General features: G+C 67.1%; 110 protein-coding genes and 3 pseudogenes (2 of these 113 cut by a window edge). 74 read left to right on the forward strand and 39 right to left on the reverse strand.

What is annotated here, in order from left to right; genetic code table 11:
• The 4 genes in view from ABQE44_RS06615 to ABQE44_RS06630 are tightly spaced (each overlapping or abutting the next) and all read left to right on the forward strand, a layout consistent with a single transcriptional unit that may run on beyond the window.
• Positions 1 to 404: the 3' end of an alpha/beta hydrolase gene (locus ABQE44_RS06615; RefSeq protein WP_448428835.1), read on the forward strand. The gene continues 706 nt to the left of window position 1, outside the view; 404 of the gene's 1,110 nt are visible here — the last part of the coding sequence; its start codon lies beyond the left edge, outside the window; its stop codon occupies positions 402 to 404.
• The gene (locus ABQE44_RS06620) at positions 404 to 988 is read left to right on the forward strand and encodes a hypothetical protein (protein WP_448428837.1); all 585 of its coding nucleotides are present in this window, start codon (positions 404 to 406) and stop codon (positions 986 to 988) included. The genes ABQE44_RS06615 and ABQE44_RS06620 overlap by 1 nt, the downstream gene beginning before the upstream one ends.
• Positions 985 to 1,362, forward strand: a complete 378-nt coding sequence (locus ABQE44_RS06625) for a nuclear transport factor 2 family protein (RefSeq protein ID WP_448395303.1) — start codon at positions 985 to 987, stop codon at positions 1,360 to 1,362. Before ABQE44_RS06620 ends, ABQE44_RS06625 begins: the two co-directional genes overlap by 4 nt.
• Positions 1,326 to 2,402: a TIGR03857 family LLM class F420-dependent oxidoreductase gene (locus ABQE44_RS06630; protein ID WP_448395304.1), complete on the forward strand. Its 1,077-nt coding sequence runs from the start codon at positions 1,326 to 1,328 to the stop codon at positions 2,400 to 2,402. Before ABQE44_RS06625 ends, ABQE44_RS06630 begins: the two co-directional genes overlap by 37 nt.
• A 57-nt stretch (positions 2,403 to 2,459) precedes the next feature.
• On the opposite strand, the gene ABQE44_RS06635 is transcribed toward ABQE44_RS06630, so the two are convergent.
• Positions 2,460 to 3,956, reverse strand: a complete 1,497-nt coding sequence (locus tag ABQE44_RS06635; RefSeq protein ID WP_448395305.1) for an acyl-CoA carboxylase subunit beta — start codon at positions 3,954 to 3,956, stop codon at positions 2,460 to 2,462.
• 86 nt (positions 3,957 to 4,042) lie between these two features.
• Here ABQE44_RS06635 and ABQE44_RS06640 point away from each other — a divergent pair, with 86 nt between their 5' ends.
• Together ABQE44_RS06640 and ABQE44_RS06645 are read left to right on the forward strand one after the other, a co-directional pair.
• The gene (locus tag ABQE44_RS06640; protein WP_448395306.1) at positions 4,043 to 5,080 is read left to right on the forward strand and encodes an LLM class F420-dependent oxidoreductase; all 1,038 of its coding nucleotides are present in this window, start codon (positions 4,043 to 4,045) and stop codon (positions 5,078 to 5,080) included.
• 14 nt (positions 5,081 to 5,094) lie between these two features.
• Positions 5,095 to 6,330: a cytochrome P450 gene (locus tag ABQE44_RS06645; protein WP_448395307.1), complete on the forward strand. Its 1,236-nt coding sequence runs from the start codon at positions 5,095 to 5,097 to the stop codon at positions 6,328 to 6,330.
• Here the strand turns inward: ABQE44_RS06645 and ABQE44_RS06650 are convergent.
• A complete protein-coding gene (locus tag ABQE44_RS06650; protein WP_448428839.1) occupies positions 6,327 to 7,616 on the reverse strand; it encodes an amidohydrolase family protein in 1,290 nt (429 codons plus the stop codon). The genes ABQE44_RS06645 and ABQE44_RS06650 overlap by 4 nt on opposite strands.
• 194 nt (positions 7,617 to 7,810) lie before the next feature.
• On the opposite strand from ABQE44_RS06650, the gene ABQE44_RS06655 reads away from it, so the two are divergent.
• Complete coding sequence (locus ABQE44_RS06655; protein ID WP_448390612.1) at positions 7,811 to 9,196, forward strand: MFS transporter; 1,386 nt, start codon at positions 7,811 to 7,813, stop codon at positions 9,194 to 9,196.
• Between the two features lie 14 nt (positions 9,197 to 9,210).
• Here ABQE44_RS06655 and ABQE44_RS06660 read toward each other — a convergent pair whose 3' ends face one another.
• Positions 9,211 to 10,761: an ATP-dependent DNA ligase gene (locus tag ABQE44_RS06660; RefSeq protein WP_448390613.1), complete on the reverse strand. Its 1,551-nt coding sequence runs from the start codon at positions 10,759 to 10,761 to the stop codon at positions 9,211 to 9,213.
• Positions 10,762 to 10,855: 94 nt separating this feature from the next.
• Entirely contained in the window at positions 10,856 to 12,391 is a 1,536-nt protein-coding gene (locus tag ABQE44_RS06665) for a molybdopterin-dependent oxidoreductase (RefSeq protein WP_448390614.1), read from the reverse strand.
• A gap of 100 nt (positions 12,392 to 12,491) precedes the next feature.
• Between ABQE44_RS06665 and ABQE44_RS06670 the strand changes: the two genes are divergently transcribed.
• On the forward strand, positions 12,492 to 13,259 hold the full coding sequence (locus tag ABQE44_RS06670) for an SDR family NAD(P)-dependent oxidoreductase (RefSeq protein WP_448408677.1): 768 nt from the start codon (positions 12,492 to 12,494) through the stop codon (positions 13,257 to 13,259).
• 71 nt (positions 13,260 to 13,330) lie between these two features.
• Positions 13,331 to 15,067 (forward strand): ubiquinone-dependent pyruvate dehydrogenase, encoded by a 1,737-nt coding sequence (poxB, locus tag ABQE44_RS06675; protein ID WP_448428841.1) that lies wholly within the window; start codon positions 13,331 to 13,333, stop codon positions 15,065 to 15,067.
• Between the two features lie 4 nt (positions 15,068 to 15,071).
• Here poxB and ABQE44_RS06680 read toward each other — a convergent pair whose 3' ends face one another.
• Positions 15,072 to 15,746 (reverse strand): winged helix-turn-helix transcriptional regulator, encoded by a 675-nt coding sequence (locus ABQE44_RS06680; RefSeq protein ID WP_448390617.1) that lies wholly within the window; start codon positions 15,744 to 15,746, stop codon positions 15,072 to 15,074.
• Positions 15,747 to 15,868: 122 nt separating this feature from the next.
• Between ABQE44_RS06680 and ABQE44_RS06685 the strand changes: the two genes are divergently transcribed.
• Together ABQE44_RS06685 and ABQE44_RS06690 are read left to right on the forward strand one after the other, a co-directional pair.
• The gene (locus ABQE44_RS06685; protein WP_448391345.1) at positions 15,869 to 16,696 is read left to right on the forward strand and encodes a class I SAM-dependent methyltransferase; all 828 of its coding nucleotides are present in this window, start codon (positions 15,869 to 15,871) and stop codon (positions 16,694 to 16,696) included.
• A gap of 12 nt (positions 16,697 to 16,708) precedes the next feature.
• Positions 16,709 to 17,773 (forward strand): phosphotransferase family protein, encoded by a 1,065-nt coding sequence (locus tag ABQE44_RS06690; protein ID WP_448390618.1) that lies wholly within the window; start codon positions 16,709 to 16,711, stop codon positions 17,771 to 17,773.
• 7 nt (positions 17,774 to 17,780) lie between these two features.
• Here the strand turns inward: ABQE44_RS06690 and ABQE44_RS06695 are convergent, their stop codons facing one another.
• Positions 17,781 to 18,536 carry a sulfite exporter TauE/SafE family protein gene (locus ABQE44_RS06695; protein WP_448428843.1) on the reverse strand — a complete coding sequence of 252 codons (756 nt, stop codon included), beginning with the start codon at positions 18,534 to 18,536 and terminating at the stop codon, positions 17,781 to 17,783.
• 224 nt (positions 18,537 to 18,760) lie between these two features.
• On the opposite strand from ABQE44_RS06695, the gene ABQE44_RS06700 reads away from it, so the two are divergent.
• Positions 18,761 to 19,249, forward strand: a complete 489-nt coding sequence (locus ABQE44_RS06700; RefSeq protein WP_448390620.1) for a 2-isopropylmalate synthase — start codon at positions 18,761 to 18,763, stop codon at positions 19,247 to 19,249.
• A gap of 74 nt (positions 19,250 to 19,323) precedes the next feature.
• Here the strand turns inward: ABQE44_RS06700 and ABQE44_RS06705 are convergent, their stop codons facing one another.
• Positions 19,324 to 20,802, reverse strand: coding sequence for a cytochrome P450 (locus ABQE44_RS06705; RefSeq protein WP_448428845.1), 1,479 nt, complete (start codon positions 20,800 to 20,802; stop codon positions 19,324 to 19,326).
• A 118-nt stretch (positions 20,803 to 20,920) separates the two neighbouring features.
• On the opposite strand from ABQE44_RS06705, the gene ABQE44_RS06710 reads away from it, so the two are divergent.
• On the forward strand, positions 20,921 to 21,562 hold the full coding sequence (locus ABQE44_RS06710; protein WP_448390622.1) for a TetR/AcrR family transcriptional regulator: 642 nt from the start codon (positions 20,921 to 20,923) through the stop codon (positions 21,560 to 21,562).
• 14 nt (positions 21,563 to 21,576) lie between these two features.
• A complete protein-coding gene (locus ABQE44_RS06715) occupies positions 21,577 to 22,440 on the forward strand; it encodes an SDR family oxidoreductase (RefSeq protein ID WP_448428847.1) in 864 nt (287 codons plus the stop codon).
• Here the strand turns inward: ABQE44_RS06715 and ABQE44_RS06720 are convergent.
• Both ABQE44_RS06720 and ABQE44_RS06725 read right to left on the reverse strand, forming a co-directional pair.
• Positions 22,437 to 23,627, reverse strand: coding sequence for an AAA family ATPase (locus ABQE44_RS06720; protein WP_448428849.1), 1,191 nt, complete (start codon positions 23,625 to 23,627; stop codon positions 22,437 to 22,439). The genes ABQE44_RS06715 and ABQE44_RS06720 overlap by 4 nt on opposite strands.
• Before the next feature lie 3 nt (positions 23,628 to 23,630).
• Positions 23,631 to 24,185: a TetR/AcrR family transcriptional regulator gene (locus ABQE44_RS06725; protein ID WP_448428851.1), complete on the reverse strand. Its 555-nt coding sequence runs from the start codon at positions 24,183 to 24,185 to the stop codon at positions 23,631 to 23,633.
• Between the two features lie 273 nt (positions 24,186 to 24,458).
• Here ABQE44_RS06725 and ABQE44_RS06730 point away from each other — a divergent pair, with 273 nt between their 5' ends.
• Positions 24,459 to 25,967, forward strand: coding sequence for an MFS transporter (locus tag ABQE44_RS06730; RefSeq protein ID WP_448428853.1), 1,509 nt, complete (start codon positions 24,459 to 24,461; stop codon positions 25,965 to 25,967).
• A gap of 29 nt (positions 25,968 to 25,996) precedes the next feature.
• Here ABQE44_RS06730 and ABQE44_RS06735 read toward each other — a convergent pair whose 3' ends face one another.
• On the reverse strand, positions 25,997 to 27,046 hold the full coding sequence (locus ABQE44_RS06735) for a DNA polymerase IV (RefSeq protein WP_448428855.1): 1,050 nt from the start codon (positions 27,044 to 27,046) through the stop codon (positions 25,997 to 25,999).
• Positions 27,043 to 27,651, reverse strand: a complete 609-nt coding sequence (locus tag ABQE44_RS06740) for a TetR/AcrR family transcriptional regulator (protein WP_448428857.1) — start codon at positions 27,649 to 27,651, stop codon at positions 27,043 to 27,045. Before ABQE44_RS06740 ends, ABQE44_RS06735 begins: the two co-directional genes overlap by 4 nt.
• An 88-nt stretch (positions 27,652 to 27,739) precedes the next feature.
• Between ABQE44_RS06740 and ABQE44_RS06745 the strand changes: the two genes are divergently transcribed.
• The 7 genes and pseudogenes from ABQE44_RS06745 (at position 27,740) to ABQE44_RS06775 (ending at position 35,840) form a co-directional block, all read left to right on the forward strand.
• The gene (locus ABQE44_RS06745; RefSeq protein WP_448428859.1) at positions 27,740 to 28,294 is read left to right on the forward strand and encodes an NAD(P)H-dependent oxidoreductase; all 555 of its coding nucleotides are present in this window, start codon (positions 27,740 to 27,742) and stop codon (positions 28,292 to 28,294) included.
• 460 nt (positions 28,295 to 28,754) lie between these two features.
• Positions 28,755 to 29,006, forward strand: coding sequence for a redoxin NrdH (locus ABQE44_RS06750; protein ID WP_448390678.1), 252 nt, complete (start codon positions 28,755 to 28,757; stop codon positions 29,004 to 29,006).
• 65 nt (positions 29,007 to 29,071) lie between these two features.
• Positions 29,072 to 29,542 (forward strand): class Ib ribonucleoside-diphosphate reductase assembly flavoprotein NrdI, encoded by a 471-nt coding sequence (gene nrdI / locus ABQE44_RS06755; protein WP_448428861.1) that lies wholly within the window; start codon positions 29,072 to 29,074, stop codon positions 29,540 to 29,542.
• A gap of 35 nt (positions 29,543 to 29,577) precedes the next feature.
• A pseudogene (locus ABQE44_RS06760) lies at positions 29,578 to 30,087 on the forward strand (ribonucleotide reductase N-terminal alpha domain-containing protein); the annotation flags it as partial.
• A 6-nt stretch (positions 30,088 to 30,093) separates the two neighbouring features.
• Positions 30,094 to 31,050 (forward strand): annotated as a pseudogene (locus tag ABQE44_RS06765) (LAGLIDADG family homing endonuclease); the annotation flags it as partial.
• A 258-nt stretch (positions 31,051 to 31,308) separates the two neighbouring features.
• Positions 31,309 to 32,925, forward strand: a pseudogene (gene nrdE, locus ABQE44_RS06770) (class 1b ribonucleoside-diphosphate reductase subunit alpha); the annotation flags it as partial.
• A gap of 74 nt (positions 32,926 to 32,999) precedes the next feature.
• Positions 33,000 to 35,840, forward strand: a complete 2,841-nt coding sequence (locus tag ABQE44_RS06775) for a toll/interleukin-1 receptor and WD40 repeat domain-containing protein (protein WP_448428863.1) — start codon at positions 33,000 to 33,002, stop codon at positions 35,838 to 35,840.
• On the opposite strand, the gene ABQE44_RS06780 is transcribed toward ABQE44_RS06775, so the two are convergent.
• Entirely contained in the window at positions 35,825 to 36,277 is a 453-nt protein-coding gene (locus tag ABQE44_RS06780; RefSeq protein WP_448428865.1) for a DUF6636 domain-containing protein, read from the reverse strand. The genes ABQE44_RS06775 and ABQE44_RS06780 overlap by 16 nt on opposite strands.
• Positions 36,278 to 36,296: 19 nt before the next feature.
• Complete coding sequence (locus ABQE44_RS06785) at positions 36,297 to 38,690, reverse strand: hypothetical protein (RefSeq protein WP_448428867.1); 2,394 nt, start codon at positions 38,688 to 38,690, stop codon at positions 36,297 to 36,299.
• A gap of 166 nt (positions 38,691 to 38,856) precedes the next feature.
• Between ABQE44_RS06785 and ABQE44_RS06790 the strand changes: the two genes are divergently transcribed.
• The 5 genes from ABQE44_RS06790 to ABQE44_RS06810 are packed head-to-tail and all read left to right on the forward strand — an operon-like array spanning position 38,857 to position 42,295.
• Positions 38,857 to 39,333, forward strand: coding sequence for an MTB12 C-terminal domain-containing protein (locus tag ABQE44_RS06790; protein WP_448428869.1), 477 nt, complete (start codon positions 38,857 to 38,859; stop codon positions 39,331 to 39,333).
• A 7-nt stretch (positions 39,334 to 39,340) separates the two neighbouring features.
• Positions 39,341 to 40,033 carry an ABC transporter ATP-binding protein gene (locus tag ABQE44_RS06795; protein ID WP_448390684.1) on the forward strand — a complete coding sequence of 231 codons (693 nt, stop codon included), beginning with the start codon at positions 39,341 to 39,343 and terminating at the stop codon, positions 40,031 to 40,033.
• A gap of 29 nt (positions 40,034 to 40,062) precedes the next feature.
• Positions 40,063 to 40,818: an ABC transporter permease gene (locus tag ABQE44_RS06800; protein WP_448391354.1), complete on the forward strand. Its 756-nt coding sequence runs from the start codon at positions 40,063 to 40,065 to the stop codon at positions 40,816 to 40,818.
• A complete protein-coding gene (locus ABQE44_RS06805; protein WP_448390685.1) occupies positions 40,811 to 41,614 on the forward strand; it encodes a class I SAM-dependent methyltransferase in 804 nt (267 codons plus the stop codon). The genes ABQE44_RS06800 and ABQE44_RS06805 overlap by 8 nt, the downstream gene beginning before the upstream one ends.
• Before the next feature lie 12 nt (positions 41,615 to 41,626).
• Positions 41,627 to 42,295, forward strand: a complete 669-nt coding sequence (locus ABQE44_RS06810; protein ID WP_448428871.1) for a helix-turn-helix transcriptional regulator — start codon at positions 41,627 to 41,629, stop codon at positions 42,293 to 42,295.
• Here the strand turns inward: ABQE44_RS06810 and ABQE44_RS06815 are convergent.
• The gene (locus ABQE44_RS06815; protein ID WP_448390687.1) at positions 42,270 to 42,707 is read right to left on the reverse strand and encodes a VOC family protein; all 438 of its coding nucleotides are present in this window, start codon (positions 42,705 to 42,707) and stop codon (positions 42,270 to 42,272) included. The genes ABQE44_RS06810 and ABQE44_RS06815 overlap by 26 nt on opposite strands.
• A 39-nt stretch (positions 42,708 to 42,746) precedes the next feature.
• On the reverse strand, positions 42,747 to 43,928 hold the full coding sequence (locus ABQE44_RS06820; protein WP_448390688.1) for a geranylgeranyl reductase family protein: 1,182 nt from the start codon (positions 43,926 to 43,928) through the stop codon (positions 42,747 to 42,749).
• Positions 43,929 to 44,090: 162 nt separating this feature from the next.
• On the opposite strand from ABQE44_RS06820, the gene ABQE44_RS06825 reads away from it, so the two are divergent.
• The 3 genes from ABQE44_RS06825 (at position 44,091) to nrdF (ending at position 47,575) form a co-directional block, all read left to right on the forward strand.
• Complete coding sequence (locus tag ABQE44_RS06825; RefSeq protein ID WP_448390689.1) at positions 44,091 to 44,828, forward strand: TetR/AcrR family transcriptional regulator; 738 nt, start codon at positions 44,091 to 44,093, stop codon at positions 44,826 to 44,828.
• A 161-nt stretch (positions 44,829 to 44,989) separates the two neighbouring features.
• Positions 44,990 to 46,549 carry a flavin-containing monooxygenase gene (locus tag ABQE44_RS06830; RefSeq protein ID WP_448428873.1) on the forward strand — a complete coding sequence of 520 codons (1,560 nt, stop codon included), beginning with the start codon at positions 44,990 to 44,992 and terminating at the stop codon, positions 46,547 to 46,549.
• Positions 46,550 to 46,600: 51 nt separating this feature from the next.
• A complete protein-coding gene (gene nrdF / locus ABQE44_RS06835; RefSeq protein ID WP_448390691.1) occupies positions 46,601 to 47,575 on the forward strand; it encodes a class 1b ribonucleoside-diphosphate reductase subunit beta in 975 nt (324 codons plus the stop codon).
• Positions 47,576 to 47,578: 3 nt separating this feature from the next.
• Here nrdF and ABQE44_RS06840 read toward each other — a convergent pair whose 3' ends face one another.
• Entirely contained in the window at positions 47,579 to 49,372 is a 1,794-nt protein-coding gene (locus ABQE44_RS06840) for a thiamine pyrophosphate-requiring protein (RefSeq protein WP_448428875.1), read from the reverse strand.
• A 321-nt stretch (positions 49,373 to 49,693) separates the two neighbouring features.
• On the opposite strand from ABQE44_RS06840, the gene ABQE44_RS06845 reads away from it, so the two are divergent.
• From ABQE44_RS06845 to ABQE44_RS06860, 4 genes are all read left to right on the forward strand, one after another.
• Positions 49,694 to 50,623, forward strand: a complete 930-nt coding sequence (locus ABQE44_RS06845) for a metal-dependent hydrolase (protein ID WP_448390693.1) — start codon at positions 49,694 to 49,696, stop codon at positions 50,621 to 50,623.
• Positions 50,624 to 50,636: 13 nt separating this feature from the next.
• Positions 50,637 to 50,825 carry a ferredoxin gene (locus ABQE44_RS06850; protein WP_448390694.1) on the forward strand — a complete coding sequence of 63 codons (189 nt, stop codon included), beginning with the start codon at positions 50,637 to 50,639 and terminating at the stop codon, positions 50,823 to 50,825.
• Between the two features lie 3 nt (positions 50,826 to 50,828).
• A complete protein-coding gene (locus ABQE44_RS06855) occupies positions 50,829 to 52,046 on the forward strand; it encodes an NAD(P)/FAD-dependent oxidoreductase (protein ID WP_448428877.1) in 1,218 nt (405 codons plus the stop codon).
• Positions 52,047 to 52,149: 103 nt separating this feature from the next.
• Entirely contained in the window at positions 52,150 to 52,593 is a 444-nt protein-coding gene (locus tag ABQE44_RS06860; RefSeq protein WP_448428879.1) for a hypothetical protein, read from the forward strand.
• Here the strand turns inward: ABQE44_RS06860 and ABQE44_RS06865 are convergent, their stop codons facing one another.
• Positions 52,594 to 53,703 (reverse strand): iron-siderophore ABC transporter substrate-binding protein, encoded by a 1,110-nt coding sequence (locus tag ABQE44_RS06865; RefSeq protein ID WP_448390697.1) that lies wholly within the window; start codon positions 53,701 to 53,703, stop codon positions 52,594 to 52,596.
• 161 nt (positions 53,704 to 53,864) lie between these two features.
• Here ABQE44_RS06865 and ctaD (ABQE44_RS06870) point away from each other — a divergent pair, with 161 nt between their 5' ends.
• A complete protein-coding gene (ctaD, locus tag ABQE44_RS06870; RefSeq protein WP_448391355.1) occupies positions 53,865 to 55,595 on the forward strand; it encodes an aa3-type cytochrome oxidase subunit I in 1,731 nt (576 codons plus the stop codon).
• Positions 55,596 to 55,662: 67 nt separating this feature from the next.
• Positions 55,663 to 56,910 carry a phosphoserine phosphatase SerB gene (serB, locus tag ABQE44_RS06875; RefSeq protein WP_448390698.1) on the forward strand — a complete coding sequence of 416 codons (1,248 nt, stop codon included), beginning with the start codon at positions 55,663 to 55,665 and terminating at the stop codon, positions 56,908 to 56,910.
• A gap of 81 nt (positions 56,911 to 56,991) precedes the next feature.
• Here serB and yczR read toward each other — a convergent pair whose 3' ends face one another.
• Positions 56,992 to 58,434, reverse strand: coding sequence for a MocR-like transcription factor YczR (gene yczR / locus ABQE44_RS06880; protein ID WP_448428881.1), 1,443 nt, complete (start codon positions 58,432 to 58,434; stop codon positions 56,992 to 56,994).
• A gap of 64 nt (positions 58,435 to 58,498) precedes the next feature.
• Between yczR and ABQE44_RS06885 the strand changes: the two genes are divergently transcribed.
• The 7 genes from ABQE44_RS06885 to ABQE44_RS06915 all read left to right on the forward strand — a co-directional run bounded on the left by ABQE44_RS06885 (position 58,499) and on the right by ABQE44_RS06915 (position 63,961).
• Positions 58,499 to 58,654 carry a hypothetical protein gene (locus tag ABQE44_RS06885; protein ID WP_448390699.1) on the forward strand — a complete coding sequence of 52 codons (156 nt, stop codon included), beginning with the start codon at positions 58,499 to 58,501 and terminating at the stop codon, positions 58,652 to 58,654.
• Between the two features lie 70 nt (positions 58,655 to 58,724).
• The gene (locus ABQE44_RS06890; RefSeq protein WP_448390700.1) at positions 58,725 to 59,564 is read left to right on the forward strand and encodes an ABC transporter ATP-binding protein; all 840 of its coding nucleotides are present in this window, start codon (positions 58,725 to 58,727) and stop codon (positions 59,562 to 59,564) included.
• The gene (locus tag ABQE44_RS06895; RefSeq protein ID WP_448428883.1) at positions 59,561 to 60,400 is read left to right on the forward strand and encodes an NUDIX hydrolase; all 840 of its coding nucleotides are present in this window, start codon (positions 59,561 to 59,563) and stop codon (positions 60,398 to 60,400) included. Before ABQE44_RS06890 ends, ABQE44_RS06895 begins: the two co-directional genes overlap by 4 nt.
• Positions 60,397 to 61,044 carry an enoyl-CoA hydratase gene (locus ABQE44_RS06900; protein ID WP_448428885.1) on the forward strand — a complete coding sequence of 216 codons (648 nt, stop codon included), beginning with the start codon at positions 60,397 to 60,399 and terminating at the stop codon, positions 61,042 to 61,044. Before ABQE44_RS06895 ends, ABQE44_RS06900 begins: the two co-directional genes overlap by 4 nt.
• A gap of 10 nt (positions 61,045 to 61,054) precedes the next feature.
• Positions 61,055 to 62,038, forward strand: coding sequence for a class I SAM-dependent methyltransferase (locus tag ABQE44_RS06905; protein ID WP_448428886.1), 984 nt, complete (start codon positions 61,055 to 61,057; stop codon positions 62,036 to 62,038).
• Complete coding sequence (locus tag ABQE44_RS06910) at positions 61,996 to 63,198, forward strand: THUMP-like domain-containing protein (RefSeq protein ID WP_448429225.1); 1,203 nt, start codon at positions 61,996 to 61,998, stop codon at positions 63,196 to 63,198. Before ABQE44_RS06905 ends, ABQE44_RS06910 begins: the two co-directional genes overlap by 43 nt.
• Before the next feature lie 67 nt (positions 63,199 to 63,265).
• Positions 63,266 to 63,961: an esterase gene (locus ABQE44_RS06915; RefSeq protein ID WP_448428889.1), complete on the forward strand. Its 696-nt coding sequence runs from the start codon at positions 63,266 to 63,268 to the stop codon at positions 63,959 to 63,961.
• Here the strand turns inward: ABQE44_RS06915 and ABQE44_RS06920 are convergent.
• Positions 63,958 to 65,244 carry a BamB-related PQQ repeat family beta-propellar protein gene (locus ABQE44_RS06920; protein WP_448428891.1) on the reverse strand — a complete coding sequence of 429 codons (1,287 nt, stop codon included), beginning with the start codon at positions 65,242 to 65,244 and terminating at the stop codon, positions 63,958 to 63,960. The two genes, ABQE44_RS06915 and ABQE44_RS06920, sit on opposite strands and share 4 nt — an antisense overlap.
• An 82-nt stretch (positions 65,245 to 65,326) precedes the next feature.
• On the opposite strand from ABQE44_RS06920, the gene ABQE44_RS06925 reads away from it, so the two are divergent.
• Positions 65,327 to 66,064 (forward strand): acyltransferase, encoded by a 738-nt coding sequence (locus ABQE44_RS06925; RefSeq protein ID WP_448390706.1) that lies wholly within the window; start codon positions 65,327 to 65,329, stop codon positions 66,062 to 66,064.
• A 104-nt stretch (positions 66,065 to 66,168) separates the two neighbouring features.
• Here the strand turns inward: ABQE44_RS06925 and ABQE44_RS06930 are convergent, their stop codons facing one another.
• The 3 genes from ABQE44_RS06930 to ABQE44_RS06940 are packed head-to-tail and all read right to left on the reverse strand — an operon-like array spanning position 66,169 to position 69,735.
• Positions 66,169 to 67,410, reverse strand: coding sequence for a glycosyltransferase family 4 protein (locus ABQE44_RS06930; protein ID WP_448390707.1), 1,242 nt, complete (start codon positions 67,408 to 67,410; stop codon positions 66,169 to 66,171).
• Positions 67,411 to 67,444: 34 nt separating this feature from the next.
• Positions 67,445 to 68,968, reverse strand: a complete 1,524-nt coding sequence (locus ABQE44_RS06935) for a 1,4-alpha-glucan branching protein domain-containing protein (protein WP_448428893.1) — start codon at positions 68,966 to 68,968, stop codon at positions 67,445 to 67,447.
• On the reverse strand, positions 68,965 to 69,735 hold the full coding sequence (locus ABQE44_RS06940; protein WP_448428895.1) for a class I SAM-dependent methyltransferase: 771 nt from the start codon (positions 69,733 to 69,735) through the stop codon (positions 68,965 to 68,967). Before ABQE44_RS06940 ends, ABQE44_RS06935 begins: the two co-directional genes overlap by 4 nt.
• Positions 69,736 to 69,932: 197 nt before the next feature.
• Here ABQE44_RS06940 and ABQE44_RS06945 point away from each other — a divergent pair, with 197 nt between their 5' ends.
• From ABQE44_RS06945 to ABQE44_RS06985, 9 genes are all read left to right on the forward strand, one after another.
• The gene (locus tag ABQE44_RS06945) at positions 69,933 to 70,724 is read left to right on the forward strand and encodes an electron transfer flavoprotein subunit beta/FixA family protein (RefSeq protein WP_448390710.1); all 792 of its coding nucleotides are present in this window, start codon (positions 69,933 to 69,935) and stop codon (positions 70,722 to 70,724) included.
• 30 nt (positions 70,725 to 70,754) lie between these two features.
• The gene (locus tag ABQE44_RS06950) at positions 70,755 to 71,711 is read left to right on the forward strand and encodes an electron transfer flavoprotein subunit alpha/FixB family protein (RefSeq protein ID WP_448390711.1); all 957 of its coding nucleotides are present in this window, start codon (positions 70,755 to 70,757) and stop codon (positions 71,709 to 71,711) included.
• A 145-nt stretch (positions 71,712 to 71,856) separates the two neighbouring features.
• Positions 71,857 to 72,600, forward strand: coding sequence for an SDR family oxidoreductase (locus ABQE44_RS06955; protein WP_448390712.1), 744 nt, complete (start codon positions 71,857 to 71,859; stop codon positions 72,598 to 72,600).
• 82 nt (positions 72,601 to 72,682) lie between these two features.
• Positions 72,683 to 73,495: a GNAT family N-acetyltransferase gene (locus ABQE44_RS06960; protein WP_448390713.1), complete on the forward strand. Its 813-nt coding sequence runs from the start codon at positions 72,683 to 72,685 to the stop codon at positions 73,493 to 73,495.
• On the forward strand, positions 73,492 to 74,316 hold the full coding sequence (locus ABQE44_RS06965) for a lysophospholipid acyltransferase family protein (protein WP_448390714.1): 825 nt from the start codon (positions 73,492 to 73,494) through the stop codon (positions 74,314 to 74,316). Before ABQE44_RS06960 ends, ABQE44_RS06965 begins: the two co-directional genes overlap by 4 nt.
• A gap of 47 nt (positions 74,317 to 74,363) precedes the next feature.
• Positions 74,364 to 75,590, forward strand: coding sequence for a cysteine desulfurase family protein (locus ABQE44_RS06970; RefSeq protein ID WP_448390716.1), 1,227 nt, complete (start codon positions 74,364 to 74,366; stop codon positions 75,588 to 75,590).
• 25 nt (positions 75,591 to 75,615) lie between these two features.
• Positions 75,616 to 76,683 carry a tRNA 2-thiouridine(34) synthase MnmA gene (mnmA, locus tag ABQE44_RS06975; RefSeq protein ID WP_448391358.1) on the forward strand — a complete coding sequence of 356 codons (1,068 nt, stop codon included), beginning with the start codon at positions 75,616 to 75,618 and terminating at the stop codon, positions 76,681 to 76,683.
• Between the two features lie 82 nt (positions 76,684 to 76,765).
• Complete coding sequence (locus ABQE44_RS06980; RefSeq protein ID WP_448428897.1) at positions 76,766 to 77,467, forward strand: helix-turn-helix transcriptional regulator; 702 nt, start codon at positions 76,766 to 76,768, stop codon at positions 77,465 to 77,467.
• Entirely contained in the window at positions 77,460 to 77,906 is a 447-nt protein-coding gene (locus ABQE44_RS06985; protein WP_448428899.1) for a hypothetical protein, read from the forward strand. The genes ABQE44_RS06980 and ABQE44_RS06985 overlap by 8 nt, the downstream gene beginning before the upstream one ends.
• 9 nt (positions 77,907 to 77,915) lie before the next feature.
• Here the strand turns inward: ABQE44_RS06985 and ctaD (ABQE44_RS06990) are convergent, their stop codons facing one another.
• Positions 77,916 to 79,610, reverse strand: coding sequence for an aa3-type cytochrome oxidase subunit I (ctaD, locus tag ABQE44_RS06990; RefSeq protein WP_448390719.1), 1,695 nt, complete (start codon positions 79,608 to 79,610; stop codon positions 77,916 to 77,918).
• 155 nt (positions 79,611 to 79,765) lie between these two features.
• Here ctaD (ABQE44_RS06990) and fdxA point away from each other — a divergent pair, with 155 nt between their 5' ends.
• Together fdxA and ABQE44_RS07000 are read left to right on the forward strand one after the other, a co-directional pair.
• A complete protein-coding gene (gene fdxA / locus ABQE44_RS06995; protein WP_448390720.1) occupies positions 79,766 to 80,110 on the forward strand; it encodes a ferredoxin in 345 nt (114 codons plus the stop codon).
• The gene (locus ABQE44_RS07000; RefSeq protein WP_448390721.1) at positions 80,110 to 80,742 is read left to right on the forward strand and encodes a helix-turn-helix transcriptional regulator; all 633 of its coding nucleotides are present in this window, start codon (positions 80,110 to 80,112) and stop codon (positions 80,740 to 80,742) included. Before fdxA ends, ABQE44_RS07000 begins: the two co-directional genes overlap by 1 nt.
• Here the strand turns inward: ABQE44_RS07000 and ABQE44_RS07005 are convergent.
• A complete protein-coding gene (locus ABQE44_RS07005; protein ID WP_448390722.1) occupies positions 80,739 to 81,383 on the reverse strand; it encodes a sensor domain-containing protein in 645 nt (214 codons plus the stop codon). The two genes, ABQE44_RS07000 and ABQE44_RS07005, sit on opposite strands and share 4 nt — an antisense overlap.
• Before the next feature lie 57 nt (positions 81,384 to 81,440).
• Here ABQE44_RS07005 and ABQE44_RS07010 point away from each other — a divergent pair, with 57 nt between their 5' ends.
• From ABQE44_RS07010 to ABQE44_RS07025, 4 genes are all read left to right on the forward strand, one after another.
• Positions 81,441 to 82,451, forward strand: coding sequence for a uroporphyrinogen decarboxylase/cobalamine-independent methonine synthase family protein (locus ABQE44_RS07010; protein WP_448390723.1), 1,011 nt, complete (start codon positions 81,441 to 81,443; stop codon positions 82,449 to 82,451).
• Between the two features lie 71 nt (positions 82,452 to 82,522).
• The gene (locus ABQE44_RS07015) at positions 82,523 to 83,008 is read left to right on the forward strand and encodes an SRPBCC family protein (protein ID WP_448390724.1); all 486 of its coding nucleotides are present in this window, start codon (positions 82,523 to 82,525) and stop codon (positions 83,006 to 83,008) included.
• A complete protein-coding gene (locus ABQE44_RS07020; RefSeq protein ID WP_448390725.1) occupies positions 83,005 to 83,334 on the forward strand; it encodes an ArsR/SmtB family transcription factor in 330 nt (109 codons plus the stop codon). Before ABQE44_RS07015 ends, ABQE44_RS07020 begins: the two co-directional genes overlap by 4 nt.
• A gap of 118 nt (positions 83,335 to 83,452) precedes the next feature.
• Positions 83,453 to 84,298 (forward strand): hypothetical protein, encoded by an 846-nt coding sequence (locus ABQE44_RS07025; protein ID WP_448428901.1) that lies wholly within the window; start codon positions 83,453 to 83,455, stop codon positions 84,296 to 84,298.
• Positions 84,299 to 84,300: 2 nt separating this feature from the next.
• Here ABQE44_RS07025 and ABQE44_RS07030 read toward each other — a convergent pair whose 3' ends face one another.
• Both ABQE44_RS07030 and ABQE44_RS07035 read right to left on the reverse strand, forming a co-directional pair.
• Complete coding sequence (locus tag ABQE44_RS07030; protein WP_448428903.1) at positions 84,301 to 85,905, reverse strand: 4-coumarate--CoA ligase family protein; 1,605 nt, start codon at positions 85,903 to 85,905, stop codon at positions 84,301 to 84,303.
• A gap of 38 nt (positions 85,906 to 85,943) precedes the next feature.
• Positions 85,944 to 86,348, reverse strand: coding sequence for an MmcQ/YjbR family DNA-binding protein (locus tag ABQE44_RS07035; protein ID WP_448390729.1), 405 nt, complete (start codon positions 86,346 to 86,348; stop codon positions 85,944 to 85,946).
• Between the two features lie 178 nt (positions 86,349 to 86,526).
• Between ABQE44_RS07035 and ligA the strand changes: the two genes are divergently transcribed.
• Positions 86,527 to 88,647 (forward strand): NAD-dependent DNA ligase LigA, encoded by a 2,121-nt coding sequence (ligA, locus tag ABQE44_RS07040; protein WP_448390730.1) that lies wholly within the window; start codon positions 86,527 to 86,529, stop codon positions 88,645 to 88,647.
• Positions 88,648 to 88,786: 139 nt separating this feature from the next.
• A complete protein-coding gene (locus tag ABQE44_RS07045) occupies positions 88,787 to 89,041 on the forward strand; it encodes a metallothionein (RefSeq protein ID WP_448390731.1) in 255 nt (84 codons plus the stop codon).
• A 1-nt stretch (position 89,042) separates the two neighbouring features.
• Here ABQE44_RS07045 and ABQE44_RS07050 read toward each other — a convergent pair whose 3' ends face one another.
• The 6 genes from ABQE44_RS07050 to ABQE44_RS07075 all read right to left on the reverse strand — a co-directional run bounded on the left by ABQE44_RS07050 (position 89,043) and on the right by ABQE44_RS07075 (position 93,409).
• The gene (locus ABQE44_RS07050) at positions 89,043 to 90,623 is read right to left on the reverse strand and encodes a polyamine aminopropyltransferase (RefSeq protein WP_448390732.1); all 1,581 of its coding nucleotides are present in this window, start codon (positions 90,621 to 90,623) and stop codon (positions 89,043 to 89,045) included.
• The gene (locus tag ABQE44_RS07055; RefSeq protein ID WP_448429227.1) at positions 90,620 to 91,078 is read right to left on the reverse strand and encodes a DUF350 domain-containing protein; all 459 of its coding nucleotides are present in this window, start codon (positions 91,076 to 91,078) and stop codon (positions 90,620 to 90,622) included. The genes ABQE44_RS07050 and ABQE44_RS07055 overlap by 4 nt, the downstream gene beginning before the upstream one ends.
• 47 nt (positions 91,079 to 91,125) lie before the next feature.
• Positions 91,126 to 91,554: a DUF4247 domain-containing protein gene (locus tag ABQE44_RS07060; RefSeq protein WP_448390733.1), complete on the reverse strand. Its 429-nt coding sequence runs from the start codon at positions 91,552 to 91,554 to the stop codon at positions 91,126 to 91,128.
• Entirely contained in the window at positions 91,551 to 92,054 is a 504-nt protein-coding gene (locus ABQE44_RS07065; protein WP_448390734.1) for a DUF2617 family protein, read from the reverse strand. The genes ABQE44_RS07060 and ABQE44_RS07065 overlap by 4 nt, the downstream gene beginning before the upstream one ends.
• Before the next feature lie 8 nt (positions 92,055 to 92,062).
• Complete coding sequence (locus ABQE44_RS07070) at positions 92,063 to 92,674, reverse strand: DUF4178 domain-containing protein (protein ID WP_448390735.1); 612 nt, start codon at positions 92,672 to 92,674, stop codon at positions 92,063 to 92,065.
• A 78-nt stretch (positions 92,675 to 92,752) separates the two neighbouring features.
• Positions 92,753 to 93,409, reverse strand: a complete 657-nt coding sequence (locus ABQE44_RS07075) for an ACT domain-containing protein (protein ID WP_448428905.1) — start codon at positions 93,407 to 93,409, stop codon at positions 92,753 to 92,755.
• 71 nt (positions 93,410 to 93,480) lie between these two features.
• On the opposite strand from ABQE44_RS07075, the gene gatC reads away from it, so the two are divergent.
• The 3 genes from gatC to ABQE44_RS07090 all read left to right on the forward strand — a co-directional run bounded on the left by gatC (position 93,481) and on the right by ABQE44_RS07090 (position 96,366).
• A complete protein-coding gene (gene gatC, locus ABQE44_RS07080; protein ID WP_448428907.1) occupies positions 93,481 to 93,780 on the forward strand; it encodes an Asp-tRNA(Asn)/Glu-tRNA(Gln) amidotransferase subunit GatC in 300 nt (99 codons plus the stop codon).
• On the forward strand, positions 93,777 to 95,258 hold the full coding sequence (gatA, locus tag ABQE44_RS07085; RefSeq protein ID WP_448428909.1) for an Asp-tRNA(Asn)/Glu-tRNA(Gln) amidotransferase subunit GatA: 1,482 nt from the start codon (positions 93,777 to 93,779) through the stop codon (positions 95,256 to 95,258). The genes gatC and gatA overlap by 4 nt, the downstream gene beginning before the upstream one ends.
• 76 nt (positions 95,259 to 95,334) lie before the next feature.
• The gene (locus ABQE44_RS07090; RefSeq protein ID WP_448428911.1) at positions 95,335 to 96,366 is read left to right on the forward strand and encodes an ATP-dependent 6-phosphofructokinase; all 1,032 of its coding nucleotides are present in this window, start codon (positions 95,335 to 95,337) and stop codon (positions 96,364 to 96,366) included.
• A gap of 15 nt (positions 96,367 to 96,381) precedes the next feature.
• Here ABQE44_RS07090 and ABQE44_RS07095 read toward each other — a convergent pair whose 3' ends face one another.
• Complete coding sequence (locus tag ABQE44_RS07095; protein ID WP_448428913.1) at positions 96,382 to 96,732, reverse strand: DoxX family protein; 351 nt, start codon at positions 96,730 to 96,732, stop codon at positions 96,382 to 96,384.
• Complete coding sequence (locus tag ABQE44_RS07100; RefSeq protein ID WP_448428915.1) at positions 96,732 to 97,424, reverse strand: NAD(P)-dependent oxidoreductase; 693 nt, start codon at positions 97,422 to 97,424, stop codon at positions 96,732 to 96,734. The genes ABQE44_RS07095 and ABQE44_RS07100 overlap by 1 nt, the downstream gene beginning before the upstream one ends.
• 72 nt (positions 97,425 to 97,496) lie before the next feature.
• Between ABQE44_RS07100 and ABQE44_RS07105 the strand changes: the two genes are divergently transcribed.
• Together ABQE44_RS07105 and gatB are read left to right on the forward strand one after the other, a co-directional pair.
• A complete protein-coding gene (locus ABQE44_RS07105) occupies positions 97,497 to 97,970 on the forward strand; it encodes a MarR family winged helix-turn-helix transcriptional regulator (protein ID WP_448428917.1) in 474 nt (157 codons plus the stop codon).
• A gap of 24 nt (positions 97,971 to 97,994) precedes the next feature.
• On the forward strand, positions 97,995 to 99,497 hold the full coding sequence (gene gatB, locus ABQE44_RS07110) for an Asp-tRNA(Asn)/Glu-tRNA(Gln) amidotransferase subunit GatB (protein WP_448428919.1): 1,503 nt from the start codon (positions 97,995 to 97,997) through the stop codon (positions 99,495 to 99,497).
• On the opposite strand, the gene ABQE44_RS07115 is transcribed toward gatB, so the two are convergent.
• On the reverse strand, positions 99,494 to 100,099 hold the full coding sequence (locus ABQE44_RS07115) for a TetR/AcrR family transcriptional regulator (RefSeq protein ID WP_448428921.1): 606 nt from the start codon (positions 100,097 to 100,099) through the stop codon (positions 99,494 to 99,496). The two genes, gatB and ABQE44_RS07115, sit on opposite strands and share 4 nt — an antisense overlap.
• Before the next feature lie 100 nt (positions 100,100 to 100,199).
• On the opposite strand from ABQE44_RS07115, the gene ABQE44_RS07120 reads away from it, so the two are divergent.
• Positions 100,200 to 100,940: a 3-oxoacyl-ACP reductase family protein gene (locus ABQE44_RS07120; RefSeq protein WP_448428923.1), complete on the forward strand. Its 741-nt coding sequence runs from the start codon at positions 100,200 to 100,202 to the stop codon at positions 100,938 to 100,940.
• A 4-nt stretch (positions 100,941 to 100,944) separates the two neighbouring features.
• Complete coding sequence (locus ABQE44_RS07125) at positions 100,945 to 101,265, forward strand: DMT family transporter (protein ID WP_448429229.1); 321 nt, start codon at positions 100,945 to 100,947, stop codon at positions 101,263 to 101,265.
• On the opposite strand, the gene ABQE44_RS07130 is transcribed toward ABQE44_RS07125, so the two are convergent.
• On the reverse strand, positions 101,262 to 102,383 hold the full coding sequence (locus tag ABQE44_RS07130) for a PQQ-dependent sugar dehydrogenase (RefSeq protein WP_448428925.1): 1,122 nt from the start codon (positions 102,381 to 102,383) through the stop codon (positions 101,262 to 101,264). The genes ABQE44_RS07125 and ABQE44_RS07130 overlap by 4 nt on opposite strands.
• Positions 102,384 to 102,518: 135 nt before the next feature.
• On the opposite strand from ABQE44_RS07130, the gene ABQE44_RS07135 reads away from it, so the two are divergent.
• Positions 102,519 to 103,343 (forward strand): DoxX family protein, encoded by an 825-nt coding sequence (locus tag ABQE44_RS07135; RefSeq protein ID WP_448428927.1) that lies wholly within the window; start codon positions 102,519 to 102,521, stop codon positions 103,341 to 103,343.
• 3 nt (positions 103,344 to 103,346) lie between these two features.
• Here ABQE44_RS07135 and ABQE44_RS07140 read toward each other — a convergent pair whose 3' ends face one another.
• Positions 103,347 to 103,736, reverse strand: coding sequence for a PH domain-containing protein (locus ABQE44_RS07140; RefSeq protein ID WP_448428929.1), 390 nt, complete (start codon positions 103,734 to 103,736; stop codon positions 103,347 to 103,349).
• Positions 103,737 to 104,023: 287 nt separating this feature from the next.
• Here ABQE44_RS07140 and ABQE44_RS07145 point away from each other — a divergent pair, with 287 nt between their 5' ends.
• The 3 genes from ABQE44_RS07145 to ilvC are packed head-to-tail and all read left to right on the forward strand — an operon-like array spanning position 104,024 to position 107,440.
• Positions 104,024 to 105,889 (forward strand): acetolactate synthase large subunit, encoded by a 1,866-nt coding sequence (locus ABQE44_RS07145; protein WP_448428931.1) that lies wholly within the window; start codon positions 104,024 to 104,026, stop codon positions 105,887 to 105,889.
• Positions 105,889 to 106,395, forward strand: coding sequence for an acetolactate synthase small subunit (gene ilvN, locus ABQE44_RS07150; RefSeq protein ID WP_448428933.1), 507 nt, complete (start codon positions 105,889 to 105,891; stop codon positions 106,393 to 106,395). Before ABQE44_RS07145 ends, ilvN begins: the two co-directional genes overlap by 1 nt.
• 43 nt (positions 106,396 to 106,438) lie before the next feature.
• On the forward strand, positions 106,439 to 107,440 hold the full coding sequence (ilvC, locus tag ABQE44_RS07155; protein ID WP_448429231.1) for a ketol-acid reductoisomerase: 1,002 nt from the start codon (positions 106,439 to 106,441) through the stop codon (positions 107,438 to 107,440).
• 63 nt (positions 107,441 to 107,503) lie between these two features.
• Here the strand turns inward: ilvC and ABQE44_RS07160 are convergent, their stop codons facing one another.
• Positions 107,504 to 108,934, reverse strand: coding sequence for a phytoene desaturase family protein (locus tag ABQE44_RS07160; protein ID WP_448428935.1), 1,431 nt, complete (start codon positions 108,932 to 108,934; stop codon positions 107,504 to 107,506).
• Between the two features lie 64 nt (positions 108,935 to 108,998).
• Between ABQE44_RS07160 and serA the strand changes: the two genes are divergently transcribed.
• Positions 108,999 to 110,585, forward strand: a complete 1,587-nt coding sequence (gene serA / locus ABQE44_RS07165) for a phosphoglycerate dehydrogenase (RefSeq protein ID WP_448390751.1) — start codon at positions 108,999 to 109,001, stop codon at positions 110,583 to 110,585.
• Positions 110,582 to 111,592 (forward strand): 3-isopropylmalate dehydrogenase, encoded by a 1,011-nt coding sequence (locus ABQE44_RS07170; RefSeq protein WP_448390752.1) that lies wholly within the window; start codon positions 110,582 to 110,584, stop codon positions 111,590 to 111,592. The genes serA and ABQE44_RS07170 overlap by 4 nt, the downstream gene beginning before the upstream one ends.
• Before the next feature lie 43 nt (positions 111,593 to 111,635).
• Here the strand turns inward: ABQE44_RS07170 and ABQE44_RS07175 are convergent, their stop codons facing one another.
• On the reverse strand, positions 111,636 to 112,443 hold the 3' portion of the coding sequence (locus ABQE44_RS07175; RefSeq protein WP_448429233.1) for an MFS transporter. It continues 359 nt past the right edge of the window; only the last 808 of its 1,167 coding nucleotides appear in the window; the start codon falls outside the window, past its right edge; its stop codon occupies positions 111,636 to 111,638.

Genomic DNA, 112,443 nt, shown 5'->3' on the forward strand with positions numbered 1-112,443 from the left:
TGGGCACCCCGGTGGCGGGTCTGGTAGCCCACCTCGAGCAGGTCGACGCCGTCGCGGTGTACACCCCGATCTTCGGCCTCAACGCGATGATCGCCGCGCACCTGGGGCGATGGGGTCCGTCGGTGCACGAGACCATCGAGTTGCTGCGCTCTGAGCCCGTCGATCGGATGATGTCGGTGGTCGACTATCAGGCTGTCGAACCGTCGGCGCCGCCCGAGCGTCGGTTGATCGTCGGCGCCCGGCACGACCAGATGGCCCGCCCCGAACCTGCGGAACAGTTGCACCAGCGCTGGGGTGGCGAGTTGTACTGGCACCCAGGCAGTCACGTCGGGCACTTGTTCGCGCGCGGCGTGCAGGACGTGTCGGAACGATTCCTCACCTCGGTGCCCGAAGGAGTCCGGTGATGACGGTGAGGACGGCCGCGGTGCCCGGCGGCATCGACGAGATCGATGCGGACTGGCTCACCGAGGCGCTGCGCGTCGACGCGGGCATCAGCGACGCCACGGTAGCGGCCGTCCGTGCCGAGCAGATCGCATTGGACACCGGCTTTTCGTCGCTGGTGTACCGACTGCACCTGATCGGCGCCGCTGTGCCGGCCACGCTGATCGGGTTGCACGCCGACAACCTGTTCTTCGCCGGCGATGAGACGAGAGCGCTGGACTTCCAGTTCGCGACGCGCGGGGCGGGCGCTGCCGACGTGGCGTACCTGGTCACCCAGCGCTTGCCTGCGCAGGCACGGGACGGACACGATGCGGCGCTCCTGCGCGAGTACCTCGACCAGGTGGCAGCCCTCGGCGTCACGGATTACACGTTCGACGAGGCGTGGCGGCAGTACCGCTTCGCGGCCGGCTACCCGATGGTGTTGCCGGTCATCACCCTCAACGGATGGGATGCGCTTCCCGACCGGTCCCGTCGGCTGTGCCTGACGCTCACCGACCGGGCGGTGGCCGCGATCGAGGAGATCGGCGCCCTGGAGGTGTTCGCATGACGCGGTCGGCCCGCGAAGTGGTGGAGTTGTACAACCTGGTGGTCTGGAATCAGCGTGACTTCGCGCTGGCCGAAGAGCTGCTTGGCGAAACCGTGATCCGCCATGAGGTCGGCGCGGAGGCGCATGTGTTGACCCATGAGCAGGCGGTCGGCCGGATCGTGCACATGTGGGAGGTCACCGAGAACATCCGCTTCGACCTGAACCTGGTGGTGGCCGGCGACGACGGCGAGCACGTCGCGATCGTCTACGAGTCTCCGATCAAGATGAAGGACGGGACGCAGACCACGATCGGCAGTATGGAAGTGTTCCGGGTGGTCGACGGCAGGATCGTCGAAGTGTGGAACTGCGGCTACAAACAAGGGATCTGGGCGTGAACGACGAAGTGCTGGACGAACTGGGCTATTACCTGCTGGCCGGCGCCGGTGGTGAAGGGCCCGCCACGCTGATGGACGAAGCCCGCCGCGGTGAGGAACTCGGGTTCGGCACGGCGTTCATCTCCGAACGGTGGAACGTCAAGGAGGCGTCGTCGCTCGTCGGCGCGGCCTGCGCGGTCACCACCCGGATGCAGATCGCGACGGCGGCAACCAATCACAACACCCGCCATCCGCTGATCACCGGATCGTGGGCCACCACGATGCACCGGTTGTCCGGGGGGCGGTTCACGTTGGGCATTGGGCGCGGGGTGGCGGCGATGTACGCCGCGTTCGGCATCCCCTCGGTGACGACGGCGCAGATGGAGGACTTCGCGCAGGTCATGCGTCGGTTGTGGAAGGGCGAGGTGATCTTCAACCACGACGGGCCGATCGGCAAGTACCAGGTGCTGTTTTTGGATCCTGACTTCCGCGAGGACATCCGGTTGGCGATCGTGGCGTTCGGGCCGCAGACGCTGGCGCTGGGAGGTCGGGCGTTCGACGACGTCGTCCTGCACACCTACTTCACCCCGGAGACGCTGAAGCGGGCGGTCAAGACCGTCAAGGACGCCGCCGAGCAGGCCGGCCGCGACCCGGACAGCGTGCGGGTCTGGTCGTGCTTCGCGACGGTCGGCGACCACCTGCCCGAGGAACTGCGGCTCAAGAAGACGGTGGCCCGGCTGGCGACCTATCTGCAGGGATACGGCGACCTGCTGGTCAAGACCAACGGCTGGGATCCCGCTGTGCTGCAGCGTTTCCGCGACGATTCGGTGGTGCAGTCCATCCCCGGCGGCATCGACCACAAAGCCTCAACCGAGCAGATCGAGCACATCGCGACACTGATTCCCGACGAGTGGCTGGAGCCGTCCGCCACGGGGTCGGCGCAGCAGTGTGTCGAGCGCATCCGCAAGGAGTTCACCTACGGTGCGGACGCGCTCATCATGCACGGCGCGACTCCCGACGAACTCGAGCCGATCGTGACGGAGTACCGGGCGTCCGAGTGAAGTGATTTCGGTGCGCAAACTATCGCTGGGCGATGGTTAGCGCACCGAAATCGCCAATTAGGGCGTGATGGTCGTGCGTGCCACCGGTTCCGCCGTGGCTTGGCGACTGGAGAGGCCCCGCTGCAGCCCGGTCAGCAATGCGTTGCGGGTCTCCTCGGGGTGGATGAGCTCATCGAAACCGAGGTGACTGGCCGAGCGGAACGACGCCTCCACCTCCATCTGGCGCAGCCGCGCCTCGACATCCTCGGCGGCGTGGGAGGCCTTGCTCAACGCGGCGGCACTCATCGCGCCCATTGTCGCACCGGGGTAGGCGAATGTCGCACTCTGGTTGTCAAACCCCAACAGCGACATGACCATCGAGCCGAAGCCGTACGCCTTGCGCAGCGTGACATGCAGTTTGACGGTCGTCGCCGTGGTCTGCGCGGCGAACATCCGCGCGCCGCTGCGCAGCACGCCCGCCTTCTCCGACCGGCTGCCGGGCAACATGCCGGGGTTGTCGGCGAGAAACACGATCGGCAGGTGAAACGCGTCGGCGACGGTGATGAAGTGCGCGGCCTTGTCGGCGGCGTCGGCGTCGATCGAGCCGGCGATCACCTGCGGTTGGTTGGCCACCACCGCGACGGGGTGGCCGCCGAGATGTGCCAGCGCGCAGATGATCGCGGGCCCGAACTTCGGCTGGACCTCGAACCAGTCCGGGCGGTCGAAGACGACGTCGAGCACACGCCGCATGTCGTAGACGCGCCGGTTACCCCTGGGCACGATGTCGAGCAGTTCGGCGGTGGCACGCGGCGCGGCCGCCTTATCGGCGGGCAGCGACTCGGGATAGGACCAAGCGCTGGAAGGGAAGTAGGACAGATAACGGCGGATGTCGTCAAGCGCGGCTTCGTCGTCCTCGGCGAGGTTGTGGATCACGCCGCTGGTCAGCGCGACCGTTGGACCGCCGAGCTCTTCCTTCGTAATCTCCTCGCCCGTTGACTCTTTCACCACGGGCGGTCCTGCGGTGAAGATGGCGCCCTGCTGGCTCATCACCGTCCAGTCGCAGACCGGGGCGACCAGTGCGCCGTGGCCGGCCGACGGCCCGAGCAGGCCGGCGACCATCGGCACCTTGCCGGAGCACTGGGCTTGGGCGAGCAGGTCCGTCGGGGTGCGACCGTAGTGTTCGCCGCTGGGCCGAAAGCCTGCGCCCTCGAGCAACATCACCAGCGGCACCCTGTCACGTAACGCCAACTCGGCCAACCGATACCGTTTGGCATTGCCACCGGGGCCGATGCTGCCGGCCAGCGTCGTGAAGTCCTCGGCGCCGATCAACACCGGCCTGCCGTCGAGATGTCCCGAACCGGCCACGATGCCGTCGGCAGCGATGTCACCGCCGACGAGCGTGCCGAACTCGCGGAAGGTGCCCTCGTCGAGCAGATGGGCGATGCGGGCGCGAGCGTCGAGCTTGCCCTTGCCGCGGTGCTGGGCGAGTCGTTCGGCACCGCCCATTTCGAGGGCGTGCTCGCGTCGGCGCGACAACTCGTCGAGAGTGTGTTCCCACCCTTCGGCCTCGGCCATACCCAACTCCTGTCCCGGATAGGCGATCGTCGCACCGGCGTATCCGCGTTGACCCTACTGAATTGCTTACTGTAGCGTCTACGACCATGCTTAGCGGCGCCGACCTGAAGGTCGACGGGGCGGTTTCGAGTCAGCTGGCCAACGTGGTGGACGCGGCGAGCACACTGCAACGACGGGGCTACGACGGGTGCTGGACGGCCGAGGTGGCCCACGACCCGTTCCTGCCGCTGACCCTGGCCGCCGAACACACCGAGACCCTCGATCTGGGCACCAGTATCGCAGTCGCGTTCGCACGTAATCCCATGACAGTTGCCAACATCGGGTGGGATCTGCAGGAGTACTCGCGCGGACGCCTCATCGTGGGCCTCGGTTCGCAGATCAAGCCGCACATCGAGAAGCGGTTCAGCATGCCGTGGAATCAGCCGGTGCGTCGCATGGGCGAGTTCGTGCACGCAATGCGTGAAATCTGGTCCTGCTGGCGCGACGGAACCAGGCTGCAGTTCGAAGGCGACTTCTACACGCACAAGCTGATGACGCCGATGTTCACCCCCGAACCGCACGACTACGGATTCCCCCGGATCTTCCTGGCTGCGGTGGGTGAGGCGATGACCGAGTTGTCCGGTGAGGTCGCCGACGGGGTGCTCGCGCACGCGTTCACGACGAAACGGTACTTCGCCGAAGTGACGACGCCGGCGCTGCAGCGGGGGATGTCACGGTCGGCTCGGCGCCGCAGCGACTTTCAGGTGTCATGTCCGATCTTCGTCGTCACCGGCGCCGACGAAGCGGAGTTGGCGGCGGCCGCCGTGGCCACCCGCAAACAGATCGCGTTCTACGGGTCGACACCGGCCTACCGCAAGGTGCTCGAATTGCACGGGTGGGGTGACCTACACACCGAACTTCACCGATTGAGCCTGGCGGGGCAGTGGGACGACATGGGCACGCTGATCGACGACGAGGTCCTCGAGGCGTTTGCGGTCGTCGCGCCGATCGACCGCCTGGCGGCCAAGGTCCGCGACCGCTGCGACGGGTTGATCGACCGTGTGCTGGTCGGTTTTCCGGCGGCTGTGCCCGAAGAGGCTGTCCGCCAAGTCGTTCGAGAGCTGCGCGGCCAGTCTGCCGCATGAGTGAAAGGTCACCCATGAGTACTCGCGTGATCGACGAAGCGGCCAGGGTGTTCGCCGACCCCCGCGCCTACGCCGATGAGCCCGGTCTGCACGCCGCCCTGACGCACCTGCGCGCCAACGCTCCCGTCTCGTGGGTGGACGTTCCCGGCTACCGGCCGTTCTGGGCAATCACCAAGCATGCTGACATCATGGAGATCGAACGCGACAACACGCTGTTCACCAACGCGCCACGGCCAGTGCTGATGACCGAAGAGGCCGACGAACAACAAGCGGCGGTGGGCATCAGCACGCTGATCCACCTGGATGATCCGCAGCACCGTGATTTGCGTGCGATCGGTGCGAACTGGTTTCGACCGAAAGCCATGCGCGCGATGAAGGTTCGGATCGACGAACTGGCAAAGCGATTCGTCGACGGCATGCTCGAGCGAGGACACCAGTGTGACTTCGTTCAGGAAGTCGCGGTGAACTATCCGCTCTACGTGATCATGTCGATGCTCGGCCTGCCCGAATCCGACTTCCCGAAGATGCTCACCTACACCCAGGAACTGTTCGGCAACGACGACGAAGAACTGCAGCGCGGGACGTCGAAGGAAGAACAGGTGGGCGCGCTGCTCGAGATGTTCGGCTACTTCACCGAGGTGACCGCCGCACGTCGGAAGAATCCGACCGAAGACCTGGCGTCGGCGATCGCCAACGCCACGATCAACGGGGAACCGCTTTCCGACATCGAAACGGTCTCCTACTACGCGATCGTCGCCGCCGCCGGTCACGACACCACCAGCGCCGTCATTTCCGGTGGTCTGCACGCGCTGATCGAGCATCCCGATCAACTGGCACGGTTGCGTGCCGACATGGCCTTGATGCCGTTGGCCACCGAGGAGATGATCCGCTGGGTCACCCCCGTCAAGGAGTTCATGCGAACTGCCCGCGCGGACACCACCGTTCGCGGTGTTCGCATCGCGGAGGGGGAGTCGGTGCTGCTGTCGTACACATCGTCCAACCGCGACGAGGACGTTTTCGACGATCCGTTCCGCTTCGACGTCGGCCGTGATCCGAACCGCCACAACGCGTTCGGCTACGGCGTGCATTTTTGCCTGGGGGCCGCCCTGGCCCGGATGGAGATCAACAGCTTCTTCAGCGAGTTGATCCCGCGGCTAAAGTCGGTCGAGTTGACCGGGCCGGCAGAGCACATCGCCACGATCTTCGTCGGCGGCCTCAAGCACCTGCCGATCCGATACTCACTGGTTTAGTCACCGCCGGAGTTGCCGCGCGCGGCAGCGTGCAAAGCGTCGCCACGCGAACCCTTTTCGGTCTTGGAGAGGGCTTGGATGCTGACGTCGTGGCCTTCGGCGGCCTTCCTCAAAGCGCCGACGGTGGCTTGGTCTTTGGGGATGTGGGTGAAGGGGTCCCAGTTGTACCAGCGCAGGGCGTTTTCGTAGGTCATCTTGTTGATTTCGTCGTCGGGGACGTTGTTGGCGGTGAGGACCTCGTCGAGCTGTTCGGGTGCGCCGGGCCACATCGAATCCGAGTGCGGGTAGTCGGCTTCCCAGCAGATGTTGTCCACCCCGATCTGATGGCGGGTCGCCACCCCGACCGGGTCGGCGATGAAACAGGTCAAGAAGTGCTCGCGGAACACCTCCGAGGGGAGTTTGCCCTTGAAATCCTGGCCCGTCCAGGTCGAGTGCATCTCATAGGTGCGATCCACCCGCTCCAAGAAATACGGAATCCAGCCCGTCCCACCCTCAGACAGCGCGATCTTCAGGCTCGGGTATTCCTTGATCGGACGCGACCACAACAGATCCGCGGCGGCCTGCACGATGTTCATCGGCTGCAACGTGATCATCACATCCATCGGCGCATCCGGCGCGGTGATGGCCAACCGCCCCGAGGAGCCGATATGCACATTGAGCACGGTGTCGGTATCGACCAACGCATCCCACATCGGCTTCCAATGCTCGAAATCATGAAAGCTCGGATACCCCATCGCCGCCGGGTTCTCGGTGAAGGTCAACGAATGCACCCCACGCTCAGCGTTGCGCCGAATCTCGGCGGCACACGCCTGGGGATCCCAGATCACCGGCAACGTCATCGGAATAAACCGCGCCGGATAGGCCCCGCACCACTCCTCGACATGCCAATCGTTGTAGGCCTGCACCAAAGCCAGCGAGAACTCGGCATCCTCGGTGGCAAACAACCGACCGGCAAACCCAGGAAACGACGGAAAACACATCGACCCCAAAATCCCGCCGGCATTCATATCCTTGACCCGCTCATCGACCTGCCAACACCCCGGCCGAATCTCATCGAGGCCCTGCGGTTCCAGCCCGTACTCCTCCTTGGGCCGACCCGCCACCGCATTGAGCGCCACATTCGGAATCACCACATCACGAAACTGCCAAGTATCCGAACCATCGGCGTTATGCACCAACCGCGGCGCCTCATCCAAATACTTCTTCGGCAAATGATTCTTGAACATATCCGGCGGCTCGACGATGTGATCATCCACGCTCACCAGAATCATGTCGTCCTTGTTCATCGTGCCGACCTTTCTGAGTTCCTTACCGTATGGGCAACAGTTTAGCCGCGACTACGTTGCCGCGACGGACAACGCCGTTGACCGGCGCCATGGTCGGCTCGTCGAGTACGACCGCAAGACACGACGGCGGATCGCCGTCGTCGCTGGCATGATGTCCTTTGCCAGATCTCGGTTAGCCGTGCAGGGGGACGAAGATGAGCGCCGACACCGCCAACTCCGATCTGGTCGGCGGCATCCCGCGTCGACGCATCGTCGTCGCCTCGATGGTGGGCACCACCATCGAGTTCTACGACTTCTATATCTATGCCACCGCAGCCGTCTCGGTCTTTCCGCACCTGTTCTTCCCGAAGGGGGATCCGACGACGGCGCTCTTGGCATCGCTGGCCACCTTTGGGCTCGCCTTTGTCGCCCGGCCGGTGGGTTCGGTCCTGTTCGGCCACTTCGGTGATCGCGTGGGACGCAAGGTGACGTTGGTGGCCTCCCTGCTGGTGATGGGAATTGCGACGTTTGTCATCGGGCTCTTACCGACCTACCACCAGGCGGGCATCTTCGCCCCCGCGTTGTTGGCGATCATGCGCTTCGCGCAGGGTCTGGCGCTGGGCGGCGAATGGAGCGGAGCGGCGCTGCTGGCCACCGAGACTGCCAAACCGGGTAAACGCGCTTGGGCCGCGATGTGGCCACAACTCGGAGCGCCCATCGGGTTTCTGTTGGCCAACGGCGCCTTCGTGTTGCTGCTGCTGTGGATTGGACACAGCAATGTCACGCCGGACCTTGACGGGCCGTTCTTGACGTGGGGCTGGCGAATTCCGTTCCTGCTGAGCGCGGTGATGGTGGCGATCGGACTCTATGTGCGGTTGCGCCTTATCGAGACGCCGGTCTTCACCCGCGCCATGGCCCGCGGTGAGAAGGTGAAAGTGCCTCTGGCCGAGCTGTTTAGAACCAGCTGGCGCCCGTTGATCATCGGCACTTTCGTGATGTTGGCGACCTACACGATGTTCTACCTGATGACGACGTGGGCGTTGAGCTATGGGACGGCGAAGCGACCACCGGACGGCAGCGGACTCGGGTTCGCTTACGTCGACTTTCTGCAACTACAGCTGATCGCCGTGTTGTTCTTCGCCGCGACGCTGCCGCTGTCGGGTGTGCTGTCCGATCGCTTCGGCCGCCGCCTACCCCTGCTGTGCGTCACCGCGGCGATCATGGTCTTCAGCGTGGTTTTCATTCCGGCGCTCGGCGCTAGTGACGCCTCACATGGCACCATGCTGCTGTTCTTAATAGTCGGAATGACGTTGATGGGTTTGACCTTTGGGCCGATGAGCGCGGTCCTGCCCGAACTGTTTCCGACGAATGTGCGCTACACCGGGTCAGGAGTTTCCTACAACGTCGCGAGCATTCTGGGTGCTGCGGTAGCGCCGTTCATCGCCACGTGGCTGGCGACGCAATACGGTGTTGCGTGGGTAGGGCTGTATCTGTTCATCGCGGCGTCGCTGAGCTTCATCGCGATACTGATCATGTCGGAGACCAAGGACACCTCGTTGGACAGTATCGAGGGGCCGACTCCGGACCGTTTGATCGGCTGACGTTTGCTCCCAAGTCATTCGGTGCGTTGATAGATGGCGCGCACGGTGTCCACGGTGTCGGCCTCGGCCGGGCCCTTGTCGTCGCGGTAGCGCAACACCCGGGCGAACCGCAGCGCCATCCCGGCTGGATACCGCGATGACGTCTGTACTCCGTCGAGCGCGATCTCGACGACCTGCTCGGGACGCACCTTGACGACGTAATCGTCGGTCGGGCCGTCGGCCAGTTCGAGAAACCGGTTGGTCTGCCACTGCAGCATTGCGTCAGTCATGCCCTTGAACGTCTTTCCGAGCATGACGAATCCGCCGGTCGCGGGATCTCTGGCGCCGAGATGGATGTTCGAGAGCTTGCCGGTGCGCCGGCCCGAGCCCCATTCCACAGCCAGCACCACCAGGTCGAGGGTGTGCACCGGTTTGACCTTCAGCCAGCCGGCGCCGCGGCGGCCGGCCTCATACGATGCCGTCGGCGACTTAGCCATGACGCCTTCGTGACCGGCGGCCAACGTCGCGTCGAGGAACTCCTGGGCGGTGTCGACGTCGTCGGTGACCAGACGATCGACCCGCTGGTCCTCGGGAACGATGGCGTCCAGCGCCGCGACGCGCTCGCTGGTCGGTCGGTCCAGCAGGTCGACGCCGTCGAGGTGCAGCACGTCGAACACGAAGACCGACAAGGGCTGTGCCGCGCGGGCGGCCTCGATGTCGACCGACTTCCCGAACCGCGACGCGGTGACCTGAAACCGGTGCGGGCGGTTGTTGTCCGGTCGCAGCGCGATCGCCTCGGCGTCGGCGATAAGGTCGGTCACCGGCCAGGCCAGTGCGGCGTCGACGACCTCGGGTAGGCGGGCGGTGACGTCGTCGAGGCTGCGGGTGTAGATCGACACCGTGTTGCCGGCACGGTGGATCTGCACCCGGGCGCCGTCGAGCTTGGCTTCGAAAACCGCTGCGCCGCTGAGGCGTTCGAGCGCCTCGGCGACACCGCTAGCGGTCTGTGCCAGCATCGGCCCGACCGGCCTGCCGACCTTGAGGGTGAACTGCGCCAACCCCGCCTCGCCGTCGGTCAGCGCGGCGGCCGCGACGGCGGGTAGTGCGCCGCCGAGCATGGCGGCGCGTCGCACCGCGGCCGCGGGTACGCCCGCGGCCTTGGCCACGGCGTCGGCCATCACCCCGATCAGGGCGCCCTGACGTAGCTCACCGCTGAGCAGCCGACGCAGGAAAGTCTGCTCGGCGTCGGTGGCGCGGCCGAACAGGTCGGCGAGCAGCCCGGCCCGTCGCGCTTGGGAACCCTTGCCGGCCACCTGCCCGATCTCGGTGAACCGCGCGTCGACCTCCAGCACCGTCAGCGACGGTTCTGCTGCCGGGGCCGGCACTGAACGCAGCGCCGCCCACCCCACGCCGATCTGGCGTTGCGGCAACACACCCGACAACCACGACACCGTCACCGCGACCAGTCGCGCGTCGCCGCCGTCGCTGGCGCGTCGTAGCAGCTCGGCGATCCGGGCGATCTTGGCCAGCCGCGACGACGAGGCGCCCACCTCGGCCGACGCGGCGGCGACGTCAGACAGCAGCACCAGACCAGCCTGTCACGGCCCTCACCACCGCGCGAGCGTGCGTGAACTCGGGTCAGTTCTCGGCGTGCCGCCCTCGCCGGAACTGCGGGGTGGTCTAGGTGACGGTGAACGACACCGCATGCCAGCCGGACGCGCCGTCGGGCACCGGAGGGGCCACGTCCGCGGTCTGCACCGCGCCGGTGTTGTCGATGGCCCGCACGGTGATCGTGTGCGGACCGGGTTCGCCTTGCCACGCAAAGCTCCAGAGCCGCCAGGTGTCGGCGGAGTAGCTCGCGCCGAGGTCGGCCGGTCGCCAGTCGCCGGTGCCGTCGGGGCCGTCGATGCGGACCTCGACGCCGCGCACGCCACGGGGTTGCGCCCACGCGACGCCGCCGAACGTCACCGGGCCTGCCGCGACGGCCGCTCCGCTGCGGGGCACGTCGATGCGCGACTGGGTCTTGATGGGTCCGCGCGCCGACCAACCCAGCTTGGTCCAGTACGCCTCGGCGCGGTCGAACCGGGTGACCTCGAGGTCGACGACCCATTTGGTGGCCGACACGTAGCCGTAGAGGCCGGGCACGACGAGGCGGGCGGGATATCCGTGTTCGGTGGGTAGCGGCTCGCCGTTCATCCCGACCGCCAACAACGCCTCGGCGTCCCCGGTGAGCGCCTCGACGGGCGTGCCCGCGGTGAACCCGTCGACCGACATTGACAGCACCATGTCGGCGTCCGCGTGAATCCCCGCCCCGGCCAACAGATCCCGCACCCGGTAGCCGATCCACGCGGCGTTGCCGATGAGGTCGCCGCCGACCGGGTTGGACACACACGTCAACGTCACGAGCTTCTCGACGGTCTCGAAACGTTCGAGATCCTCGAAACGGTAGGTGATTTCGCGGTCGACCATGCCGTGAATCCGAAGCTGCCAGTCCCCGCGGCTGAGCTGCGGCACCGTCAAGGCGGTGTCGATCCGGTAGAACTCGTCGTTGCCGGTGATAAACGACGTCAGGCCAACGTCTTTAGGCTGCACAGCGGGGTCGGCCGGTGGCGCGGCGACGTCAGGACGCGGCAGCGCGAACGCGTCGCGGTCCGACGCCACCGACGACGTCAGCCGCGACAGCACCACACCAACCACCCCGGTGGCCGCGCCCGCCGTCATCAACCCGAGCGCCAGCAGCGACAATCGCCTGCCGGGCTCGGCCCGGTCCTCGGGCGGCGGGTCCGTGACGCGCCCGGAGACGAGCAGGCGCAGCACGGCCACGCCACACGCGGTCCCGACCAGCGTGGGCACGACGTCGGCGAGCGTCGCACCCGCGCGCGACAACACTGCCGCGCACCCCGCGGTGCCGCCCAGCACGATCGCGATGCTTCCCACCGGGACCCGGCGCGTCTCCAGCGCCGCCGTCAACGCGGCGATGAGCGCGATCGCCCCCAACACCGCCACGGTGAGGAAGAGCTTGTCGGCCATGCCGAACGTCGCGATCGCCCATTCTTTGACCGGGCCCGGTGTCAGGTCGATGACCACCGAGCCGACGGCGGTGCGCGCGTCGGCCTGCGGGCCGAACGCGACGGCCAGCAGTTGCGTCACGCCCAGCGCTACCGCCGCGGCGGCAAGACCCGCCAGCATCCGCGTTTCCCGGGCGGGTACGGCCATGGTGCCAAGGTACTGCCCCGAACGGACCCGAACCGCCGACCGGACGAGGCCGTCGGCTAAGTTGCTTTACGATTCGACGAAATTTTGGAAAGGCGGCTAGATGGAGATCGAGGGCAAGAAGGCCATCATCGTCGGGGGGGCGTCCGGTTTCGGCAAGGCGACCGCCGAATTGCTGGCCAAGCGCGGCGCGAGCGTGGCAGTGCTGGACCGCCCGCAGTCCAAAGGCAAGGAAGTTGCCGACGCGATCGGCGGCTCCTTCTTCGAGGTCGACGTCACCGACTTCGAGGGCACCGAGAAGGTGCTGCAGCAGGCGATCGACGAGCTCGGCGGGCTGCACATCATCGTGACCACCGCCGGTGGCGGCGCGGCCGAGCGCACCGTCAAGAAGGACGGCCCGCACAGCCTGGAGACCTTCCGCAAGAGCGTGGACCTCAACCTCATCGGCACCTTCAACATCAGCAGGTTGGCGGGCTGGCAGATGAGCAAGCAGGAGCCGGTCGACGACGAGAAAGAAGAGCGCGGCGTCATCATCAACACCGCCTCGATCGCCGCGTTCGAGGGCCAGATCGGGCAGGTGGCCTACACGGCGTCCAAGGCCGCTATCGCCGGCATGTGCCTGACGATGGCGCGTGACATGGGCAGCCTGGGCATCCGCGCGCTCGCGATCGCCCCGAGCCTGTTCGCGACCGGCCTGACCGAGGGCATACCCGACGAGTTCGCCAAGGCGCTGACCAAGGATGCGGCGTTTCCCAAGCGGCTCGGCAAGCCCGAGGAATACGCGAAGCTGGTGGCCGCGATCGTCGAGAACCCGATGCTCAACGGCCAGTGCCTGCGCCTGGACGCCGGCCAGCGCTTCGCCCCCAAGTAAGTCCGTGATTTCGGCGCGCTTATGCCCCGTGAGGGTGCGTAAGCGCGCCGAAATCGCACTAGGGTGAGCGGGTGGCGACCGTCGCCGAACACCTCATCGACGCTCTGCGGGTCAGCGGCGTGCGCCGCGTGTACGGGCTGCCCGGCGACAGCCTCAACGGGTTCACCGACGCGATCCGCCGATCGGGCGAGATCAGCTGGGAACATGTCCGCCACGAAGAGACCGCGGCTTTCGCGGCGGCCGCCGACGCGGCACTCACCGGCGGGCTGGCGGTCTGCGCCGGCAGTTGCGGCCCCGGCAACCTGCATCTGATCAACGGCCTGTTCGACGCGCAACGCAGCCGGGTGCCCGTGCTCGCGATCGCCGCGCACATACCGCGCACCGAAATCGGTTCGGACTACTTCCAGGAGACCCATCCGCAGGAACTGTTCCGCGAGTGCAGCGTCTACTGCGAACTCATCAGCACCCCGGAGATGGCGCCGCGAATCCTCGAGATGGCGATGCGGGCCGCCGTCGAGGACAGCGGGGTAGCGGTGGTGGTCATCCCAGGGGAGATCTTCCTGCAACGCGCCGACGCGTCGGCCTGGAACGCGCGGCCGATCACCGCGACGCGCTCGGTCGTGCGCCCCGACGACGAGTCGCTGCGGCGCGCCGCCGCCATCCTCAACGACGCGCGCGCCGTAACGATCCTGGGCGGCGCCGGGGTGGCCGGCGCGCATGACGCGCTGATCGAGCTGGCCGGCACCCTCAACGCGCCGGTTGTACATGCGTTGCGCGGCAAGGAGTTCATCGAGTACGACAACCCGTTCGACGTCGGCATGACGGGCCTGCTCGGGTTCGCTTCCGGCTACAAAGCCATCAAAGAGGCCGACGCGTTGCTGATGCTGGGCACCGACTTCCCTTATCCGCAGTTCTATCCCGACGACGCGAAGGTCATCCAAGTCGACATCCGCGGCCGCCACCTCGGCCGGCGCACGCCGATCGATCTCGGGTTGGTGGGTACCGTCGCCGACACGGTCGCCGCGCTGCTTCCGCTGCTGCGGCCCAAGACCGACCGTGACCACCTCGACCGTTCGCTGCGTCACTACCGCAAGACCCGCAAGTCGATGGACGAGCTGGCCGTCAACGACCGCGACCGCACCCCCATCCGACCGGAATACGTTGCGGGCCTCACTGATCAGCTTGCCGCCGACGACGCGGTGTTCACCGTCGACGTCGGCTCACCGGTGGTGTGGGCGTCGCGCTACCTCACGATGAACGGCCGGCGCCGGCTGATCGGCTCGTTCAACCACGGCACGATGGCCTGCGCGCTACCGCACGCGATCGGTGCGCAGACCGCACAGCCCGACCGGCAGGTCGTCGCGCTGGCCGGTGACGGCGGGCTGACGATGCTGTTCGGTGAGCTGGTCACCCTGATCCAGAACCAGCTGCCGGTCAAGGTGATCGTCTTCAACAACTCGTCGCTGAATTTCGTTGAGCTCGAAATGAAAGCCGCCGGAATCGTCAACTTCGGCACCGACCTCGTCAACCCAGACTTCGCCGCCGTCGCGCAGGCGATGGGCATCTTCGGCATGCGCGTCGAGCAACCGGGCGATCTGCATCAGGCCCTCGTCGACGCGTTCGCCGTCGACGGGCCCGCCGTGATCGATGTGGTGACCGCCCGCCAGGTGCTGTCGATCCCGCCGGCCATCACCGTCGAACAAGCCAAAGGCTTCTCGCTGTACGCGATTCGAACGATCATGGCCGGGCGGGCCGACGAACTTCTCGATCTGGTCACCACCAACGTGGCGCGCCGCATCCTGGACTGAACGCTCACGCCGGCCGGGGTACCGCCGACAGCAGCGACTGGCCGATCCACGTCGGAACCGAGCGGCGCACCTCGGCCGGCCCGGACACCGCGACGCTGCCGTCGAGCAGCGCGTGTTGCCACGTCACGTCGCCGCGCCAGATCCGGGTGAGCGTTCGCAGGCTCGTTTCGACGGTGCCGGCCACCTCGTAGCCGGGATCGAAATCGCACACATCGGCCTGCCCGTCGGCGACCACCAGCCACCACCGCGCGGCTTTCGGCGCCACCTCGGTCAGCCGAAACGCCAACGTCGTCCGTTTGCGAGGCCATTCGGCGATCGGGATGGTGCGCCGGATATCCCACATCAGCAGGTGCGGGTCGAGGTCCTCCTCGCCGAGTTCGCCGATCCACCGCACGCCCCACGCGCCGAGCGCGTCGACCACCTCGGCGAGTTCCTTACCGCATGCGGTGAGCGTGTAGGTGGTGCGGCCGTCGACGTCGGCGCGTTCCACCACGCCGGCCCGTGCCAGCGACTTCAGCCGCTTGGACAACAGTGCCGGTGACATCTTCGGCACTCCGCGACGCAGATCGTTGAAGTGGCGGCTGCCGAGCAGCAGCTCACGCACGACGAGCATGGTCCATCGTTCGTCGAGCAGCTCCATCGCCTTGGCGACGGGACAGAACTGGCCGTATCCGGGCATGTGCGTACCTCCGGGCCGCAACGCGCAGTACAGATATCGAACCAGGGCGGGTACAGATTTGGAACTGGAATGCGGTGATTGGCGTGCGCGACGATATCCGCACCGAGCAGGAAGGAACTGCGATGAAGGACTCCGCCACCGCCGTCGACGACGGCCAGATCGCCGCCAAACACCGGGTCATGTGGGCCTCCGGCGACTATCCGAAGCTCGCGGCCGAGATCGTCTCACCGCTGGGTCCCATCCTGGTGCAGGCTGCCGGGATCGGCCCCGGCGACCGTGTGCTCGACATCGCTGCGGGCACCGGCAACGCGGCCATCCCGGCTGCGCTCGCGGGCGCCAGCGTCGTCGCCAGCGACCTGTGTCCGGAACTGCTCGAGCACGGCAGTCAGCGGGCTGTCGAGCGCGGTGTCACGCTTGAATGGCGCGAGGCCGACGCACACGAATTACCTTTCGGTGACGCCGAATTCGATGTAGTGATGTCTTGTATCGGGGTGATGTTCGCGCCGTTTCACCAACGTGCGGCCGACGAACTGGTGCGGGTGTGCAGACCGGGCGGCCGGGTCGCGCTGCTGAGCTGGACTCCGGAAGGCCAGATCGGTGAGCTGTTCGCCACCATGAAGCCCTACGTCGCGGCGCCGCCGCCCGGCGCTCAACCGCCGCCGCTGTGGGGCAGTGCGGACCATGTCCGCACCTTGCTCGGCGACCGCGTCACCGACGTCGTTACCGAACGACGCACGCTGAGCGTCGGGCACTTCGGGAACGGCGCCGCATTCCGCGACTACTTCAGGTCGATGTACGGGCCGACGATCGCGGCGTACCGCAACATCGAGGCCGATCCGGACCGGGTCGCCGAACTCGACGCCGACCTGGCCCGCCTCGGCGACGGCTTCTTGCGGGGCGGTTCCACGATGGATTGGGAGTACCTGCTGCTGACCGCGCGCAGAGCCTGACACCATGGCGGTATGTCCGATGCCGCACCGCAGCTACCCACCCTGTCCGCAGACGACCAGAAGGCGCTGCAGCGCTGGGTGCGAGAACAACGCCTGGGCTCGACCGTCACCGACGTCGAACCGCTGACCGGCGGCACCCAGAACATCGTCGTACGGATCCGGGTGGACGGGCGGCCGATGGTGTTGCGGCGGCCGCCTCTTCACCCGCGGCCGACAAGCGACAAGACGATGCTGCGCGAGATCGCGGCGCTGCGCACCCTGGCCGGAACCGACGTCCCGCACCCGGGGTTCATCGCCGGATGCGACGACCTCGAGGTGCTCGGGGTGGTCTTCTACTTGATGGAAGAGGTCGACGGGTTTAACCCCGGCAGCGAGGTCGATGAGGCCTACGTGCGCGATCCGGGCATGCGCCACCAGGTCGGCCTGTCCTACGCGGCCAGCCTGGCCCAACTCGGCAACGTGTCATGGGAAGGCAGTCCGCTCGCCGAACTCAAACGGCCGGGTTCCTTTCTGGAGCGCCAGGTTCCGCAGTTCTTGCGGCTGCTGGAAAGCTACCGTCACGACCGGTACGACCCCGCCTCGCTGGCCGTCACCGAGCTGGCCGAATGGCTGGAGACCAACCGCCCACCCGACGGGCAACCCGGAATCCTGCACGGCGACCCGCATTTGAGCAATGTGATGCTGCGCCGGGAGAAGCCGGAACTGGCGGCGTTCGTCGACTGGGAGATGTGCACGATCGGCGACCCGCTGCTCGACCTCGGTTGGATGCTGATCTGTTGGCCGCTGGAGACCAACACGATCACCGCGGGCGCAGCACTGGCCGACCTCGGCGGGCTCGCAAGCCGGCGTGAACTGCTGGATGCCTATCTCGGTGCCGGAGGCCGCGAAACCTCAAGGCTGGACTGGTATGTCGCGATGGCGTGCTTCAAGCTCGGGATCGTGATCGAAGGTACGTGGTCGCGATTCCTGGTCGGCCAGGCCAGCAGGGACGCGGGGGAGCGCTTGCACGCCAACGCGCAGAACCTGATCGACATCGGCACTCGAGTCGCCAAGGGCGACAGCCCGTTCGGGATCTGACACGTTCTCAGCCGTAGGTGTCGAGGGCGAGCTGGACCGTCACCGCCAGACCGGCCACGCCGATCAACACCCGCATCGGACCGGCGGGGGTGTGGCGGACCACGATGGGTCCCAGACGTGAGCCGATGAGGCAGCCGAGTCCGAGTGGCACCACGGCCCACCACTGCACCGGTGCGATAAGCGCGAACACCGCCGCGGCGACGACGTTGGCAATGCCGAGCAGGAAGTTTTTGCTCGCGTTGGCGCGCGCGAGCGTCGTGTGGCCGATACGCAACAGCAGCGCCAGCAGTAGCACGCCGGCGGCCGCGCCGAAGTAGCCGCCGTAGATAGCGATCAGGAAAATCGCCCCGGCTTCGAAAGCCGTCCTCGCGGTACGACGGCGCCCCTTCGCGGTCGCCACGTCTGCGTTGCTGCTCCGCGGAAGCAAGATCGCCAGCGACGCCACCCCCAACAGCACCGGCACCAACTGCTCGAAGCTCCCTGGCGGCGTCGACAGCAGTAGCAGCGCGCCCATCGCGCCGGCGAGCGCGGCCAGCGGCATCATCCGCAACAACCACCGGCCCTGGCCGCGAAGCTCGGGTCGGGAGCCGAGCACCGAGCCGACGCCGTTGAACACCAACGCCACCGTGTTGGTGACGTTGGCGGTGACGGGCGGTAACCCCGCGACGAGTAACGCCGGGTACGTGGCTACCGACGCGAGTCCCGCGATGCTGCCGGTGAGCCCGCCGATCACACCCGCCGCGAATAGCAACGCCCAGTTCATCGGCGGCTCACGTTACGTCCTGCGCGCGCTGCGGGCACATTGCAAGCCCCGACGCGCCCGCAGGAAAAAGCAATTGCACACCCGCTCGCCGAGCGGCTAGCATCGGCACCGTGCCAAGGCGACTCGTAGTAGTAACCCGCAGCGGGGTCTGATCGCGACCGACCCCTCGCTGTGGGTCGAAGCTGCTACTACGTCGGTCACTCCTTTAAGCAGAAGACCGGCACATGTCCCTTGCAGTCACCACACGACCCACCTTCACCGGGGCGGCGCCCTTCCATATCCCGTTGCCTCGCGGCCTACGTGAGGAGGCCGATGCAATGTCGTATGAATCATTTGTCAGCGAGTACGCGCCCAACTCCGGCCCGCTGCAGTTGCGCACCTGGTCCTGCGCCGACGGCCACCGTCGCGCGACGCGGCTGGGCCCGCAGGCCCGGTCCTACCAGGCGACCCTGGCCATCGGTGAGCGGATCAGCACGTCGTCGGCGGCGGCGTCAGGTCCGGTGGCCGCCTTGACGGCGATGCTGTACGACGACCTTGGCATCGCGGTCGAGACCACCGCGTTTCACCAGGTGCCTGCCGGTGAGCGCACGGCGACGTTCATCCGGGGTTCCGACGGCGCGCGCTCCGAGTGGGCGATGGGCCTGTCGGACGACCCGACCCGGTCGGCGCTCGACGCGGTGATCGCCTGCGCCAACCGGCTGATCACGGCCTGATTCGCGCGAGCTGCTTTCTTGCACGGCGTTACTCGTACTTTCGCCGCTGAAATGCAGTTTCTCGGCAGTAGTGCCTAGCTCAGCGGGCGCAACACGATCGGCATACCGTCCATCGGCATGGGCATACCGGCGTAGTCGTAGCGCGGCTTGTAGCCCGGCCGCGGCAGCTCGAGGCGGTACTTGCGCAGCAGCCGGTGCATCACGGTCTTGATCTCGAGCTGACCGAACACCATGCCGATGCACTTGTGCGCACCGCCGCCGAACGGGGCGAACGCATAACGGTGCTTCTTGTGCTCCGCGCGAGGTTCGGCGAACCGGTCGGGATCGAACTTCTCGGGGTTCGTCCACAGCTCCGGCAGCCGGTGGTTCATTCCCGGCCACGTCACGACGTTGGTGCCGGCCGGAATGTAGTGACCCAGCAGATCGGTGTCGCGCACGGTCTGGCGCACGTTGAACGGCAGCGGGGTAACCAGCCGCAGCGATTCGTTGATTACCAGGTCGAGGGTTTCCAGCTTCTCCAGCGCCTCGATGTCCAGCGGCCCGTCACCCAGCCGAGCCGACTCGTCGCGGCAGCGCTCCTGCCAGTCGGGGTTGGCGGCGAGGTGGTAGCCCATCGTGGTCAACGTCGATGTCGATGTGTCGTGGGCGGCCATCATCAAGAAGATCATGTGGTTGACGATGTCTTCGTCGGTGAAGCTGTTGCCGTCCTCATCCTCGGCATGGCACAGCACGGAGAGCATGTCGGTGCCCCCGGCGTGGCGGCGCTCCTTGACTCGCTCCTCGAAGTAGTCCTCGAGCACCTTGCGGGCGCGCAGCCCGCGCCACCACTTGAATGGCGGAACACTGGTGCGGATGATCGCGCCGCCGGCGCGGGTGGTGATGGTGAACGCCTCGTTGACCTTGGTGACCAGTTCCTGGTCGGTGCCGGGCTCATGGCCCATGAACACCACCGAGGCAATGTCGAGGGTGAGTTCCTTCAGCGCCGGATGCAGCAGGAACCGCGCGTCGTTGGCCACCCAGTCCTCGGCGACCACCTTTGACGCCACCTTGTCGATGTGTTCGACGTAGCCGGTCAACCGGGTGCGAGTGAACGCCTCCTGCATGATCCGGCGGTGGAACATGTGCTCTTCGAAGTCGAGCATCATCAGGCCGCGGTTGAAGAACGGGCCGATGACCGGATGCCAGCCCTTCTGCGAGTAGTCCTTGTTCTTGTTGGAGAACACGGCCTGGGTGGCGTCGGGCCCCAACGCCGACACCGATGCGAGGGCCGGGGAGTGGGCGTAGTGCACCGGGCCGTATTTGCGGTAAACCTGCAGCACGTAGTCCGGTCCGCCGCGGAATGCCTCGATCATGTGCCCCAAGATCGGCAGGCCTGAATCACCCATGACCGGTTTGAGCCCGCTGCCCGCCGGCGGCTCCGCCAACACGAACTGCGGCCACTCCCGGTTGTTCAGCCGCCGCTCGAGAGGACCGAGCGGCAGGTTGTTCAACGTCGGGGTAAACCGGCGTTTCGCCTGGTCGATAAGGTAATCCTTGGTGCTGATGGTCGGCATCGGACACTCCTGAAAACGGCAAGCTGTGGTGGATGTCACCTGACTCCCATCCTGGTATTCTCTCTTGACGCCTGTCAAGTTTGGGCATAGGTGCGTCGCGATGAAAAGGTCTTAAGCCATGACGGCTGAAGTGAAGGAGACACGTCGGAGCCGCGGTGATCGTCAGCGCGATGCGATCGTGCGCGCGGTGCGCGAACTGCTTCAGGAGCGGTCGTTCGCCGACCTGTCGGTGAGCACCATCAGCGAACGCGCCGGAGTGGCCAGATCCGGCTTCTACTTCTACTTCGACTCCAAGTACGCGGTGCTGGCGGTGATTCTGGCCGACGCCGGCGAAGAACTCGACAAGCTCACGCACAACTTCGCGCCCCGCGAGCCGGGCGAGACCCTGTCGGATTACGCCAAGCGGATGGTCGGCAGCGCGGCGGCGGTCTATGCGACCAATGACCCGATCATGCACGCCTGCGCGGTGGCCAGAAACACCGACGCGCAGATCCGGGAAATGATGGACGATTTCGCCGACGGCATCATCGACAAGATCGTCAGCCTGGTCGAGCAGGACGCCGACGCGCGCCCCATTTCCGACGATCTGCCCGCCCTGGTGCGCACGCTGGCGGCGACGACGACGATGACGCTCACCCACGACAGCGCGTTCATCGGCCGCGGGCGCGATCCCGCGCGGGCCATCGAGATCGTCGAGCGGTTGTGGCTGTACGGGCTGTGGGGCGGGTCGGACCTGCGCGAGAACCAGCGCGACGGGTAGGTATTCTCACCGCCATGGCGCAGCGAGGCGGTTTCACCGGTAAGCGTTGTTTTCTGACCGGGGCCGCCAGCGGCATCGGCCGTGCGACGGCGTTGAAACTGGCCGCCGAGGGCGCCGAGCTTTTCCTCACCGACCGTGACGCCGAGGGCCTGGAGACCACTGTCGTCGACGCGAAGGCGCTGGGCGGCCACGTGGCCCAGTACCGGGCCTTGGATATCTCCGACTACGACGCGGTGGCAGCCTTCGCCGCCGATATCCACGCCGAGCATCCCGCGATGGACGTCGTGATGAACATCGCCGGGGTGTCGGCGTGGGGGACCGTGTCGACCCTGACGCATCAGCACTGGAAGTCGATGGTCGACATCAACCTGATGGGCCCGATTCACGTCATCGAGGAGTTCGTTCCGCCGATGGTCGCGGCGGGCCAGGGCGGGCATCTGGTCAACGTGTCGTCGGCGGCCGGGCTGGTGGCGTTGCCGTGGCACGCGGCCTACAGCGCAAGCAAATACGGGCTGCGCGGCATGTCCGAGGTGTTGCGGTTCGACCTCGCCCGCCACCGCATCGGGGTGTCGGTGGTAGTGCCGGGAGCGGTGAAAACGCCTCTGGTGCAGACGGTTCAGATTGCCGGCGTGGACCGCGAAGATCCACGCGTCAAGAAGTGGACAGATAGGTTCAGCGGGCACGCGGTGTCACCGGAACACGCTGCCGACAAGATCGTCAAGGGCGTGCGCCGCAACCGCTTTCTGATCTACACCTCAGCCGACATCCGGGCGCTCTATCTGTTCAAGCGGGTCGCGTGGTGGCCCTACAGCGTCGCGATGCGTCAGGCCAATGTCCTGTTCACCCGGGCGTTGCGCCCTGACGCGCGGCGCCGCTAGCGGTTGCCCCAGTCCCACGGCGGTGCGGTCAGCAGTCCCAGACCGTCGACACGGGTTTCGCCGAGATCCTTGTACAGCCCGATCTCCACTGCGGCGCCGGTGTTCTCGTCCGCCTCGCCGACGGGCACAGTGTCCAGGAACTCCAGCAGCGCCTTCGAGTGGGTGACGACGACGACCTGGGTGGTGGTTGCCGCCGCGCGGATCAACGTCGCCAGCGGGCGCACCAACTCGGGGTGCAGCGAGGTCTCCGGTTCGTTGAGCACCATCAACGAGGGCGGTCGTGGGCTCGACAGGGCGGCGGCCCACAGCAGGAACCGCAGTGTGCCGTCGGATAATTCGGCGGCGCGCAGCGGTCGCAGCATACCCTGTTGGTGTAGCTGAAGGTCGAACAGGCCGTCGTGCACTGCCACCGACACGGTGGCTCCTTCGAACGCCTCCGCGACGGCACGCTGCAGATCGTCGAAACCGGCCTCGATGGCGGTCTGGATGGCCGCGGCCAGATCGGCACCGTCGTCGGACAGCACGGGCGTGCGGGTGCCGACCTGGCGCCGGCGCGACGGTGCGGCCGAGTCCACCCGGAAACCGTCGTAGAACCGCCAGTCCCGCAGGCGGTCTCGTACCGCGGCGAGTTCGGGATGCGCGCCGGGATGGGCGTACTCGGCGAGCACACTGCGGTACGGCGGCAGCGCCTGCGACAGCTTGTCGAAACCCCGACCCGATTCCGCGCGCGCCTCGGCGTAGTCACGGGTGCGACGCACCAGAGTCGAGGCGGTACGCATCACCGGGCCGACGAACACCGCCTCGCGTTTGATCTCCGGGTCCCGCGCGAACAGTGAGTTGTTCCCGGCCATCTGGGGCAACCCGAGGTCGACCAGGTAACCGAAATCGTCTGAGGCGAATCCGAGTTCAAGCGAGACGGGACCGGTTCGGGTGGTGCCCTCGACGCGGCCGGTTCGCCGTGCGGCGCCCAGTTGCTCGGGACCGGCCCACAGCACCGACTCCAGCCCACCCTCACGGGCCAGCGAGCCGATCACCTCGCCGCGCCCGCAGTCGGCCAGCAGCCGAAGCGCACGGTACAGCGACGACTTGCCGGTGCCGTTGGCGCCGGTGACCACGGTGAGCGGGGCAAGCGGCAACACGATGTCGCGCAGGGACCGGTAGCCGCGAATCGCAACGGTCTGCAACATGGGTCAGTACCCGCCCGGCGGTGCGGTGGCACGGATCCCGGCAAGCACCACGTCGACGATGCGCTCCGCGTCCTTGCGAGTAAACGTGCGGGTGCCGCGGTTGATGATGAGGCGTACTGGACCGGCCATCATCTCGCCGAGGAAAACGCTGTCAACTGCTGGCAGCTCACCACGGTCCTCGGCGAGGTCTACCCGATGTTGTAAGGCAGCTCCCCGCTCCTTCAGGATCATGGTCACAGTCTGTCGGACGGCAGGGTTGTCCTCGGTGAGCTTCATTGCTTGTTCGAGTGCTCGGCCGAACGGGGTCTGCAGGCCAGATGCGATTCCCATCAGGTAGCCCACCAGATCATTGCGGAGGTCACCGCTGTCGGTGATGGATGCGAGTTGCTCGGCGTATTGCAGCAGTGCGGCCGCGACCAGCTTCTCGCGGTCGGGCCAGTTGCGGTACACGCTGGTCCTGTGTACGCCGGCGAGCTCGGCGACTTCCTCGTAGCGAAAACCGGCAATTCCGTGGCGCGCGACGAGTTCGGCTGTCGCGCTGAGAATCTGATCGCGCACGCGGGCGTTACGACCGCCAGGGCGTCGGCCCGACGACCCGGCCGCGGTGCCGTGGACCATTCTTCTGCCCCTGTCTTTGTGCGCGTCGGGTGTCGATTCTCGTCAAGTTCGATGTTGCGGTGCAAGCGTGGTTACGTCTAGTGTGCAACTAAAGCGACGATTTGTCGATTTAGAGTTCCTTAGATCGGCGGTTCGCCGCGACGAAAGACCGTCACCTTCAGGGGCCGTAGCCGGTTCTTGCACCGCACAAGCCATTTGGGAGCTGCCGTTCGGTTGCCGGAGCGCGATGTCGATGGAGTCCTGCGCGACCGACCATTGGAAGGACCGCTCTTGAACGACAGCGCAGATGCGCCAGCCTCGGTGTCGCGGGAACACAAGTGGAGTGGGCGGCTATTGCTGTGGACGATAGTCCTGGTCGGCGCCAACGTTCTTGCCGATGTCGTGGTCGGTTCGCCCATGATGGTGCTGCCGCAACTGCTCGATCATTTCGACACCGACCAGGCCGCTTGGTTGAACGCCAGCGCCATGCTGGCCGGAGCCATCTGGTCGCCACTGCTCGCCAAAAGTTCCGACGTCTTCGGCAAACGCCGAATCTTGATCGCCACCCTGCTATTGGCGTGCGCCGGGGCGCTGATCTGCCTTGCTGCCCCCACCGTCTGGATCTTCCTCGTGGGACGTTTTCTCCAAGGTGCCGCCTTCGGCGCGGTTTTCCTCACAGTGACCCTCGTTCGCCAGATCTGCTCTCCCCGCACGGCGATGACTCTGGTCGGGCTCTTAACCTCAGGCTCGGCGATCGTCGGAGTCGTCGAGCCCTTCCTGATGGAGCCGGTGATCCACGCGTTCGGTTTTCGAGGAGTGTTCCTCGTGGCGGCGCTGCTCGCCGCGACGGCCGCGCTGTGTGTCCGCACCTTCATTCCGGAGTCCCCGATCTGCGGCGCCGGACGCGTCGACGTCGCCGGCGCGCTTCTGCTCGGCGGCGGACTCGGCGCGGTCTTGGCGTACGCCAGTCTCGGACGAGACGTCGGGTGGTTGTCCGGGGGCACGCCCGCGCTGCTGGTCGTCGGTTGCGGTGCGTTGAGCTGCTGGGCGTTCAGGACGCTTCGCGTCGATGAACCGATCATCGACATCCGTGGCCTGACCCGGCCAATCCTGTTGACGCTGCTGGCTTTGGGATTGGCCGCGGGCGCCTTCAGGAGCATGCTGCAACTGACCAGTCTCGTCGCGCAGGTGCCACCCAACCTCGGGCTCGGCTACGGGCTCGGCAGCGGAGAGGCGGTCGCCATGCTGCTCGCCGCTCCCAACTTCGGCATCGTGATCGGTGGTGTCGGCGCCGGCTGGATCGCCGGGCGTTTTGGCCCTGAACTGACGCTGCTCGGCGGCGTGGCACTCGGGATAGGGGGGACGTTCGCCATGTTGGCGGGCGTGTCAGTTGTCCCGCTCGCCGTCGTCTGCGGAGGTGTGCTCGGTATGGCCGCCGGGGCGATCGGTGCCTCCGGCTACAACCTGGCGACGAGCCTCGAAGCGCCGGAGAGGCAGGGTACGACCGCCGGTCTGGTCTCGGTCGTGCTCGCTCTGGGCTCGGTGATCTTCAATGTCGCCGGCGGCGAGATCCTCAGGGCCACTCGAGCGGGCGGGCACTCTGGCGGAGACGCCGCAGTGAGCACCGCGGCCGGCGTCTACCTCTACATCTTCATGGCGGGCACCGTGATGGCGCTGGCGGCGGTGCCCGCGACCGCACTGATCCGAAACCGATGGGTGTTACGTAGGGAGCCCGCGCTGTAGCCGCGGATGATGGTGCGCAACATGTTCGATCAGTACCCGCCTTCGGGCGGCGCCAGTTCCAGTCGCACACCCAACAGCCGCACCGGCCGGTCCAACTCGAACTGGCCGAGCAGCTCAAGTGCCGTCGCCGTGACGATGTGCGCATCGATGGTCGGCGCGGGCAGCTTGCGGATCTTGGTCCTGGTGTAGAAGGTCTTGGTGCGCACCGTCACCGCCACCCGGGTCACGACGCGGTTCTGCTCGACGACCTCGGTCAGCGTCTGCCGCGCCAGGTCGACGACGGCGGCGTCCATCTCACCGCGGTCGGTGAGATCGGTGGGGAAGGTGACGACGTGGCTGCGTGATCGGGGTACCCACGGCGTTGCGCTGACGTCGGTGTCGCCACCGCCCTTGGCCAACAACAGGATCCACAGGCCGGTCGTGGGGCCGAACGTCGATGTCAGCGTGGTGGCGTCGGTGGCGGCCAGATCGGCGACGGTGGTGATGCCCATCGTGGCAAGCCTTTTGGCGGTCTTGGGCCCGACGCCCCACAACGCGTCGACCTCGCGGTCACCCATCACCGCCATCCAGTTCGCGTCGGTCAGCACGAAAACACCCGCCGGCTTGCCGAACCCCGTGGCGACCTTGGCCCGCTGCTTGTTGTCGCTGAGGCCGACCGAACACGACAGGCCCGTCTCGGAGGCGATGACCTCGCGGATCCGTTCGGCCAGCTCGACGGCGTCGGCCACGGCGGTGAGTTCGGCCCCGACATACGCCTCATCCCAACCCCACACCTCCACCGGATGTCCGAAGTCGCGCAGCAGCCCCATCACTTCCTCGGAGGCTGTGTCGTAGGCGTCGGTGTCCAACGGCAAGAACGTCGCATCCGGGCACTTTCGGGCCGCGGTGCGCAGCGGCATGCCCGCGTGCACCCCGAACTCGCGCGCCGGATACGACGCGCACGTGACAACCTTGCGGGGCTCGTCGGGAATACCGTTGCCGCCGATGATGATCGGCAGGCCGTCGAGTTCGGGGCGTCGCCGTACTTCGACGGCGGCCTGGAACTGGTCGAGATCGACGTGCAGGACCCAGCGCGTCATTGCCCGCACAGTTTGCGCGCCACCGTCTCCCACGCATCGCCGAGGCTCTGCAACGTCGCGCCGCGCTCGGTGAGGTGGTGGTGCACATAGTCGGCGTCGTGCAGCGCGAGCAGCGCGGCAGCCTGCGCGTCGAGGTCTCCAGAAGTGCCCGCGTCTTCGAGCAGCACGCGGATGTGGCGGTGATGCAGCGTGGCCGGCGGGCTGAACCGCGTCCGCGGATCGCGATTGGCGTCGGCCATCAGGGCGTGGTGGGTGTGGACGAACTCGAGTCGGCTACGCCCGTAGGCCAGCAGCCGGTCCAGCGGCGGCGCGCCGGGTCCTAGCGGGGGAGGGCCGAACAGGAATGCCTCCTGTGCGACCTTCTCGTCCTCGTCGAGCAGCACGATCATCAGGCCCGCCCGGCTGCCGAACCGGCGAAACAGCGTGCCTTTGCCGACGCCGGCGGCCGCGGCGATGTCATCGGTGCTGACCGCGTCGGCGCCGCGTTCGGCGATCAGGCGACGTGCGGCGTCGAGAAGCAGCATGCGGTTGCGCGCGGCGTCGCCTCGCTCTTGAGGCTCTTGGTCGGTGACCGGCAGCTCGGTGAGGGGGCGAGGCGCGGTCATCACACGAGTCTAGGGCAGCCGGAATTAATCGGACTACAGTCCGGTTCTTCGGTGAGAGAGTGTCAAACAGACCGAAAAGGAACGCGAAATGGTGGACATCAACGTACTGGTGCTGGTGGGCAGCTTGCGGGCGGGCTCCATCAACCGCCAGCTGGCCGAGTTGGCGGCCGAAACCGCTCCCGCCGGGGTGACGCTGCGGCTCTTCGACCGACTTGGGGAGTTGCCCTTCTACAACGAGGACATCGACAACGACGCCGAGCACGGAGGCGTTGCCGAACCGGTTGCGGCGCTGCGTCAGGCGGCCGCCGAAGCCGACGCGGCCCTGGTCGTCACGCCCGAGTACAACGGCTCCATCCCGGGCGTGCTCAAGAACGCGATCGACTGGCTCTCCCGGCCGTTCGGCGCCGGTGGGCTCCAGGCCAAGCCGTTAGCCGTGATCGGCGCCGCGCTGGGTCGCTACGGCGGCGTGTGGGCGCACGACGAGACACGCAAATCCTTCGGGGTCGCTGGCCCGCGGGTGGTCGAGGATCTGCAGCTGTCGGTGCAGAGCACCGTTTTCGACGGTAAGCATCCCCGCGAGAACGCCGAAATGGCCGCCAACCTGCGCGACGTCGTCGGCAAGTTGGTCGCCGAGGTCGGTTAACCGGCGTCGGCCGGTGGCCTACAACGAGGTCGCGGATTAGTTTGCTGGCACGGGTATGCGCCCGGTCGGGCAGCCAGGTTTTGTCGGCGCGGGATGGTAAGCCGAGCGGTGTCGGGCGCGACACCCGACGGTGTGATGTGCGACACGCCGGGAGTGTCGGACCGGAAGGCTTACGACCTGCGAATTTCAGGAATGTTATTCAGAACATCTGGTATCCCTTCGCAATGTCGGACACTAGGTGTAGTGTTTCGAGGACCGACAGGCCACCGCGGTACGTGTACCGCTTCAGGGTCAGCCGGAGCCCCCGAATCCGGCGCGGTCGGTTTCCGACCCTCCGAAGAGGGAGTACCGGCAGCCAGGAATTTCGGAGGTCTTCGGGCCGCTGAAGTAGAGCGGGATGTAGTAACCGACGAGTTGCCAGTCTCAGTGCAGTGACAGTTGTAGAGGAGCCGTACCGAAGATGAGCCAGCCATCGATCACCGTGTACACCAAACCCGCCTGCGTGCAGTGCAACGCCACGTACAAGGCGCTCGACAAGCAGGGTATCGCCTACGAGACGGTCGACATCAGCCTCGACACCGAGGCCCGTGACTACGTGATGGCGCTGGGCTACCTGCAGGCGCCGGTCGTGGTGGCCGGTAACGAGCACTGGTCGGGCTTTCGGCCCGATCGCATCAAGGCGCTGGCAGGCGCGGTCGCGGTAACGGCATAGCGGCCGCATCCGCGGCGCAACACTTAGCGGAATCGGATAGCCGAAGACATCAGGAAGGAGTCGACATGGCTGGATTGCCGGTTCAACCGGCGGCGAGCAACCTCGTCTACTTCTCCAGCGTGTCGGAAAACACCCACCGCTTCGTCGCGAAGCTGGGGCTGCCGGCCATCCGGATCCCGCTGCACGGACGCATCGAGGTCGACGAACCTTATGTGCTGGTGCTGCCCACCTACGGCGGTGGGCGCGCCACACCGGACATCAACGACGGTGGCTATGTCCCCAAACAGGTCATCGCGTTCTTGAACAACGAACACAACCGGTCGTTGCTCCGCGGCGTCATCGCCGCGGGTAACAACAACTTCGGCGCGGAATTTGCTTACGCGGGCAACGTGGTGTCCCGCAAGTGCGGCGTGCCGTACCTCTACCGCTTTGAACTCATGGGAACTCCCGACGACGTGCAAGCCGTTCGTGCGGGCTTGGAAGACTTTTGGAAGGACCAGACGTGCCACCAACCGTCACAGATGCAGAGCCTGTAACCGCCGCGACCACCACCACCGGCGGTGGCCATACGCTGCCCGGCGAAACGGATTACCACGCGCTCAACGCGATGCTGAATCTGTACGACGCCGACGGAAAGATCCAGTTCGACAAGGATCGGGAAGCCGCGCATCAGTTCTTCCGCGAGCACGTCAACCAGAACACGGTGTTCTTCCACGACATCGACGAGAAGCTCGACTATCTGATCCAGCAGAACTACTACGAGCGTGAGGTGCTCGACCAGTACTCGCGCAACTTCGTCAAGACGCTGCTCGACCGTGCGTATGCGAAGAAATTCCGGTTCCCGACGTTCGTCGGCGCGTTCAAGTACTACACCAGCTACACGCTGAAAACGTTCGACGGCAAGCGCTACCTGGAGCGCTTCGAGGACCGCGTGGTGATGGTGTCGCTCACGCTGGCGGCCGGCGACACCAAGCTGGCCGAGCAACTGGTCGACGAGATCATGGACGGCCGATTCCAGCCGGCCACCCCGACGTTTCTCAACTCGGGCAAAAAGCAACGGGGAGAGCCAGTTTCGTGCTTCCCGGCAGGGACCCCGGTGGATACTCCCGACGGACCCAAAGCGATCGAGACGCTGCAGGCCGGCGACCGGGTGCTCTCCCACGACGGATCCTTTTCCGTGGTCGAGTCGGTTGTCGAAAATCCCAACGATCAAGCGCTGGTGTCGATATCGCACTTCGGACACAAAGAGCCCATCCACTGCACGCCCGAGCATCCGATCCTGGTTTGGACCACGCGGGACGTGCAGACACTCATCGACGGTGATGGCGCCGATCCGTTCAACGGATTCGTGTGGCTGGCCGCCAAAGACGTTCATCCCAGCGACTTCATCGTCACGGCGGCGCCGCTGGAGCGACGCAAGCCGCGGGTCTATGACCTGATGGAACACGTCGGCTCAGGTGAGTACGAAGAGGTCGACGGGCTGATCCGCAAGGTGAACTGCGATAAGAAGCACCGCAACAAGCAGCGTCACCGGATCGGATTCGTATCGGTGAACCGATATGTCGAGGAGTCCTACGACTTAGGCTTGATCTTGGGCTGGTACGTCGCTGAAGGACATGTCTCCAAGCGGTCGGGTCCAGATGGCGTTAAGTCGCCCAACGGCATTCATTTCACGATAGGTACTCACGAACTCGAATACCAGCAGGAGTTGGCGGCCGCTTTCAAGCGGGTGTTCGCAGCGGAGCTCGCCGTTCACCAAAGTGTCTCGGACCAGTCGGTGCGCATGATCTGTAACAGCAAAGTCGTTGCATCGCTGTTCCTTTCCATGGTCGGTACGGGATACCACTGCAAGCGGTTGTCCCACGACGTATTGACAGCCGACGAGGAGTTCCAGCGTGGACTTCTGGCGGGCTTGTTCCGCGGGGATGGGTGCAGCACCAACGGTGGTGTGGTGCTCGACCTCGTGAATCCGGAACTGATTGACCAGGTGCAGCTTCTTCTGCGCCGCCTGGGAATCGTGTCCAGGGTTCGCCAGTACGTCAATCGGTCAGGCAATGTGACAGGACAGGTATTCGTTCCCGGTTTGCCCGGCGCCAACGAAGAGTTCATTTTCGATGTCGGGAAGAACCTGCACAACTACGTCGGCGCGAAGGGTACGTCGCGCACCACGTACCAGGTCGTGCACGGGCGGCATGTGTACGGCGTTCGGGAACTAAAGCATACGCAGGATGTCCCAGAGAAGGTCTACAACCTTCACGTCGAGGGCACGCATACCTACACGATTCATGGCACGGTCGTACACAATTGCTTTTTGCTTCGCATCGAGGACAACATGGAGTCCATCGGTCGCTCGATCAACTCGGCACTGCAGCTGTCCAAGCGCGGCGGCGGGGTCGCGTTGCTGCTGAGCAACATTCGTGAGCACGGCGCGCCGATCAAGAACATCGAGAACCAGTCCTCGGGCGTCATCCCCATCATGAAGCTGCTGGAGGACTCGTTCTCCTACGCCAACCAGCTGGGTGCGCGTCAGGGTGCGGGTGCGGTGTATCTGCACGCCCACCATCCCGACATCTACCGGTTCCTGGACACCAAGCGCGAGAACGCCGACGAGAAGATCCGCATCAAGACGCTGTCGCTGGGTGTGGTGATTCCCGACATCACGTTCGAGTTGGCCAAGAAGAACGAGGACATGTACCTGTTCTCGCCGTACGACGTCGAGCGCGTCTACGGCCTGCCGTTCGCCGACATCAACGTCACCGAGAAGTACTACGAGATGCTCGACGACGCGCGGATCCGCAAGACCAAGATCAAGGCGCGCGAGTTCTTCCAGACGCTGGCCGAGTTGCAGTTCGAGTCGGGCTATCCGTACGTCATGTTCGAGGACACCGTGAACCGGTCGAACCCGATCGACGGCAAGATCACCCACTCGAACCTGTGCTCGGAGATCCTGCAGGTCTCCACACCGTCGCTGTTCAACGACGACCTGAGCTACGCCCATGTGGGCAAGGACATTTCGTGCAACCTGGGGTCGCTGAACATCGCCAAGGCGATGGACTCGCCGGACTTCGCGCAGAGCGTCGAGGTGGCGATCCGGGCGTTGACCGCGGTGTCTGATCAGACCCACATCTACTCGGTGCCGTCGATCGAGCAGGGCAACAACGACTCGCACGCGATCGGGCTGGGGCAGATGAACCTGCACGGGTACCTGGCGCGCGAGCGGATCTTCTACGGCTCCGAAGAGGGCATCGATTTCACCAACATCTACTTCTACTGCGTGCTGTATCACGCGCTGCGGGCGTCGAACCGGATCGCGATCGAACGGGGCTCGGCGTTCAAGGGATTCGAGCGCTCCAAGTACGCCTCGGGCGAGTTCTTCGACAAGTACACCGAGCAGGTGTGGGAGCCCAAGACCGCCAAGGTGCGTGCATTGTTCGACGATGCGGGCATCCGCATTCCGAACCAGGATGACTGGCTGCGGCTCAAGGAGTCGGTGCAAAAGCACGGCATCTACAACCAGAACCTGCAGGCGGTACCGCCGACGGGGTCAATCTCCTACATCAACCACTCGACGTCGTCGATCCACCCGATCGCCAGCAAGGTCGAGATCCGCAAGGAAGGCAAGATCGGGCGGGTGTACTACCCGGCGCCGTACATGACCAACGACAACCTGGAGTACTTCCAGGACGCCTACGAAATCGGCTACGAGAAGGTCATCGACACCTACGCCGCGGCCACCCAGCACGTCGACCAGGGCCTGTCGTTGACGTTGTTCTTCAAGGACACCGCCACCACGCGTGATGTCAACAAGGCCCAGATCTACGCCTGGCGCAAGGGCATCAAGACGCTGTACTACATCCGGTTGCGCCAGATGGCGTTGGAAGGCACCGAGGTGGAGGGCTGCGTCAGCTGCATGTTGTAGGGCGCCTCGATGCGCCGCGTGTGTTGAGCGTGCATTACGCCAACACCCGGCGCTGACGCGTTGCATACTGCGACATGCGCTACGACGCCTTCATCTCCTACTCGCACGCGGCCGACGGCCGGCTGGCGCCGGAGTTGCAGCGCGCGCTTCAGCGCCTGGCCAAACCGTGGTACCGGCGCCGGTCGCTGGAGGTTTTCCGAGACGAGACCGGGCTGGCCGTGGACCCGCACCTGTGGAACGCGATCGTGCGGGCGCTCGATGAGGCCGAATGGTTCCTGCTGCTCACCTCGCCGCAGGCCGCCGCATCGGTGTGGGTCAATCGCGAGATCGAACACTGGAAAGCGCACCGGCCCGTCGACCGGATCCTGCCCGTCCTCACCGACGGCTACTGGGAGTGGGACCCGGAGAAGGGCGACTTCACCGACGACTCCGACGCGGTGCCGCCCGCGCTGCGCGGCGTCTTCACCGACGAGCCCCGACACCTGGATCTGCGCTGGGCACACGAAGAAGACCAACTCGACCTGCGCAACAGCCGATTTCGCAATGCGGTCGCGGAGGTGGCCGCGCCCCTGCACGGCCGCACCAAAGACGAGATCGAAGGTGAGGACGTCCGCCAGCACCGCCGCACCAAGCGCATCGCCTGGTCGGCGGTCTCGGCATTGGCCGTATTGACCATCGCCGCCGTCGCGGGTGCCGGCATCGCGGTCTACAACGCCAACCAAGCCGAACAACGCCGCCTCCAGGCCGAAGCTCAGCGGCTGGCCGCGCAGAGCAGAACCGAACTCGAACGGCCCGACCTCGCGTTTCTGCTCGCCGCGCACGGCTACCGGATGCACCCCAGCCTGCAGACCGAAGGCGCGCTGCTCACCGCCGTCGCCAACCTGCCCGAGTTCAAACAACGCATCCCCGTCGACGCGCCGGTGACCGCAGTCGCCGTATCCGATGCCGCCGACCGGGTGTGGATCGGCACGGCAGACGGCAAGGTCACAGCGCACAGTTTCACCACCGGCGCCGAAATCGGCCGAGCCGAGGACCAATTCGACCGCGAGGTCGTCGCGATGGCCCCCGCCGCAGCCGGCGCCGACGCGGTCGTCGTCACCGACGGCACCGTCGTCACCACCCTCGACAGCGCACTACGACCCGCCGTCGTGCGCACACCGGACACGGCGGTCAGCGCGCTGGCCGTGCAACCCACCACGGGCCGCATCGCGGCCGGCACCAGCGCAGGCGGCGTCCTGGTGTGGGACGCCGACAGTTCCGCGCCCACAACGATGTTCCCGGCGCTACCCAACGCTGCCGGGCGCATGTCCGCGGTCACCGCGCTCGCCTGGACGCCCGACGGCGGGCTGGTGGTCGCCGGGCAGGACGGTGCGGTTCGACGGTTCGACGTCACCAGACCTGACCGGCCCGTATGGGAGCAGGTCGAGGCCGGGAGTTCGGCCGACGACGGGCCGGTGAGTTGGGTGTCGGCACTGACCGTCGTCGGCGACGGCACCGTCGTCACCGGCGGCAGCGACGGAACGGTGGGGTTCTGGAACGGCGCGGACGGAATGCCGACGGCCGCCGGCCGCAACGAAATTCACGCCGATGCGGTGACCGGGCTCGTCGCCACCGGTGACGGTCCCGAGGCCGGGTCGGTGGCATCGGTGTCGGAGGACGGCTTCGTCATCTACTGGAACCACCTGACCGGTTCGCCGCCGCTGCCGCCGGTCAAGGTCGACGAGCAGGCCGCCACCGCCGTGGCATGGGACCCGGCAGATCCCGCCCAGGGCGTCACCGGCGGAACCGCGGGCGGCGCTTTACTTCTCGACTATGGCGACGACCGCCGCCGCCCCCTGGCCCGACCCGTCGAAGGTTGGACCGATGCGGTGGCGGTCGCCATCTCACCCGCAGCCGACCGGTTGGCCGTGGTGCGCGCGACCGTCGAACCCTCGGGCTCCGGCGAAAGCGCACAGGGGCAACTGATCACCGAGTTGACGCTCACCGATGTCGCCGAACCCGATCCCGCAGGCCCATCGGTGACGATCGACGGCATGGTGGACGAGGTCGTCTTCTCGTCCGACGGCTCCCGGGTGTTGGCCAGCACCACCGAAGGCGAGGTGGTGGTGTGGGACGGCGTCGCAGAGGCGCCCACCGCCACCCGGGTCGCGCCCGGGGAGCCGGCGAGCCAGCTGGCCGTCTCACCCGACGGCGTCACAGTGGCCACCAGGTGGATGAACACAGCGTCCCAGTCGTTCGAGGCAGCGCCCGTGCGGCTGTGGCGGTTGGAGGGCGACGAACTCGTCGAGCAGGGCCAGATCGCGGGTCCGCCACTGGCGTTCGGTCTCGCGTTCACCCCGGACCGATCGCGTCTGGTGATCGGCGGCTCCGGTGAACTGGTCATCCATCGGCTGGCAGACGGAACAACCACCACCGTGGAACTGGACAACGATGAAACGCGTTCGTTGGCGGTCGCACCCGACGGCAACACCATCGCGGTCAGCCTGTGGAGCGGCCCGATCCGGCTGTTCGACACCCAGACCGGCAGGCCGACCGGCGACGACCTTCGGGTCGCCAAACGGGTGACCGACGTCGCGTTCCGGGGTAACAGCGAACTGGCCACCGTCTCGGAGGACGGCAGCATCATCTTCTGGGATCTGACCAGTCGGACCAGGCTCTCCGACCGACCGCTGACGGCTGTGGACCGCAACGCGGGCGCGGGTTACGCGCTGGCACCCAGCCTTGCGCTCGCACAAGATGTGGCCTTGACGGCCTCGGTGGCGGATCGCCGCCTGATCCGCTGGTCGCTGAACCCGACGGACTGGATCGCCGAGGGGTGCGCTGTCCATCAGCGCGACCTGACCGACGCCGAGAAGGACCGCTATGACCTCGAGGACGCCGACCCGATCTGCGAAGAAACTCAGAAGAACCGGTAGCCCTGTCGGCTGATCGAAAAGCCGCGGCCGGTCTCGACGTCGCGGCACGTCATGCCCGACATCGCGCTTTCGCACCGCAACACGCCCGCGCTGGTGGATTGTCCGTATCCAAGCGGCCCGCCGCCGGCCAGCGCGGTGTCACCGGCGCAGACGAACCGGGGTGACGCACCGGCGTCGAGAACCAGTCCCTGGCCGTAGTTGTACGGGCAGTCCGACGGCGGAGGCGGCGGCGCCCAATCGCGTTCGCGGATATCGCATCGCACCTGCGACGAGTCCATCATGCAACCGATGTTGTCCGACGGCGACGTGAAACCGAACAGGTCATCGGCGGCGTGCGCGTCGGGCGGCGCAACGGTCAGCAGCGCACCAGCCGCCGCGGCGGCGACGATGCCCATGGTGACCCGTGTATGGCGCGGCAGTGTCCGATGTGATGTCACGTGTGGTCCTTCGATGGTGTCAGTGTGAGAATCCCACGCCGACCGTTGTTTCGGTGAGTGGTCCGTCATATCGCCGGGTGAACTGCTCGCCGGGCATCACCCACTGTTCGCCCTGCTCGCCCTGCACCACCCAGTCACCGTAGGCGGCGCGCGCGGGACCTTCGAGTGTGGTGACGGTTTCGCCGTCTTCGGCTGGCCTGGCCTTGACGACACCGCGCCGCTGCCACCGGTCGCCGCCGATGTGCTGGTAGGTGTCGCGGAAGATGTCGTCGCGCACCGACCACCAATCGCCGCCTTCGGCGTCGCGCACGGCCCAGTCGCCCGCCTCGGCGCGCATGATTTCCCCCGAGCCCGTCGTCCAGGTCCACGCGCTGTCGCGCTGTTCGGCGACTACCTGGCCGGTGCGGCGAAAGTGCTTCCATCTATTGTCATTTCGCGGCGGACGGGACCGGTAGCCGAGCTCCCGCAGCTTCGACAGGGTGGCGGCCAGGCTGGCCAGCGCCGCCTTCAGCAGATCCGGATCCGCTTCGATGCGCGACCAATCCACCAGTTTGTCGTGGATTTTGCGGACATCGTCACGCTGCGGGCCGTAGCGCCAGCCCGCGGCACGGTAATAGCGGCACCAGTCCTCGTGTTCGGCGCGTGCCATGGCGATCGCCTTGTCGCGCTCAAAACCCAACAGCCGCAACTGTTCGAGTGGCTGCAAACCGCGAAGGTTGGGCGCTTCGACCTCATCGGTCGTGTCGTTCCACGCGTTCCAGGTGTGCCCGCCGATCTGCTCGACCATCCACAGGGCGTTGCGGACCTGACGTCGATTGGACCCGCGGTAGAACTCGTCGAGCTCGGCCCACGGCCGGCTCGCGGCGCTGCGATGGCCGGCCTCGGCGGCGTAGCGATCGTGGATCAGCCGGGCAGCGCGCTCCCACGCGTCTTGTGCCTGACCATCGGGCAGGTCCATGCTCAGCCGGTAGGTCCGCAACCTGCCGACCAGCGACAGCCGATCTTCGGTGACCCGGGCAGTCGCATCCCACGCGTAGATCGGTGTGGTGGGAAACCGGGCGGCTAGCCGGGTGCCGGTCGTGGTGTCGACAGACGAGGCGGTGGAACTGTCGCGGTCGACGAAAACCACTGCGGTGCCGTCGGCGTCGTCGGCGAGCAACGACGCCAGCAGCGGCACCGATGCCGTCTCGGTTACCGCCTTGACCCGCATGCTGCGTGTCGACAAACCCAGCCGCCGCCGCGACAGCGCGAAATCCTGCTGGTACTCCTCGGCGTTCTCGGCGACGAGGACCAGGCGAGGCAGCGCCTTGGCGTCCGGAGCGGCGTAATAGTCACGCTCCAACTGGCGCTGCGCCATGTTCGAGCACAACGCCAGCGTCAGCGGGGACGTACCACAGATCAGGATCCGCCCGACCCCGTCGGTTGAGATGATCCTGTCCAGCAACCGCCGTGCGGTGACCTCGTACTTGCCGACGGCGTCGGCGGCCCACCGGGTGTCCGAACCGCCGAAATGCTTTGCCCGCCACGCCTCGGCCTGCCACGGGTCATCGATGCGAACGATCAACGGCAGACGCTGTTTTCGGCTGGTCGCGGCCAGCCGATCCGCAATGACCTTCAGCCGCAACAGATTACTCGACGGATCGGACGAGAGTAGATACAGCCGGTCGAGTTTGCGCCACAGGGACAACGCCCGCAGGGTCTCCGGCCGGTCGAAGTCCACCGCGATGACCCGTGCGCCGTGGTTGCGGACCTCGGGCACGCAGGGATGGTCAAGGCTGGTGGTGATCAACACCAGGGTGCTACGTCCCTCCATCGTCCGCGCGATGGCGCTGACCATCGACAGCGTGTCATCGTCGACGTCCACCACCGCGGTGACCGACCGGGCGAAATGCACGCGAAGCCGGTCCGCTCGCGACCGAAACAGCGCCGCCGCCACGCCGACGACGCTGAGGAAGATCGCCGCCAGGGCTGACAGCCGCGCGATCTCCAGCGCCACCGGGGTGGGCGAGGGGCAGGTCTGGCCGCTCAGCGATTGATCGGCCGTGCCGCCCTTGACCACGTAAGCGGTGAACATCAGGGGCCGGAAAAAGCGGGGATGCGCGTCGTCGTGGCAGTCCCAGTACGACGCCAGCCCCAGTGCGGTGCTGATCAGCGCCAGCCCAGCCACGATCGCCACCGGAGCGCCGGGGCGTCGCACCCCCTGCGAACGGACGAGCAGAACTCCGAGCACCACCAGCGCCGTCACCGCGATGGCGATCGTCGGCACCGACCCCGGTTCCCCGAACCACTGCAGCGACGCCGGTGCCCGGTTTCTGAGCTGCGGATCCAGTGCCAGCGCGACGAGATAGCCGAGCAGCAGCGACACGACCACCGCCACGGCGCGTACGGCGGCGACGGCGACGGTGCTGCGCAATGCGACCTCCCCCTCCGGACCTTGGGTAAGTGTCGCCCGAGCCCGCCGCGGACGCTGGAGATTGCGACGAGCGGGCGCGCACCTTAATCGAACAGGTAAGCCTTGCCTAATTGAATACCACGCCTTACATTAGCCGCAAAGATGTCCTCTAAATGGGAGCCGGTGGATGTTGAAAGGTCTCCGCGTCACGGTGGTGTCGGCGCTCGCCGCCGCCACGGTCCTGGCGGGTGTTGTCCCGGTGGCCCATGCTCAACCGGGTTTCGACCAGGATTACGCGATCACCTCCGAGGTGCCGTCGCTGGCCGAGCTCGATGCCCAGATCAGGCTGCTGGTGGCCACGCCGGCGCCGGACTGGGTCAAGGCCGCCCAGCTCGAAGGCGGCGACCGCGCTGTGGTGGTGCCGAAGATGGTCTACCGCGTTGGGTTCTTCCGCCCGCCGCGGGGATCGAGCGTGGTGACCGGCCCGGAGACGCACGAGGGTGATCGCCACACCGCCGTCATCAACGCCAGCAGGCAGGGCGCCCCGACGATCCAGGTACCCGCCGAGTGGCGACGCATCGACGGCCGTTGGAAGCTCGCGAGCAAGTCCCTGTGCAACGGGATCAAGACGCTGGGCCTGCCGATCCCGTGCAACTTCGAGTGACCGAGCGATGATCCAAACCCAGGGATTGGCAAAGGCTTTCGGTGGCCGGCGCGCCATCGACAATGTCGGAGCCGATTTTCCCGCGGGCACCGTCACCGCCCTGCTCGGCCTCAACGGCGCGGGCAAGACGACGCTGCTGCGTCTGATCGCCGGTCTGGACCGGCCCGATGCCGGCTCGGTCGTCGTATGCGGTCGACACCGCCGCGACGAGCCGGGTCTGCTGGGGGTACACCTCGGTCCCGAAGCGATGGACCCCCGCCACACCGTGCTGCGTCACCTGTCCTGGTTGGCCGCGTTGTCCGGGGTGCAGACGGCCCGCGTCGAGCACGCGCTGGCGGAGGTGGGTCTGCAGGACCAACGCTGCGAACGCATCGGCGCCTTGTCGCTGGGGGCGCGGCAGCGGCTGGCGATCGGCTCCGCACTGCTCGGTGAGCCGCGGGCGCTGTTGTTCGACGAGCCCCTCAACGGTCTGGACGTGCCCGGCATCGTCTGGTTCCGGGGGCTTCTGCGCCGCCTCGCCGATGCGGGATGCGCGGTGGTGGTGGCCACGCATCTGCTCGGCGAGGTGACGCTGACCGCGGATCGGATCGCGTTGCTGGTCGACGGACGGTTACGGGCGGTCGGCGAGCTGCAGCAACTGGCTCCCGTCGATGCCGACATCCGGGAATGGCTGGAGGCCACCTTGCTGGAGTGCGCGTGAGCACCGCGCCCACCCTGGTCAGGCGCAGCATGCGGGCGGAGTACATCCGCACCGGCGGACGCAGCCGGCTGTGGGCCGTCGTGATGCCTGCGGCCGCGGCGATACCGATGGCGATCACCTTCGGCATCGCCGCGGTGGCCGAGTCGTTCGCGCGCATCCCCGGACAGATCTCGGTGTTGCAGGTGTCGACCTCGAACGCGGCCTACTGGGTGATCACCATCACCGTTGTGCTGGCCGCTGTCGCCGGTGCCGACGGGCAGGCGACGGAGAACCGGTACCGCACAGGGCAATACGTTCGGCTCGCGATACGACCGGCCTGGCCGGTGCTGGTCGGGCGCTGGCTGTTCTACGGAGCGGTGGCCGCGGCCGCCGCCGCGGTGACCCTGGTCGTGGTGCTGACGCTGTTGCCGCTTATCTCACCGCTGGTGTACGGGAAGGTGTCGGTCACCGATCCGGTCGGGACACGGCTGTTGTGGACAGTGCCTTTGCTGGCGTTTTTCGCGGCGGGCGCCGGGGTGGGCGTCGGTGGGCTCATCCGCTCACCGATCGGTGCGGTGGGCGCGATCCTGCTGTGGGCCTACGCGTTTGAATCCGCCGCGGCGTACCTGCCCAGCGGGGCCTCGCTGCAACGGTTCATGCCGCTGCTCAACGCGGTGTACGGGACGGGCCAGGACAGCGTGCTCACCCCGCCGTGGGGCCAGACCATCGCGCTGCTGTATGCATGCGCTGTGTTCACGGCGATCTTCGTGATCGCCGCCGTCGAAAGGACAATCCGAAATGACTGACAGGCAAACGCTTCCGCTCGCCCAGCGGTCCGACGCCGATCTACCGGGGCACTGGCTGCTCGCGCGCCTGGGCAAGCGGGTGTTGCGCCCCGGCGGCTTGGAACTGACGACGCGGATGCTGGCCGCGGCGCGAGTCGGCGGCGTTGACGTCGTCGAACTCGGTCCCGGGCTGGGGCGCACCGCGCGCGACATCGTCGCCCTCGAGCCGCGGTCCTACGTCGGCGTGGACGACACCGCGGCAGCCACCGAATCGGTGCGCGAGGTGGTCGCGCCGGTCGACGGCACGGTGGTGGTCGCCGATGCCTCGGAGACCGGGCTGCCGGACGCCAGCGCCGATGTGGTGATCGGCGAGGCCATGCTGACCATGCAGGGCGACAAGGCCAAGAGGGCGATCGTCGACGAGGCGTTCCGGGTGCTGCGCCCCGGCGGCCGGTACGCGATCCACGAACTCGGTCTTCAACCGGACACCATCGCACAGGAGGCCAAGGACGAGATCCGGCGCGGCATGTCGCGCGCGATCAAGGTCAACGCCCGCCCGCTCACCGCGGGGGAGTGGGTGCGACTGCTCACCGATGCCGGGTTCACCGACGTCACCGTCGACTACGCCCCGATGGCGCTGCTCAACCCGACCCGGGTGCTTGCGGACGAAGGCCCGCTCGGCGCGTTGCGAATCGTCGGCAACCTGATCCGGAGGCCGGCGGCTCGCCGTCGGGTCCTCGGAATGCGTCGCACCTTCCAGAAGTACCGGGACTCGTTGACCGCGGTATCGGTGGTCGGCGTCGTGCCGACACGGTGAGAGACTGACGTGATGGCAGTGCAGCACCACGGAACCGGTGCACCCTCGCTGCGCGCGGCAGGCCAACAGCGACAGCGGGTTCTGGGCCTGCTGCGGTCCGCGCCCGGACCGGTGGATGTGCGCCACATCGCCGAGGAACTACGCATTCACGTCACCACCGCCCGGTTTCACCTGACCGCCTTGGAGTCTCAGGGCGTCGTCCGGCGCGGCGAAGTCAAGGGCGGACGCGCCGGGCGGCCGCGGCTCACCTATGAACTGGCCCCCCGGCTTGACTACGCCGACATTGTCTCGCTGTTCGCCGCACACCTCGGCGGTACGGCCGAGGAACGCGAACAGCGCGCGCTGCAGATCGGTGCGGATCTCGCGCATCGGGTGCGGGTGGCGCGCAGGTGGGAGGAGACGACGGTGGTCGAGCTGGTGGTTGCGACGCTGGGGGAGTTGGGGTTTCAGGTGCGTTCGGTGCTTGACTCGTTCGGCGAATTGACGGTGCAGATCTGTACCTGCCCGCTGGCCGAGGTCGCCGTGACGGCACCAGAGGTGGTGCGCGGTATCCAACAGGGCTTGATCCAGGAGGTCATCGAGTGCAACGCAGAGGTGATCGGCGAGCGCTACCGTGTGGCCGTCACCCCGGATCCTCACGCGGGTTCGTGCGAGGTCAGCCTGGTGCTTCGCCCGGGGTGATGGTCAACGTGCCGTCGTCGTTGATGGTCCACTGCGGGTTGACGGCGGCCTCCCAGACGTGCCCGTCGAGGTCGGCGAAGTAGCCGGAATACCCGCCCCAGAACACCTTTTCGGCTGGTTTGAGGATGGTGCCTCCGGCAGCCTGCGCCTGAGCGAGCACCGCGTCGACATCGGCCTCGGTGCGCTGGTTGATCGCGATCGTGATACCGCTGAACCTGCCGTCGATGCGATGGTGGGCGTCTTCGGCGAGGTCGTCGCGACCGAACAGAGCCAGCGCGACACCCGGCAACTGGTAGAAGACCACACCCTCGGCCGACTGGGTGGGCGTCCACCCCAGGCCCTCTTCGTAGAAGCGGCGGGCCCGCGCCAGATTGTCGACTCCGAGCGTGATCAGGCTGATGCGTTGTTCCACACCGGGCACGTTACGCGCGGCCGGTGACAAGTCGTGGGGCTACTTGACGGTGTGCTGCGGGCCCTGGGCCTTCTTGTAGAGCGCCTTGAGCATCCGGTCACGGAACGCGACGTTGTCGATGAGCTTGATACCGGCGTTGGCGACCTTCGGGTAGCCCAGCATCTTGTGGAAGTAGCGGCCCCGCCGGTACTCCCGGCCCCACGCCGCTTCCATCCGCTGCGCATAGTTGGTGAAGTCGTCAGGCCCGCTGTTGGTCAGCGCGGCGATCGCGCATTCGCCTGCGGCCAAACCGGATTCGAGCGCCTTGGAGATACCGGCACCCGAGGCCGGCTTGCCCGCGCCCAGCGAATCCCCGGTGAACAGCACCCCGGGACGCCACGGCGGCCAGGCGGTGAAGCCCATGGGCAGCCGCCAGGCGCGCACGCTCTTGTTCTTCTTGAGTTCCTCGATCGGCGGCAGTTCCCACTCCGGCGGCAGCGTGCGCAGGAACTCGCCGAGGAACTTCGTCGCGTTGATCGACTGCCAGTTCTTGTAGCTGTTGACATAACCGAGCCCGATGTTGAACACGCCGTTACCCATCGGGAACACCCAGCCGTAGCCCGGCAACTGGTCACCTTCGAAGGCCAGCTTCAGGTAGATGTCGAGGCTGTCGGAGTCGGGCCGGTTGGCGGGCATCTCCGAGCGGATCGCGATCGCCGAATAGCCGTTGTACTCCGAATCGATCTTCAGCGCCCGCTTGATCGGGGAGTAGGCGCCATCGGCGGCGATCACCGCGTCGCCGTAGACCTTCTCGCCGCTCTTGAGCGTGACGCCGACCACCCGTCCGTTCTCCACGATCGGGGCGCTCACCTCTGCGCCCTGGCGCACCTCGGCGCCGGCAGATTCGGCGTGTTTGAGCAGCACCGTGTCCAGGTGTGTGCGGCTCACGGTGTGACCGTGGTCGGGCATGCCGGGACGCCGGGGAAACGACAGCTCCCACTGGCTGGGGCTGAACACCGTGACGCGGTTGACGCGATGAAAGGTGGCGACCTCGTCGGCCAGACCCATTTTCTGCAGGTAGCTGACCGCGCGGGCGGTCAGGCCGTCGCCGCACGGCTTGTCGCGGGGAAACTCGGCCTTGTCCAAGACCACTACCTTCGCGCCGGTCTGCGCGGCCTGCCACGCCGCCGCCGAGCCCGACGGCCCGCCACCGGCAATGACCAGGTCGTATCGCTGCGTCATGAATCTCGTCTCGTCGATCGGTTGTCGCCGCGATATTACCCGCGTCGGCGCCGTCCTTCTCGGCGGAGGACCGGGGCGCGACGCCGCTGCACCGGTGCCGTTTCGTGGTCGTCCCCGGCATGGTCTGAGCAGGTCAGCCGGTGCGAGCGGTACAGTGATCGGGTGCGACGAGGGGCGAGGCCGCGCGCGGCCGGCGAAGCGGGTGTCAAGGTCGACGCCCGCAGCGAACGCTGGCGTGAGCACCGCAAAAAGGTGCGAGCCGAGATCGTCGACGCCGCGTTCCGCGCCATCGACCGCCTCGGACCCAATGTGAGCGTGCGGGAGATCGCCGAGGAGGCCGGGACGGCCAAGCCCAAGATCTACCGCCATTTCGTCGACAAGTCCGACATGTTCGCCCAGATCGGCGAGCGGATGCGCGACATGTTGTGGGCGGCGATTATCCCGTCGATCAACGTGGAGACCGACTCCGCCCGCGAGATCGTCGGCCGCGGTGTGCAGCACTACGTCGAACTGGTCGACCAGCACCCCAACGTCGTGCGGTTTCTGCTGCAGGGCCGCTTCGCCGACCAGTCCGCGGCCGCGATGACGACCGTCAACAAGGGCCGCGACATCACGCTGGCCGTCGCCGACATCATCAGCAGCGAGCTCGAGGAGATGGCCCTGGACCCGGCCGCGTTCGAGTTGGCGGCGTTCGCGATCTTCGGAACCGCGGCCTCGGCGACCGACTGGTGGCTGGGTGCCGACGACGCCAGCCCGCGTCGCATGCCCGCCGATGAGTTCATCGCGCACATGACGACGATCATGATGGGCGCGATCAACGGCACCGCGGAGTTGCTCGGCGTCAAAATCGACGTCAACGAGCCGCTGCACACCGCGGTGCGCCAGCAACCCGTCGCCTGACTCACCCCTCCCGCCGAACGTGGGTTACCCGCACGCCTCTGGCCGCTGGAGCGTGCGTCAATCCCACTCTTGACCCGCCCTCGACGATTGACACCCGGGCCCGCGGCCCGGAAACTTGAGGTAAGTACCCGGTACCGGCGTTCCCAGGAAAGAGGTCAATGATGACGGTGGCCGAGCAGGCGGACCAGACAACGGCCGCCAAACCCGTGCACACCCGCACGTTGATCATCGGTACCGGATTCTCCGGTCTGGGGATGGGCATCGAACTGCAGAAGCAAGGTGTGGAGTTCCTGATCCTGGAGAAGGCCGACGAGATCGGGGGCACCTGGCGCGACAACACCTATCCGGGATGCGCGTGTGACATCCCGTCGCACATGTACTCGTTCTCGTTTGAGCCCAAGCCCGACTGGAACCACATGTGGTCCTACCAGCCCGAGATCTTCGACTACCTCAAGGGAGTGGCCGATAAGTACGGGCTGCGTCGGCATATCCGATTCAACCAACACGTCGACCGCGCACACTGGGACGACGCGGAAATGCGCTGGCATGTGTTCACCAAGGACGGCCGGGAGTACGTCGCGCAGTTCGTGGTGTCCGGTGCCGGCGGATTGCACATCCCGATGATCCCCGACTTCGAGGGACTCGACGAATACCAAGGTGCGGCTTTTCATTCCGCGGAGTGGGACCACAGCGTCGACCTCACCGGTAAACGCGTCGCGGTGATCGGCACCGGCGCCAGCGCGATCCAGATCGTGCCCGAGATCGTCAAAGATGTTGCCGCGCTGCAGCTGTATCAGCGCACCCCGGCGTGGGTGATGCCGCGCCCGAACAACCCCATCCCGGAGTGGATGCAGCGGATGTTCACCAAGGTTCCGGGCACCCGCCAACTGCTGCGCGCGGCCATCTACTGGGGCCACGAAGCCGTCGGTTTCGCGATGACGCGCCAGCCCCGGCTGCTGAAAATTGGTGAGCTGCTGGGTAAATGGAACATCAACCGGTCGATCAAGGACCCTGAGTTGCGCCGCAAACTGACTCCGGACTACCGGGCCGGCTGTAAGCGGATCCTCAACTCTGACACCTATTACCGCGGTATCGCCAACCCGAAGACCGAGGTGATCACCGACGGTATCGCGCGGTTCACGCCACGGGGCATCGCCACGGCCGACGGCACCGAAAGGGAAGCTGACGTCGTCGTCTTCGGCACCGGCTTTCATGTGACCGACTCGTACACCTACGTCAACATCAAGGGTCCTGGCGGCGAGGACCTGGTGGACCGGTGGACTAGGGAGGGCATCGCGGCGCTGCGCGGCATCACGGTCGCCGACATGCCCAACGTGTTTTTCCTGCTCGGCCCGAACACTGCGCTGGGGCATAACTCGGTGGTGTTCATGATCGAGTCGCAGATCCGGTACGCCGCCCAGGCCATCGCCGCCGTCGACCGGGCCGGCGCGCAGGCGTTGGCGCCGACCCGCGAAGCGCAGGACCGCTACAACGACAAGCTGCAGGACGAGCTGGCGGACACGGTGTGGAGCACCGGCGGTTGCAGCAGCTGGTATCTCGACGAGCACGGCGTCAACCGGACGCTGTGGAGCGGGATGACGTGGCAATACTGGCTGGCCACCCGCCGATTCGACCCGTCGGAGTACCGCTTCTGGGACCGGCCGCGCGACACGCCAACACAAGATGTCGCGGTCCCAAACGTTATCGCCCCCCAGGGGTAGTGTCCGGGGCATAGATTTCTAACGGGTTTCCAACGTTGCTAGGTGGGTGCTGTGAGCGAAGGCGTGAAGCTGATCGATCGGGTCTCGGCGATCAACTGGAACCGAGTGCAAGATGAGAAGGATGCCGAGGTCTGGCACCGGCTGACCGGTAACTTCTGGCTGCCGGAAAAGGTGCCGGTGTCCAACGACATCCCGTCGTGGAACACGCTGACGCCCCCCGAAAAGCAACTCACCATGCGGGTGTTCACCGGTCTGACGCTGCTGGACACGATCCAGGGCACCGTCGGCGCGGTCAGCCTGATCGCCGACGCGATGACCCCGCACGAGGAAGCGGTCTACACCAACATCGCGTTCATGGAGTCGGTGCACGCCAAGAGCTACAGCAACATCTTCTCCACGCTGTGCTCGACGGCTGAGATCGACGATGCGTTCCGCTGGTCGGAGGAGAACCCGAACCTGCAGCGCAAGGCCGAGATCGTCATGCAGTACTACAAGGGTGACGAGCCGCTCAAGCGCAAGGTGGCCTCCACGCTGCTGGAGAGCTTCCTCTTCTACTCGGGCTTCTATCTGCCGATGTACTGGTCCAGCCGCGCCAAGCTGACCAACACCGCCGACATGATCCGGCTGATTATCCGCGACGAGGCCGTGCACGGCTACTACATCGGCTACAAGTACCAGCGTGGTCTGGCCGCCGAGGACGCCGCCAAGCAGCAGGAGCTCAAGGACTACACCTACGAGTTGCTGTTCGAGCTCTACGACAACGAGGTCGAGTACACCCAGGACCTCTACGACGAGGTCGGCTTGACCGAGGACGTCAAGAAGTTCTTGCGCTACAACGCCAACAAGGCGCTGATGAACCTCGGCTACGAGGCGCTGTTCCCGCGCGACGAGACCGACGTCAACCCGGCGATCCTGTCGGCGCTGAGCCCCAACGCCGATGAGAACCACGACTTCTTCTCGGGCTCGGGGTCCAGCTACGTGATCGGCAAGGCGGTCAACACCGAAGACGAGGACTGGGACTTTTAAGGTTCAGCCGTTCTTGTGCGGCATGAACTCCTGCGCCTTGGTCTTGAGGCCGGTCACGATGAAACCCCAGCGGTCTTCGTCACCCTTCAGCACCGCCGTGGCGGCCGCCTTGGCTTGATCCCACTCCGCGTGCGGCGGAATCGGCGGCATGTCCGGGTCGGTGAACACGTCGAGAACCGTCGGCCGGTCCGCGGACAATGCATCGCGCCATGCATCGGGTAGTTCTTCGGGGTCCTTGATCACCATCGCGTTCAACCCGAGGCCGGCCGCGAACGCGGCGTAGTCGACATCCGGAAGCGACTGGGACTCAACGAACTTGGGCGCACCGGCCATCGCGCGCATTTCCCACGTCACCTGGTTCAGGTCGTTGTTGTGCAGGATCGCGACGACCAGCCGGGGATCGCCCCACTCCTGCCAGTACCGCTTGACCGTGATCAGTTCGGCCAACCCGTTCATCTGCATGGCGCCGTCGCCCTCGAACACGATGACGGGCCGTCCGGGTTCGGCGAATTTGGCACCGATGCCGTAGGGCACCCCGGGCCCCATCGTCGCGAGCGTGCCCGACAACGACCCGCGGATGTCGTCGCGGAAACGCAACATCCGCGCATACCAGTTGGCCGCGGAGCCGGAGTCTGCGGTGACGATCGCGTTGCCGGGAAGCTGCGGGGACAACTCGGCGAAAAGCCGCAACGGGTTGATCGCGTCCGTGGAGACCATGGCCTCCTTGTGCATGGTCTCCCACCACCGCGCCACCGTCGACTCGACCGTTTCCCGCCACGACCGGTCCTGTTTGCGCTCCAGATGCGGGATCAGCGCGCGCAACGCGGCCTTGGCGTCGGCCACCACATTGACCTCATACGGGTACCGCATGCCGATCAGCTTGGGGTCGATGTCGATCTGCACGGCGCGGGCCTGGTCGAACGCCGGCAGGAACTGCGAATAGGGGAAGCTTGAACCGATGGTCAGCAGCGTGTCGCAGTCGCGCATCAACTCATAGGACGGCCGAGTGCCCAGCAGCCCGATTGCGCCTGTGACCCAAGGCAATTCGTCGGAGAGCACGTCCTTACCCAGCAACGCCTTCGCCGCGCCCGCGCCCAGCAAGTCGGCCACCGCCGCGACCTCCTCGTGCGCTCCGCGCGCACCCGCGCCGACCAGGATCGCCACCTTCTCACCCGCGTTGAGCACTTCGGCCGCACGCGCGATCGCCGCATCGTCGGGCGCCGGCATCGGCCACTCGATACCGAGGCTCGACGGCACCATCTTGAACTTGTGCGTCGGCGGCGAGTACTCGAGTTCCTGCACGTCGCCGGGAATGATCACCGCGGTGGGCGCCTGCTCGCTGAGTGCGACGCGGATCGCGCGGTCCAACACGTTGGGCAACTGTTCGGGCACCGTCACCATCTGGACGTAGTCGCTGGCGACGTCCTTGTAGAGGCTGAGCAGGTCGACCTCCTGCTGATAGGAGCCACCGATCGCGGTGCGGTCGGTCTGACCGACGATGGCGACGACGGGAACATGGTCGAGTTTCGCGTCGTAGAGCCCGTTGAGCAGATGGATGGCGCCCGGCCCCGACGTCGCCATGCAGACGCCGACCTTGTGGCCGAACTTCGCGTAGCCGACGGCCTCGAACGCGCTCATCTCCTCATGTCGGGACTGGATGAACCGCGGGTTGTTGTCGGCGCGGCCGAACGCCGCCAAAATCCCATTGATCCCGTCGCCGGGGTAGCCGAAGACGTGCTCGACGTTCCACGCGCGCAACCGCTCGAGCAGGAAATCGGCGACATTCTGGTTGGCCATGAAGTCTCCCTTCGATTCGGGCGTATTTCATCGACCGCTGCGCGCCACGCGCGCGACGGGCCGGGTCACCCTCGCTCATCTCGTACCCCTTCGGCGCTGGCCCATACCCGAGGATTTCTGTGCACCGGCTGGGAACCAGCTGAGGGTGTCTTCTGGCCGATGGTTGCGATGGCGCAAATTCTGTGAAGACCGTGCCTCACAACGCAGTTCAGCTGTCGAGCGAAGGCGACCCGGATTGTGCGCGAGACACGCCGGCCAGCCGTGTTTAGAGATAGATCTGCCGGTCTACAGAAGAAGTACGCGGCGATCGAGGAGTGGCTGATGCCTGAAGTGGAATTGCATCACGACGGACATCCGGAGTTTCGGCGCAAAGTTCGCTTCGACTGGTCGAATCTGCCCGTGCACTGGGTACCGGGCAACCCCTTCTGCACGCACATGGTCAACGTCCTGCACCTGCTGCTGCCCGAGGGGGAGCGCCACTTCATCAAGGCGGTGCTGGAAGCGTCGTCGCAGGTCGACGATCCCGAACTGGAAGCCGCTATCAAACCGTTCATCCAGCAGGAGTCCTGGCATGCGTGGGCGCACCAGGTGGTGTTGGACCGGCTGGCCGAACAGGGCATCGACACCGCGGGCTACACCGACCGCCTGGGACGGACGTTGTCGGTGACGCTCGGCGATCCGCCGAGGTTCTTCCCGGCCCCGCTGAAACGGTGGTGGTTGTATCGGCGCTTGGCCGACGTGGCGGCCCTCGAACACTTCACCGCGGTGCTGGGCCAGTGGATCCTGCAGAACAAGGGCCTGGAGAACGCGGGCGCGCACCCGGAGATGCTCGATTTGCTGCGCTGGCACGGCGCCGAGGAGGTCGAGCACCGTTCACTGGTGTTCGACGTCTACCAAAACGTGTGCGGGAGCTATTGGATCAGGGCGTTTTCCATGATGATGACCGCGCCGCTGTTCGTCGGTTGGTGGATTGCCGGCGCACGCTATCTCATGGCCCACGACGAATCGATCGATACGAAATGGCGCTGGCGGGACTGGCGGCGCGCCGCGCGCAAGGACCTGCTGCCGGACCCGTGGCACTTCCTGGTGGCTGTCCCGCTGCGATACATGCGTCGCGGGCACCACCCCGGTCCCGAGGCCGACACCCAGATGGCGCTGGATTACCTCGCGTACTCGCCGGCGGCGCGGGACGCCCGTGAACGCGCCTCAGCACACGAGCGGAAGGCCGCGGTGCAGGCGGCCCACAGCTAGATAGGAGCGACGGATGAAGGTTTATGTCGACCTCGACACCTGCGACGGCAACGGGGTCTGCATGAGCATCTGCCGCGAGGTGTTCGACGTCCGCGAGGACGGTCTTCACCTCCTGCAGGAGCAGCCAGACGAGGACCTGCAACAGAAGCTGGTCGGCGCGCAAGTGTCGTGTCCCACCCGTGCGATCACGGTGCAGGACTGACCCGTGTCGCCGGATCGTTCGCTGCGCAAGGTGGTCGTCGTCGGCGCCGGAGTCGCCGGCGCCATGGCGGCGCAAACACTGCGGACCGAGGGCTACGACGGTGAGCTGACGCTGATCGGCGCCGAACGGTACGCGCCCTACCACCGGCCGCCGCTATCGAAGAAGCTGCTCACCGGCGAGGTGCACCGGGCGGGTATCGACATGGCGCCGCAGAACGAGTTCAGCGCGCGGGTGCTGCGCGGCGCCAGCGCCGTCGGAGTCGACATGGCGTCGCGCACTGTCGCGGTGCGCGACGACGGCCAGGAGCGGTCCGTAAAGTTCGACGGCCTCGTGATCACCAGCGGTGCCGACGCCCGCCGCTGGCCCGGTGGCCCAGTGCCCGACGGCGTGCTGGCGCTGCGCACAGTCGACGACTGCCTGGCGATTCGCTCCAAACTCGGCAAGCGCTCCCGCGTCGTGGTGATCGGCGGCGGGTTCATCGGCACCGAGGTCGCGGCGAGCCTGAACTCGTTGGGGCACAAAATCACTCTGCTTTCCCGAACCGAATCGCTGCTGCAGGCGGCACTCGGTGTGGAGATGGGAAACTGCTGGACCGATCTGCATCGCCGGCACGGCGTGGATGTGCGCGTCGGCGTCGACGTCGACGGGTTCATCGGCGACGAGCATGTGAAGGCTGTCCGGCTGAGCGACAAGTCGAAGATCAAGGCCGACCTGGTGCTCATCGGGCTCGGGGTCGAGCCGGTCACCGACTGGCTACAGGGCTCCGGCATCAAAATCGACAACGGTGTGGTGTGCGACGCCACCGGCGCCGCGCAGGGCGTGACCGGCGTCGTGGCCGCAGGCGATGTCGCGCGCTGGTGGCATCCGCTCTACCAGCAGCATCTGCGGATCGAGCACTGGGACCACGCCTCCCGCCAAGGGATCACTGCGGCACGGAATCTGCTGGTCGGGCCCGGCGACGCCCAGGAGTACGACGCAGTCCCGTACTTCTGGTCCGACCAATACGATGTCAAGCTCCAAATAGTAGGTGTGCCAACAGGATACGATTCCGTCGCGGTCGTCGAGGGTGATTTGGGCGCCCGGCAGTTCGTTGCCGCATACGGTAAGCAGGGACGCACGATCGCGGTGCTCGGCACCATCCCGGGCCGGGTGCACGAGTACCGAGAAGTCATCGCCGACGGTGCCGCCTTTCCCCCGCGCTGTCAGATGCAGCCCGCCTAGCGGCCCGCCCGGACGAGTTCACGGGAAACCGGCCTGTGGTGATCGGCGCCGTGAGAATATTCCCGGCTGAAGGTGATCGCGCGGACGGGAGGTGGAGACGGACATGATTCGGCAGGCAGTGACGGCTCTGGGCGCGGCTCTTGTGGGTGCGCTGATGATGACGCCGCACGCGGCGGCCGACACCGGGCACCAGGTGACGCTCGATTCCGGTGCGGTGCGATGCGACCTGAGCGCCGACAACCCCACATTCGGGACAGGGCCGGTGGCCGTATGCGCGTTGACCAACGGCCAACCCTGGGGTATGGCGCCCTTCGAGACATCCAAGTGGAACCAGCGGCTGAACCTCGCCGTCGTGCAGGGCACCGGGCAGTTCTATTGGGACCGAGGCGATCTCCCTGAGCCAGTCTCGGCGCCGGTGACCGTCGACGGCGGGGAGTATCAGGTCAACGGTTGGGCAGTGCAACCGGAGGGGCTGCGCACCAAGCTCACCTACCTGCCCACCGGTCACGGCATCTACATCAACGCGGGCAACATCCGTAAGTTCTGATCAGTTGATCGGCGCGTTGATCCAGCGCAGGTCATCCAGCACGCCGCGCGCGGCGACGATTCCTTCACCGGTGTGCCACACCTCGTTGTTGACCGCGAACACGCGGTTATCGCGGTTGGCCGACAACCTCTTCCACGCCTCGCTTTCCATCACGGTGGTGGCGTGCTCCTTGGCTTCGGTCGTGGTGAACGAGAGGTAGACGATGTCGCCGTCGGCGGCGGACAGATCGGGGGAGTCCGACAGGTCGGCGTCGGTGATGCCGATCTCGATGTAGGGCTTATCGGTAAACCGTTGGGCCGCAGGACGGTCCACACCGACATCGGCCAGCACGCTGGCCGGGAAGTTGTTCGCGCCGTAGACCCGCATCGTGGTGTCGGTGAACTGCACCACCGACGCCTGGAAATGGGTCGCGTCGTTTTCGGCTCCGGTCTCCTCGGCGGCCCGCTCGAAGCCCTCGATCAGCCCGCCGGCGGCGTCGGCTCGTCCGGTCGCCGCGCCCACCGTGCGCAGGTGGTCTTGCCAGGCCGGGCCCGGCGCGCCGGTGAACACCGTCGGCGCGATCTGCGATAACGCACCGAACGCCTCGGGTGTCAGCGCTTCGGATCCCAGGATCAGGTCGGGCTCCGCGGCCCGGATGCCCTCCAGATCCGGTGTGCTGCGCGTGCCGACATCCGGCACGTCGTGGATCACCGAACCGAGGTAGGACGGCTGTTCGGCGTAGCCGTCCGGCAGCGCCGCGGCCACGATGCGCGACTGCAACCCCAGCGCGCACAGGGCGTCGAGCTGATCGCCGGAGAGCACCACGATGCGCTGCGGATCCGCGCGCACCTCCGTCTCGCCTGCCGCGTGGCGTACGAGGCGATCCGGCGGCCCCGGGTCGACGGCAGCGGGTTCGGGGGCACACGACTCGTCAGGGCGGCGTTGGTTGCCGAGCACACCGGCGCCAGCAATCTTTGTGGTGCTGGTGATCACCGACCCGGCTTCGGGTCCCGGGGCGTCGCCGCCGCCCTGACCGCACCCGCTGACCAGCGCCACCGTCGCTGCGGCGGTGATGAGCGGCGTCGCCGACCGGGCAGCCCACACGCCTATGCGCGCTCTGCTGATCAGCACGTCGCCGACGGTAACATCCGGGGCGCTCCACGCTGGTCAATCACCGTTACGGGCGAAGTACGACGTTATGTAGGACCACCCCGAGCCCCGTCTTTTAGGGAAGCTAGGATTCATCGTTGATGACTGGGGGTGTAGCCCCGACCAGACGTATGGAGGACCTGTTGGTAGCGCAAGCGCCCCCAATCGGACAGCTCGAAGCTCGCCGCCCTTTTCCCGAGCGGATGGGGCCCAAGGGCAACCTGCTCTACAACCTGATCACGACCACCGATCACAAGCTGATCGGCATGATGTACTGCGTCGTTTGCTTCATCTTCTTCTTCATCGGCGGGCTGATGGCGCTGTTCATGCGCACCGAGCTGACGGCGCCGGGACTGCAGTTCCTGTCCAACGAACAGTTCAACCAGCTGTTCACCATGCACGGCACGGTGATGTTGCTGTTCTACGCGACCCCGATCGTGTTTGGGTTCGCCAACCTGGTGCTGCCGCTGCAGATCGGCGCACCCGACGTGGCCTTCCCGCGGCTCAACGCCTTCTCGTTCTGGCTGTTCCTGTTCGGCGGGTTGATCACCATTTCAGGGTTCATCACCCCAGGCGGGGCCGCGGATTTTGGCTGGACCGCCTACGCCCCGCTGTCCAACGCCATGCACTCGCCGGGCGCGGGTGGTGACCTGTGGATCTTCGGCCTGGGTGTGGCCGGTCTGGGCACCATCCTGGGTGCGGTCAACATGATCACGACGGTGGTGTGCATGCGCGCCCCCGGTATGACGATGTTCCGGATGCCGGTGTTCACCTGGAACATCCTGGTCACGTCGATCCTGGTGTTGATTGCGTTCCCGCTGCTGACGGCTGCGCTGTTCGCGCTGGCCTATGACCGCCACCTCGGCGCGCACGTCTACGACCCAGCCAACGGCGGTGTGCTGTTGTATCAGCACTTGTTCTGGTTCTTCGGCCATCCCGAGGTGTACATCATCGCGTTGCCGTTCTTCGGCATAGTCAGCGAGATCTTCCCGGTGTTCTCCCGTAAGCCGATCTTCGGCTACACCACGCTGGTCTACGCCACCATTGGTATCGCGGCGCTGTCGATCGCGGTGTGGGCGCACCACATGTACGCCACCGGGGCGGTGCTGCTGCCGTTCTTCTCGTTCATGACGTTCCTGATCGCCGTGCCGACCGGTATCAAGTTCTTCAACTGGATCGGCACGATGTGGAAGGGCCAGTTGACGTTTGAGTCACCGATGCTGTTCTCCGTCGGCTTCCTGCTGACGTTCTTGCTCGGCGGCGTCACGGGTGTGCTGCTGGCCAGCCCGCCGCTGGACTTCCATGTCACCGACTCGTATTTCGTGGTTGCGCACTTCCACTATGTGCTGTTCGGCACCATCGTGTTCGCTACCTATGCCGGCATCTACTTCTGGTTCCCGAAGATGACCGGGCGGATGCTCGACGAGCGGCTGGGCAAGCTGCACTTCTGGCTGACGTTCATCGGCTTCCACACCACGTTTTTGGTGCAGCACTGGCTCGGCGACCAGGGCATGCCGCGGCGCTACGCCGACTACCTGCCCACCGACGGGTTCACCACACTGAACGTGGTGTCGACGGTTGGCGCCTTCATCCTCGGTGTGTCGGTGCTGCCGTTCACCTGGAACATCTTCAAGAGCTGGCGTTACGGCGAACCGGTTCTGGTGGATGACCCGTGGGGTTACGGCAACTCGCTGGAGTGGGCGACGTCCTGTCCGCCGCCGCGGCACAACTTCACCGAACTGCCGCGCATCCGCTCCGAGCGGCCCGCTTTCGAGCTGCACTACCCGCATATGGTGGAGCGGATGCGTGCCGAAGCTCACATCGGACGTTCCCATGTACCTGCGGACAGCCCGCTCGTCGACCAATCCAGTTAGCGGATACGGCGTCGGCGATGAGCATGCCGAGAGCGTGGCCGCCGGTCGAGCCTCCCGGTGAGTGCTCGTGACCGGCAAGAAACGCAACCGCTCATCGCTGTTGATCACCGTCACCGGACGCGATCAACCGGGTGTCACCTCGGCATTGTTCGGGGTGCTGTCCCGGCACAAGGTCGAGTTGCTGAACGTCGAACAGGTGGTCATCCGCGGCAGGTTGACGTTGGGCGTGTTGGTGGCCGCCGCGGCGGACGTCGCCGGCGGTCACCAGTTGCGCGACGAGGTGACGACCGCGATCCGCGGCGTCGGCCTGGACGTGACCATCGAACCCAGCGACACCCTGCCCGTGCTGCGCGCACCGTCGACGCACACCATCGTCGTGCTGGGGCGGCCGATCACGGCGGAGGCATTCGGCGTGGTGGCCCGCGAACTGGCCGGGCTGGGTGTCAACATCGACACCATCCGCGGCGTGTCCGACTATCCGGTAACGGGTTTGGAGCTGCGGGTGTCGGTGCCGGCGGACGGCGACGTGGGGCAGGTGCAGAGGGCGCTGGCCCGCGTCGCGGTCGACGAACGCATCGACATCGCGCTCGAGGACTACAGCCTGTCGCGACGAGCCAAGAGGCTCATCGTCTTTGACGTCGACTCCACGCTGATCCAGGGCGAGGTCATCGAGATGCTGGCCGAGCGCGTGGGCGCGGCGGCCGCGGTCGCCGAGGTCACCGAGGCCGCGATGCGCGGGGAACTCGACTTCACCGAGTCGCTGAACCGTCGCGTCGCGACGCTGGAGGGTCTGCCCGCGTCGGTGCTTGAGGACGTCGGCGAACAGATCGAGTTGACCCCGGGTGCCCGGACCACGTTGCGCACGCTGCGCCGCCTTGGCTATCACTGCGGCATCGTGTCCGGCGGCTTCCGTCAGGTGATCGCGCCGCTCGCGCACGAGTTGATGATGGACTTCGTCGCGGCCAACGAACTTGAGATCGTCGACGGCAAGCTCACCGGCCGGGTGGTCGGGCCGATCATCGACCGGGCCGGAAAAGCCAAGGCGTTGCGCGATTTCGCCCAGCAGGCCGGGGTGCCGATGAAACAGACGGTGGCCGTCGGCGACGGCGCCAACGACATCGACATGCTCGCCGCCGCCGGGTTGGGTGTCGCGTTCAACGCCAAACCCGCGCTGAAGGAAGTCGCCGACGCCTCGTTGAGCTATCCGTATCTGGACACGCTGCTGTTCATTCTCGGCATCACCCGCAGCGAGATCGAGGCGGCCGACGCCCGCGACGGGGTGATGCGTCGCGTCGAAATCCCCGACGACGAATAGCTATCTCCGCCGCGAGCAGACGCAGACTGTTGTCTTTTCGGCCCGTTTCGTACGCTTTTGCGTCTGCTCGCGCCGGGGAAGCTAGACCACCACGGTCGTCGGCTCGGGGGACGCCGACCCGGTGACGCTGTGCCATGCACGGGCCAGCAACTCGACAGCCGCACTCAACTGAGCCTCGGGCAGCGTGTAGGGCACCCGAACGAACCGCTCGAGCGTGCCATTGACGCCGAACCGGGGGCCCGCGGGCAGGTCGAGGCCCAGGCGCGAGGCCGCGGCCGACAGCGCGGTGCTCATCGGCGCGGGCAGCTGCACCCACAGCGACATGCCGCCGATGCCCGGTCCCGCCTCCCAGTCGGGCAGATGATGCCGCAACAGCCCCAACAGGTGCGCGCGACGGACGCGCAGCATTTCCCGGCGTTCGGGCAGCAGTTCGTCGTGGCGCACGAGAAGCCGTGCGGCAGCGCACTGTTCGAGAACCGCGGTGCCCATGTCGATGGATGGACGCATCGCCGCGATGGTCGCGATCGTGGAGCGCTCGGCGCGAATCCAGCCCACCCGCAGCCCGCCCCAGAACGACTTCGACATCGACCCGACCGTGAGCACCAGATCACGCCGTGAGCGCATCTCCGCGCCCAGTGGGGCGGGCGGCGGCCGATCCAGCCACATGTCCAGGATCGACTCGTCGATGATGGTGCGCGTGCGGGTTTCGGCGATGATGCCCGCCAACCGCTTGCGGTCCCGCACGGGCATCGTCAACCCGGTCGGGTTGTGGTTGTCCGGAATCAGGTAGGCCAGGCTCGGCGACATCTGATGCAGCGAGGCGGCCAACGCGTCGAGGTCCCAGCCATCCTCGATCATGGCGACCGGAACGGGTCGCGCCCCCGCGGCGGTGATTGACGACAGCGCACCGTGATACGTGGGCTGTTCGACCAGCACGCGGTCGCCGGGTTGGACGTAGGTGGTGAGGATCAGGCCGATCGCGTGCAATGCGCCCGTGGTGACCATGACCTCGTCGGGGGCGGTGGGAAGCCCACGCTCACAGTACCTTTCGGCGATGGCTGTGCGCAGCGCGGTGACGCCGACGAGTTCGTGACCCGGTTCATGCAAGTACGGGATCACGTCGTCGGTGGCCTGGGCGAACGCATCGACGACGGCGGCGGCGGGCGCGGACAGCGCCGCGGCGGCCAGGCTCACCGACGGTGGTGCGGCCTCGGCGCGCACCTCGGGGGCGACCGGCAACGCGGTGGTGCTGCGCGCACCCCGTCGCGCGTTGAGATAGCCGTCGTCGCGCAACTGGCTGTAGGCGGCGGTGACTGTGGTGCGCGACACCCGCAGCGCATCGGCGAGCGCCCGTTCACTGGGCAGTTGCGCACCGACGGGTAGGCGGCCGTCGACGATCAGCAACCGGATGGCATCGGCCAGTGCCCGGTACGCGGGTCCGCTGCGGCTGGATGTGCGCCAGTTCCCCAGTTCACGGGCCAAAAGGCCGACACTGAGGGCACGTCCGGGCAGATCGACTGTCATATGCATGCCAGTATGTGATAACTGGCTATTGAATGACAAGCCAGTTCCCGGCCACCATCGCAGGATGAGAACGAAGTGGACATGGCGCCTGGGCCGGGAGCTGAGCAGGCTGTTCAGTTGGCAGGCGCCGAGCGGGTGCGTTGAATTCGCCGATCGTGACGCCGAACGGATGGCCCGTGAACTCGAGCTCATCCGGATGCGCTTTCCGCACCACTCCTGAGCGGCTTCGGCGTGGCCCGTCACGGTGAGCGTGACCGAATGCGCCGAACTCACTTGACTACGATGGGCGCGTGCCAGTCGCCGACGATCCAGCCGATCCCGACCTGCTGATCGATTTCACCGAGGTCACCTTGCGGCGCGGCGGCCGAATCCTCGTCGGCCCGATCACGTGGTCGGTCGAGCTCGACGAACGCTGGGTAATCATCGGCCCCAACGGGGCAGGCAAGACGTCGCTGCTGCGCATCGCCGCCGCGATGGAACATCCGTCGTCGGGCGCGGCGTACGTGCTCGGGGAGCGGCTCGGCCGGGTCGACGTGTCCGAGCTGCGTTCGCGGGTCGGCCTGAGCAGCTCGGCGCTGTCGCAGCGGGTGCCCGAAGCCGAGCTGGTGCGCGACCTGGTGGTCTCGGCCGGCTACGCGGTGATGGGCCGGTGGCGCGAGCGCTACGACGAGGTCGACTACCACCAGGCCGTCGACATCCTGGAGAGCGTGGGCGCCGAGCACCTGGCCGACCGCACCTACGGCACGCTGTCGGAGGGCGAACGCAAGCGGGTCCTCATCGCCCGGTCGATGATGACCGACCCCGAGTTGCTGCTGCTCGACGAACCGGCCGCCGGGCTCGACCTCGGCGGGCGCGAGGAACTGGTGGCCCGCCTGGCGGATCTGGCCGCCGACCCCGATTCACCGGCGCTGGTGCTGGTGACCCACCATGTCGAGGAGATCCCGCCGGGCTTCACGCACTGTCTGCTGCTGTCCGAAGGACAAACCATCGGTTCCGGGCTGCTGCCCGACGTGTTGACAGCGGAGAACCTGTCGACGGCGTTCGGCCAGTCGATCGCCGTCGATGTCATCGACGGGCGCTACTTCGCCCGCCGCACCCGCTCGAGGGCGGCCCATAGGAGACGTGCATGACCGAAGAACCCCTGATCCCGCGGCCCGCCGCAACCGTGATGCTCATCCGCGACAAGGTCCCGCACGCGGGTCGGGGAGTGGAAGTGTTTCTGATGCGGCGGCATTCGGCGATGGAGTTCGTCGGCGGGGTGATGGTCTTTCCCGGCGGCGGGGTCGACGACCGTGACCGCAACGCCGACATCGCGTGGATGGGGCCGGGACCGTCGTGGTGGGCCGAGCGGCTCGGTGTGGACGTCGAGCTGGCCGAGGCGTTGGTGTGCGCGGCCGCCCGCGAGACGTTCGAGGAATCCGGTGTGCTGTTCGCCGGTGCCGCCGACGACTCCGACGTGCTCGTCGACGACGCGTCGGTGTACCGCGACGAACGCCAGGCGCTGGTCGACCGGTCGCTGTCGTTCGCCGACTTCCTGCGCACCGAGAAGTTGGTGTTGCGTGCCGATCTGCTTCGTCCGTGGGCGAACTGGGTGACACCGAAAGAGGAGCGCACCCGCCGCTACGACACGTACTTCTTCGTCGCGGCGCTTCCGGATGGGCAGCGGGCCGACGGGGAGAACACCGAAACCGACGCCGCGGACTGGATCACCCCCGAGGAAGCCCTTCAGGACTTCGCCGACTCCAAGACGTTCCTGCTGCCCCCGACGTGGACGCAGCTGGACGCGCTGGCCGGCCGGACGGTCGCCGAAGTGCTTGCCGTGCAACGCCGGATCGTTGCCGTCGAACCGCATCTGGCCGCCAGGAACGGCAACTGGGAGATCGAGTTCTTCGACAGCGACCGCTACAACGCCGCCCGCAACCACCGGGCGCCCGACAACTACACCCCGGGTGCCCCGCTGGCATGAGCGAGTTCGTCAGCGTCCACACCGGTGATCAGCAGCCCGGCATCGCCACGCTGCTGCTGTCGCGGCCCCCGACCAACGCGCTGACCCGTCAGATGTACCGCGAGCTCGCCGCCGCGGCGGCCGACGTCGGCGGCCGCGACGACGTGCGCGCCGTCGTCGTGTTCGGCGGACACGAGATCTTCTCGGCAGGCGACGACGTCGCAGAACGGCGCACGCTGAACACCGCCGAGGCCGCCGTCGCCGCCAGGGACTGCCGCGCCGCCGTCGACGCGCTGGCCGCGGTCCCCAAGCCGACGGTGGCCGCCATCACCGGGTACGCCCTTGGCGGCGGGCTGACCCTCGCGCTTGGCGCGGACTGGCGGGTGGCCGGCGACAACGTCAAGTTCGGGGTGACGGAGATCCTCGCCGGGCTGGTGCCCGCGGGCGGCACGTCACGGCTGACCGACGCCGTCGGCGCGAGCAAGGCCAAGGATCTGGTGTTCAGCGGCCGCTTCGCCGGTGCCAAGGAGGCGCTGGCCCTGGGGCTGATCGACGAGATGGTCGCCCCCGACGGTGTCTATGACGCGGCGGTGGCGTGGGCCGAACGGTTTGTCGAGCATCCGGCCCAGGTACTGGCTGCGGCCAAGGCCAGCTTCGACGTCTAGGCTGCCAGCCATGAGCCTTGACGAATCCGGTGTGCGCGAGCCGGCTCCTAATCCGCATGCCACCGCGGAGCAGGTAGAGGCGGCCCGTCACGACTCCAAGCTGGCACAGGTGCTGTACCACGACTGGGAAGCCGAGAGCTACGACGACAAGTGGTCGATCTCCTATGACAAACGTTGTGTGGACTACGCACGTGACCTCTTCGATGCGACGGTGCCCGAACACGAGCTGCGCCACCTGCCCTACGACCGGGCACTGGAGCTCGGCTGCGGCAGCGGGTTCTTTCTGCTGAACCTGATCCAGGCAGGCGTGGCGCGGCGCGGCGCGGTCACCGACCTGTCCCCGGGCATGGTCAAGGTCGCCACCCGCAACGGCGAGAACCTCGGGCTACAGATCGACGGCCGGGTGGCCGACGCCGAGGGCATCCCCTACGACGACAACACCTTCGACCTGGTCGTCGGCCACGCCGTGCTACACCACATCCCCGACGTCGAACTGTCGCTGCGCGAGGTGGTCCGGGTGCTCAAGCCCGGTGGCCGGTTCGTGTTCGCCGGCGAGCCGACCAACGCGGGCGAAACCTACGCGCGGCCCCTGTCGACGTTGACGTGGCGGACCGTGACGAACGTGACCCGGCTGCCGGGACTGGGTGGCTGGCGGCGACCGCAGGCCGAGCTCGACGAGTCCTCACGCGCGGCGGCGCTGGAGGCGGTCGTCGATCTGCACACGTTCGACCCGGCCGATCTGGAACGGATGGCCAGAAACGCCGGCGCCACCGAAGTCTCCACCGCCACAACGGAGTTCACCGCCGCAATGTTGGGCTGGCCGCTTCGCACCCTCGAGGCCGCGGTGCCGCCCGGCCGGTTGGGTTGGAACTACGCCAAGTTCGCGTTCAACAGTTGGATCACGTTGAGCTGGGTCGACGACAACGTGTGGCGTCGCTTCGTGCCGAAGAGCTGGTTTTACAACGTGATGGTGACCGGGGTCAAACCGTCCTGAACTTCGGCCTCGACCACGTCGGCTACCTGCGCAGCGACGCCGGCGCGCAGGCGTTGCGCGAGATCGCCGGGCTTCCGTTGACCGATTCCACCCTGGTCGCCGATATCGCTTGGGCGCGTAGGCGGTTCGGTGAGCACGCCGCCGTGCTGGTGGAGACGATGTTGCTGCGCCGCAAGGCCGCGACCAAATTTCCCTGCGCCGACGACTGGTTGTTCACCGGCGAGGCGTTGCAACAGGCCACCGCCGAACCGGTGGCGCGCCACCGCGCACAACGCCTGGCGGACGTGCGCGTGCATGATGCCACCTGCTCGATCGGTACCGAGCTTGCCGCACTTGTGGATTCGGCCGATGTCATCCTCGGCAGCGATATCGATCCGGTCCGGCTGGCGATGGCCCAGCACAACGTGCGGACTGTCGATTTGTGTCGAGCCGATGCGCTGCGCCCGATCACCCGAGGTGCCGTCGTCCTGCTCGATCCGGCGCGGCGCCGGGGCGGACGACGCCGGTTCGATCCGCGCGACTACACACCGGCGCTCGATGCCCTGCTGACGGTGTACCGCGATCACGATTTCGTCGTGAAGTGCGCCCCCGGAATCGATTTCAGCGCGGTGCGCCGGCTCGGTTTCACCGGCGAGATCGAGGTGACCTCGCTGGCGGGCAGTGTGCGCGAGGCCTGCCTGTGGTCGGGCGCGCTGGCCGAGGCGGCAGTCACCCGACGCGCCACGATCCTGGACACGGGTGAGCAGCTCACCGACGCCGAGCCCGACGACTGCGTGGTGGCGCCGGCGGGCCGCTGGATCGTCGACCCCGACGGCGCCGTCGTACGCGCCGGTCTGGTGCGCCACTACGCCGCCCGGCACGGGCTGTGGCAGCTCGACCGTGACATCGCCTATCTGTCGGGGGACCGGTTGCCCGACGGCGTGCGCGGTTTCGAAGTGCTGGAGCAAATCGACTACAGCGAACGGCGACTGCGCCAGGCGCTTTCGGCGCGCGGCGTCGTCGGTCTGGAAATCCTGGTACGCGGGGTCGATGTGGACCCCGACAGGCTGCGGTCGCGGTTACGGTTGCGCGGATCGACACGTGCTTCGGCAATCATCACCCGGATCGGAACCGGTCCGGCAAGCCGGGCAACGGCATTCATTTGCCGTCCGTCGCGGTGAACGGTTACGTACCCTGTCCCTGACGCGCCGGTGTGGTTGCCGGCGCCGACTGCAAGGATGTCCGACGATGCGCATGCTCACAGGAACTGCCCTACTGGCAGCAGGTGTGGTTGTCGGCTCCCTCGGCGCTCCGGCGGCGTCGGCGCAGACGGCCTGTCAGGAACTCGGCGGCGTGGTCGACGCCGACCAACTGTGCCAGGTCCACGCCGAGGGGCCCACCTACCAACTCGACTTCAAGTTCCCCACCGGCTACCCGGATCCCGCACCGGTGGTGGCTTACCTGACGCAGGCCAGGGACGGTTTCATCAACGTCGCCGAGATGCCCGATTCCTACACCCTGCCGTACGAATTGGATGCGACAGGCGCCAGCTACCGCTCGGGTCCGCCGAACGCGGGCACCAGGAGCCTGGTGTTCACGTTGTGGCAGAACGTCGGCGGCGCCCATCCGCAGACGTTCTATCAGGCGTTCAACTGGAACGTCGGCAAGAACGCGCCGATCACGTTCGACAACCTGTTCAAACCGGGCAGTAAACCGCTTGACGTGATCTACCCGGAGGTCGACCGGTACCTGCAAAACGAATACGGCACGGTCAATCCCGTTCCGCCTGGCAGCGGCAGGGATCCGATCAACTACCAGGACTTCGCGCTGACCGACGACGCCCTGATCTTCTTCTTCACCCAGGGCTCGCTGCTCCCGGAGTCCGCGGGACCGGTGGAGGCGTCGGTGCCGCGCGCCGTCGTCGCGCCCATTCTGGCGCTCTAAGCGGGCGCGAACCCGTAGACGACGCCGTCGCTGGTGGCGGTGACGACGCGCCCGTCATCGCCGATCGAGACGCCGACGGGCCAACCCGTCGCCTCGGGCAGCGGATAGGTATTGACGGTGTGGCCGTCGGCGGGGTCGAACGTCATCAGCGCCAGCCCGTCCTCGCCGTCGCGGACCACGGTGTAGGCCACGTCGGGCCCGGCTTGGCTGGACGTCGACAGGGTCGTGACGTCGTCGCGGGTCCAGAGCACCTCGCCCTCGCCGCCGGTGTCCTTGATACCGACGAGTTTTGCGCCGGGTCCGCCGCCGGCCACGATCAGCCCGTCCGGTGACACCGAGGGCGGCGTCTGCGCGAGATAGTCCAGCGGCACCGACCACTTCGGGGTGCCGTCGGCGGCGTTGAGCGCCCAGAGTCGCTGGTCGCGGCCGTTGACGTACACCGTCGAACCGTCCGCCGAGAAGACCGGACTGGCCAACGGTCCGCCGCCGACGGCGTCGCTGGTCCAGTCGCGGGTCAGCAGCGGAGTCTGGCCGGGCCGGTAGCGCAGCGCGACGAGGACCGGCGCGTCGGCGCCAGGCTCCCACAGGCTCAACACGATCAGTCCCGGCGTCGGCGCGAACGCCGGCGCGGCGGCCACCGGGCAGCGCGCGCGGGCCAATTGGCAGTCGGCGAGCCCGCGTTCGGAATCCGTCGGGTCCACGCCGGCCACCAGGTCCAGCGGCGTACCCACCACGACTCCGTTGTGGGCGTCGAATACCAGTACCTGACCGAGGTGGGTGACGACCAGCAGATGCCCCGGCTCGAGAATCCGTGGTGTGGTCGGCATTCCGATCACCGGTTTGCGCCAGCGGATCCACTGTGTGGTCGGAAAAGTCAGCACTGCGCCGGGTTGGCCGACATAGAGGTTGTCGAACCCGTCAAGAAGCGGACTGAACACGCCGCCGCCCTGCACCAGCCGGGTGCACCAGCGCTGGCGGGCGTTGTTGTCGGCCTCCCAGACCATCAGCGAACAACCGGTCGGGGTTTGTGCGTTGATCCCGAGGTAGCCGTTGTTTCCCAGCGCGACGGCGGAGCGCAGATCCCCCTTGACCGAGCGGGTCCAGTCCAGACGGAGCGTGTCGGCGCCGGGATGGGGTGTGTAGCTGCTGTTGCGCGCGTCGCCATACTGCGCCGGCCAGCCCTCCGCGGGCTTCGCCTCCACCCAGGAGTCGGGGTTGCCGCACCCCGCCAACACGGCCGTGATCAGCGCCGTCGACGCGAGCACGGTCAATCGCCGCAACACGGGTTCCTTCCTCTGCGGAGTACGCGAAGCACACGTGAGGGTAACCGCTCGAGGCCAGAGTCCTCGCGTAGGCTTTCCGGCCATGACGACCATGTGGGGCGCACCGCTGCACAAGCGGTGGCGCGGGTCGCGGCTGCGTGATCCGCGCCAGGCCAGGTTCTTGACGATGGCGTCGCTGCGGTGGGTACTGGCCAACCGCGCCTACAGCCCGTGGTATTTGGTGCGCTACTGGCGGTTGTTGAAGTTCAAGCTCGCCAACCCCCACATCATCACCCGCGGCATGGTGTTCCTCGGCAAGGGCGTGGAGATCCAGGCCACCCCCGAGCTCTCGACCATGGAGATCGGCCGGTGGGTCCACATCGGCGACAAGAACACCATCCGCTGCCACGAGGGTTCACTGCGGTTCGGGGACAAGGTGGTGCTCGGTCGCGACAACGTCATCAACACCTACCTCGACATCGAGCTGGGTGACTCGGTGCTGATGGCCGACTGGGTCTACATCTGTGATTTCGACCACAGGATGGACGACATCAACGTGCCGATCAAGGATCAGGGCATCGTCAAGGGCCCGGTGCGCATCGGCCCCGACACCTGGATCGCCACCAAGGTCACGGTGCTGCGCAACACCTCGATCGGGCGCGGCTGCGTGCTGGGGTCGCACGCGGTGGTCAAGGGTGAGGTGCCGGACTTCTCGATCGCCGTCGGCGCGCCTGCCAAGGTCGTCAAGAACCGGCGGCTGGCGTGGGAGACCTCGGCGGCCCAGCGCGCCGAGCTGGCCGCGGCGCTGGCCGACATCGAACGCAAGAAAGCCTCCCGCTGAGCCTTCCCTTTGCGCGAGCGTGCATGTTTGAGGCCGACACGCCGTCATTTGCGCGGAGTTTGCGGTCGTCCCCTACTTGCGTGTGGGCCCACGCGCCACGGTGGTCAGCGGTCGGGCAACGCGTGCTCGACGATCGTGCGGCGGCGATGCGGTTGGCGCTCAGCCCGTTTGGCGGCCAAGTACACCTGCGCTGTCTCCTCGGCGACGGTGTCCCAGGCGAAGTCTGACGTGAGGCGTTCGCGTGCGGCGACGGCCATCTCCTGGGCGGCCTGCGGGTCGTCGAGCACGGCGCGTACCGCGGCGGCCAGGCCGGCGATATCCCGTGGGGCATACGACATGCCGGTCTGGCCGTTGATCACGGCCTCACCCAAACCGCCGACGTCGGAGGTCACCAGCGGGGTGCCGGTCGCGGCGGCCTCAAGCGCGACGATGCCGAACGGTTCGTAGTGGCTGGGCAGCACGGCCGCGTCGGCGGTGTGCAACAGGTCGACCAGATCGGCGTGGTTGAGGTGGCCGACAAACGATGTGGCCTTGAGCACCTTGTGCTTTCGCGCCTGCTCGACGAGCCACGCGTGCTGGGTACCGGTGCCGGCGACGGTCAGCGTGGTGCCGGGGTGGGTGCGCCGGATACGGGGCAGCGCGGCGATGGCGTCGTGCACGCCCTTCTCATACTCGAGTCGGCCCAGGTACACCAGCTGCGGCGGGCCGGTGTGTGGCTGTCGCTTCGCGAAAGGCCAATGTGCAACGTCGATTCCGTTGCGGATCACCCGCGTCTCGGCCAGGCCGGGACCGAACAACTCGGTGATCTCGTCGGCCATCGACGCCGAACAGGTGATCAGCGAGTCGGATTCGTGAACAAGCCAGGACTCCACCGCGTGCACCTGGCGGCTGATCGGTCCCGACACCCAGCCGGAGTGCCGACCCGCCTCGGTGGCATGGACGGTGGAAATCAGTGGTACGTCGAAGTATTCGGCCAGCGCGATCGCCGGGTGCGCGACCAGCCAGTCGTGCGCGTGGACGACGTCGGGTTTCCAGGGTTCGGCGTTGGCTCCCTTGATCGCCAACCCCGCCCGCACCATCGCGTGCCCCATCGCCAACGTCCAGGCCATCATGTCGGTGCCGAAGTCGAACTCGTGCGGGTCCTGGGCGGCGGCGACGACGCGGACTCCCTCGCGCGTGTCGTCGGAGGTGGGGTGGCTGCTGGGGTCGGTGCCGCTGGGGCGACGGCTGAGCACCACCACCTCGTGTCCGGCGTCGGCAAGCGCCGTGGCCAGGTGGTGCACGTGGCGGCCGAGGCCGCCGACGACCACCGGCGGGTACTCCCACGACACCATGAGGACTTTCATCGGATCGCCCCGACGCGGCTTGGGGGTTGGCCCGTCATCGGGGTAACCGCCTGGCGTCCAGCGCGCCGAACAGTCCGTCGGCGCGGTTCCAGCCCTCGGCCAGTCGCTGCGCCTGATCGGCGCGACCCGAGGCCATCGCGTCGGCGATCTCGCGGGTGGCGTGTGCATGCAGATGCGCGCGGTAGCGCGCGTAGTCCGCGGCCGTGTCCTTGCTCACCATGAATGGCCAGTCGCTGGATACCGTCAACAGCGTCTCGCGAAGTATCTGGTCGGCCACGAAGCTACGCGCAGGCGGGGTGTCGGTCTCGCCGAGCGCCTTGTCCACGGTAGACAGCGCGGTGTCGACGACTTCGCTGTTCAAGTGGACCATGTCGCTGACCTTCTCGCCGGCCCACACCTGCCAGTCCTTACCCGAACCCCATGAACTGGGTGGCAATTCGACAGCCGGGCCAACGAAGTCGTCGGCGATCGCATCGGACAACGTGCCGATCCGCACCCCGGCCTCCGGCAGCGCGCGCAGCACACGGCTCAGCCATGCAGGACCCTCGTACCACCAGTGCCCGAACAACTCGGTGTCGAACGCCGCGATCACGTGGGCGGGCCTGCCGATCCGGTCGCTCTCGTCGATAAGCCGTCGGCGCACGAGGTCGACAAAATCCGCGACGTGGTGCTCGACTGCGCGTTCGGCGCGCAGCGGATCGTAGGGCGCCTTGTCCTGCGATGCGACATTGCGTCCGGTCACCCGCGCGGGCTTGAGCCCGGTGGTGTGGTCGTAGGTGTGGAAATCGCGGTACGCCGAGTGACCGGGATAGCCCGACTTGGGCGACCACACCCGGTAGCTGACCGTCAGGTCGCGGCCGAATGCGATGACGTCCGAACCGGCCACGGTGCGGCCTAGCGCGGTATCGCCGTGCAGCGACGGTCCATCGACCATGAAGTGACCGACACCGGCTGCGGCATAGTCGGTTTCCATGCCCGGCGCGTACGCGCACTCGGGCGCCCATATTCCCCTCGGCGTGTGGGCGAACCGCAGCGACGCGTCGGCGAGGCCCTCGCGCAGCGCGAACTCGCGCAGCCGCGGATGCAGCAGCGGCTGAAACGGGTGCGCCAACGGGCCGCCGAGCAATTCGATCGTCTCGGCGTCGATCAGCTCGCGCAGCAGCGGGCTGGCGCCGTGGGCCCACAGCGTCTCGAAGTCCGCAAGCGCGCGTTCGGTCTCGGCCAGTTCGCGAATCCCGAACTCGCGTAACAGCGCACCCAGCGTCGTCGCCTCCACGGCGCGCAGCTGCCAGTTCGCCAGCCAATGGTGCATACCGGTCAGGCAGTAGGGATCGTCGAGCTGCGCGGTGAGCACCGGCGTCATACCGAGCGTCACCACGTGGCGACGGTCTTCTGCGGCGAGCTCACGAAGGACACGCATCAGCGGCAGGTAGGCCGCCGACCACGACTGGTAAAGCCATTCCTCACCGACCGGCCAGCGACCGTGATGTGCCAGCCACGGTAGGTGAGTGTGCAGAACGAGCGTGAACAAACCCGGCACGGGCGTCGAAGTCGTCACGGCCGCACCGCGATTGCCGCCAGGTCAAGGCTGTCGTCGATGTTACGGTCCGCGGCGTCGACGAGATCGAAATCTGCGGTACGCACCGACGCCACGTCGGCGAGCAGATCGGCGGGCCAGGGCGCGTCGGCCAGCGCGCGGGCGATCTGGGCGTCGATGATCGAGCCGCCGTGGCGGGCGTCGAGTTCGAGCAGCCGCGGCCCGTGGAAAACCCCGGACACGCGCTCCATCCGAAAACCCGCGCCGCTCAACAGGTCCGTCAACTCGGCGGCGTTGAGCTCGCGGGTGTGGAACGGGTTGACCGGCGTGTCGCGGCCGGGGGAGAAGGTGATGCGGTTGGGCGTCGACATCAGCAGCACTCCGCCGGGACGTAGCACCCGCAAGCACTCGGCGACGAATTGCTCTTGGTCCCACAGATGTTCGATCACCTGGAAGTTGACCACCACGTCGACCTCGCCGTCGGTCAGCGGTAACGCGGCCAGATTCCCGTGGTGCATCTCGACCCGTGGATAGCGCGCGCACACGTGAGCGACGGTCGATTCGTCGTAATCCAGACCGATCACGCGGCGCGCGACGTCGGCGATCAGATCCGCGCCGTAACCCTCGCCGCAGCCCGCTTCGAGGACGTCGCGGCCCGCGCAGCGGTCCGCCAGCCGCTGGTACACGACCTCGTGGCGGCGGAACCAGTAGTTCTCCTCCGGCAGGCCAGGAACGGTGCGTTCCCCGGTCAGCGGGAGGTCCGGATCGCCCGTGACGAATGCGCTCATTGCAAGGCAGGCTAACGCGTATCGGCTCGCAGGCGAACGGTTCACCACCTACGTGCTGCTAGAACGCCGGCTTGGACCCGCTATTGTGTTCCTGCGAACCGCCATAAGTTACTCACTAGTAACATGGTGTTTGTTGCTTCGAACGTGGTAAAGCAGGCCGGCCCCTCCGGCCTCTTCAAGGAGGACGAACCAGACTCATGACGAACATCGTGGTCCTGATCAAACAGGTCCCAGACACTTGGTCGGAGCGCAAGCTCACCGACGGCGACTTCACCCTCGACCGCGAGGCCGCCGACGCCGTACTCGACGAGATCAACGAGCGTGCTGTCGAAGAAGCGCTGCTGATCAAGGAGAAAGAGGGCGGCGACAGCACTGTGACGGTGCTCACTGCCGGCCCTGAGCGCGCCACCGAGGCCATCCGCAAGGCCCTGTCGATGGGCGCCGACAAGGCGGTGCACCTTGTCGATGACGGTATGCACGGCTCCGACATGGTGCAGACCGGCTGGGCGCTGGCGCGCGCGCTGGGCACCATCGAGGGCACCGAGCTCGTCATCGCCGGCAACGAGGCGACCGACGGCGTGGGGGGAGCGGTTCCGGCGATCGTGGCGGAGTACCTGGGCCTGCCCCAGCTGACCCACCTGCGCAAGGTGACGGTCGAGGGCGACAAGGTCACCGGCGAGCGCGAGACCGACGACGGCGTCTTCATGCTCGAAGCGCCGCTGCCCGCGGTGGTGAGCGTCAACGAGAAGATCAACGAGCCGCGCTTCCCGTCCTTCAAGGGCATCATGGCCGCCAAGAAGAAGGAAGTGACCACGCTGACGCTGGCCGACATCGGCGTGGAGGCCGACGAGGTGGGTGTCGCCAACGCGGGCTCGAAGGTGCTGTCTTCGACGCCGAAGCCGCCGAAGACGGCCGGCGAGAAGGTCACCGACGAGGGCGACGGCGGCACCAAGGTCGCCGAGTACCTGGTTGCTCAAAAAATCATCTAGTTCCGACTTCGCAGAAAGACGTAGAAACTCATGGCTGAAGTACTCGTGCTCGCAGAGCACGCCGATGGTGCCCTCAAGAAGGTCACCGCTGAACTGATCACCGCGGCCCGCGTGCTGGGCGAACCGTCCGCTGTGGTGGTGGGCCCGCCCGGGAGCGCCGAGCCGCTCGTGGAGGGGCTGAAGGAGGCCGGCGCGGCCAAGATCTACACCGCCGAGTCCGACGACGCGCAGAACTACCTCATCACGCCGTATGTCGACGTGCTGGCTTCGCTGGTCGAGTCGGCCAGCCCCGCAGCGGTGCTGCTGGCCGCGTCGGCCGACGGCAAGGAGATCGCCGGCCGGCTGGCCGCGCGCACCGGCGCGGGTGTGTTGACCGACGTCGTGGACGTGCAGGAGGGCGGCAAGGCCGTCCACTCGATCTTCGGCGGCGCCTACACCGTTGAGGCCGAGTCCACCGGTGAGCTCGCGGTCATCACGTTGCGTCCCGGCTCGGTGGAGGCCGCGGCCAGCGCCGGGGCCGGCGAGGTGGTCAGCGTCGAGGTGCCGGCACAGGCCGAGAACGCGACGAAGATCACCAAACAGGAACCTGCGGTGGCAGGTGACCGTCCGGAGCTCACCGAGGCCACCGTCGTCGTCTCCGGCGGCCGCGGCGTCGGCAGCGCCGAGAACTTCTCGGTCGTCGAGGACCTGGCCGATGCGCTCGGTGGCGCCGTCGGTGCGTCGCGCGCCGCCGTCGACTCCGGCTATTACCCGGGCCAGTTCCAGGTGGGCCAGACCGGCAAGACCGTTTCGCCGCAGCTCTACATCGCGCTGGGCATCTCCGGTGCCATCCAGCACCGCGCCGGTATGCAGACGTCGAAGACGATCATCGCGGTGAACAAGGACGAGGAGGCGCCGATCTTCGAGATCGCCGACCTGGGCGTCGTCGGTGACCTGTTCAAGGTCACCCCGCAGCTCACCGAGGCGGTCAAGGCCCGCAAGGGTTAATCGGACCGCAGCACGCGAACGCCCCGACGCCTGCGTCGGGGCGTTTGCGTTGTACGGGCACCGGCAGACTACGGAGTCTCAAGGGTTCGACGGACACCACCTGCGTGCGAGCGTGATCGTGCGACCGAAAGGAAAGGTGTTCGACATGAAGATCACGGTTATCGGTGCCACCGGCCTTATCGGCTCCAAGGTGGTTCCGTTGCTCGAAGCCGGCGGCCACACGGTGGTCGCGGCGTCCCGGGAAAGCGGGCTGGACGTGCTCACCGGCGAAGGCGTGGCCGACGCGCTCGATGGCGCCGACGCGCTGGTGGACCTGACGAACTCGCCGTCGTTCGACGACGACGCGGTGATGCAGTTCTTCACCACCTCGACCACCAACCTGGTGCGGGCCGCCGCCCAAGCCGGCGTCGACCACTATGTGGCATTGTCGATCGTCGGCGCCGACGGGCTGCCCGAAAGCGGCTACATGCGGGCCAAAGTGGTCCAGGAGAGGATCCTGCGCGAATCGGGACTGCCCTACACGATCGTGCGGGCCACGCAGTTCCAGGAGTTCGCCGAGGCCATCACCGAATCGCTGACGATCGACGGTCAGGTGCGCGCCCCCGACGGCATGATCCAGCCGATCGCAGCCGACGACGTCGCCGCGCAGGTGGCCGGGGTGGCCGCGGCGCCGGCCCGCAACGGCTACGTCAACATCGGCGGACCCGACAAGATGTCGTTCGCCGAGATGGCCAGGTCGGTGTTGCGCGCCAAAGGCGACGACCGGCCCGTCGTCGTGGACTCGCAGGCCACCTACTTCGGCACCCCGGTCGATCACCACAGCCTGGTCACCGGCGACGACGCCGTCATCACGCAGATCCGCTTCGCCGACTCGATGGCCAACCGATGAAACGGCAACTCGTCACCTAGCGCTCACCGACACGTCACGTGCGCGATGCCGTCCGGAGATGCGGCGGCGCGACCGTGCAGCCATGAGCACTGCTGCTGTCCTCATCCCCGCCGGCCAGGCCGGCACCGTTGCCGCTCCGCGCTACACCCTGCTGTTGTCCACCGACGCAGTGCAGATCGAAGCCGCGCAGCGGCTGCGCCACGATGTGTTCAGCACCGAACCCGGCTTCCAACTCAATACCGCGACCGACGCCGACCGGTTCGACGAGTTCTGTGACCACCTGCTGGTCCGCGACGACGCCTCCGGGGAGCTGGTCGGCTGTTACCGAATGCTGCCTCCGCCAGCGGCCATCGCCGCGAAAGGGCGGTACACCGCAACCGAATTCGACGTGCGCGGGCTCGACTCACTGCGGCCCCACCTGGTGGAGATGGGCCGCGCGGTGGTGCGTGCGGATCACCGCAACGGCGCGGTGGTGCTGCTGATGTGGGCTGGCATCCTGGCCTACCTGGACCGCTGCGGCTACGACTACGTGACCGGCTGCGTGTCGGTGCCGATCCACGGCGCCGACGACGCCGTCCCCGGGCGGCAGATCCGCGGGGTGCGCGACTTCGTGCGGCGCCGACACGCCGCCCCGGCGACGTACACCGTGCACCCGTACCGACCGGTGATCGTCGACGGTAGGGGCCTCGACGACATCGACCCGCCCGTCAAGGTCAACGTCCCGGCGCTGATGCGCGGCTACCTGCGCCTGGGCGCGCAGATATGCGGGGAGCCCGCCCACGACCCCGACTTCGGGGTGGGCGATTTCCCGGCGCTGCTGGACAAACGCCACGCCGACACTCGCTATCTGCGCCGGCTCAGATCGGTGCAAGCGGCCGGCGGGATCGCGTCGTGACCAGCCCGTGGCTACCGCAGGCGACGTGCGACGCCGGCTGCGTCGACGCCGGCGCGACGACGCCCGGTCACCGTGTGGTGGTCGCGTGGCGTATCGCGGTGCGCGTCATGCTGGCGCTGGTGCTGTTGTCGGCGACGCCGCTGATCGCGACGCCCGTGCCGGGCAGATCCCGCGTCCAGCGCAGCTACTGCCGGCTGATGTTGCGCTGCCTCGGTGTGCGAATCACGGTGTCGGGCGGGCCGATTCGCAACCTGCCCGGTGTGCTGGTGGTCAGCGGGCACGTGTCGTGGGTCGACGTGTTGGCGATCGGTGCGGTGCTGCCCGGCCGCTTCGTCGCCAAATCGGAACTGATCAGCTGGCCGGGTCTGGGACTGCTGGCCCGGCTGGTGAAGGTCATCCCGATCGAGCGGGCCAACCTGCGGAGGCTGCCCACCGTCGTCGATACCGTCGCCGCCCGGCTGCGCGCCGGGCACACCGTCGTCGCGTTTCCCGAGGGCACCACCTGGTGCGGGCTGGCGCACGGCCCGTTTCGGCCCGCGATGTTTCAGGCCGCCGTCGACGCGGGCAGGCCGGTCCAACCGCTGCGGCTGAGCTACCACCACCGCGACGGCCGGCCGTCGACCACCGCCGCCTACATCGGCGACGACAGCCTGCTCGCGTCGATCCGCCGGCTGATGACCGCGCAGCGCACGATCGTGCGGGTGCAGGTCGCGTCGCTGCAGTTGCCGGGCGGCGACCGCCGTGAGCTCGCCGCCCGCTGCGAATCCGCGGTGCGTGGCGGCCGGGCCCGCCGCGGCGGAGCGCACGCGTTGGCGGCCTGACCGCGGCACCGGGACCATGCGGACCCGGCCGCTAGACTTGAACGGTTATGACCTCGCCGACTTCGCGCCCGAGGGGCTCAGCAGGGCCGGTCTACCTCGATCACGCCGCCACCACCCCGATGCACCCCGCTGCCATCGAGGCGATGACGGCCGTGCTGGGCACCGTCGGCAACGCATCTTCGCTACACGGCACCGGCCGCGCGGCGCGCCGCCGGATGGAGGAGGCCCGCGAGGCGCTGGCCCACCTGCTGGGCGCGCGGCCGTCGGAGGTGATCTTCACCGCGGGCGGCACCGAGAGCGACAACCTCGCCGTCAAGGGCATCTACTGGGCCCGCCGCGACGCCGAACCCCGACGCCGCCGCATCATAACCACCCCGGTCGAACATCATGCGGTGCTGGACGCGGTGCAGTGGCTCGTCGAGCACGAAGGCGCCGAGGTGAGCTGGCTTCCTGTGCAGCCGGACGGTTCGGTGACGCCGGCCGCGCTGCGCGAGGTGTTGCAGCGCCACGACGACGTCGCCCTGGTGTCGGCCATGTGGGCCAACAACGAAGTCGGCACGATTCTGCCGGCCCCCGAACTGGCGGCCGTCGCAGCCGAATTCGACGTGCCGATGCACAGCGACGCCGTGCAGGCCGTCGGCCAGATCCCGGTCGACTTCGCGTCGAGCGGCCTGTCGGCGATGAGCGTCACCGCACATAAGTTCGGCGGGCCCACCGGTGTCGGAGCGTTGTTGCTGCGCCGCGACACCGCCTGTGTGCCGCTGCTGCACGGCGGCGGCCAGGAACGCGATGTCCGTTCGGGCACACCCCATGTCGCAGGCGCAGTGGCGATGGCAGCGGCCGCCAAGGTGGCCGTGGAGGGCCTGGAAGCCCACAGCGCCCGGGTGACGCGACTGCGCGACCGATTGATCGACGGCGTGTTGTCCAGCATTGACGATGTGCATCTCAACGGAGCCGTCGGGTCGGGCCGGCTGCCGGGCAACACCCACTTCACCTTCCGCGGCTGCGAAGGCGACTCGCTGTTGATGCTGTTGGACGCCAGGGGAATCGAGTGCTCGACGGGTTCGGCGTGCACCGCGGGGGTGGCGCAGCCGTCGCACGTCCTGATCGCGATGGGCACCGACCCCGCCCACGCCAGGGGATCACTGCGGTTCTCGCTGGGGCACACCAGCACCGACGCCGACGTCGAGGCCGCGCTTGCGGTCCTACCCGCCGCCGTAGAGCGCGCCCGTCAGGCGGTGCTGGCGAGTTCGGGAGCGGTGGACTTCCGATGAGCGCTTGCGCGAAGAGTAGACGATGATGCGGGTCCTCGTGGCGATGAGCGGTGGTGTCGACTCCTCGGTCGCCGCCGCCCGGATGGTCGACGCCGGCCACGACGTCGTCGGCGTGCATCTGGCCCTGTCGGCAGCGCCCGGTACGTTACGCACGGGGTCGCGGGGGTGCTGCTCGAAGGAAGACGCCGGCGATGCCCGACGCGTCGCCGATGTGCTCGACATCCCGTTCTACGTATGGGATTTCGCCGACCGCTTCGCCGAGGACGTGGTCGACGACTTCGTGTCGTCATATGCGCGCGGTGAGACGCCAAACCCATGTGTGCGGTGCAACGAACGCATCAAGTTCTCCGCGTTGGCGGCGCGTGCGTTGGCGCTGGGTTTCGACGCGGTGGCCACCGGCCACTACGCGCGCCTGGTCGACGGTCGGCTGCGTCGCGCGGTGGACCGTGACAAGGACCAGTCCTACGTGCTGGGCGTGCTGACCGCCGAACAGTTGCGCCACGCCCTGTTCCCGATCGGCGACACCCCTAAGGCCCAGATCCGCGAGGAAGCCGCGCGTCGCGGCCTGGCGGTGGCTGATAAGCCCGACAGCCACGACATCTGCTTCATTCCGTCCGGGGACACCCGCGCGTTCCTCGGCGCCCGCATCGGCGTGCGCAGGGGGGCCGTGGTCGACACCGGCGGTACGATCCTGGCCGAACACGACGGTGTGCACGGCTTCACCGTCGGACAGCGCAAGGGGCTAGGCATCGCCGGCCCCGGCCCCGACGGTCGGCCGCGTTATGTCACCGGAATCGATGCCGAAACGAGCACCGTGTACGTCGGCGCCGCCGAGGAACTGGACATCTGGACGCTGACCGGCGAACGCCCCGTGTTCACCTCGGGCGTCGCGCCGACAGGACCGGTGGAGTGCGTCGTACAGGTGCGTGCCCACGGCGGGATCGCCGACGGTGTGGCGCAACTGAGCGACGAACAGTTGGTGGTCGACCTGCGCGCTCCACTGCGCGGGGTGGCCCCGGGCCAGACCATGGTGCTGTATCGCCCCGACCCGCAGGGTGACGAGGTCATCGCGAGCGCGACCATTCGTCGCTGAACCACAGACGGTGGTTCCGCCCCCGGATAACGGCTAATATAAATGAGTCACATCCGTTAAATGTGGGAGCGGAGGCCGCCGAGTGGACGACGAAGCCCAAGTAGCCGCGGCCCGGCCACCACGAGATCGGTTGCCGCGCAATCGGCAACGGGAACGAGTGCTGGCGTTGGTGCGCAAGCATGACGGTGCCGTGGACGCCGCCGCAATCGCATCGCAAATGGGCCTGCACGTGACGACCGTGCGCTTTCATCTGGACGCGCTGTGTGACGAGCAGGCGATCGTGCGCACGCGGTTGCCCCGCGCCGGGGCCGGTCGGCCGCGCACCGGCTACCTGGCGGTGCAGGAGCGCCTGGACTACCGGGTTCTCGCCGAGGTGCTGGCGCTGGAACTCGGCAGAACCGAGGAGGTCCGCCGCGAGCGGGCCGAGCGTGTTGGGCGACGCTGGGTGGACCGAATGTGTGCGGCGCCCGAGGACGATGCCGGGTCGGGCGAGGCGGTCGGTGATGCGCTCGAGCGCCGGGCTGTTGCGGCAGCCGAAGTCTTTGCCCGGATGGGCTTTGCGCCCGAGCTCCTCGCGCCGGAGCGATCGCGTCAGGGGCGTGAGCGGGTCATCAGGCTGCATGCCTGCCCGATACGTGAACTGGCGCGGTCGCACCCCGAAGTCGGTTGCGGCCTTCACCGCGGGGTGTTGGCGGGACTGGTTCGCGATACAGCGCTGTCCGCGGAGCTCGAGCCGTTCGTCGAGCCCGAGCTCTGCCTGGCAAGGGTGGTGTCAAATGACTGAAGCTGCTGGATACGTGCAACTGCTCGTGCCGACGCTGTGGCTCGGCATGGTGCTGGCCATATCGTTTATCGAAGCACCGCTGAAGTTCGGGGCGCCCGGCGTGACGCTGCCGATCGGGCTCGGCATCGGCCGTCGCGTGTTCAAAGCCCTCAACGGTGTCGAAATCGTGCTTGCCGTCGTGCTTTTGGCGGCCACCCTGATTGCCAAGCCCTCGACGGCGGTGTTGATCCTGGTGCTGGTGGCAGCGGCGGTGCTGGCCGTACAGGTGGTCGTCGTGCGCCCGCCGCTGACAAAGCGCTCGAACCGGGTACTCGCCGGTGAGACGCTGCCCCGCTCGAACATGCACTACGTCTACGTCGGCCTGGAGCTGGTCAAGGTCGGTGCGCTGATCGCGCTAGCCTTCGTATTGGTCTCCCGGGTGGTCGAATACCTGATTTGACCGCTGACCTCAGTGCGGCGTCAATGCGTGGTTGTGAATGTGGGCCTCGGCGCGAATGCGCTGCACCATATGGGGATAGTGCAGTTCGAAGGCGGGCCGCTCGGAGCGGATGCGCGGTAGTTCGGTGAAGTTGTGCCGCGGCGGCGGGCATGTCGTGGCCCATTCCAGCGAGTTGCCGTAGCCCCACGGGTCATCCACCAGAACCGGTTCGCCATAGCGCCAGCTCTTGAAGATGTTCCACATGAACGGCAGCATCGAGACCCCGAGGGTGAACGCGCCGATCGTGGACACGACGTTGAGTGTGGTGAAGCCGTCGGTGGGCAGGTAGTCGGCGTAGCGGCGCGGCATGCCCTCGTTGCCGAGCCAGTGCTGCACCAAAAACGTGGTGTGGAAACCGATGAACGTTAGCCAGAAGTGCAGCTTGCCCAGCCGCTCGTCGAGCATTCGCCCGGTCATCTTGGGAAACCAGAAGTAGATGCCGGCATAGGTGGCGAACACGATGGTGCCGAACAGCACGTAGTGGAAGTGCGCCACGAGGAAGTAGGTGTCGGTGACGTGGAAGTCCAGCGGCGGGCTGGCCAGCATCACCCCGGATAGGCCGCCGAGCAAAAACGTGAGCAGGAAGCCGACCGAGAACAGCATCGGTGACTCAAACGTCAACTGACCCCTCCACATCGTGCCGATCCAGTTGAAGAACTTGATGCCCGTCGGCACCGCGATCAGATAGGACATGAAGGAGAAGAACGGCAGCAGCACCGCGCCGGTGGCGAACATGTGGTGCGCCCAGACGGCGGTGGACAACGCCGCGATACCGACGGTGGCATAGATCAGCGTGGTGTAGCCGAAGACCGGTTTACGGGAGAACACCGGGAAGATCTCGGTGACGATGCCGAAGAAGGGGATCGCGACGATGTAGACCTCGGGGTGGCCGAAGAACCAGAACAGGTGCTGCCAGAGGATGACGCCGCCATTGGCCGGGTCGTAGACGTGCGCGCCGAGATGGCGGTCGTAGGCCAGGGCGAACAGCGCCGCGGTCAGCAGCGGAAAGACCATGAGCACCAGTATCGAGGTGACCAGGATGTTCCAGGTGAACACCGGCATCCGGAACATCGTCATGCCGGGGGCGCGCATGCACACCACCGTCGTGATCATGTTGACCGCGCCCAGGATGGTGCCAAGGCCGGCCAACCCGAGCCCGAAGATCCACAGGTCACCACCGGCGCCCGGGGAGTGGATGGCGCCGCTCAACGGCACATAGCCGGTCCAACCGAAATCGGCTGCGCCGCTGGGGGTGAGGAAGCCCGACACGGTGATCAGGGCGCCGAACAGGTAGAGCCAGTAGCTGAACGCGTTGAGCCGCGGGAAGGCCACGTCGGGTGCGCCGACCTGCAGCGGGAGGATGCAGTTGGCGAATCCGAACACGACGGGTGTCGCATACAACAGCAGCATGATCGTGCCGTGCATGGTGAACAGCTGGTTGTACTGCTCGTTGGACAAGAACTGCAGGCCGGGTGCCGTCAGCTCGGTGCGCATCAGCAGCGCCATCAGCCCGCCGGCCATGAAGAAGGCGATCGACGTCGCGATGTACATGATCCCGAGGACCTTGGGATCGGTGGTGGTCAGCAGCTTGTAAACCAACGAGCCGCGCACAGCTCGGGTGGGCGGGGAAGGTCGGGTGGGGACGAGCTCACCAAGGACGCTCATGAGCCGTCACGCGCTGTGCCGCAAGCTGTTTCAACGATCGGGCGCATAGTCGTCCCCTCTTCGCCAAGTGCCTTATTTAAATGACTATAGTCCTCTAAATAAACCCCTGGGGCGAGGGGTTTATTACAACTTCTAGTTGTAGTAATGTGCGGGTCATGACGTACGTAATCGGTCAGCCCTGTGTGGACGTCAAAGACCGCGCCTGCGTAGAAGAGTGCCCAGTGGACTGCATCTACGAGGGCGGCCGCATGCTCTACATCCACCCTGACGAATGTGTCGACTGCGGTGCCTGCGAACCGGTGTGCCCGGTGGAGGCGATCTACTACGAGGACGACCTGCCCGAGGATCTGCAGCCCTACACCGAGGACAACGCCAGATTCTTCACCGAGACGCTACCGGGGCGCAGCGAGCCGCTCGGTTCGCCCGGCGGCGCGGCAAAGCTGGGCCCCATCGACGCCGACACCGAACTGGTGACGAACCTTCCGCCCCAGGGGGAGTGATGCGTCGGCGGCGGCGCGATCGCATACTCGACGCGTTGCGCAACTCCGCCGAGGCGCGCAGCATCGCCAGCTTGGCAGGCGAAATCGGAGTGCACCCCAACACGATTCGGTTCCACGTCGATGCGTTGGGAAGGAACGGCCTCGTCGAGCAGGTTGCCGATCGGGCGGCGACACGGGGTCGCCCGCCGGCCCGGTACCGCGCCACCCGCAGGATGGACCCGGCCGGGCCGACGAACTATTTCCTGTTGGCGGCGGCGATGACGGACTACTTCGCAGCCCACGCGCCCGACCCGGTACTCGACGGCACCCGTTTGGGCCGATCGTGGGGTGCGACGTTGGCCAAGGGCCGGACGCAACGGGCGTCGTCTGCGCGGCAGGCCGTCGACGACCTGGTCGATGTGCTGGCCGAGACGGGGTTTCGTCCTGAGCAGCCGACGGGCCGGGTCGTTCGAGACATCAGGTTGCGGCACTGCCCGTTCCTCGAGGTGGCCGACCGCCACCAGCCCGTGGTCTGCGCGCTACACCTCGGGCTGATGCAGGGAGCGTTGACCGCGATGCAGTCACCGTTGGCCATCGACAGCCTGGACCCCTTGGTCGAACCGGATCTCTGCGTCGCGCACCTGCGAAACTAATTCGGGACCTTGTCCAGGATGTTGGCCATCACGATGGTGGGCACCGAATCGGGAAACCTGCACGCCGTCACCTCGACCAGCACGACGTTTTTGATGCGGTACTCCCGTCCGCACCCGTTGTCGGTGCGGGTCTGTAGTGAATCGGCTCCGATCGTGGCCTCGCCGACGAACATCGGTCCCAACGGTGTTGTCCGACAATCGTCTGCGCGCGCGACCAGATCGTCGAAGGCCCGGCGCGCGGTGTCGGGATCGCGGTAGGCGGCCGCGCCCTGCGAGATCAGCCCCCCGCCGGGCGGATGCTGAAACGTCGTCTTGTGGAACTCTTCGATGTCAGGGCCGAAGGTCTGGGTCTCGGCGAACACCCATCGGCACTGCGGCGGTGTTGATTCGGCGAACTGATCGATGTCGACGGGGACCTTGCCGTCCATCGTCGGAATGACGGTGAGGTCGTCGCCGGCTCCGGTGATGGCGCGCATCTGCGCCTGGTCGAGCATGATCGTGTCGACGTCCAACGGGGACAACGAATCGTCATCGATGCCCGGTACCGCCCGCACGGCGCTACCGCTGATCGCCTGCGTGCAGCCCGCGGCCAACAGGGCCGCTGCACACCACAGGACCGCCGGTCCCGCCGCTACCCGCATGGCCTTCCTCCCAGCCGTTGAGAAACGAGGTTAGCCCGATCGCATACTGTCAAACGAATGAGCGTTTTCGCGGCCGCGACAGGAATCGGATCCTGGCCTGGAATATCGGCGCGCCAGGCCGCCGAGGTGATCGTCGGCGAACTGCACACGCTGCCGCACCTGGCCGAGTTACCGGCCCGCGGCGTAGGCGCCGACATGATCGGACGTGCGGGCGCGCTGCTGGTCGACATCGGCATCGACACCATGCCGCGCGGCTACCGCATCGCCTCGGGCCGCAGTGCCGTGGCCCGGCGGTCGATGAGCCTGCTCGACGAAGACATCGACGCCTTCGAGGAGGCGTGGGAGAAGGCGGGTCTACGCGGCGGATCGCGGACGGTCAAAGTGCAGGCGCCCGGGCCGATCACGCTGGCGGCTCGACTCGAGCTCGCCAACGGCCACCGCGCCATCACCGACCGCGGTGCGCTGCGCGATCTGGCGGCGTCGCTTGGCGAGGGGATGGCCGTGCACATTGCGCAGCTGGCCCGGCGGCTGGAGGCCGCCGTCGTCGTGCAGTTCGACGAACCGCTGTTGACCGACGCCCTCGACGGCAGGCTCACCGGGGTGACCAGCATGACACCCGTGCACCCGGTCGACGAATCGGTCGCGATCGAGCTGCTTGACGACTGCGCGGCCACCGTCGGCGCCGACGTGATGCTGCACAGCTGCGCCTCGCAGGTGCCCTGGAACCTCTTGCAGCGCACCGCAATTGCGACTATTTCGGTTGACGTCACCACGCCGACCGCCGCTGATCTGGACGGGATCGGCGAGTTCGTGGAATCCGGTCGCACGGTGCTGCTGGGCGTCGTCCCCGTCGTGGCTCCGGCGGTCCGCCCGGCTGCCGAGGAGATCGCCAAGGCCGCCGCCGCTGTCACCGATCGGGTCGGGCTACGCCGATCGATGCTGCGCGACCGGATCGGCATCACCCCGGCCTGTGGGCTCGCTGGGGCCACACCGCAGTGGGCGCGCACCGCCGTCGAGTTGGCGCAAGAGGTCGCCGACGCGTTCGCGGATGATCCGGACGCGGTCTGAACAAAACGCAACCGGAGGGTTGCGCATTTCCTATCCGCCCGTTAATGTCATAGGCAACCAGGAGGTTGCGAATGAGTTCAGATCGAATCGATAAGCAAATCGTGCTGAAGGCTCCGCTCGAACGGGTCTGGCGGGCCATCAGCGACGCTGGCGAGTTCGGCCAGTGGTTCGGCGTCCGTTTCGACGGGCCATTCGTCGAAGGCGCCGCGGTCACCGGGGTCATGACGCCGACGGCGGTCGACGAGGACGTCGCCAAAAGCCAAGAGACGTATGCGGGTATCGCGGAGACCTGGTGGATCGTCGCGGTCGAACCACCGTGGCGACTGGCCTATCGCTGGCGCCCGTACGTCCTCGAAGACGGCGAGGACGGGCCCACCACGCTTGTCGAGTTCACGCTGCAGGAGACCGCTGACGGTGTGCTGTTGCGCATCGTCGAATCCGGCTTCGATGCCATACCCGCCGATCGTCGAGCGTCGGCGTTCGAAGACAACAGCACGGGATGGGCGACGCAAACCGAACTCGTGCGCAGGTACGTCACGATGAGCGAGACGGTGTGAGCGCCTCGGCCCTCGTCGAGCGGGCACCGGTGTTCGATGCGTTGGGCGACGCGAACCGGCTACGCATTCTCACCCGGCTGTGCGACGGCGGGCCCTGCTCGACGACCGAAGTGACGCAGGTGGTGCCGGTTACCCGGCAGGCCGCCACCAAGCACCTCGTGCTGCTCGAAACCGTCGGCCTGGTGAGCAGTCAGCGTCGTGGCCGGGAACGCATTTGGCGAATCCAGCCCGAGCCGCTGACCGAAGCCAGCGAGTACCTGACGAACTTGTCGCGTCGCTGGGATCGTGCAATCGACCGATTGCGCGCTTACGTCGAAGATGAATAGTGAGCACGTCTGACAATTTGCGTGCCTTCGGCGGGATCGCCGATGTTCACTATTCCCGCGTGCGACAATCATGATGGTTCAGCGCCGAATCGTCTTTGCCAGTCGCAGGAGAGCAATTGTGGCCCGACTAAACCCGCGCGGGGCGGCGGTCGTCGGTGTCGTATCGCTGTTTCTCCTAGTCGGCGGCCCCGGTATGGCGATGGTCACCGCGGATCCGGGCGGTTCGCGCGGCGGCGGCTCGGATCGCGGATCCAGCGCCGACCGCGGCGACTCGAAGAGCAACCACAACCACCGCGGCGATCGCCACGACTTCGACCGGGGACGCCGAGGCGACGACCGCGACAACAACGGCGGCTGGAACCGCGCCGGCAGTGACGGCCCCCAGTCCCGCGTCGGCTCCGGGCGCGAACTACCTCAGCAGGCGGCACCGAACGCACCGGCCGGCGTGGCCGCCCGCGCTCCGGTCAGCGAGGAGCCGCCCCGCGCGAACGCGCCTGCGATCAGCGAGCGTTCGGCCATCGCCAGCAGCCCGCCCGTCGAGGCGCCGGCCCCGGTCATCCCGGCACCCGAGACTGGCGCCACCGGCACGGATGGCTCCGAACCGGTCGCCGGACCGGCGAACACATTCGAGGCGCCCCGGGTGATCGTCGGCAACGGCCGCGAACCCGGCCTCCAGAGCACCGATCCGGCGCCGCGTTGGCAGGGCCCCGCGCCGGGCCCCGCCGTCGCGCCGCCCGCGCCCGCTCCGGTCGCACCGCCGCCCCCACCACCCGAGCCGCCGAGGTGGCTGCATCATTTCTCCGCACCGCCGGCCATGCCGCGTCATCTCCCGGCCGCGCCGACGACCGACTGGAAGTCGTTGTGGGGTCTGGTCGGGCTGCTGCTGATCCCCGCCGCCGGTGCCGCGTTGGGTTACCGGCAGGCGCGCGCCGCGCAGACGGCCGACCGGATACACCGCCCCTGAGTTCAGCCCCGCAGATCCTTGCGCAGAATCTTGCCCGACGCCGACTTGGGGATCGCGTCGATGAACGCCACCTGACGCACCTTCTTGTACGGCGCGACCTGACCGGCGACGAACTCCATCACCTCGTCCTCGGTCAGCTGTGCACCAGATTGCTTGACCACGAACGCCTTTGGCACTTCTTCACCGTCGGCGTCGGGCACCCCGACCACCGCCGCGTCGGCGACGCCGGGATGACCAAGCAGCACCGCCTCGAGTTCGGCGGGCGGCACCTGATAGCCCTTGTACTTGATCAGCTCCTTGAGCCGGTCCACGATGTACACGCACCCGTCGGCGTCGATCTGCGCCAGATCGCCGGTATGCAACCACCCCTCGTCGTCGATGGTTTCCCGGGTGGCCGCCTCGTTGCCGAGGTAGCCCGCCATCACGTTGGGCCCCTTGAACCAGAGCTCACCGGTCGGGCTCAGACCCTCTGCGGGCGGCTGGATTTCGTCGCCGGACTCCGGGTCGACGAGCTTGGAGGCGGCGTTGGACACCGTCCAGCCCACCGAACTCAGCGGCGCGACCATGCCCATCTCCTTGCGCCCGCCGTCGAACGGGGTGATGTGGCTGACCGGGCTGAGCTCGCTCATCCCGTAGCCCTGAACGACGGTGCAGCCCAACCGTTTCGCGACGGCGTGGCCGAGATCGGCGTCCAGCGGTGCCGCGCCCGACATCACGGTGTTCAGCGACGACAGGTCGTACTCGTCGACCAACGGATGCTTGGCCAGCGCCACGGCCACCGGCGGCGCGATGAACACGATCGTGCACCTGTAGGTGGCGATGTTGGACAGGAAGGCCTCGAGGTCGAAGCTGCCCATGATCACCAGCCGGGCGCGTGCATGCAGTGCGGCGTTGAGCAGCACCGTCATTCCGTAGATGTGGAAGAACGGCAGCACCGCCAGGATGGTGTCGTCGGGGACCATGCCGTGCAACGGCCGGATCTGCGCGACGTTGGCCACCAGGTTGCGGTGCGTGAGCATCACGCCTTTGGGGTTGCCGGTGGTTCCCGAACTGTAGGGCAGCACCGCTAGATGCGTCGACGGCGCGAAGCTGACGTCGGGCGCCGACAGGCCTGGGTCCATCAGATCGGCGGCGTTGGGATGTCCGGTGGCGGCGACACCGTCCCCGTCGAGCACGATGAGGTTCTCATTGGCCAGCCCGACGGCCCGGGCGGCCTCTTGCGCCTGCGCCAGCAGCGGCGTCACGGTGACCAGCATCTTGGCCTTCGAATCGGTCAACTGCTTGGCGATGTCCTTGGCGGTGAACAGCGCATTGACGGTGGTGGCCGTCGCCCCGGCACGCAGGATGCCGTGAAACGCCACGGCGAACCCGGAACTGTTCGGCGAAAGCAGCGCGACGACGTCGCCGACGCCGATCCCGCGCCCGGCCAGTGCGCCGGCGAACGCGTCGACGCGGCCGATCATCTCGCGGTAGCTGGTCTCGCGGCCGGACTTGGCGTCGATCAGGGCGATCCGGTCGAGGTCATCCTCGGCGATATCGCCGAACAGGAAGTCGTAGACGCTCGTGGACGGAATGTCGACTTCGGGAAAGGGACTGGCGAAACTCAAGACGCCTCCGATCGGATGATGGTCCGCCGCTTACCCGCTCACCCTACGTCGAGGCGTTTGACGAGCTTCTTCGGAGCTACCAATCGGAACGACGCGTCGATCAGCTCACGCACCTCGCCCCAGTCGATCTTCGGGTTCGCGGTCAGATCCAGCCCGAGCCACCCCGACGGCCCCATGTAGGCGGGGTAGTAGAAGCGGGCGTCCTGCTCGAGCGCGCGCCGGTCGCTTTCGTCGACCTTGACCAGGATGGAGTGGGGGTATCGGAGGTACTCGCCCTTGGTGCCGGTCTTGGCGTTGCCGCCGTACATCGCGAAGATCTTCGGTGCGCAGAACACCGGCCGGCCCCAGGAGATCTTCTCGAACGCCTCGGGGAAGCTCAACGCGATCTCGCGCACCTGCGCCAGCCCGAGGTCATCGTCGTGGAACATGATCGGGTGCGGCATGCCCGACAGGGTAGCGGCGGGCCCGCTCCTTCGGGCCGAGGCGTGACGTCAAACCGACGCAATGGTCGATTTCGCGGCCGCAAACCTGCCAAAACGTCGGTCCGGAAGACCACGGTTGAGCCCGCATCCTGCGACGGAGGGGTGCGGGCATGTCGGCCGCCTGCATTAGCCTGCGAGGGTGAGTTCCGAGGCAACGCCGGATCCCGAGACGACGCTGGCCGAACAGGTCGAGGACGCCCCCGACGCCGACGTGCGACGCCGCTGGCAGGAACTGGCCGACGAGGTGCGCGAGCATCAGTTCCGCTACTACGTGCGCGACGCGCCGATCATCTCGGACGCCGACTTCGACAAGCTGCTGCGGGAACTGGAGGCGCTCGAGGACGAGCATCCCGAGCTGCGCACCCCCGACTCGCCGACGCAGTTGGTCGGCGGCGCTGGCTTCGCGACCGACTTCACCGCTGCCGAGCACCTGGAGCGGATGCTCAGCCTGGACAACGCGTTCACCCCTGAGGAACTGGCCGCGTGGGCCGCGCGCATCAAGGAGGAGATCGGCCCCCAAGCCGCCCAAGACGCGCACTTTTTGTGCGAGCTCAAGATCGACGGGGTGGCGCTGTCGCTGGTGTACCGCGACGGCCGGCTGGAGCGCGCGGCAACCCGGGGCGACGGACGCACCGGCGAGGATGTCACGCTCAACGCCCGCACCATCGACAACGTTCCCCAAAAGCTCACCGCCACCAAGGAATTCCCGCTACCCAAGGTGCTGGAAGTACGCGGCGAGGTGTTCTTCCGGGTGACCGACTTCGAAGAACTCAACGCCGGACTGGTCGCCGAGGGCAAGCCGCCGTTCGCGAACCCCCGCAACAGCGCGGCCGGATCGCTGCGGCAGAAGAACCCGGCCGTCACCGCGCGCCGCAAACTGCGGATGATCTGCCACGGTATCGGCCGCGCCGAGGGCTTCCGCCCGGACTCGCTGTACGAGGCATATCGCGCGCTGCGGGCGTGGGGCCTGCCGGATTCGGAGCACACCGCCCGGGTGCAGGGGATGGAGGCCGTCACCGAGCGCATCGCCTACTGGGGTGAACACCGCCACGAGGTCGAGCACGAAATCGACGGTGTGGTGGTCAAAGTCGACGAGGTGGCGCTGCAACGCCGGCTCGGGTCGACGTCGCGGGCACCGCGCTGGGCGATCGCCTACAAGTACCCGCCCGAGGAGGCCCAGACCAAGCTGCTCGACATCAAGGTCAACGTGGGTCGCACCGGCCGGGTGACGCCGTACGCCGAGATGGAACCGGTCAAGATCGCCGGTTCCACGGTCAGCCAGGCCACGCTGCACAACGCCTCGGAGGTCAACCGCAAGGGCGTGCTGATCGGGGACACCGTGATGATCCGCAAGGCCGGCGACGTGATCCCGGAGGTGCTGGGACCCGTCGTGGATCTGCGCGACGGCTCCGAGCGCGAGTTCGTCATGCCCACAACGTGTCCGGAGTGCGACACCACGCTGGCGCCGGCCAAAGAAGGCGACGCCGACATCCGCTGCCCGAACACCCGGTCCTGTCCGGCGCAACTGCGCGAGCGGGTGTTTCACCTGGCCGGCCGCGGCGCGCTCGACATCGAGGGCCTGGGTTACGAAGCGGCCGTCGCGCTGCTCACCAGCGGTGTCATCACCGACGAGGGTGACCTGTTCACGCTCGGCAGCGAAGACCTGCTGCGCACAGACCTGTTCCGCACCAAGGACGGCAACTTGTCGGCCAACGGCAAGCGGCTGCTGGTCAACCTGCACGATGCCAAAACCCGTCCGCTGTGGCGGATTTTGGTCGCGCTGTCCATCCGCCATGTGGGCCCGACGGCGGCGCGCGCGCTGGCCACCGAGTTCGGCAGCCTGGAGGCGATCATCGAGGCCTCCGAGGACCGGCTGGCAGCGGTCGAGGGTGTCGGCCCGACGATCGCCGCGGCAGTCACCGAATGGTTCACGGTCGACTGGCATCGCGCGATCGTCGACAAGTGGCGCGCTGCGGGGGTGCGGATGGCCGACGAACGCGACGAGAGCATCGAACGCCACCTCGAGGGTCTTTCGATCGTCGTCACCGGATCGCTGGCGGGGTTCTCCCGCGACGACGCCAAGGAAGCCATCGTCGCGCGCGGCGGCAAGGCGGCCGGTTCGGTGTCGAAGAAGACCGCCTATGTGGTGGCCGGCGATTCACCCGGGTCCAAGTACGACAAGGCCGTCGAACTCGGTGTGCCGATCCTCGACGAGGATGGCTTTCGCCGGCTGCTGGAAACCGGCCCCGACGGCTTATAACCTCCGAGAGGAACATTTAGGCGGGACGGTGCGAGTAATTTTCGCCAATTCGTCCATCTCGGCGCGGTGAAGTAGAGGCCCGTGCGTTTGTCACCCTCGCCCACCGGGCACCCGAATGGACGAGTGACAAGGAGTTCTGATGGCAATCTGCGATACCTGTGGCAACGAGTACGACAAGGCGTTCACCGTGACGTGGGGCGACGGTAAGAGCGCAACCTTCGACAGCATCGAATGCGCCGCCTCGCGGTTGGCGCCCGAATGTGCACACTGTGGCTGCCGCATCCTGGGCCACGGCATCGAAACACCCGACGCGATCTTCTGCTGCGCACACTGCGCGCGCAAAGACTCCAACGCCGACGTCAACGACCGCTACCCGGTGCCGGCCGGCGGCTGACTCACCGGTAGCCCTTGCGGATATCGTCGACGATGCGCGGATGGTCCAGCGTCGACGGCGCCAACCACTGCGGACCGACATCGCCGCCGAATACCGTTGCCGCGTCGAGCACGTGCTGGTCGAGATACCTCAGCTCTGGTGCGTCGGCGGGAACCGTCGGCGTCGGCGCGCTCGACCCGTTGCGCGCCAACACCATGCCCCAGTCGCCGAACGTCGGCACATGCACGTGGTAGGGCGTGACGGCGTAGCCGGCCGCCCCGATCGTGGAGACCGTGCGCCAGAACGCCGTCGGCGTCGCGAACGGGCTGCCGGCCTGCACCGCCATCAGCCCGTCGGCGGCCATCACGCCGCTGATCAACGCATAGAACTCCACCGAGTACAACCGGCCCAGCGCCGGGGTGTCCGGGTCGGGCAAATCCACGATCACCGCGCCGAAACCGCCCGGCGGTAGGCGGTCGGGCGGGGTCTCGCGCAGCCACCGCATCGCGTCGTCGATGACGACCTCGACCCGGGGATCGTCGAGCGCGCCGTCGTTCGCCTCGCGCAGCGTGGTGCGGGCCATCTCGACCACCGCGGGATCCAACTCCACCTGCACGATCGTGTCGACCCCGGGCTGGCGTAACACTTCCCGGGCTGCCAGGCCGTCACCGCCACCGAGGATCAGCACCGAATCCGCGCCTTCACCGAGCGCGGGATAGACCAGACTCTCGGTGTACCGGTACTCGTCGCGGGTCGAAAACTGAAGCCCGCCATCGAGATACAGTCTTGTGTCATCGCCGCGGCGGGTGACCACAATCTCCTGGTATGGCGAGCGTTCGAGCGCGACGATCGGATCGGCATACAGTCGTTGCCGTGTCGAGGTCTCGATGTCGCCGGCGCGCACCAGCAGCGTCACCAACACCGCCAGTGCGGTCGCCAAAACAGCCAGCGCCGTGGCGAACTCGCGTGCGCTGACAATCCGGCGCAGCAGGAATACCGCCACCACCGCGGCCGCCACCACGTTGATGACGCCGGTGGCCGCGGCACCGCGAATCATGCCCAGCTGCGGCAACAGGATGAACGGCCAGATCAGCCCACCGATCAGCGCACCCAGATAGTCGGCGGCGTTGAGGTTGGCCAGCACCCGCCCGGTGTCGGCGGCGCCGGAGATGCGGCCTCGTTGCAGCAAGGTCATCAACAGCGGCACCTCGGCGCCCACCAGGCTGCCGATCAACAGGGTGCCGACCACGAGCACCCACAGTGAACCGCCGACGAACGCGAACGCTACATACAGCGCGGCCGCCGACAGCCCGCCGATCACCGCCAACAACGTCTCGACGGCGATGAATGTGATGGCCGCCCGGCCGAGCAGCGGCTTGACCAGCAGCGCCCCGGCCCCGAGCGCGGCGACATAGCCCGCGACGATCAGCGACATCGCGACGATGCCGCCGCCGTGCAGGCTCGCCGACAGCGTCAGCAGGGCCAGTTCGTAGACCAGTCCGCACGCTGCGCACGCCGCCACCGCCGCGAGCAGCAGCGCGCGCCACCGCGTCGTCGACCCGACCTGCGGCGCCGCCTCCGGTGGATGCTCGGTCGCCGTCATGACAGCGCGGCGGCGTTCACCCCTCCCACGGCCAGCAACGTCACGGCGGTGGCGATGGCCGCGGGATGCAGACGCTCATCGGCGATGAGGTCGCGGAAGCGCCCGGGGACCACGATTTCGAGCACGATGAGCGCCAGGCCCTGCAGCGCCACCCCGACCAGCCCGTACACCGCGGCATCCACCAGGCCCTGACCCAATTCGCTGGAGCTGGCGATGATCGCGGTGGCGACCACCAGCGCCAGTGCGGCGTACATGCCGCACGCGACGGCGACGGCGTTGGGTCGCCGCTCGACGAACACCATCTGACGCAGGTTGCCCGGCGTGAGTGCGTCGACCATCACGAAGCCGGCCGCCAGCACGACGACGCCGATCGCGAAGTACAGCACCGCGGCAACGACGTTCTGCACGAGGTTTTCACCGCTGACCGTTCCGAATTTGACGGCGGCGGAATACATGTCGAGGGGCATCTGCTCTCCTTAACTCATTGGTCTTGGTGCGCACATCATTTCGACCCACCCGGGCCGCCAGGACTGCCGCCCGCACCGCCCGCCGGAGACCCGGGAAAGAAACCGGGTCCCAGGAATATGAAACCGCCGTGGCTGTATCGGGCGTTGGTGTCTTCCACGCGGATACTGCAGGGGCGGGCGCCGTCCGGTCCGACGATGACGATGTCGTCGTCGTAGCGCAGGTACTCCGAACCGCGGTCGGTGGCGCGCGCCTCCGGGCTCTTGTAGTCGGCCAGCCGGTCGGCCACCTCGGCGGGTGAGCCGTTGCACTCGTAGCTGGTGGCCTGTGCGCCGTGCGAATACGCCGGGTAGGTCTCGGCCACATGTGTTCGGATGTCGGGCAGCATCGACACGCCGATGATCAAGCACACGATCCCGCCGAGCGCGAGGCCGCCGGACAGCCAGAACAGGCCGGTGCGGCTCATGGCCGCCACCGACTGCTCGTGTGCACGACGGTGCCGCCGCCGTCGGGGTCCGGGTAGAGGTGCCAGGTGCGCCAGCGCCACCCGTGGCAGTCGGGTTCGGCGGCCAACGCCGTCAACGCGGCGTCATCGCCGGGGAACGCGCCGCCCAGCCATCCGGGTTCCTGTGCACACCGGGCACGCAACAGCTGCGCCAGCGCCCGAAAGCTGCTCTCGGCGTGGGCCTCGTGGCGCGATTCGAGCAGGTACCCGGTGGCGACGGCGCGGTGCGGCAACTCGGTGGAGGCCTCGGCAGTACACGAAACCTCTTCCGAGAAAGCATGTTTCGGGTGTTCGACGGCGACCATGTGGGAGGCGCCGAGCACCCCGAGCACGAGTTCGCCGCTGTCGGGGTGGGTCAGCCGGCAGACGGCCAGTGGCGTCGGCGCGGCGGCGTTGAGCGCGAGGCGCAGCCCGGCCCCGGAAACGTCGGCCGGGTTGACGGCCAGGTGGTGCAGGGGCAACGACGTTCCTAAGCGTTGGGTGGTGGAGCCGGGTATACGGTCAATTCGCCTGGAAGCACCGGGGTTCCGACTGAAACCTCCCACGGCATATCCGCTGCCCAACGCTCGAACCCGAGAAACGACGTCTCGTCGGCGTCGGCGTAGTCGACGAATTCCATCTCGCCGCCCGCGGGCAGGCCGGTGGTGCCCTCGGTCGTGAAGGAGGCGCGACCGCGTTCGGTCTGCCGGTAGGAGACCCCGTCGACCTCGAGGGTGCCGTTGGGTTGTTGCGTGACGTCCTTGCGCCGCCGCCACGTCATCAGTTCCAGGCGGCCCTCGTCTTCTTCGACGCTGAACCACAACGGTTCGCTACCGCCTTCGAGTAGGTGCTCCCACCACACGAATGGGCCCTGACGCAGCGTGACCGAACCGCGCACGACGTAGTCCAGCCCGCCGTGGGAGACGATCGCGCCTGGCCCGAGTTGGCGCGGCCCGAATTGCGGCATGGTCGCGGCGAACTTCAGCGGGTCTTGGCGTCCGGTGTCGGTTTCGGACTTCTTCGGCCGGCGCAACGCCACGACCAGCACGACGATTGCCGCGACGAGCAAGATGATGGCGACCAGGATTAGCAGCGTGTCCACGCAGAGCCCTTCCGTACGGTTTGCGGCGGTGCGTCAAGCGGATATCAGCTCACGGTACAGGCTGGGTTGGGTCGCCGGTCAGCGCAGAATCGTCGCGACAATCCCGGCCAGGTAGCCCAGCCGCGCGATCTCCGAGGGCCGGAACTGCGGTCCGCCCGGTCGCCCGACCACGAGCGCCGTGTGCGGGTCACCGAGGGGCGCGGCGGCCAGCGTCGTATTCATCTCGCGCCACAGGTCGGGCACCCAGTCGGCCGTCGCGTCCAGCGCTTCGGGACGCTCCAGCGGTAGCCAGGGCGTTTCGGCCGTTCTCGTCTCGGGTGCGCCCCCGCTGCCGACGACGCGGTGCGGCCCGGATTCGGCCAGCCGGACAACCGAGGCCCACCCGACCCGCAGCACCCGGGGCGCCTCGTCGACGAGCACCTGCAGCTTGTTCCTGTTGGAGGCCGCAGCCACGTGGTCGATGAGCTCGAGTTCGCGATGGGCCTCCAGCAGCCCGGTGTGCGGACGGACGGAATCGACGCGCACGCCGTCGATCTTCTCGGCGGCGGTGATCAGCAAGTCGGGCATGGCACCGGGCGGCAGCTCGACGACGAGGTCGTCGATCGCAGTTCCCGAACCCCGTTCGACCACGTCGAGGGACAGGATGTCGGCGCCAGCCGAACCGAGCGCCACGGCCAGTCCGCCGAGGCTGCCCGGCCGGTCCTCGAGCTGGACGCGCAGCAGATACGAAGGCACGCGCCCACTGTTACACAGCCTCTGTTGATCGGCAGCGCGGGCGCGATCCGGCGGTCGTTAGGGTTGACGGCGTGTCACAGATCTCTCGAGACGAGGTTGCCCACCTCGCGCGCCTGGCCCGGCTCGCCCTGACCGATGACGAGCTGGACAGCTTCGCCGGCCAGTTGGACGCCATCATCGGTCACGTCAGCCAGATCCAGGCCGTCGACGTCGCCGGCGTCGAGGCCACCGACAACCCGCTGAAGGACGTCAACGTGTTTCGGCCCGACCAGGTTGCGCCGTCGCTGACCCAGGACGAAGCCCTGGCAGCGGCGCCGACGGCCGTCGAGGGCCGGTTCGGCGTTCCGCGCATCCTCGGGGAGGCCGAATGAACGAGCTTCTGCGGTCGGACGCGGCGACGCTGGCCCACAAGATCGCGACCAAGGAGGTGTCCTCGGCGGAGGTCACCAGGGCCTGCCTCGATCAGATCGCTGCGACCGATGAGCGCTATCACGCGTTCCTACACGTCGCCGAGAACCGCGCGCTGGCCGCGGCCGCCCGGGTCGACGCCGCGGTGGCGGCCGGGGAGGCGCTGCCTTCGCCGCTGGCCGGTGTCCCGGTGGCGCTCAAGGACGTCTTCACCACGACCGACATGCCCACCACCTGCGGGTCCAAGATCCTCGACGGCTGGCGCTCGCCGTACGACGCGACCGTGACCGTGCAGCTGCGGGCGGCGGGCATCCCGATCCTGGGCAAGACCAACATGGACGAGTTCGCGATGGGCAGCTCAACCGAGAACTCCGCATACGGCCCCACCCGCAACCCGTGGGACGTCGAGCGGGTGCCTGGCGGATCCGGCGGCGGCAGCGCCGCGGCATTGGCGGCGTTTCAGGCGCCGCTGGCCATCGGCACCGACACCGGCGGGTCGATCCGGCAACCCGCGGCGCTCACCGCGACCGTCGGGGTGAAGCCCACGTACGGGACGGTGTCGCGCTACGGGCTGGTGGCGTGCGCGTCGTCGCTGGATCAGGGCGGGCCGTGCGCACGTACCGTGCTCGACACCGCGCTGCTGCACCAGCTGATCGCCGGACACGACCGGCGCGACTCCACGTCGTTGGACGTCGAGATTCCCGACGTGGTGGGTGCGGCGCGCGCGGGCGCTTCCGGTGACCTCAAAGGTGTGCGGGTCGGTGTGGTGCGCCAGCTGCGCGGCGACGGCTATCAACCGGGGGTGCTCGAGTCGTTTCACGCCGCGGTCGACCAGCTCACCGCGTTGGGCGCCGAGGTGACCGAGGTGGATTGCCCGCACCTCGACTACTCGACGGCCGCCTACTATCTGATCCTGCCGTCGGAGGTGTCGTCGAACCTGGCGCGGTTCGACGGTATGCGTTACGGGGTGCGCGTCGGCGACGACGGCACCCACAGTGCCGAAGAGGTGATGGCGTTGACCCGCGCTGCGGGCTTCGGCCCAGAAGTCAAGCGTCGCATCATGATCGGCACCTACGCGCTTTCGGCCGGCTACTACGACGCGTACTACAACCAGGCCCAGAAGGTGCGCACCCTGATTGCGCGTGACCTCGATGAGGCCTATCAGCGCGTCGACGTGTTGATCTCGCCGACCACACCGACCACCGCATTCGGGCTGGGGGAGAAGGTCGACGACCCGCTGGCGATGTATCTGTTCGACCTGTGCACGCTGCCGCTGAACCTGGCGGGCCACTGCGGTATGTCGGTGCCGTCCGGTCTGTCCTCCGACGACAACCTGCCGGTGGGCCTGCAGATCATGGCGCCCGCGTTGGCCGATGACCGGCTGTATCGGGTCGGCGCCGCCTACGAAGCCGCGCGCGGTCCGCTGCCGACGGCCATCTAGCCACCGAGCGCACACAAGTTGTACGCAAACGTCGAGTAGAGGCGCAAACAACCGTGCGCTCGGGGAGGATGGGGGCATGCGTATCGGAGTTCTGACCGGTGGCGGCGACTGTCCCGGCTTGAACGCGGTGATCCGGGCGGTCGTTCGCACCTGCGACGTGCGATACGGGTCATCGGTGGTCGGATTTCAGGACGGCTGGCGGGGCCTGCTGGAGAACCGACGCATCCAACTCGCCAACGACGACCGCAACGACCGGCTGCTGGCCAAGGGCGGCACCATGCTCGGTACTGCCCGGGTGCATCCGGAGAAGTTGCGTGCCGGGCTGGACCAGATCAAGCAGACGCTGGACGACAACGGCATCGATGTGCTCATCCCGATCGGCGGCGAAGGAACGCTGACCGCCGCGCACTGGCTCTCCGAGGAGAACGTTCCGGTGGTCGGTGTGCCGAAAACGATCGACAACGACATCGATTGCACCGACGTGACATTCGGTCACGACACCGCTCTTGGCGTCGCCAGCGAGGCCATCGACCGCCTGCACAGCACCGCCGAATCCCATCAGCGGGTGATGCTGGTCGAGGTGATGGGCCGGCATGCGGGCTGGATCGCGTTGAACGCCGGACTGGCGTCCGGTGCGCACATGACGCTGATCCCCGAGCAGCCGTTCGACATCGAGGAGGTCTGCCGGCTGATCAAAGCGCGGTTTGTGCGCGGAGATTCGCACTTCATCTGTGTGGTGGCTGAGGGGGCCAAACCCGCCGAGGGCACGATGCAGTTGCGCGAAGGGGGAATCGACGAGTTCGGCCACGAGCGGTTTACCGGCGTCGCGCAACAACTGGGCTTCGAGGTCGAAAAGCGCATCAGCAAAGAGGTGCGGGTCACCGTGCTGGGACACGTGCAGCGCGGCGGCACGCCGACACCCTACGACCGCGTGCTGGCTACCCGGTTCGGCGTCAACGCCGCCGACGCGGCGCATGCGGGCGAGTACGGGATGATGGTGTCGTTGCGGGGGCAGGAGATCGGCCGCGTCTCCTTGGCGGATGCCACCCGACGGTTGAAGCTGGTGCCGCAGAGCCGATACGACGACGCCGCGGAGTTCTTCGGCTGAATTTCTCCGTCTCGGCTACGAGAGGCCCAGTGCGAGCACGGCCACGTTGAGGACCAGGAACGCGATCGCCAATCCGAACTGCGGGCTGTAGTCCCCGGCGAGGATATGGGTGTAAACCGCATACACGAAGAACAGCACCAAGCCGATGGCCGCGGCGACACCAAGTGGGTGATACGCCAAACCCACGCCGAGTCCGAGTGCGCCAAGGGTTTTCAGCGTGCCTATCGGAAAGGTCAGCCACGACACTGGCACGCCAGCCTCCGCCATCCCGCGCATGATCGGCCGGAAGTGAAGCAACGCCGCGATTCCCGAGAACCCGTTGGCGGCGACGGCGGCGAGCGTGACCGCCACGTACGTCGTACTCATCAGGCGCTCGACGTGGCTTCGCGCGCCATCTGCCACATCGTGGGCACCTGCTCGGTTGTCGAGACGACGACGGTCTTGGCCGCGGTGGTCATGTCGCCGGCCAGCCGCGTCATGTAGTCGGCGAGGTCGACGCGCGCAGTGAACATGCCGACCGGATCAACCTCTCCGGCAATGTAATTGGTGGGCCTGGGCAGGTCGAACAGCCCTGACGGCCGCACCACTGTCCAATCGAGCCCGCTGCCGAACACGATATCCTCCATGCGGCGCTGATCGTCGTAGGTGCTCTTGCCGATGGTGCGCGTGATGACGGGTTCGATGATCCGCAAGGCGAACGGGGGATCGACGCGGTCGGGGTAATGGTGGCCGCCGGTCGAGCTCACCGCGACCAGCCGCCGCACCTCGTTGGCACGCATGGCCGCGACGATGTTTTTGACCCCGAGGGAATACGTGTCGATCGGTCCGAAGCGAAACGGCACACCCAGGCTCGACAACACGGCGTCGGCTCCGGCGACGACGTCGCCCACCGCCGCGGCGTCTCGTGCGTCGGCGCCCGCGACATCCAGCCGGTCGTCGGTGAACGGAAAGTCGGCCGGTCGCCGCGTCACCGCCACAGCGGAGTGGCCGGCATCGAGTACGCGCCGAGTGACGAGCCGGCCTGTCGGGCCGTTGGCGCCGAAGATCGCGATATGCATAAGCCTCCTAAGTAGTCATCGAATATGATTATCACGATAGGTGACTATCACGGTGAGTGCTAGTCTCGGCGCATGGATAACCGCTCGAAAGGCATCAGTGCGCTGCACGAGCGCATCCCGTTCCTGTTGTCTCAACTCGGCGTGTACCTCGCAGAGGATTTCGTTCGCCGACTCGCACCGTTCGGTGTCGAGCCCCGCACCTACGCGGTGCTCAAGGCCCTGTCGGCCGATGACGGCCAGTCGCAACGCCAGCTGTCGGCGCAACTGGGCATCCACCGCAATGTGATGGTGACGGTGGTCGACAAACTCGAGGCGGAAGGCCTGGTCAAACGGATGCCGCATCCCGGCGATCGCCGGGCGTTCGCCGTGACCATGACTGACACGGCCCGCAAACTGCTACCGGAACTCGACGCCGAGGGCCGTGCGCAGGAGGACGAAATCACCGAGACGTTGACGGCCGCCGAGCGCAAAAACGTGCTGCGTCAGCTGCAGCGGATGTCCGCCGCGGCGGGCCTGATTCCCGGTGTGCACCCGAAACTGGGCTGATCGGACCCCACTAGACTCGCTGGCATGACTGTCGCCGCATCCGAACTGCTCGACTACGACGACGTGATCGCGCGCTACGAGCCGGTGCTGGGCCTCGAGGTGCACGTCGAGCTGTCGACGGCGACGAAGATGTTCTGCGGCTGCGCCAACAAGTTCGGGGCCGAACCCAACACCCAGGTGTGCGCGGTGTGTCTGGGGCTGCCCGGCTCATTGCCTGTGCTCAACGAGAAGGCCATCGAGTCGGCGATCCGCATCGGGCTGGCTCTGAATTGCGAGATCGTGCCGTGGTGCCGGTTCGCCAGGAAGAACTACTTCTATCCGGACATGCCGAAGAACTACCAGATCAGCCAGTACGACGAGCCGATCGCGATCAACGGCTATCTCGACGTCCCGCTCGACGACGGCAGCACCTGGCGGGTGGAGATCGAGCGGGCGCACATGGAAGAGGACACCGGCAAGCTGACCCATCTGGGCAGCGAGACCGGCCGCATCGAGGGCGCGACCACATCGCTGATCGACTACAACCGCTCCGGCGTGCCGCTGATCGAGATCGTCACCAAACCCATCGAGGGCACCGGTGAGCGCGCACCGGAGATCGCGCGTGCCTACGTCACAGCATTGCGGGATCTGCTTCGGGGCCTGGGTGTTTCGGACGTGCGGATGGACCAGGGCTCCATGCGGTGCGATTCCAACGTCTCGCTCAAGCCCATCGGGCAGGCAGAGTTCGGCACGCGCACCGAGACCAAGAACGTCAACTCACTCAAGAGCGTCGAGGTCGCGGTGCGTTACGAGATGCGCCGTCAGGCCGCGGTCCTCGACTCCGGTGGCCGAATAACCCAGGAAACCAGGCATTTTCACGAGGACGGCTACACATCGCCGGGCCGCAGCAAGGAAACCGCAGAGGACTACCGGTATTTCCCTGAGCCGGACCTCGAACCGGTCGCGCCCGACGCCGAGTGGGTCGAGCGGCTGCGAAAGACCATCCCCGAGCTTCCATGGCTGTTGCGTAGGCGCATTCAGGACGACTGGGGCATCTCCGATGAGGTCATGCGCGATCTCGTCAACATCGGGGCGCTTGACCTGATCGCGGCGACCGTGGAACACGGCGCGTCCAGCGAGGCCGCCAGGGCATGGTGGGGAAATTTCCTGGTGCAGAAGGCCAACCAAGCGGGCGTCGAACTCGAGACCCTACCGATCACGCCCGCCCAGGTCGCCGCGGTCGTCAAGCTCGTCGACGACGGCAAGCTGTCGAACAAGCTCGCCCGTGAGGTTGTCGAGGGTGTGCTCGCCGGCGAGGGCGGACCCGAACAGGTGATGGCCGACCGCGGCCTCGAGGTCGTGCGCGACGACTCGGCGCTGCAGGCCGCCGTCGACGAGGCGCTGACCGCCAACCCCGACATCGTCGAGAAGATCCGCGGCGGCAAGGTGCAGGCCGCGGGCGCGATCGTCGGCGCCGTCATGAAGGCCACCAAGGGCCAGGCCGACGCGGCGCGGGTGCGCGAACTGGTGCTCGCCGCCTGCAGCTAGGTCCGAACGAGCCCGTCCCACGCCGAGATCGCTGCCTCGGCGATTGCGCACAACTTCGCTCGGTCCGCGCCGTCGCGGGCTTGGATCGCCATCCCGTGATTGACCGTGTTGTAGAAGGCGGCGACCGTCGAGGCATCGGCGGCTGCGGGTACGTCGCCGTCGACGATTCCACGTTCGACGCGGGTGCGGAAGGCGTCTTCGGTGGCGATCCGCAAGACCGAGAGATGCTCGTGTATTGACCGACTGCGTTCGGTGCAGGTTGTCGCGGCGAGCACGATCATGCAGCCACGAGGTGTGTCGGGATCGCAGAACACCACAGCGTGGTGTCGCAGCACCGCCGCGATCGCCTCGCGCGCCGTGGGCTGATCGCGCAGCTCGGCGGCCGCGGTGGCGCCCAAAGTCTCGTCGTAATGCGCGACCGCCTCACGGAAGAGCTCCTCTTTGGATCCGAACGCCGCGTACAGGCTCGGTGAATTGATGCCCATCGCCGCGGTCAGATCGCTCATCGAAGCACCTTCGTAGCCGCGCTGCCAGAACACCTCCATTGCCCGCTCGAGGGTCTCCGTGCGGTCGAAGGTGCGTGGTCTGCCACGTTGAGCCATTCCCGCGCCTCGTTTTCTGTATCGAACGACATACAAACCGTTGACAAGTATATCCAGGGTGATCGATTATGTATCGAACGACACAAAAAGGAGAAAGCCAATGTCCGATCTGAAAGGGAAGGCGGCTCTGGTCACCGGCGGCAGCAGGGGCATCGGGGCCGCGATCGCGTACCGGCTGGCCGAGCGCGGTGCGGAGGTCGCCGTCACCTACGCCCATTCCAAGGACCGAGCCCAGGCGGTGGTTGACGAGGTGGCCGCACGCGGCGGCCGTGGCCTGGCCATCAGGGCGGACAGCGCGTCCCCCGACGACGTGCTCACGGCCGTCGAGCAGACGAACACGGAGTTCGGTCGCATCGACATCCTGGTCAACAACGCAGGCGTCTTTCCGTATGGGCCGATTGAGGGGGTCTCCGTCGAGGAGATCGACCGCACCCTGGCCATCCACGCCCGCGCGGTGTATCTGGCCAGTCAGGCCGCTGCGCGGCACATGCCCGGCGGTGGCCGGATCATCAGCATCGGCAGCAATCTGGCTGAGCGCGTGCCCTTTCCAGGTGTCACGCTGTATTCGATGAGCAAGGCCGCGCTCATCGGGTTCACCAAGGGTCTGGCGCGCGAACTCGGGAGCCGCAACATCACCGTCAACCTCGTACAGCCCGGCTCCACCGACACCGAAATGAACCCCGCCGACGCCTCCGGTGCCGACGAGGAACGCGCGTTGAGCGCGCTCGGCAGGTACGCCGCACCCGGTGACGTCGCGGACACCGTCGCGTTCCTCGCCGGTGCCGGCGCAGCCAACATCACCGGTGCGGTGCTCACCGTCGACGGTGGCACGAACGCCTGACGTGATGGCGTGGCCGATTCTGGTTGTCGCAGGCCTGCTCGAGATCGTCTGGGCCATCGCGCTCAAACAGGCGGAGGGATTTACCCGGTTGTGGCCCAGCTTGATTGGCGTCGGCGCCGCGCTGTTGAGCTTTTTCCTGCTGACCGTGGCGCTTCGGCAGCTGCCTGCGGGCACCGGCTACGCGGTGTGGGTGGGTATCGGTGCGGTGGGCGTGGCGGTGGCCGGCGTGTTGCTGCTCGGCGAGGCGCTGAGTGTGGCCCGCGTGGCGTTTCTCGGTGTGATAGTCATCGGCATCATCGGACTGCGCATCGTCGAAGGCAGTTAGGTTTGGTCCTCGTTACGGCGCGGGAACCCACCGCCCTGCGGGAACAGCGGGAAGACGACGTCGTCGAGCTTCTCCGCATCACCTGCGGTCTTGTTGACCGTTGCGCCCCAGACGTTGCCGTCCGGGGAGAGCGCCAACGCCCACGCGTGGCCGTGCTGGTCCTGGCGCACCACCTCAGGGTCGCCGGTGACCGCGCCGGTGTCCGGGGCCAGTCGCACCGCGACCGTCTGCTTGGTGTCGACCAGGTTCACCAGCACCGTGCCGTCGAGCGCCGCGCAACCCGCCACCCCCGGACGGTCCGGCCAGGTCCACACCGTCGAGGTCTTCGAGTCCTTGGTGATGCGCTGCAGCCGGTCAGCGGTCGCGGTGCGGTCGGTGATGTAGAGCGAGCCGTCCGAATGGTCGATGCACATGCCGCCTGCCGATCCGAGCCCTGAGAGCGCGGTCGTCGTCGGCGCCTGGTCGACGGTCGTGGGCTGCTCGATACGCAGCACCTTGCCGGCCAGCGAAGCCGGGTTGGCGGCATCGGCCGGGTTGCCCGCGTCACCGGTCTGGACCAACAGCGTCGTCGGGCTGGTGAAGATCAACGAACCTGTGTTGCCGACCGCGCCCTTGGGGATGCCGGTCAGGATCGGCTTGGGAACGTCGCCGTCGGCGATGCGGATCACCCGGTTGTCGGTGGGGGTGCTGATGTAGGCGTACATCAGCCGATCCTGCGAATACGTCGGCGACAACGCGATGTCCATCAACCCGCCGTCACCGGACCCGTCGACCGGCAGCGTGACCTTCACCTTCGGCTCGGCCCGCACCGACACCTCCTTGACGGCGCCGGTGACCCGCTCGGCGACCAGCGCCGACTGGCTGTCGGGAAGCATGATCAACCCGCTGGTGCTCTCCAGACAGCCCTGCATGACACCGGGTGCCGGGCACTCCTTCGGAAACGGTTTGGGCGGCAGCGGCGGCGGAGGCGTCGGCGTCGTCGTCGGCCCCGGCGCCAGTTGCGGCTCGGTGGTGAACGGCTGGGACTGCGCGTCGTCGAACCGGGCACATCCGGACCCGACCAGCAACGCCGCGCATACGACGGCGAACACGGTCCGCATCGGCCGGCGCAGTTTCATGCGAGCCAGGTTACGGATCGTTCGGCGATACGCGCCACGCAGACCGTCGCGGTGGCTGCGTCAACCGGGCGAATAAGCGGCGAAAGCGCCGTGCCAATCCTCGGTTCCGGGGTGACAAGCACTTACTCTGGCAACGTGACCAGTCAACCCCAAGACCCACGCGCCTGGCAGCGGCCCGACGACGCGGCCCACCGGTCCGTGTCGGCAAGCCTGGTCGACCCCGAGGACGATCTGCCGTCCGCCAACTACGCGGGGGATTTCGAAACCACGACGATCCCGCACTACGACTCGGGCGGCTCGGCGCCGGCGGCACCGGGGTTCGGGCTCCTCAACGATCCCGAACCGTTGCCGTACGTGCAGCCGGGGCAGGCGACGGGCACGTACAGCCCCGAACCAACCGCGATCCAACCCGATCCGTACGCCGGCGGAAGTGACCGCCGCGGCACCCAGGACCTGGGCCTGCTGCTGCTGCGGGTGGCGGTGGGCGTGCTGTTCGTCACGCACGGACTGCAGAAGGCATTCGGGTTGTGGGGCGGCCCCGGCTTGGACGGCTGGAAAGCCGACCTGGCCGCGATGGGCTTCCAGTACCCCGACATCCTGACCTATGTGGCGACCGGCGGTCAGATCGCCGCCGGTGTGCTGCTGATCCTCGGTCTGTTCACCCCGGTCGCGGCGGCCGGGGCGCTGGCCTACCTCGTGACCGGAGTGTTGGCCGAAGCGATGATCGCCCACGAGGAAGCCCGGCTCGCGTCGTTCCTCACCGACGGCCACGAATACCAGGTGTTTCTGGCGGTCGCCGTCGCGGCGATCATCCTCGTCGGACCCGGCCGGTATGGGCTCGACGCCACCCGCGGCTGGTCGCGGCGGCCCTTCATCGGGTCGTTCGTCGCGTTGGTGCTTGGCGTCGGCGCCGGCGTGGCGATCTGGGTGCTGCTCAACGGCGGCAACCCGCTCGGATAGCGCCTACGCGTACGGGTTGGGGACGCGACCTCCGCTGGCCTCGGTCAACAGCGGCAGCGTCGAGAACGTCACCGCGGGCAGCCGTACCCGTCGGCCGTCCTTGAGGTGGGCGTGGGCCGACGTGCCCTTATCGAACTGCAGGCCGGCGATGTCTTCCCAGTTCATGGTCTGGCTGTCGAGAAACGTGCGCGCGGTCACCGTGGTGGCGTCAGCCACCGTGCGACACCGGATGATGTATGCCGACAGCAACACCGGGATAACCATCAGCACCACTGTCCAGTCGGGACCGGCCAGCACGATCGCCAGCAGGCCCAACGTCACGAATCCGACCGCGATATGGGCCGTCGGCGAAATGCGGATGACGACGGGCTTCTGCTCGGCAGGGGAGCTCACCCGGCCATCTTCGCACTTGGTGCGCAAGCGCCGCCAACGCCACCGAGGTGCCGGTGATTTGACCTGTGACCAGTGCAGAGGCTACCGTCGACGGTTATGCAGGCCCCGGGATTGCTCGTAGTAATTGGGAAGCGCGTTGATGCCGCGCTAGCCCCAAGCCGGGCATAGCCACCAGCATCGACGCGCGACCCTCGTACAGCAGCCCAGCTGGCGGGGGTTTTTTCTTGCCCCATTACCGATTTGAGACCCTAGATACGGATCCGCACAGGATTTAGGAGAGACAGACCGTGAGCGCACCTACCACGCGGCCACTGGAGCAGAGCACGCCCAACGGCGGTGCCGCTGCTTCCGCCGGCTCAAGACCAGCAGCCCAGGCCGGCGCGGCCGAACGCATTGAGCCACAACAACTCACCGGAGCGCAGGCCGTGATCCGGGCGCTGGAGATGCTCGACGTCGACGTGGTGTTCGGTATTCCCGGCGGCGCGGTGTTGCCGGTCTACGACCCGCTTTTCGACTCGCAGAAGCTGCGTCACGTGCTGGTGCGTCACGAGCAGGGCGCAGGCCACGCCGCCAGTGGCTACGCGCACGCCACCGGAAAGGTCGGGGTGTGCATGGCGACCTCGGGTCCCGGTGCGACGAACCTGGTCACCCCGCTGGCCGACGCGCACATGGACTCCATTCCCGTGGTGGCGATCACGGGTCAGGTGGGGCGCGCACTGATCGGCACCGACGCGTTCCAGGAAGCCGACATCTCCGGCATCACGATGCCGATCACCAAACACAACTTCCTGGTCCGCAGCGGCGACGACATCACACGGGTGATCGCCGAGGCGTTCCACATCGCCGCGTCGGGCCGTCCCGGCCCGGTGCTGGTCGACATCCCCAAAGATGTGCTGCAGGGTCAGTGCACGTTCACCTGGCCGCCGCAGTTTGACCTACCCGGCTACAAGCCCAACACCAAGCCGCACAGCCGCCAGGTGCGCGAGGCCGCCAAGCTGATCACCGCCGCCCGCAAGCCGGTGCTCTACGTCGGCGGCGGCGTGATCCGCGGCGAGGCCAGCGAGGAGCTGCGTCAGCTCGCCGAGCTGACCGGCATCCCCGTCGTCACCACGCTGATGGCCCGCGGGGCGTTCCCCGACAGCCATCCGCAGAACATGGGCATGCCCGGCATGCACGGCTCGGTGTCGGCAGTGGCCGCTCTTCAGCGCAGCGACCTGCTGATCGCGCTGGGCACCCGCTTCGACGACAGGGTGACGGGCAAGCTGGATTCGTTTGCGCCGGAAGCCAAGGTCATTCACGCCGACATCGACCCGGCGGAGATCGGCAAGAACCGCTTCGCCGACGTGCCGATCGTCGGTGACGTCAAGCACGTGATCACGGATCTTATCGAGGCTTTGCGTCGCGACGGCGCCGCCGACAACATCGAGATCGACAACTGGATGGAGTACCTGCGCGGCGTACAGGACACGTACCCGCTGAGCTACGGCCCGCAAAGCGACGGCAGCCTGTCGCCCGAGTACGTGATCGAAACGCTGGGCAAGATGGCCGGCCCCGACGCGGTGTATGTGGCAGGCGTTGGGCAGCATCAGATGTGGGCCGCGCAGTTCGTCTCCTACGAGAAGCCGAAGACCTGGTTGAACTCCGGTGGTCTTGGCACCATGGGCTTCGCGGTCCCGGCCGCGATGGGCGCCAAGTTCGGCCGGCCAGAGACCGAGGTGTGGGCGATCGACGGCGACGGCTGCTTCCAGATGACCAACCAGGAGTTGGCCACTTGCGCCGTCGAGGGCGCGCCGATCAAGGTCGCGGTCATCAACAACGGCAACCTCGGGATGGTTCGGCAGTGGCAGACCCTGTTCTACGAAGAGCGGTACAGCCAAACGGATCTGTCCACCCACTCCCGGCGTATCCCGGATTTCGTCAAGCTTGCCGAGGCGCTCGGTTGTGTCGGATTGCGTTGTGAGCGAGCCGAAGACGTCGAAGACGTCATCAAGCAGGCCCGCGAGATCAACGACCGCCCGGTGGTGATCGACTTCATCGTCGGCGCCGACGCCCAGGTGTGGCCGATGGTGGCCGCGGGCACCAGCAACGACGAGATCCAGGCCGCTCGCGGCATCCGGCCACTGTTCGACGACCCGGAAGAAGGGCACGCCTGATGGCGCCCAAGACGCACACGCTGTCGGTACTCGTCGAAGACAAACCGGGTGTGCTGGCCAGGGTGGCGTCGCTGTTCTCCCGGCGTGGCTTCAACATTCAGTCGTTGGCGGTCGGTGCTACCGAACACAAGGACATGTCGCGGATGACCATTGTGGTCAGCGTCGAGGAAGCACCGCTCGAACAGATCACCAAACAGCTCAACAAGCTGGTGAATGTGATCAAGATCGTCGAGCAGGACGAGGATAACTCCGTTGCGCGCGAACTGGCGCTGATCAAGGTCCGCGCCGACGCGGCCACCCGCGGGCAGGTCATCGAGGCCGTTAACCTGTTCCGCGCCAAGGTCGTCGACGTGTCCACCGAATCCCTGACCGTCGAGGCCACCGGCACCCAGGACAAACTGGATGCGCTGTTGCGCGTGTTGGAGCCCTACGGGATCCGAGAGCTCGTGCAGTCCGGGATTGTGTCGCTGTCGCGTGGACCGCGCGGCATCGGCACCGTTAAGTAGCTGAAAACCGAAGACAGGAAAGAAGATTAACGTGGCAGTAGAGATGTTCTATGACGACGACGCCGATCTTTCGATCATCCAAGGACGCAAGGTCGGTGTCATCGGCTACGGCAGCCAGGGCCATGCCCACTCGCTGAGCCTGCGCGACTCGGGTGTACAGGTGAAGGTGGGCCTGAAAGAGGGTTCGAAATCGCGTGACAAGGTCGCCGAGCAGGGACTGGAGGCGGACACGCCTGCCGAGGTGGCCAAGTGGGCCGACGTCATCATGCTGCTGGCGCCCGACACCGCCCAGGCCGACATCTTCTCCAGCGACATCGAGCCGAACCTGCAGGACGGCGACGCGTTGTTCTTCGGTCACGGTCTCAACATCCACTTCGATCTGATCAAACCGCCTGCCAACGTCACCGTCGGCATGGTGGCTCCGAAGGGACCCGGCCACCTGGTGCGCCGCCAGTTCGTCGACGGCAAGGGTGTGCCCTGTCTCGTCGCCATCGAGCAGGACCCCAAGGGTGAGGGTCAGGCACTGGTGCTCTCGTACGCCAAGGGCATCGGCGGTACCCGCGCCGGCGTCATCAAGACCACCTTCAAGGACGAGACCGAGACCGACCTGTTCGGTGAGCAGGCCGTGTTGTGCGGTGGCACAGAGGAACTGGTCAAGACCGGCTTCGAGGTGATGGTGGAGGCCGGCTACGCCCCCGAGCTGGCGTACTTCGAGGTGCTGCACGAACTCAAGCTCATCGTTGACCTGATGTACGAGGGCGGTATCGCGCGGATGAACTACTCGGTGTCCGACACCGCCGAGTTCGGCGGCTACCTGTCCGGCCCGCGGGTGATCGACGCCGACACGAAGAACCGGATGAAGCAGGTCCTGACCGAGATCCAGGACGGCAGCTTCGTCAAGAAGTTGGTGGCCAACGTCGAGGGCGGCAACAAGGAGCTCGAGCGGCTGCGCAAGGAGAACGCCGAGCATCCGATCGAGGTCACCGGCAAGAAGCTGCGCGACTTGATGAGCTGGGTGGACCGCCCGCTGACCGACACGGCCTAACCCTCGGCGATTTCGGCGCGCTCATGCCCCCTGACGGGGCGTTTGCGCGCCGAAATCGCTGGGTTACGGTGCCAACGACGGCAACGTCTTGATGCCGAACTCGCGGCGCAGCGCGGTGCGCGCGGCATAGAAACCCGCCAGGCCGTGCACGCCGCTGCCCGGCGGTGTGGCCGATGAACACAGGTACGCCTTGGGAATCGGCGTGGCCCACGGGTTGATCCGTGGCGTCGGGCCGACCAGCGCGTGCAGCAGCGTGTTGCCGCCGACGCCGATGTCCCCGCCGACGAGGTTGGCGTTGTGATCGGCCAGCCGCGACGCCGGAATCGACCGGGCGGCGACGACGATGTCGCGGAAGCCGGGCGCGAAACGCTCGAAGATCCTCGTCACCGTCTCGGTCTGGTCGACGTCTGATCCCGACGGCACATGCGCGTAACTCCACAGCGGGCGGCGGCCCTGCGAATCGATGCGGGACGGATCGGCCAGGTGCGGCAGCGCCGCCAGCACCATCGGCCACTGCGCGTGCCGGCCGTCGGCGACTTCGTGTTCGGCGTGTGCGGCCTGTTCGCGCGTCCCGCCCATGTGCAGTGTCGGCGCGTCCGCCAGCCGCGGGTCTGTCCACGGAATGTCATCGGACAGAACGAAGTCCACCTTCGCCACCCCGGGGCCGTACCGGTAGTGCTCGAGCGCTTTCCGGTACGGGCCGGGCAGTTTGTCGCGGTAGATGTGCAACAGCGCAGTCGGGGCCGTGTCGTAGAACACGACGCCCTCGGGCGGCTCGGTGATCTCCTCGCCGGCCATGATCGAGCCGCCGTGCGCGCGCAGGTCCGCCAGCAACGCATCGGCTATCGCCTGGCTTCCGCCGACCGGGATCGGCCAGCCCACCGTGTGGGCGAGCGTCGCCAGCATCAACCCGCCGCCTGCCGAGACCAACGACGGCATCTGGGAAATGACGTGCGCGGCAACACCGGTGAACAGGGCGCGGGCGTCGACACCGCGCAGCGCCCGCCAAGCCGGGGTGCCCTGTTCGAGCACCCGCAGCCCCAGCTGCACCGCGCCGATCAGATCGGAGGGGATCGACCGCTTGTCGCCGAGCAGCAGGTCGATCACGGCGTCGTCGCGCTCGACCAGCGGACTGAGTAGGCGCCGCCACGAATCGCCGTGGCTGAGCTCAGCGCAGGTCCGGTCGAGATCGTGGTAGCCGATCGCCGCGGGCCTGCCCGGTAGCGGGTTGGCGTAGGAGATCTCGGGCACCTTCAGCGCCACACCCCGGGCCGGCAGGTCGAACTCGGCGAGGAACGGCGACGCCAGCGCAAGCGGATGCACCGCAGAGCAGATGTCGTGGGAGACGCCGGAGAACTCCGGGTCGGCCAGGGTGCGCGCGCCACCGCCGAGGGTGGGCTGAGCTTCGAATACCTGTACCGACAGTCCGGCTCTTGCACAGACGACAGCGGCGGCCAGTCCGTTGGGTCCGCTGCCTACGACGGTGATGTCCACGCTGCTTATTCTCCCGCCCGCCACCCCAGATTCTCCCGCCCGCCACCCCCATTAGTCTGGCCGGGTGAGTCTGCCCGTTGTATTGATCGCCGACAAGTTGGCTGAATCCACCGTCGCCGCCCTTGGTGACCAGGTAGAAGTTCGCTGGGTCGAGGGCCCGGACCGAGAGAAGCTGCTGGCCGCGGTGCCTGAGGCCGACGCGCTGCTGGTGCGCTCGGCGACCACCGTCGACGCCGAGGTGCTGGCCGCCGCGCCCAAGCTCAAGATCGTCGCCCGGGCCGGTGTGGGCCTGGACAACGTCGACGTCGACGCCGCCACCGCGCGCGGTGTCCTGGTCGTCAACGCGCCGACCTCCAACATCCACAGCGCCGCCGAGCACGCGCTGGCGTTGATGTTGGCCGCCGCGCGCCAGATCCCCGCCGCCGACGCGTCGCTGCGCGAGCACACCTGGAAGCGTTCGTCGTTCTCCGGCGTCGAGATCTACGGCAAGACCGTCGGCGTCGTCGGCCTCGGCCGAATCGGCCAGCTGGTCGCTCAGCGGCTCGCTGCGTTCGGCACCCATGTCATCGCCTACGACCCGTACGTGTCGCCGGCGCGCGCCGCCCAGCTCGGCATTGAACTCCTTGCGCTCGACGAGCTGCTCAGCCGGGCCGACTTCATCTCCGTGCACCTACCCAAAACACCGGAGACCGCGGGCCTGATCGGCACGGAGTCGCTGGCCAAGACCAAGCCGGGCGTCGTCATCGTCAATGCCGCGCGCGGCGGGTTGGTTGACGAGGACGCGCTGGCCGACGCGGTGCGCTCCGGGCATGTGCGCGCTGCGGGTATCGACGTGTTCGCCACCGAGCCGACGACCGAGAGCCCACTTTTCGAACTGCCCGATGTCGTGGTCACACCGCATCTGGGCGCTTCCACCGTCGAAGCCCAGGATCGCGCGGGTACCGACGTGGCCGCCAGCGTGAAGCTGGCGCTGGCCGGTGATTTCGTGCCCGACGCGGTCAACGTCGCAGGCGGCGCAGTCGGTGAGGAGGTCGCGCCGTGGCTGGACCTGGTGCGCAAGCTGGGCCTGCTCGTCGGCGTGCTGAGTGATGAGCTGCCGCTCTCGCTGTCGGTGCAGGTCCGCGGCGAACTGGCCTCCGACGAGGTTGAGGTGCTTAGACTTTCGGCGCTGCGGGGACTGTTCTCCGCGGTCATCGAAGATCCGGTGACGTTCGTCAACGCGCCCGCGCTCGCTGCCGAACGCGGGGTGGAGGCCGAGCTGAGCACCGCAACGGAAAGCCCCAACCACCGCAGCGTGGTCGACGTGCGCGCGGTTTACGCCGACGGCTCCACCGCCAATGTGGCCGGCACCCTGTCGGGTCCGCAGTTGGCGGAGAAGATCGTCCAGATCAACGGGCGCAACTTCGATCTGCGCGCCGAAGGTGTGTACCTGATCGTCAACTACATCGATCAGCCGGGCACGCTGGGCAAGATCGGCACCCTGCTCGGCGCCGCAGGCATCAACATCCACGCCGCCCAACTCAGCGAGGACGCCGAAGGCCCCGGTGCGACGATTCTGCTGCGCATCGACCGTGACGTGCCCCCCGACGTGCGGACCGCGATCGCCGACGCGGTGGACGCGATGCTGCTGAAAGTGGTGGACCTGTCGTGAAATTGGCGATCGTCGCCGGTGACGGCATCGGCCCCGAGGTGATCGGCGAGGCCGTCAAGGTGCTCGACGCGGTGCTGCCGGGCGTGAACAAGACGCACTACGATCTGGGTGCGCGGCGCTACCACGCCAGCGGCGAGGTGCTGCCCGATTCGGTCCTCGACGAACTGCGCGGCCACGACGCGATCCTGCTGGGCGCCATCGGCGACCCGTCGGTGCCCAGCGGGTTGCTCGAACGCGGCCTGTTGCTGCGGATCCGGTTCGAATTGGACCACCACATCAACCTGCGGCCGGGCCGGTTGTATCCGGGGGTGGCCAGCCCGCTGGCCGGTAACCCCGAGATCGACTTCGTCGTCGTACGCGAAGGCACCGAGGGCCCCTACACCGGCACCGGCGGGGCGATCCGGGTGGGCACACCCAACGAGATCGCCACCGAGGTCAGCGTCAACACCGCATTCGGTGTGCGCCGGGTGGTCAAGGACGCGTTCGGCCGGGCGCAACAGCGGCGCAAGCATCTGACGTTGGTGCACAAGAACAATGTGCTGACCTACGCCGGCACGTTGTGGTGGCGCACGGTGCAGGAAGTGGCCGCCGACTACCCGGATGTCGAGGTGGCCTACCAGCACGTCGACGCCGCGACCATCCATATGGTCACCGATCCCGGCCGGTTCGACGTGATCGTCACCGACAACCTGTTCGGCGACATCGTCACGGACCTGGCCGCCGCGGTGTGCGGGGGTATCGGCTTGGCGGCAAGCGGCAATATCGATGCGACGCGGACAAACCCGTCGATGTTCGAGCCCGTGCACGGAAGCGCACCCGACATCGCCGGGCAGGGCATCGCCGATCCGACGGCGGCGGTCATGTCGGTTGCGCTGCTGCTGGCCCATGTCGGCGAGCATGACGCGGCCGCCCGGGTGGACAAGGCCGTCGAACACCATTTGGTCACCCGCGGCAACGCCAAGATGTCCACGACGCAGATCGGCGACCGGATCGCGGCGGCGCTGTAGTTTCTTCGCGAGATCTACACCAGGGTTGTCCTCGCGGTCGACATCACAGCCCTGGTGTTCGTTTCGCGAAGTTGGTGTGGTCCGCCGGCACGAGGGGCACCGCAACGAACGGCAACAGCGCGCACACTGCGAACGCCACCGGATAGCCGACTGCGCCGATCAGCGCACCGAACAACGGAGCCGCGACCGCGCTGGCCAGGTGCTGGCTGGTGTTCTGGGTGCCCAGCGCCCGACCGCTCCAGAAGGGGCCGGCGATCTCGGTGATCGCGGTGAACGCCAACCCGTTGTCGGACACGGTGATCACCGACGCGATGACCATCAACGCCACGCTCGTCGGCGAATCGAGCCAGTCCGTCAGCGCAAGCAAGGCCATCGACGCCGCGGCGGCCAACGCGATGGTGCGGATGGGGCGCAGCCGAGACCCCAGCAGATCTGACCAGCGACCGGCGGCGATGCGGCCGCCGGCGCCCAGCACCTGCGCCAGCGTGACCATCGCGCCCGACGATTCGGCCGACCAGTTGTGCTCGGTCATCAACCACGCCAAGGTGAACGTCCACAGCACCGCCTGCGGTATTACGAGCAGCACGGAGACCGCGTGGATGCGCCAGAGCAGACCCGATTCGCGGTACGGGTTGGCCAGCACCTCGTCGGCGGCCTCTGCGCGCGGAGGGCGGGGCGGGTCGATCACGGCCACCGCACACACCACCGCGGAGACCCCGCACACCACCGCAGGAAACAACAGCGCCGCAGATACCCCGTGCGTCTCGGCGATACGCGGAATCACCAAGGCGCCCAATGCGACCCCCAACGGAACCGCGGCCTGGCGGATGCCCATCACCAGGCCACGCTGC

Source organism: Mycolicibacterium sp. XJ2546, from assembly GCF_053483195.1.

Bases quoted from the DNA above. Each gene is read 5' to 3' on its own strand.
- ABQE44_RS07060 (WP_448390733.1), bottom strand. From the start codon at position 91,554: ATGAGCCGCACCGGCCTGTTCTGGCTGTCCGGCGGCCTCGCGCTCGGC.
- ilvC (WP_448429231.1), top strand. From the start codon at position 106,439: ATGTTCTATGACGACGACGCCGATCTTTCGATCATCCAAGGACGCAAG.
- ABQE44_RS06695 (WP_448428843.1), bottom strand. From the start codon at position 18,536: ATGAACTGGGCGTTGCTATTCGCGGCGGGTGTGATCGGCGGGCTCACC.
- ABQE44_RS07005 (WP_448390722.1), bottom strand. From the start codon at position 81,383: ATGCGGGTAGCGGCGGGACCGGCGGTCCTGTGGTGTGCAGCGGCCCTG.
- ABQE44_RS06700 (WP_448390620.1), top strand. From the start codon at position 18,761: ATGTCCCTTGCAGTCACCACACGACCCACCTTCACCGGGGCGGCGCCC.
- ABQE44_RS06645 (WP_448395307.1), top strand. From the start codon at position 5,095: ATGAGTACTCGCGTGATCGACGAAGCGGCCAGGGTGTTCGCCGACCCC.
- ABQE44_RS06800 (WP_448391354.1), top strand. From the start codon at position 40,063: ATGCGGGCGGAGTACATCCGCACCGGCGGACGCAGCCGGCTGTGGGCC.
- ABQE44_RS07035 (WP_448390729.1), bottom strand. From the start codon at position 86,348: ATGCCGCACCCGATCATGTTCCACGACGATGACCTCGGGCTGGCGCAG.
- ABQE44_RS07120 (WP_448428923.1), top strand. From the start codon at position 100,200: ATGTCCGATCTGAAAGGGAAGGCGGCTCTGGTCACCGGCGGCAGCAGG.
- gatA (WP_448428909.1), top strand. From the start codon at position 93,777: ATGAACGAGCTTCTGCGGTCGGACGCGGCGACGCTGGCCCACAAGATC.
- ABQE44_RS06900 (WP_448428885.1), top strand. From the start codon at position 60,397: ATGAGCGAGTTCGTCAGCGTCCACACCGGTGATCAGCAGCCCGGCATC.
- ABQE44_RS06735 (WP_448428855.1), bottom strand. From the start codon at position 27,046: ATGACGCGCTGGGTCCTGCACGTCGATCTCGACCAGTTCCAGGCCGCC.
- ABQE44_RS07050 (WP_448390732.1), bottom strand. From the start codon at position 90,623: ATGACGGCGACCGAGCATCCACCGGAGGCGGCGCCGCAGGTCGGGTCG.
- ABQE44_RS07015 (WP_448390724.1), top strand. From the start codon at position 82,523: ATGAGTTCAGATCGAATCGATAAGCAAATCGTGCTGAAGGCTCCGCTC.
- ABQE44_RS06655 (WP_448390612.1), top strand. From the start codon at position 7,811: ATGAGCGCCGACACCGCCAACTCCGATCTGGTCGGCGGCATCCCGCGT.
- ABQE44_RS06640 (WP_448395306.1), top strand. From the start codon at position 4,043: ATGCTTAGCGGCGCCGACCTGAAGGTCGACGGGGCGGTTTCGAGTCAG.
- ABQE44_RS06945 (WP_448390710.1), top strand. From the start codon at position 69,933: ATGACGAACATCGTGGTCCTGATCAAACAGGTCCCAGACACTTGGTCG.
- ABQE44_RS07130 (WP_448428925.1), bottom strand. From the start codon at position 102,383: ATGAAACTGCGCCGGCCGATGCGGACCGTGTTCGCCGTCGTATGCGCG.
- ABQE44_RS06685 (WP_448391345.1), top strand. From the start codon at position 15,869: ATGAAGGACTCCGCCACCGCCGTCGACGACGGCCAGATCGCCGCCAAA.
- ABQE44_RS06750 (WP_448390678.1), top strand. From the start codon at position 28,755: ATGAGCCAGCCATCGATCACCGTGTACACCAAACCCGCCTGCGTGCAG.
- ABQE44_RS07095 (WP_448428913.1), bottom strand. From the start codon at position 96,732: ATGAGTACGACGTACGTGGCGGTCACGCTCGCCGCCGTCGCCGCCAAC.
- ABQE44_RS06805 (WP_448390685.1), top strand. From the start codon at position 40,811: ATGACTGACAGGCAAACGCTTCCGCTCGCCCAGCGGTCCGACGCCGAT.
- ABQE44_RS06970 (WP_448390716.1), top strand. From the start codon at position 74,364: ATGACCTCGCCGACTTCGCGCCCGAGGGGCTCAGCAGGGCCGGTCTAC.
- ABQE44_RS06715 (WP_448428847.1), top strand. From the start codon at position 21,577: ATGGCGCAGCGAGGCGGTTTCACCGGTAAGCGTTGTTTTCTGACCGGG.
- ABQE44_RS06960 (WP_448390713.1), top strand. From the start codon at position 72,683: ATGAGCACTGCTGCTGTCCTCATCCCCGCCGGCCAGGCCGGCACCGTT.
- ABQE44_RS06680 (WP_448390617.1), bottom strand. From the start codon at position 15,746: ATGCCCGGATACGGCCAGTTCTGTCCCGTCGCCAAGGCGATGGAGCTG.
- ABQE44_RS07000 (WP_448390721.1), top strand. From the start codon at position 80,110: ATGCGTCGGCGGCGGCGCGATCGCATACTCGACGCGTTGCGCAACTCC.
- nrdI (WP_448428861.1), top strand. From the start codon at position 29,072: ATGGCTGGATTGCCGGTTCAACCGGCGGCGAGCAACCTCGTCTACTTC.
- ABQE44_RS06955 (WP_448390712.1), top strand. From the start codon at position 71,857: ATGAAGATCACGGTTATCGGTGCCACCGGCCTTATCGGCTCCAAGGTG.
- mnmA (WP_448391358.1), top strand. From the start codon at position 75,616: ATGCGGGTCCTCGTGGCGATGAGCGGTGGTGTCGACTCCTCGGTCGCC.
- ABQE44_RS06925 (WP_448390706.1), top strand. From the start codon at position 65,327: ATGACGACCATGTGGGGCGCACCGCTGCACAAGCGGTGGCGCGGGTCG.
- ABQE44_RS06625 (WP_448395303.1), top strand. From the start codon at position 985: ATGACGCGGTCGGCCCGCGAAGTGGTGGAGTTGTACAACCTGGTGGTC.
- ABQE44_RS06840 (WP_448428875.1), bottom strand. From the start codon at position 49,372: ATGGCCAACCAGAATGTCGCCGATTTCCTGCTCGAGCGGTTGCGCGCG.
- ABQE44_RS06820 (WP_448390688.1), bottom strand. From the start codon at position 43,928: ATGACGCAGCGATACGACCTGGTCATTGCCGGTGGCGGGCCGTCGGGC.
- ABQE44_RS07045 (WP_448390731.1), top strand. From the start codon at position 88,787: ATGGCAATCTGCGATACCTGTGGCAACGAGTACGACAAGGCGTTCACC.
- ABQE44_RS07125 (WP_448429229.1), top strand. From the start codon at position 100,945: ATGGCGTGGCCGATTCTGGTTGTCGCAGGCCTGCTCGAGATCGTCTGG.
- ABQE44_RS06690 (WP_448390618.1), top strand. From the start codon at position 16,709: ATGTCCGATGCCGCACCGCAGCTACCCACCCTGTCCGCAGACGACCAG.
- ABQE44_RS07115 (WP_448428921.1), bottom strand. From the start codon at position 100,099: ATGGCTCAACGTGGCAGACCACGCACCTTCGACCGCACGGAGACCCTC.
- ABQE44_RS06895 (WP_448428883.1), top strand. From the start codon at position 59,561: ATGACCGAAGAACCCCTGATCCCGCGGCCCGCCGCAACCGTGATGCTC.
- ABQE44_RS06905 (WP_448428886.1), top strand. From the start codon at position 61,055: ATGAGCCTTGACGAATCCGGTGTGCGCGAGCCGGCTCCTAATCCGCAT.
- ABQE44_RS06830 (WP_448428873.1), top strand. From the start codon at position 44,990: ATGACGGTGGCCGAGCAGGCGGACCAGACAACGGCCGCCAAACCCGTG.
- ABQE44_RS06670 (WP_448408677.1), top strand. From the start codon at position 12,492: ATGGAGATCGAGGGCAAGAAGGCCATCATCGTCGGGGGGGCGTCCGGT.
- ABQE44_RS06775 (WP_448428863.1), top strand. From the start codon at position 33,000: ATGCGCTACGACGCCTTCATCTCCTACTCGCACGCGGCCGACGGCCGG.
- ABQE44_RS06930 (WP_448390707.1), bottom strand. From the start codon at position 67,410: ATGAAAGTCCTCATGGTGTCGTGGGAGTACCCGCCGGTGGTCGTCGGC.
- ABQE44_RS06795 (WP_448390684.1), top strand. From the start codon at position 39,341: ATGATCCAAACCCAGGGATTGGCAAAGGCTTTCGGTGGCCGGCGCGCC.
- ABQE44_RS06940 (WP_448428895.1), bottom strand. From the start codon at position 69,735: ATGAGCGCATTCGTCACGGGCGATCCGGACCTCCCGCTGACCGGGGAA.
- ABQE44_RS07100 (WP_448428915.1), bottom strand. From the start codon at position 97,424: ATGCATATCGCGATCTTCGGCGCCAACGGCCCGACAGGCCGGCTCGTC.
- ABQE44_RS06860 (WP_448428879.1), top strand. From the start codon at position 52,150: ATGATTCGGCAGGCAGTGACGGCTCTGGGCGCGGCTCTTGTGGGTGCG.
- ABQE44_RS06885 (WP_448390699.1), top strand. From the start codon at position 58,499: ATGAGAACGAAGTGGACATGGCGCCTGGGCCGGGAGCTGAGCAGGCTG.
- ABQE44_RS06705 (WP_448428845.1), bottom strand. From the start codon at position 20,802: ATGCCGACCATCAGCACCAAGGATTACCTTATCGACCAGGCGAAACGC.
- fdxA (WP_448390720.1), top strand. From the start codon at position 79,766: ATGACGTACGTAATCGGTCAGCCCTGTGTGGACGTCAAAGACCGCGCC.
- ABQE44_RS06650 (WP_448428839.1), bottom strand. From the start codon at position 7,616: ATGAACAAGGACGACATGATTCTGGTGAGCGTGGATGATCACATCGTC.
- ABQE44_RS06915 (WP_448428889.1), top strand. From the start codon at position 63,266: ATGCGCATGCTCACAGGAACTGCCCTACTGGCAGCAGGTGTGGTTGTC.
- ABQE44_RS06790 (WP_448428869.1), top strand. From the start codon at position 38,857: ATGTTGAAAGGTCTCCGCGTCACGGTGGTGTCGGCGCTCGCCGCCGCC.
- ABQE44_RS06745 (WP_448428859.1), top strand. From the start codon at position 27,740: ATGGTGGACATCAACGTACTGGTGCTGGTGGGCAGCTTGCGGGCGGGC.
- ABQE44_RS07105 (WP_448428917.1), top strand. From the start codon at position 97,497: ATGGATAACCGCTCGAAAGGCATCAGTGCGCTGCACGAGCGCATCCCG.
- ABQE44_RS06850 (WP_448390694.1), top strand. From the start codon at position 50,637: ATGAAGGTTTATGTCGACCTCGACACCTGCGACGGCAACGGGGTCTGC.
- ilvN (WP_448428933.1), top strand. From the start codon at position 105,889: ATGGCGCCCAAGACGCACACGCTGTCGGTACTCGTCGAAGACAAACCG.
- ABQE44_RS06620 (WP_448428837.1), top strand. From the start codon at position 404: ATGACGGTGAGGACGGCCGCGGTGCCCGGCGGCATCGACGAGATCGAT.
- ABQE44_RS06845 (WP_448390693.1), top strand. From the start codon at position 49,694: ATGCCTGAAGTGGAATTGCATCACGACGGACATCCGGAGTTTCGGCGC.
- ABQE44_RS06810 (WP_448428871.1), top strand. From the start codon at position 41,627: ATGGCAGTGCAGCACCACGGAACCGGTGCACCCTCGCTGCGCGCGGCA.
- ABQE44_RS06720 (WP_448428849.1), bottom strand. From the start codon at position 23,627: ATGTTGCAGACCGTTGCGATTCGCGGCTACCGGTCCCTGCGCGACATC.
- ABQE44_RS06950 (WP_448390711.1), top strand. From the start codon at position 70,755: ATGGCTGAAGTACTCGTGCTCGCAGAGCACGCCGATGGTGCCCTCAAG.
- ABQE44_RS06665 (WP_448390614.1), bottom strand. From the start codon at position 12,391: ATGGCCGTACCCGCCCGGGAAACGCGGATGCTGGCGGGTCTTGCCGCC.
- ABQE44_RS07010 (WP_448390723.1), top strand. From the start codon at position 81,441: ATGAGCGTTTTCGCGGCCGCGACAGGAATCGGATCCTGGCCTGGAATA.
- ABQE44_RS07090 (WP_448428911.1), top strand. From the start codon at position 95,335: ATGCGTATCGGAGTTCTGACCGGTGGCGGCGACTGTCCCGGCTTGAAC.
- gatB (WP_448428919.1), top strand. From the start codon at position 97,995: ATGACTGTCGCCGCATCCGAACTGCTCGACTACGACGACGTGATCGCG.
- ABQE44_RS06740 (WP_448428857.1), bottom strand. From the start codon at position 27,651: ATGACCGCGCCTCGCCCCCTCACCGAGCTGCCGGTCACCGACCAAGAG.
- ABQE44_RS06985 (WP_448428899.1), top strand. From the start codon at position 77,460: ATGACTGAAGCTGCTGGATACGTGCAACTGCTCGTGCCGACGCTGTGG.
- ABQE44_RS06710 (WP_448390622.1), top strand. From the start codon at position 20,921: ATGACGGCTGAAGTGAAGGAGACACGTCGGAGCCGCGGTGATCGTCAG.
- ABQE44_RS06635 (WP_448395305.1), bottom strand. From the start codon at position 3,956: ATGGCCGAGGCCGAAGGGTGGGAACACACTCTCGACGAGTTGTCGCGC.
- yczR (WP_448428881.1), bottom strand. From the start codon at position 58,434: ATGACAGTCGATCTGCCCGGACGTGCCCTCAGTGTCGGCCTTTTGGCC.
- ctaD (WP_448390719.1), bottom strand. From the start codon at position 79,610: ATGAGCGTCCTTGGTGAGCTCGTCCCCACCCGACCTTCCCCGCCCACC.
- ABQE44_RS07055 (WP_448429227.1), bottom strand. From the start codon at position 91,078: ATGTATTCCGCCGCCGTCAAATTCGGAACGGTCAGCGGTGAAAACCTC.